General features: G+C 42.1%; 85 protein-coding genes, 1 tRNA gene, 1 other RNA gene and 2 pseudogenes (1 of these 89 running past the window's edge). 56 read left to right on the top strand and 33 right to left on the bottom strand.

The features are described 5' to 3' along the window. Positions 1–579: 579 nt before the first annotated feature. Both DDV96_RS06385 and DDV96_RS06380 read left to right on the top strand, forming a co-directional pair. Positions 580–2844, top strand: a complete 2265-nt coding sequence (locus tag DDV96_RS06385; RefSeq protein WP_116693919.1) for an aconitate hydratase — start codon at positions 580–582, stop codon at positions 2842–2844. 110 nt (positions 2845–2954) lie between these two features. Beyond that, positions 2955–3518, top strand: a complete 564-nt coding sequence (locus DDV96_RS06380) for a TlpA family protein disulfide reductase (protein WP_116693918.1) — start codon at positions 2955–2957, stop codon at positions 3516–3518. A gap of 61 nt (positions 3519–3579) precedes the next feature. Here the strand turns inward: DDV96_RS06380 and DDV96_RS06375 are convergent, their stop codons facing one another. From DDV96_RS06375 to DDV96_RS06325, 11 genes are all read right to left on the bottom strand, one after another. Beyond that, positions 3580–4071: a nucleoside deaminase gene (locus DDV96_RS06375; RefSeq protein WP_116693917.1), complete on the bottom strand. Its 492-nt coding sequence runs from the start codon at positions 4069–4071 to the stop codon at positions 3580–3582. Between the two features lie 26 nt (positions 4072–4097). Next, positions 4098–4790: a lycopene cyclase domain-containing protein gene (locus DDV96_RS06370; protein WP_116693916.1), complete on the bottom strand. Its 693-nt coding sequence runs from the start codon at positions 4788–4790 to the stop codon at positions 4098–4100. 3 nt (positions 4791–4793) lie between these two features. After that, positions 4794–5246 (bottom strand): sterol desaturase family protein, encoded by a 453-nt coding sequence (locus DDV96_RS06365; RefSeq protein ID WP_116693915.1) that lies wholly within the window; start codon positions 5244–5246, stop codon positions 4794–4796. Between the two features lie 33 nt (positions 5247–5279). Then, positions 5280–6122, bottom strand: coding sequence for a phytoene/squalene synthase family protein (locus DDV96_RS06360; protein ID WP_116693914.1), 843 nt, complete (start codon positions 6120–6122; stop codon positions 5280–5282). Continuing rightward, the gene (locus DDV96_RS06355) at positions 6119–7585 is read right to left on the bottom strand and encodes a phytoene desaturase family protein (RefSeq protein ID WP_116693913.1); all 1467 of its coding nucleotides are present in this window, start codon (positions 7583–7585) and stop codon (positions 6119–6121) included. Before DDV96_RS06355 ends, DDV96_RS06360 begins: the two co-directional genes overlap by 4 nt. Before the next feature lie 54 nt (positions 7586–7639). Further along, complete coding sequence (locus DDV96_RS06350; RefSeq protein ID WP_116693912.1) at positions 7640–8548, bottom strand: MerR family transcriptional regulator; 909 nt, start codon at positions 8546–8548, stop codon at positions 7640–7642. Between the two features lie 121 nt (positions 8549–8669). Next, positions 8670–8753: transfer RNA gene (locus DDV96_RS06345), tRNA-Leu, on the bottom strand. 102 nt (positions 8754–8855) lie between these two features. Further along, positions 8856–9797, bottom strand: a complete 942-nt coding sequence (locus DDV96_RS06340) for a PorP/SprF family type IX secretion system membrane protein (RefSeq protein WP_116693911.1) — start codon at positions 9795–9797, stop codon at positions 8856–8858. Between the two features lie 71 nt (positions 9798–9868). Beyond that, complete coding sequence (locus tag DDV96_RS06335) at positions 9869–21718, bottom strand: T9SS type B sorting domain-containing protein (protein ID WP_116693910.1); 11850 nt, start codon at positions 21716–21718, stop codon at positions 9869–9871. A gap of 52 nt (positions 21719–21770) precedes the next feature. After that, positions 21771–23915, bottom strand: a complete 2145-nt coding sequence (locus tag DDV96_RS06330) for a PorP/SprF family type IX secretion system membrane protein (protein ID WP_116693909.1) — start codon at positions 23913–23915, stop codon at positions 21771–21773. A gap of 3 nt (positions 23916–23918) precedes the next feature. After that, on the bottom strand, positions 23919–28421 hold the full coding sequence (locus DDV96_RS06325; protein ID WP_116693908.1) for a T9SS type B sorting domain-containing protein: 4503 nt from the start codon (positions 28419–28421) through the stop codon (positions 23919–23921). A 372-nt stretch (positions 28422–28793) separates the two neighbouring features. Between DDV96_RS06325 and hpf the strand changes: the two genes are divergently transcribed. Continuing rightward, positions 28794–29093, top strand: coding sequence for a ribosome hibernation-promoting factor, HPF/YfiA family (gene hpf / locus DDV96_RS06320; RefSeq protein WP_116693907.1), 300 nt, complete (start codon positions 28794–28796; stop codon positions 29091–29093). 21 nt (positions 29094–29114) lie between these two features. Next, positions 29115–29951, top strand: a complete 837-nt coding sequence (locus DDV96_RS06315) for a universal stress protein (protein WP_116693906.1) — start codon at positions 29115–29117, stop codon at positions 29949–29951. Positions 29952–30056: 105 nt separating this feature from the next. On the opposite strand, the pseudogene deoD reads toward DDV96_RS06315, so the two are convergent. The 4 genes and pseudogenes from deoD to DDV96_RS06295 all read right to left on the bottom strand — a co-directional run bounded on the left by deoD (position 30057) and on the right by DDV96_RS06295 (position 32195). After that, positions 30057–30755, bottom strand: a pseudogene (deoD, locus tag DDV96_RS06310) (purine-nucleoside phosphorylase). Beyond that, entirely contained in the window at positions 30739–31407 is a 669-nt protein-coding gene (gene deoC, locus DDV96_RS06305; protein ID WP_116693905.1) for a deoxyribose-phosphate aldolase, read from the bottom strand. The pseudogene deoD and the gene deoC overlap by 17 nt, the downstream one beginning before the upstream one ends. Then, entirely contained in the window at positions 31404–31706 is a 303-nt protein-coding gene (gene trxA, locus DDV96_RS06300) for a thioredoxin (protein WP_116693904.1), read from the bottom strand. Before trxA ends, deoC begins: the two co-directional genes overlap by 4 nt. A gap of 54 nt (positions 31707–31760) precedes the next feature. Then, positions 31761–32195 carry a hypothetical protein gene (locus DDV96_RS06295; RefSeq protein ID WP_116693903.1) on the bottom strand — a complete coding sequence of 145 codons (435 nt, stop codon included), beginning with the start codon at positions 32193–32195 and terminating at the stop codon, positions 31761–31763. A gap of 99 nt (positions 32196–32294) precedes the next feature. Here DDV96_RS06295 and DDV96_RS06290 point away from each other — a divergent pair, with 99 nt between their 5' ends. From DDV96_RS06290 to DDV96_RS06280, 3 genes are all read left to right on the top strand, one after another. After that, on the top strand, positions 32295–33524 hold the full coding sequence (locus tag DDV96_RS06290; RefSeq protein WP_116693902.1) for a PAS domain-containing sensor histidine kinase: 1230 nt from the start codon (positions 32295–32297) through the stop codon (positions 33522–33524). A gap of 109 nt (positions 33525–33633) precedes the next feature. After that, positions 33634–34680, top strand: a complete 1047-nt coding sequence (locus tag DDV96_RS06285; RefSeq protein ID WP_116693901.1) for a response regulator — start codon at positions 33634–33636, stop codon at positions 34678–34680. Positions 34681–34795: 115 nt separating this feature from the next. Further along, complete coding sequence (locus tag DDV96_RS06280) at positions 34796–35629, top strand: universal stress protein (RefSeq protein ID WP_133240820.1); 834 nt, start codon at positions 34796–34798, stop codon at positions 35627–35629. 114 nt (positions 35630–35743) lie between these two features. On the opposite strand, the gene DDV96_RS06275 is transcribed toward DDV96_RS06280, so the two are convergent. Continuing rightward, a complete protein-coding gene (locus DDV96_RS06275) occupies positions 35744–35953 on the bottom strand; it encodes a hypothetical protein (protein WP_317045949.1) in 210 nt (69 codons plus the stop codon). Between the two features lie 153 nt (positions 35954–36106). Between DDV96_RS06275 and DDV96_RS06270 the strand changes: the two genes are divergently transcribed. From DDV96_RS06270 to DDV96_RS06260, 3 genes are all read left to right on the top strand, one after another. Then, positions 36107–36952 carry a universal stress protein gene (locus DDV96_RS06270; RefSeq protein ID WP_116693898.1) on the top strand — a complete coding sequence of 282 codons (846 nt, stop codon included), beginning with the start codon at positions 36107–36109 and terminating at the stop codon, positions 36950–36952. A 17-nt stretch (positions 36953–36969) separates the two neighbouring features. Beyond that, positions 36970–37818, top strand: coding sequence for a universal stress protein (locus DDV96_RS06265; protein ID WP_116693897.1), 849 nt, complete (start codon positions 36970–36972; stop codon positions 37816–37818). 62 nt (positions 37819–37880) lie between these two features. Then, a complete protein-coding gene (locus tag DDV96_RS06260) occupies positions 37881–38729 on the top strand; it encodes a universal stress protein (protein WP_116693896.1) in 849 nt (282 codons plus the stop codon). Between the two features lie 124 nt (positions 38730–38853). Here the strand turns inward: DDV96_RS06260 and DDV96_RS16090 are convergent, their stop codons facing one another. From DDV96_RS16090 to DDV96_RS06250, 3 genes are all read right to left on the bottom strand, one after another. Next, positions 38854–38976, bottom strand: a complete 123-nt coding sequence (locus DDV96_RS16090) for a hypothetical protein (protein WP_262497872.1) — start codon at positions 38974–38976, stop codon at positions 38854–38856. A 193-nt stretch (positions 38977–39169) separates the two neighbouring features. Continuing rightward, the gene (locus DDV96_RS06255; protein ID WP_116693895.1) at positions 39170–40006 is read right to left on the bottom strand and encodes a universal stress protein; all 837 of its coding nucleotides are present in this window, start codon (positions 40004–40006) and stop codon (positions 39170–39172) included. A gap of 65 nt (positions 40007–40071) precedes the next feature. Continuing rightward, positions 40072–40431 (bottom strand): SpoIIAA family protein, encoded by a 360-nt coding sequence (locus DDV96_RS06250; protein WP_165805974.1) that lies wholly within the window; start codon positions 40429–40431, stop codon positions 40072–40074. Positions 40432–40799: 368 nt separating this feature from the next. Here DDV96_RS06250 and DDV96_RS06245 point away from each other — a divergent pair, with 368 nt between their 5' ends. The 8 genes from DDV96_RS06245 (at position 40800) to DDV96_RS06210 (ending at position 48102) form a co-directional block, all read left to right on the top strand. Next, positions 40800–41306 (top strand): c-type cytochrome, encoded by a 507-nt coding sequence (locus DDV96_RS06245; protein ID WP_116693893.1) that lies wholly within the window; start codon positions 40800–40802, stop codon positions 41304–41306. Positions 41307–41342: 36 nt separating this feature from the next. Then, positions 41343–41918, top strand: a complete 576-nt coding sequence (locus DDV96_RS06240) for a fasciclin domain-containing protein (RefSeq protein WP_116693892.1) — start codon at positions 41343–41345, stop codon at positions 41916–41918. Between the two features lie 25 nt (positions 41919–41943). Further along, a complete protein-coding gene (nosZ, locus tag DDV96_RS06235; RefSeq protein WP_116693891.1) occupies positions 41944–43908 on the top strand; it encodes a Sec-dependent nitrous-oxide reductase in 1965 nt (654 codons plus the stop codon). A gap of 130 nt (positions 43909–44038) precedes the next feature. Then, on the top strand, positions 44039–44671 hold the full coding sequence (locus DDV96_RS06230) for a hypothetical protein (protein ID WP_116693890.1): 633 nt from the start codon (positions 44039–44041) through the stop codon (positions 44669–44671). A 124-nt stretch (positions 44672–44795) separates the two neighbouring features. Next, positions 44796–45230: a nitrous oxide reductase accessory protein NosL gene (locus DDV96_RS06225; protein ID WP_116693889.1), complete on the top strand. Its 435-nt coding sequence runs from the start codon at positions 44796–44798 to the stop codon at positions 45228–45230. A gap of 146 nt (positions 45231–45376) precedes the next feature. Then, the gene (locus DDV96_RS06220) at positions 45377–46633 is read left to right on the top strand and encodes a nitrous oxide reductase family maturation protein NosD (protein WP_116693888.1); all 1257 of its coding nucleotides are present in this window, start codon (positions 45377–45379) and stop codon (positions 46631–46633) included. After that, positions 46617–47327: an ABC transporter ATP-binding protein gene (locus DDV96_RS06215; RefSeq protein ID WP_116693887.1), complete on the top strand. Its 711-nt coding sequence runs from the start codon at positions 46617–46619 to the stop codon at positions 47325–47327. Before DDV96_RS06220 ends, DDV96_RS06215 begins: the two co-directional genes overlap by 17 nt. Next, complete coding sequence (locus tag DDV96_RS06210; RefSeq protein ID WP_116693886.1) at positions 47320–48102, top strand: ABC transporter permease; 783 nt, start codon at positions 47320–47322, stop codon at positions 48100–48102. The genes DDV96_RS06215 and DDV96_RS06210 overlap by 8 nt, the downstream gene beginning before the upstream one ends. 151 nt (positions 48103–48253) lie before the next feature. Here DDV96_RS06210 and DDV96_RS06205 read toward each other — a convergent pair whose 3' ends face one another. Both DDV96_RS06205 and DDV96_RS06200 read right to left on the bottom strand, forming a co-directional pair. Next, complete coding sequence (locus DDV96_RS06205; protein ID WP_116693885.1) at positions 48254–50311, bottom strand: acetate--CoA ligase family protein; 2058 nt, start codon at positions 50309–50311, stop codon at positions 48254–48256. Between the two features lie 77 nt (positions 50312–50388). Continuing rightward, a complete protein-coding gene (locus DDV96_RS06200) occupies positions 50389–50844 on the bottom strand; it encodes an RrF2 family transcriptional regulator (RefSeq protein ID WP_116693884.1) in 456 nt (151 codons plus the stop codon). Positions 50845–51079: 235 nt separating this feature from the next. On the opposite strand from DDV96_RS06200, the gene nadA reads away from it, so the two are divergent. The 3 genes from nadA to DDV96_RS06185 are packed head-to-tail and all read left to right on the top strand — an operon-like array spanning position 51080 to position 54214. Next, positions 51080–52006, top strand: coding sequence for a quinolinate synthase NadA (gene nadA, locus DDV96_RS06195; RefSeq protein WP_116693883.1), 927 nt, complete (start codon positions 51080–51082; stop codon positions 52004–52006). A 1-nt stretch (position 52007) separates the two neighbouring features. Beyond that, positions 52008–53582, top strand: coding sequence for an L-aspartate oxidase (gene nadB, locus DDV96_RS06190; RefSeq protein WP_116693882.1), 1575 nt, complete (start codon positions 52008–52010; stop codon positions 53580–53582). Then, a complete protein-coding gene (locus DDV96_RS06185; RefSeq protein ID WP_116693881.1) occupies positions 53579–54214 on the top strand; it encodes a thioredoxin family protein in 636 nt (211 codons plus the stop codon). Before nadB ends, DDV96_RS06185 begins: the two co-directional genes overlap by 4 nt. On the opposite strand, the gene DDV96_RS06180 is transcribed toward DDV96_RS06185, so the two are convergent. Further along, positions 54211–55422 (bottom strand): hypothetical protein, encoded by a 1212-nt coding sequence (locus DDV96_RS06180; protein WP_116693880.1) that lies wholly within the window; start codon positions 55420–55422, stop codon positions 54211–54213. The two genes, DDV96_RS06185 and DDV96_RS06180, sit on opposite strands and share 4 nt — an antisense overlap. A gap of 119 nt (positions 55423–55541) precedes the next feature. On the opposite strand from DDV96_RS06180, the gene DDV96_RS06175 reads away from it, so the two are divergent. Together DDV96_RS06175 and rocD are read left to right on the top strand one after the other, a co-directional pair. Continuing rightward, complete coding sequence (locus DDV96_RS06175) at positions 55542–56828, top strand: acetyl-CoA hydrolase/transferase family protein (RefSeq protein WP_116693879.1); 1287 nt, start codon at positions 55542–55544, stop codon at positions 56826–56828. A 292-nt stretch (positions 56829–57120) separates the two neighbouring features. Next, positions 57121–58365 carry an ornithine--oxo-acid transaminase gene (gene rocD / locus DDV96_RS06170; protein WP_116693878.1) on the top strand — a complete coding sequence of 415 codons (1245 nt, stop codon included), beginning with the start codon at positions 57121–57123 and terminating at the stop codon, positions 58363–58365. A gap of 81 nt (positions 58366–58446) precedes the next feature. Here the strand turns inward: rocD and DDV96_RS06165 are convergent, their stop codons facing one another. From DDV96_RS06165 to DDV96_RS06155, 3 genes are all read right to left on the bottom strand, one after another. Continuing rightward, a complete protein-coding gene (locus tag DDV96_RS06165) occupies positions 58447–58773 on the bottom strand; it encodes a CCC motif membrane protein (protein ID WP_116693877.1) in 327 nt (108 codons plus the stop codon). 75 nt (positions 58774–58848) lie between these two features. Then, the gene (locus DDV96_RS06160; RefSeq protein WP_240607682.1) at positions 58849–59145 is read right to left on the bottom strand and encodes a DUF2752 domain-containing protein; all 297 of its coding nucleotides are present in this window, start codon (positions 59143–59145) and stop codon (positions 58849–58851) included. Positions 59146–59150: 5 nt separating this feature from the next. Continuing rightward, positions 59151–61091: a T9SS type A sorting domain-containing protein gene (locus DDV96_RS06155; protein ID WP_165805973.1), complete on the bottom strand. Its 1941-nt coding sequence runs from the start codon at positions 61089–61091 to the stop codon at positions 59151–59153. A gap of 173 nt (positions 61092–61264) precedes the next feature. On the opposite strand from DDV96_RS06155, the gene DDV96_RS06150 reads away from it, so the two are divergent. After that, complete coding sequence (locus tag DDV96_RS06150) at positions 61265–61813, top strand: Smr/MutS family protein (RefSeq protein ID WP_116693875.1); 549 nt, start codon at positions 61265–61267, stop codon at positions 61811–61813. A 49-nt stretch (positions 61814–61862) separates the two neighbouring features. On the opposite strand, the gene DDV96_RS06145 is transcribed toward DDV96_RS06150, so the two are convergent. Further along, positions 61863–62753 (bottom strand): hypothetical protein, encoded by an 891-nt coding sequence (locus tag DDV96_RS06145; protein ID WP_133240819.1) that lies wholly within the window; start codon positions 62751–62753, stop codon positions 61863–61865. Between the two features lie 182 nt (positions 62754–62935). Here DDV96_RS06145 and DDV96_RS06140 point away from each other — a divergent pair, with 182 nt between their 5' ends. Then, the gene (locus DDV96_RS06140; protein WP_116693873.1) at positions 62936–64084 is read left to right on the top strand and encodes a cysteine desulfurase family protein; all 1149 of its coding nucleotides are present in this window, start codon (positions 62936–62938) and stop codon (positions 64082–64084) included. A gap of 13 nt (positions 64085–64097) precedes the next feature. Here DDV96_RS06140 and DDV96_RS06135 read toward each other — a convergent pair whose 3' ends face one another. Genes DDV96_RS06135 through DDV96_RS06125 form a run of 3 tightly spaced genes read right to left on the bottom strand, consistent with a single transcriptional unit; the run spans position 64098 to position 68474 of the window. Then, entirely contained in the window at positions 64098–64283 is a 186-nt protein-coding gene (locus DDV96_RS06135) for a hypothetical protein (RefSeq protein ID WP_116693872.1), read from the bottom strand. A gap of 28 nt (positions 64284–64311) precedes the next feature. Further along, the gene (locus DDV96_RS06130; RefSeq protein WP_116693871.1) at positions 64312–66774 is read right to left on the bottom strand and encodes a TonB-dependent receptor plug domain-containing protein; all 2463 of its coding nucleotides are present in this window, start codon (positions 66772–66774) and stop codon (positions 64312–64314) included. A gap of 11 nt (positions 66775–66785) precedes the next feature. Next, entirely contained in the window at positions 66786–68474 is a 1689-nt protein-coding gene (locus tag DDV96_RS06125) for a M23 family metallopeptidase (protein ID WP_116693870.1), read from the bottom strand. A gap of 149 nt (positions 68475–68623) precedes the next feature. On the opposite strand from DDV96_RS06125, the gene DDV96_RS06120 reads away from it, so the two are divergent. The 4 genes from DDV96_RS06120 (at position 68624) to rny (ending at position 70992) form a co-directional block, all read left to right on the top strand. Continuing rightward, positions 68624–68914: a hypothetical protein gene (locus DDV96_RS06120; protein ID WP_116693869.1), complete on the top strand. Its 291-nt coding sequence runs from the start codon at positions 68624–68626 to the stop codon at positions 68912–68914. Positions 68915–68926: 12 nt separating this feature from the next. Then, positions 68927–69217 carry a cell division protein ZapA gene (locus DDV96_RS06115; protein ID WP_116693868.1) on the top strand — a complete coding sequence of 97 codons (291 nt, stop codon included), beginning with the start codon at positions 68927–68929 and terminating at the stop codon, positions 69215–69217. A 52-nt stretch (positions 69218–69269) separates the two neighbouring features. Next, positions 69270–69378: non-coding RNA, 6S RNA (gene ssrS / locus DDV96_RS06110), on the top strand. Between the two features lie 48 nt (positions 69379–69426). After that, positions 69427–70992 carry a ribonuclease Y gene (rny, locus tag DDV96_RS06105; protein ID WP_116693867.1) on the top strand — a complete coding sequence of 522 codons (1566 nt, stop codon included), beginning with the start codon at positions 69427–69429 and terminating at the stop codon, positions 70990–70992. Between the two features lie 206 nt (positions 70993–71198). Here rny and DDV96_RS06100 read toward each other — a convergent pair whose 3' ends face one another. Continuing rightward, positions 71199–72146 carry an aldo/keto reductase gene (locus DDV96_RS06100; RefSeq protein WP_116693866.1) on the bottom strand — a complete coding sequence of 316 codons (948 nt, stop codon included), beginning with the start codon at positions 72144–72146 and terminating at the stop codon, positions 71199–71201. Between the two features lie 258 nt (positions 72147–72404). On the opposite strand from DDV96_RS06100, the gene DDV96_RS06095 reads away from it, so the two are divergent. From DDV96_RS06095 to DDV96_RS05970, 27 genes and pseudogenes are all read left to right on the top strand, one after another. Then, positions 72405–72839 (top strand): RrF2 family transcriptional regulator, encoded by a 435-nt coding sequence (locus tag DDV96_RS06095; protein ID WP_116693865.1) that lies wholly within the window; start codon positions 72405–72407, stop codon positions 72837–72839. A 48-nt stretch (positions 72840–72887) separates the two neighbouring features. Beyond that, complete coding sequence (locus DDV96_RS06090) at positions 72888–74693, top strand: cbb3-type cytochrome c oxidase subunit I (protein ID WP_116693864.1); 1806 nt, start codon at positions 72888–72890, stop codon at positions 74691–74693. Between the two features lie 12 nt (positions 74694–74705). Further along, positions 74706–75719 carry a cbb3-type cytochrome c oxidase subunit II gene (locus DDV96_RS06085; protein WP_116693863.1) on the top strand — a complete coding sequence of 338 codons (1014 nt, stop codon included), beginning with the start codon at positions 74706–74708 and terminating at the stop codon, positions 75717–75719. Positions 75720–75722: 3 nt separating this feature from the next. Then, positions 75723–75992 carry a hypothetical protein gene (locus DDV96_RS06080; RefSeq protein ID WP_116693862.1) on the top strand — a complete coding sequence of 90 codons (270 nt, stop codon included), beginning with the start codon at positions 75723–75725 and terminating at the stop codon, positions 75990–75992. Between the two features lie 2 nt (positions 75993–75994). Next, entirely contained in the window at positions 75995–76417 is a 423-nt protein-coding gene (locus DDV96_RS06075) for a cytochrome C (protein ID WP_116693861.1), read from the top strand. 2 nt (positions 76418–76419) lie between these two features. Then, positions 76420–76809, top strand: coding sequence for a group III truncated hemoglobin (locus DDV96_RS06070; RefSeq protein ID WP_116693860.1), 390 nt, complete (start codon positions 76420–76422; stop codon positions 76807–76809). A 457-nt stretch (positions 76810–77266) separates the two neighbouring features. Next, the gene (locus DDV96_RS06065; protein ID WP_116693936.1) at positions 77267–77557 is read left to right on the top strand and encodes a cupin domain-containing protein; all 291 of its coding nucleotides are present in this window, start codon (positions 77267–77269) and stop codon (positions 77555–77557) included. Positions 77558–77613: 56 nt separating this feature from the next. After that, entirely contained in the window at positions 77614–78339 is a 726-nt protein-coding gene (ric, locus tag DDV96_RS06060; protein WP_116693859.1) for an iron-sulfur cluster repair di-iron protein, read from the top strand. Between the two features lie 183 nt (positions 78340–78522). Further along, positions 78523–81312: an aconitate hydratase AcnA gene (acnA, locus tag DDV96_RS06055; RefSeq protein WP_116693858.1), complete on the top strand. Its 2790-nt coding sequence runs from the start codon at positions 78523–78525 to the stop codon at positions 81310–81312. A 100-nt stretch (positions 81313–81412) separates the two neighbouring features. Continuing rightward, complete coding sequence (locus DDV96_RS06050; protein ID WP_116693857.1) at positions 81413–81757, top strand: cupin domain-containing protein; 345 nt, start codon at positions 81413–81415, stop codon at positions 81755–81757. A 463-nt stretch (positions 81758–82220) separates the two neighbouring features. Further along, positions 82221–82637, top strand: coding sequence for an OsmC family protein (locus DDV96_RS06045; protein WP_116693856.1), 417 nt, complete (start codon positions 82221–82223; stop codon positions 82635–82637). Between the two features lie 74 nt (positions 82638–82711). After that, entirely contained in the window at positions 82712–83389 is a 678-nt protein-coding gene (locus DDV96_RS06040) for an RNA polymerase sigma factor (protein ID WP_116693855.1), read from the top strand. 72 nt (positions 83390–83461) lie between these two features. Further along, positions 83462–83836 carry a hypothetical protein gene (locus DDV96_RS06035; protein ID WP_116693854.1) on the top strand — a complete coding sequence of 125 codons (375 nt, stop codon included), beginning with the start codon at positions 83462–83464 and terminating at the stop codon, positions 83834–83836. Between the two features lie 116 nt (positions 83837–83952). Then, the gene (locus tag DDV96_RS06030) at positions 83953–84624 is read left to right on the top strand and encodes a ferredoxin reductase domain-containing protein (protein WP_116693853.1); all 672 of its coding nucleotides are present in this window, start codon (positions 83953–83955) and stop codon (positions 84622–84624) included. Between the two features lie 34 nt (positions 84625–84658). Continuing rightward, positions 84659–85188 (top strand): annotated as a pseudogene (locus DDV96_RS06025) (DUF488 domain-containing protein). A 15-nt stretch (positions 85189–85203) separates the two neighbouring features. Then, positions 85204–85923 (top strand): SDR family oxidoreductase, encoded by a 720-nt coding sequence (locus tag DDV96_RS06020; protein WP_116693852.1) that lies wholly within the window; start codon positions 85204–85206, stop codon positions 85921–85923. 18 nt (positions 85924–85941) lie between these two features. Next, positions 85942–86415: a hemerythrin domain-containing protein gene (locus DDV96_RS06015; protein ID WP_116693851.1), complete on the top strand. Its 474-nt coding sequence runs from the start codon at positions 85942–85944 to the stop codon at positions 86413–86415. 85 nt (positions 86416–86500) lie between these two features. Further along, positions 86501–88927: a heavy metal translocating P-type ATPase gene (locus DDV96_RS06010; protein WP_116693850.1), complete on the top strand. Its 2427-nt coding sequence runs from the start codon at positions 86501–86503 to the stop codon at positions 88925–88927. Between the two features lie 60 nt (positions 88928–88987). Then, on the top strand, positions 88988–89185 hold the full coding sequence (gene ccoS, locus DDV96_RS06005; RefSeq protein ID WP_116693849.1) for a cbb3-type cytochrome oxidase assembly protein CcoS: 198 nt from the start codon (positions 88988–88990) through the stop codon (positions 89183–89185). A 47-nt stretch (positions 89186–89232) separates the two neighbouring features. Further along, positions 89233–91434 carry a cytochrome-c oxidase, cbb3-type subunit I gene (gene ccoN, locus DDV96_RS06000; RefSeq protein ID WP_116693848.1) on the top strand — a complete coding sequence of 734 codons (2202 nt, stop codon included), beginning with the start codon at positions 89233–89235 and terminating at the stop codon, positions 91432–91434. Positions 91435–91436: 2 nt separating this feature from the next. Further along, positions 91437–91643, top strand: coding sequence for a CcoQ/FixQ family Cbb3-type cytochrome c oxidase assembly chaperone (locus DDV96_RS05995; RefSeq protein ID WP_116693847.1), 207 nt, complete (start codon positions 91437–91439; stop codon positions 91641–91643). Continuing rightward, a complete protein-coding gene (locus DDV96_RS05990; protein ID WP_116693846.1) occupies positions 91640–92611 on the top strand; it encodes a cbb3-type cytochrome c oxidase N-terminal domain-containing protein in 972 nt (323 codons plus the stop codon). The genes DDV96_RS05995 and DDV96_RS05990 overlap by 4 nt, the downstream gene beginning before the upstream one ends. A 100-nt stretch (positions 92612–92711) precedes the next feature. Next, positions 92712–94133 carry a cytochrome c oxidase accessory protein CcoG gene (gene ccoG / locus DDV96_RS05985; RefSeq protein WP_116693845.1) on the top strand — a complete coding sequence of 474 codons (1422 nt, stop codon included), beginning with the start codon at positions 92712–92714 and terminating at the stop codon, positions 94131–94133. A gap of 159 nt (positions 94134–94292) precedes the next feature. Next, positions 94293–94739 carry a FixH family protein gene (locus DDV96_RS05980; RefSeq protein WP_116693844.1) on the top strand — a complete coding sequence of 149 codons (447 nt, stop codon included), beginning with the start codon at positions 94293–94295 and terminating at the stop codon, positions 94737–94739. 57 nt (positions 94740–94796) lie between these two features. Beyond that, positions 94797–95522, top strand: a complete 726-nt coding sequence (locus DDV96_RS05975) for a sulfite exporter TauE/SafE family protein (RefSeq protein WP_116693843.1) — start codon at positions 94797–94799, stop codon at positions 95520–95522. Positions 95523–95553: 31 nt separating this feature from the next. Next, positions 95554–95682, top strand: coding sequence for a hypothetical protein (locus tag DDV96_RS16085; protein WP_262497871.1), 129 nt, complete (start codon positions 95554–95556; stop codon positions 95680–95682). A gap of 15 nt (positions 95683–95697) precedes the next feature. Continuing rightward, positions 95698–95895: a hypothetical protein gene (locus tag DDV96_RS05970; protein ID WP_116693842.1), complete on the top strand. Its 198-nt coding sequence runs from the start codon at positions 95698–95700 to the stop codon at positions 95893–95895. Positions 95896–95944: 49 nt separating this feature from the next. Here DDV96_RS05970 and DDV96_RS05965 read toward each other — a convergent pair whose 3' ends face one another. The 3 genes from DDV96_RS05965 to nirK form a co-directional block, all read right to left on the bottom strand. Then, the gene (locus DDV96_RS05965) at positions 95945–96583 is read right to left on the bottom strand and encodes an SCO family protein (RefSeq protein WP_116693841.1); all 639 of its coding nucleotides are present in this window, start codon (positions 96581–96583) and stop codon (positions 95945–95947) included. Then, on the bottom strand, positions 96580–97287 hold the full coding sequence (locus DDV96_RS05960; RefSeq protein ID WP_116693935.1) for a formylglycine-generating enzyme family protein: 708 nt from the start codon (positions 97285–97287) through the stop codon (positions 96580–96582). Before DDV96_RS05960 ends, DDV96_RS05965 begins: the two co-directional genes overlap by 4 nt. A 78-nt stretch (positions 97288–97365) precedes the next feature. After that, on the bottom strand, positions 97366–98240 hold the 3' portion of the coding sequence (gene nirK, locus DDV96_RS05955; protein ID WP_116693840.1) for a copper-containing nitrite reductase. 598 nt of this gene lie beyond the right edge of the window; the window shows 875 of its 1473 coding nt (coding positions 599–1473); its start codon lies off the right edge, out of view; its stop codon occupies positions 97366–97368.

Genomic DNA, 98240 nt, shown 5'->3' with positions numbered 1-98240 from the left:
TTGGTATCTTTGCTCTCGGCTGAGCTGTTTATATTTCATTGCAACGCAAATTTAGCACTTGGCCAATCATTGGGGGCTAGCCCCCAATGATTTTTAATTTGAGTTGCACTTATTTGTTGAACTTAGGATTACTTAAATGGAAAGTTAGAATATTTAAAAAAACTTGGTGAAACGTCTAATCATTCGGGCATACGAACAACTGAACATATTTATGTAATTAACCTGAAAAAAAATATTAAAGAAAAATATACTTTCGAGGATTTTTTATTTATGAATGGAAAACCTACGAGTGATATAGATTCTGAGAATTAATATATAATAGTTCGCAAGTACTTTCTTCTTATTTAGAATCAAAATATTTTGCGGTAGTTTATCGTCATTTCAATCACTTCAAAACCAAGACATTTACAAATTCATAATTTTGAATATCAAAAATTACGCAATTGACAAATATTTACACTAAAAATTATAATTTTTTATAAAATAAACAGTGTTTAACGCTTTCGGTTAAACATTTTTAAAACATAATGAAATTTTGTATTTTCGCAGGACTTCAAAAAACAATAAAAAAATAGAACTATGGCATTCGACATTGACATGATAAAAAAGGTGTATTCCCAAATGGCAGAGCGTGTAGATAAAGCACGTGAAATTGTTGGGAAACCTTTAACCCTTTCTGAAAAAATACTATACAGCCACCTGTGGGACGGCAAACCTTCCGAAGCATTTGAGCGCGGAAAAGATTACGTGGAGTTTTCACCAGACCGTATTGCATGTCAAGATGCTACTGCACAGATGGCGTTGCTTCAATTTATGCAGGCCGGAAAAGACAAAGTTGCTGTGCCAACCACGGTACACTGTGATCACTTAATCCAAGCAAAACAAGGGGCTGCAAAAGATTTGCAAAGTGCAAACCAAACGAGCCACGAGGTTTTCGACTTTTTGGAATCTGTTTCCAATAAATACGGCATCGGGTTCTGGAAACCGGGTGCGGGAATTATTCACCAAGTAGTTTTAGAGAACTATGCATTCCCTGGCGGAATGATGATCGGGACCGATTCGCACACGGTAAATGCTGGCGGATTGGGTATGGTCGCCATTGGCGTTGGTGGTGCAGATGCAGTAGATGTAATGGCCGGAATGCCGTGGGAACTTAAATTTCCGAAGTTAATAGGCGTTAAATTGACAGGTGAATTAAACGGCTGGACCGCTTCAAAAGATGTGATTCTTAAAGTAGCCGGAATCCTTACCGTAAAAGGAGGTACCGGGGCAATCGTTGAATATTTTGGACCTGGCGCCAAAAACCTTTCGTGTACCGGAAAAGGGACCATCTGTAATATGGGTGCCGAAATAGGCGCAACCACTTCTACCTTTGGATACGACGATTCTATGGAACGTTTCCTAAGAGCAACCGACAGGGAAGAAATAGCTGATGAGGCCAACAAAATAAGAGAATATTTAACTGGCGATGATGAGGTATATGCAAATCCAGAGCAGTATTTTGATGAAGTAATTGAAATCAATCTTTCAGAATTACGTCCGCACTTAAACGGACCTTTTACACCAGATTTAGCAACCCCAGTTGGGCAGTTAGGTGAAAAAGCACAAAAGAACGATTGGCCTATAAAAGTAGATTGGGGACTAATCGGTTCGTGTACCAACTCTTCGTATGAAGATTTAACACGGGCGGCTTCCATTGCACAACAAGCAATCGATAAAAAACTGAAGCCTAAAAGTGATTTTGGTATTAACCCTGGAAGTGAGCAAATACGGTTTACAGCCGAGCGTGATGGCTTGTTGAATGTGTTTGAAGATCTTGGCGCCACTATATTTACAAATGCTTGTGGACCGTGTATTGGTCAATGGGACCGTAGCGACCGTAAGGGAGAAGAAAAGAACACGATTGTGCACTCCTTTAACCGAAACTTCTCAAAACGCGCCGATGGTAACCCAAACACACACGCTTTTGTAGGTTCCCCAGAAATGGTAGCGGCGATTGCTATTTCAGGCCGTTTGGATTTTGACCCGATGAACGATACCTTAGTTAATGAAGAAGGGCAAGAAGTAAAATTAGACGAGCCAAGAGGGATCGAATTGCCACCAGAAGGTTTTGAAGTGGAAGAAAACGGATATGTAGAACCTATGAAAGATGGCAGTGGTGTAGAAGTAAAAGTTGCAAAAGACAGTGAGCGTTTGCAATTGTTGACACCTTTTGAGCCTATAAAAGATTCTGAAATGCAAGGGATGAAGTTGTTGATCAAGGCATACGGAAAATGTACAACCGACCATATTTCTATGGCGGGACCTTGGTTGCGCTACCGCGGGCATTTAGATAATATTTCAAACAACTGTTTAATTGGTGCGGTAAACGCGTACAACAAAAAGACAAACTTTGTTAAAAACCAATTGGACGGTGAATACGGTGGTGTACCAGACGTACAGCGCGAATACAAAGCAAACGGAATTAAAACCATAGTGGTGGGCGACCATAACTATGGGGAAGGTTCTTCCCGTGAGCACGCAGCAATGGAGCCGCGCCACTTAGGGGTTGCAGCGGTATTGGTTAAATCGTTTGCACGTATCCACGAAACAAACTTGAAAAAACAAGGGATGTTAGGATTGACGTTTGCCAACGAAGCAGATTACGACCTGATACAAGAAGACGATACCTTTAACTTTGTTGATATTGCAGACTTTGCCACTAATAAACCATTGACTATTGAAGTGGTTCACAAAGACGGAAGCAAAGACACCATAAAAGCAAACCATACGTATAACGATGCACAGATACGCTGGTACCGTGAAGGCTCTGCCCTTAACTTGATTAAAAAGCAGAATGCGTAACTAATCTTTCGGATTTTATCTGAATGAATTACTAAACGTTTCAAAAAACCTGTCAAATACTGTTTTTGGCGGGTTTTTTGTTAGACCTACCGAAGAAATAGTATTGTGATATGAAACAATTTTTAAAAAAGAATAAAGGGAATATTATATTTTTAGCCGTATTGGCTTTATTGATAATTCCGCAAACACGGACGCCTATTCAGGTATTTGTACAACGCTTGATATCGTTCAGTCCTTCGGAAACTGATGCTGAAGAAAGAGAGCAGCTTACCGATTATAATTGGAATGTAACATCTTTAGATAATAGACGGGTCAATTTTTCTGCTTCGGAAGGAAACGTGGTGTTATTGAATTTTTGGGCCACGTGGTGCCCGCCTTGTATTGCTGAAATGCCTTCGCTTCAAAACCTGTATGATGAATATGGAGACCAAGTTGATTTTTATTTGGTCACTTCAGAAAAACCGGAAACCGTACGGCGTTTTATGGATAAAAAAGGTTATACGTTGCCGGTGTATATTCAGCAAAGCAACGCTCCGGAAGCATTATACTCGCAAGCGCTGCCCACAACCTACCTTATCTCAAAAAAAGGAGAAATCGTAATTAAAGAAACCGGTGCAGCCGATTGGGATAGCAAAAAAACAAAGGAAATTATTGATGGGTTGTTGGAAAAGTAAGTAGCAGTTAAAAGGCCTCAAAGGTTTCAAAAATGTTTGAGGTCTTGAGTTTTTTTTTACCTCAATACGCAGTTTTATCATGTTTATCCGCCCATTTATTAAACACCGTTACGGCTTCGTCACGTAATATGCGAACAAAATCGATGCTGCGGTTGTCTACTTCTTTGTCAATTTCATCATAAATAAACTGATCGTCAAAATTTATTTCGGCAGCATCTTCCCTGTTGCAACCGTAGAACACTTTTTTAGGCCGCGCCCAATAAATGGCGCCCAAGCACATAGGGCATGGTTCGCAGGAGGTATAAACAACGCAATCGGTTAACTGGAAACTGTTTAGTTTTTCGCAAGCGCGGCGTATGGCCACCACTTCGGCGTGGGCGGTTGGGTCGTTTGTGGAAGTGACATTGTTGTGCCCTTCGGCAATAATTTCGCCGTTTTTTACCACCACGGCGCCAAACGGGCCGCCGGCATTGGCGTCCATTCCCAGTTCGGCCAAGGCAATGGCACGTTGCATAAATTTTTTGTCTTCTTCTGTATAATTAGGTGTGTTCATAATCTAAGTTTAATTTTGTTGTAATGCTACTTGTTGTTGTATCGTTTTTCAAATAGTTCCGTGCCAACAAAAACTGTCAATAGCATGCCCAAGTTATAGATGGTGTCTTCAACGGGAATGGTGAGGATGCGCACGCCCATGTTTTCGGTATTGTCGTACCAAACCACTTGATCTTCTATCCCCGTGCCGGTCAATATACCATTTACCAAAAAGAACGGGATGAAAATAACGAAATAGGTAGGTAAAAATTCCATAAGCCATTGTTTCCGGTAATTATAAACCAGTCCTAATAATACCAGGGCATAGACAAAATTTACCAAAGTGTACCATCTATCGTAATAATACCAAAGCAGAATAATGAGGAGGCACGATAACAGTACATAAAAAACAGCGGTGAACTTTTCAGAAAAAGAAAACTTTGGGAACAGTTCGTGCAAGGCATAATGCGTAAAAATACAAGCATAGGGTATGCAGATGAAAAATAACCATTCTTCAATGGGCAGGTTTAAAATGCGATACCCAGTAATATACGCGTCATTGAAGCCCCAAAACCCATTATTGGTAAAGATAATGTCCCAAGTTACAAAGATGGCCATCATGATTGCCATGGCTGGGAAAAAGGAGCGCCATTTTCTATAAAACCGGAGCCGTGGATGAAAACTGAACAAAAATGGAATGCTGAGCGATCCAAGGGCGAGCCACAGATACAGGTAATTCATAAATTACTTCTTTTTAAAAAACCGCAACGGTGGAAACAACATGCCATAACACTCGCCATCTTCTTTGCCCAAATGTTTGTGGTGCATTTTATGGGCACGGCGTATTCCTTTTGCGTACCAGTTATTGGCACTCCTAAACAGTTTGAACCGTTGGTGTATAAAAATATCATGCACCAAAAAGTAGGTAACGCCGTACGCAAAGATACCCAAACCTATGGGCAATCCCGCCCAAAAGCCATAATATTGCCAGCCTATAAAACATCCAATGCTCACGGCTGCATAGAACAGAAAAAAAAGGTCGTTACGCTCCCACCAACTGCTGTGGTCTTTATGATGATGGTCTTTGTGAAGACTCCATAAAAAACCATGCATTACATATTTATGGGTAAACCACGCCATAAATTCCATAATGCAAAACGTGGCTATAAATATCAATATCCAGAGAAGGGTGTTCATTACTATATTTTTTTATTTTCTAACATCTAAAAACTATTTTACCATCTTTAGCTGAAATTTCACATAACTTCGTGTTAACAATCCAAATTTTTCGTAGTTGGGAACGCGGATACGAGTGTTTTTAATTTCGATAGCCGGGGTTTTCTGTAATTTTTTTAATAGTCGTTTGTAATAGCGATACGCCATAAAAACACCAAATTTGGCTTCAGCAGGTAATAATAGAATTCCTTCATATCCTTTTTTAAAATCTTCCTCTATTTCTTCAATGATGCGTTGTTTTGAATGTTCGTCCAGTGCTTCCAAATTGGTATTTGGGAAATAGGTCCGGCTTAAATTTTCGTAATCTTCTTTTAAATCACGTAAAAAATTCACTTTTTGAAATGCGGAACCCAAGTGCATGGCTGCATCTTTGAGGGCTTCGTACTTTTCAACATCACCTTTTACAAATACCTTAAGGCACATAAGGCCAACAACATCTGCCGAGCCGTAAATATAATCATTGTATTCCGGTTGGGTAAGGTATTCGGTTTTTGAAAGGTCCAACCGCATACTCTTCATAAAAGAATCGATTAAATGCTGTTCAATGTTGTATTTTGTGACCGTATGCTGAAAAGAATTTAAAATAGGGTTTAAGCTTATCTTTTCTTGCAAGGCGTGGTGCAACTCTTCTTCAAATCTATTAAATAAGGTTTCTTTGTCATAATCATGAAACGAATCGACGATTTCATCGGCAAAACGTACAAACCCATAAATATTGTAAATGTCTTGCCTAATGCTGGGTGCCAGCATTTTGGTAGCCAGCGAAAACGATGTACTGTACGTATTGGTGACGCTTTTGCTGCAGGTTCTGGATACGATGTCGAATAATTTTTTCACGATTTTTCAATTTGGTTTTGCACTAATCCTGCTACTAATTTTCCAGAAATCAACGAAGGCGGTACACCCGGTCCAGGTACGGTAAGCTGACCTGTAAAAAACAGGTTGTTTACCTTGTTGCTTTTTAAATTTGGGCGTAAAAAAGCAGTTTGCATCAAGGTGTTTGCCAATCCGTATGCGTTCCCTTTGTAGGAGTTATACTGTTCTACAAAATCGTTGACACAAAAGGACTCTTTAAATATAACGTAATTTTTTACCTTTTGGTTGGTGAGGGTTTCAAATCTGTTTATTATTTTTTCAAAATACGTTTCCCTTAGTTCTGGAGAATCCTTGAGTCCCGGTGCCAAAGGGATTAGAAAAATCCCAGCTTCTTTGCCTTCTGGGGCAGCCGTAGCATCTGTTTTTGAGGGGAAACTGGCATAAAACAATGGTTTTTCGGGCCACGCTGGGTCATCGTAAATAGCTTTTGAGTGCGCTTCGAAATCAACATCGAAAAAGAGGGTGTGGTGATCTACGTTTTCTACCTTTTTGTCGAAACCAACATAGAACAGCAGGGAAGAGGGAGCAAAAGTTTTTTTCTCCCAATATGCTTCACTATATTGCCGGTACGGTTTATCGAGCAATGTTTCGGTATGATGGTAATCTGCCCCGCTCACAACAATATCGGCGGTAATGGTTTCGCCATTAATTTTTAAAGCTGAAACCTTATTGCTTTCAACTACTATTTCTTCAACGGTTTGTTCGGTTTTAATTGTTACGCCCAGTTCTTGGGCCAGCGACTTCATTCCTTCGATTACGCTGTACATACCGTTTTTGGGGTGAAAAGTACCGAGACCGAAATCGGCATAATTCATAAAACTGTAAAATGCGGGGGTGTTGGAGGGTTTGGCTCCTAAAAAAAGTACAGGGAACTCTAATATGGAAACCAATTTCGGGTTATTAAACTTCTTTCTCACTTCTTTACTGATAGTACTAAAAAACTGTCCAATTTTTTTCATGGTGACTGGAGTGACCAATTCAAAAGGGGAGACGCCCGGTCTATACACCAAATCTTTTATCGCTACATCGTAGTTGTTTTGTGCCTTGGCAATGAAGTTTTTTAATTTTTTGGAGCTACCGGGTTCTTCTTTTTCAAAAGCAGCACATATTTTTTCCAAGGTGTCTTCTATGGTGATCGTTTCATTCTTTCCGAAGTAAACACTATATGCCGGATTTAATTTGATAAGCTGGTAATAGTCGGACGGTTTTTTGTTGAAATCGGCAAAAAAACGTTCAAAAACATCGGGCATCCAGTACCAAGTTGGGCCAATATCGAACGTAAATCCCTCTTTGCATAATTGCCGCGCCCTGCCGCCAACAGTATTGTTTTTTTCGTATATGGTAACGTCATTTCCTCCCGCCGAAAGGTAACAAGCAGCTGCCAATGATGAAAAACCAGAACCGATAATTGCAATTTCTTTCATATAGTGTTTAACAAATATACATATTAATTAAACAAAAAGTACTTACGGTGGTTATTATTTTTTTAAATCGTTCAATTGTTTAATGAGGTCTTTGTGGTCCCTTATCGCCTTGACGTTTGAAGGCAAGATTTGGCTGTCTGTTTTTCGAATTCTCCTTCCCATAAGCCAGAGTTTTTGGTTTTGGGTGTTCTGTATGGTCGCGCCGTATTCCTTCAGGTATTGTTCAATGGATTTTTGTTCGGGCTTTACGGTAAAATACGATAGAAATATCAGGTCTTTATGGTGTTTCAATACGTGTTTCAGGTTTTTCAAAGGAATGTTGGTGCCCAGATAAATGGTGCTGAAATTAGCTTTTAAAATTTCATAATGGGCAAATAACAACCCTATTTCATGAATTTCCTGATAAGGAAGGTATAGGCAAAAAGTGGGGGTGTTTGCAGGTTTTTCGGTTTTCTGAAGCGCTACAATTTCGGCAATGATGCGTTGTTTTATCAATTCTGAAATAAAATGTTCGTGGGCTGGATCTATGGTGCCTGTATGCCATAGCGTTCCCAATTCTTCCAGCAATGGGATAAACACTTTAAAGAACAACGTCCTGAAATCGTTGGATTCTTCAAGTTCTGAAACCGTTTTTGTAAAAAGGGGGTAGTTAAACTCAAACATAGCTGTTTTGAGCGATGTGATGGCGCGTGTTTCTTTATTGACTGCAGCGTGTTTTTTAATCTGTGCTTTGGTCTCTTTTTCGTCAAGTGCTGCTATTTTTGATATCTTAACCCCATTATTGTATAGAAAAGCCACGTTGAGCAGTTTTTTTAAACTGTTTAGATTGTACTCGCGTATGTTGGTATCGGTGCGGTTGGGCTCCAGCAAGTTGTATCTTTTTTCCCAAATACGGATGGTATGCGCCTTGATGCCGCTTAGGTTTTCAAGGTCTTTGATGCTGAATTTTGTTTTAATGGCCATAGTAGGATATTAAATTACAATGCCCAAATTACTAAAAAGAAAAAAGAAACCGAATGATTTTGTTTAATTTGAAAGGAAATTTGCTGAACAGTATAGAAAAACCTGTGAAAAATTAAGAAAGTGCCCAGGATGGGAGTCGAACCCATACGCCCTAATGGACACATGGCCCTCAACCATGCCTGTCTACCAGTTCCAGCACCTGGGCTTTAGGAAAGGTGCTTACTTAACGGAGTGCAAATATACTTAATTTGTAAAATCTAAGACGCGTATTTTAAATTTTCTAAGGGTCTAATTTTTCAGCTTTGTTTTATAGGGTACAGGCACAGTTGCTAATACCTTGAAAAATGTTCAGGCCTAAGGTTACCATGTGTGTTCCACTGTTGTTGTTGGTAAGCTCGTTGGTGATAACCTGATACGAATAGGCAAAATAAAAGTTGGACTTTTTTAACCCAACCATAGGGCTAATGTTCAACGGCTCTGCTGCTTGATCATTTAAAAAACGATAGCTCAAGCCTGCCCAATAGTAGTCCTCGTAGTCCATAAACCTGAATTTTAAGTTTAAGTCGGTCGTGGAACGGTTGTCACTTTCAAAATATTGAATATAGGCGGACGGTTCAATTTCAAAACTGTCCTGTCGGCCTTGTTTAAATACATAACCGGTATAAACTTGATAGTTTCTAAGCTTTAAGGGCTCGTTGCGTCCAAAATCGTCTTCCTTTTTGGGTAAAATGTTGTTGGCATTAAAGCTGAAATAAAAGTCTTCAAATCGGTACAGCGCGGCCACGTCAAAATTATGGTTGGTCAATTTCCGGTCATTTTCCACAGAAGGATCATCAATGTTAAAGTTTTCGGTCTCTATCCTGAATTGGTTGAGGTTGTAGGATAGACCAAAAGACAAAAACTGATCGGGATGACGGCTCAGTATCAAATGGTGGGCGTACGATATTTTAGCTCCCTTTTGTTTGGTAAACCCATTGCTGTCATTGTATAAAAACATACCCAGGCCAGAGCGTTGGCCAAGACGGGTGTCTGCCACCAACGACTGCATATCGGGTGCGTCCTTGATGCCCACCCATTGGGTAAGGCCGTTTACCCTAACTTTTACATGGTCTCCAATACCTGCATAGGCTGGGGAAATGACAAAAGGGTTATCGGCTAGATACTGAGTGTAAGTGGGGATGGTAAGTTCTTGCGCTTTTACTTGAAAAAGCACTAAAAGCAATACTGCGGTTACGTAAAATAGTTTCATAATAGTAGGTTTTTTGGGGATATGTTATTACTCCACAACGGTTTTTGGGGAACCGTTGTGGAGGTTTTTGTTTATCTGTAAAGGGTAAAATGGCCAACGAACTCTCGGTTGTCCGCTGCGCTTCCAAGCTGTATGATATACCAATAATCGCCGGTTGGCAAGTGCCGGTTGTTATAGGTTCCATCCCAAGCTTCACCTTGCCGCAACACCGCAACTTCACGTCCATGCCTGTCATAAATGGACGTTTTGATGTTTGGATAGTTCTCGGTGTTTTGAGGTGTCCAGGTATCATTGGTGCTGGTCCCATCGGGCGTGAACGCATTGGGGATGGTAATGTCTATAAACACCACTTCAATCGCACTTTCGATTTCACAACCGTTTTCATCGATTACCCGAACGGTGATGGTTTCATCTTGATAATAGGTATATACATTATTGCTTCCGTAGTCTTCATCATTAAAGAAATACGTGTACACACCAGAACCACCGGTTACCAATACCGTAATTTGGTTTAGGTCTGTTTCTTCAATATCTATAGCAAGAGGTTCGATTTCCTCAATAGTGAACGTAACAGAATCGAAACAGCCAGACGGATGGATGACATCGATGGTGTGTTCGCCTGCTGAAAGGTTAGTGAACACATTATCGGTCTGTCCCGCACCTCCGTCCAAATGATAGGTAACGTCATCTACAACCGAAGAATCTACCGTTACCGTCACCATATTTTCGGTACAGCTGTAATCCACAGCAGCAACTGCATCTATGTCCACAGGATCTTCCAAGGTTACGTCTAATGTGCTTACACATCCATTGGCATCCTGAATGAAAATGGTATAGGTTTGCCCGCCGTCTAAATTGTTAAAAGTAAAACGGTCTGAGACGTAATTGGATTCATCGTTTAAACTCGTTGCATACGGTGGGGTTCCTCCTGAAACGGCAATTTCGATAGCACCGTTATCGTCATCAACACAAATTTCTTGGAAAACCGCTACCACGGTGGCGTCAATTGCAGTGGGTTCCTCAATGGTTACCGTTTCTTCTGCATAACATCCCGTTTCGTCCATGGCCCTTACGGTATAGGTTCCAGCAGTTAAATTTGTGAATTGGTTGTTTGGGGTCATGTTGAAGTCTGGTGAAATTCCATAGGTGAAATTGTTCAATCCTCCAAAGCCTTCAACTTCAATACTTCCGCTTGCATCGCCGTTACACAGCACATTTTCTGATGTTACCGTGGCAGTAACCGGTTGCAGGCTGTCAATTACAAAATCTTCAGTATCAATACAACCGTTGTTGTGCAATACGTAGGCAGTATAGTTGCCCGGCAGTAAATTATAGAATGTGTCTGAAGCAAAATAATCGGTACCGTTGATACTGTACTCCACTTCATTAACCACACTGTTGTCCACATTGATGGTCACGGTATTTCCGGTAACATTGCTGGTACAGGTGTAGGCTACATCTACGTCGGCCATAATTTCTACCCCTGGATCGATCGTGAAGTTTACAGGCTCCATATTACAGTTGTTGGCATCTTTTACATACAGGGTGTACTGTTGCCCGCCAGCTAAGCCGGTATAGGTAAACTGGTCTTGCGTATAATTAATGCCGTCGATACTTGTAAAATAGGGGGCTGTACCGCCCAATACGGTAATATCGACGCTACCATCGCTTGCACCCAAGCACGTCTCGCCCGTTGGGTTGACGCTTGCGCTCAATGCTTCGTCGGGCTGGCTGATTACATTGTTGTCAATGGTAAATTGACAGCCAAGGGCATCCCGCACCAATATAGTGTACGTACCAGCTTCCAATCCGCTAAAAACTGGATTTGTTCCGAAGTTGAAATCTGGTGATATAGCATATTCAAAAGGAGCACTACCACTAATGGTGGTTACCTCAATCTCGCCTGTTGCATCGCCAAAACACAGTACATCTTGTGTTACTGCCGCAGTTGCATCGATTGGGTCCAAGGCTTCGATTACAAAATCATCGGTATCGATACAGCCATTGGTGTGTTGTACATAAGCGGTATAATTGCCTGGCGCCAAATTGGTAAAGGTGTTGGCGGGGGTATAGTTTATTCCGTCTATACTGTACTGAACATCGTCAATGACACTAGCGTTTACTTCAACGGTTACAATATTGCCTGGCAGGTTGTTGTTACAATTGTTTTCTACCTCGGCACTTGCCTGAATGTCCACGCCCACATCAATGGTAAAGTTGATAGGAGTGATGTTACAATCATTGACATCCTTCACATACATCGTGTACTGCTGCCCACCGTTAAGACCAGTGTAGGTAAACTGGTCTTGCGTATAATTAATACCATCAATACTGGTAAAGTAAGGAGCTGTACCGCCCAATACGGTAATATCGACGCTACCATCGCTTGCACCCAAGCACGTTTCGCCCGTTGGGTTCACGGTTGCGCTCAGTGCTTCGTCGGGTTGTGTAATAACGAGGTTGTCTATACTTACTTCACACGAAATAGCATCCCGCACTAATACCGTATAGGTACCGGCAGGTAAATTACTGAACGTGTTGTTGCTTCCGAAGACATAATTAGGTGAAATGGCATATTCTAAAGGAGCCGTCCCGTTGGTTGCCGTAACTTCAATTTCGCCTGTAGCTTCCCCAAAACACAATACGTTTTGGGTTACTTGTGCTGTTGCATCGATAGGCAATAACTGGTCAACGGTAAAATCGATTTCTTCGGTACAACCGTTGGTATGCCTTACGTAAGCAGTGTAATTGCCTGGGGCCAATCCGCTGAATACGTTATTTGGGGTATAATTTACATTGTCTAAGCTGTATTCAACATCGTTTTCTACTTGAGGATTTACGTCTATGGTTACAATCGTTATGGGATTATTGTTATTGCATTCTTCCTCAAAACTTACCGAAGGAATGACCTCAACCGCTGGCGGCATATAGTATTCTAGCGGCGGGTTAATGGCACAACCGTTGGTGTCTTCTACAAAAATTTGATAGAAGGTGTCACCTTGGAGGCCCGTAAACGTGTGCTGGTTCCCGGTTACTGGGATAAAGTTGGTATTGTCCAAGCTTATCAAGTAACTTCCTGAACCTCCGGTTATATCAACGGTTATGCTTCCATCGCCTTCATTTAAACACAACTCATCATTGATAGGGCCTAAACTGGCTTCCAGTAAGGGGGGTTCTATGATTTCGATGGTAAAAACTTCGTAACATCCATTTTGGTCTTGCACGATTACTTCATACGTGCCTGCCCCAAGGCCAGAGAAGGTCTCCTCTTCTTGAAATTGATCCAAATTTGGAGAGATGGCATATTGCAAAACACCGGTTCCGCCACTGGCGTTTATGGTAATGCTTCCATCTTGTTGGCCAAAACAACTAATGTTGTTTTTGGAATAATCGGCAATCAACGCTTCAGGATCTGTAATAGTGATCACATTTGAAGATGCCGCACAATCAGGTCCACTGGTTACATTTACTCGGTATGTTCCCGAAGGTAAGTCGTTAAAGGTGCCACTTGATTGCGGTCCTTGGATTACCGTTCCGGTAGGTTCGTCGATCAATTCATACATATAATTGCCTACGCCATTATTGGCCGTTGCAACAATGGACGCATTCGCACCTCCAAAACAGCTAATAACTGCTCCTGAAAGATCTAAATTGATGGTCACGGGCAATACTGGCAACACTTCTATTGAATTGGTTACAGTAGCCGCACAACCGTTGGCATCGCGAACAAAGTACTGATACGTTCCGGGACCTACCGTAATGGCATTTCCAGCTGTTAGTGGCACATATGTTACTCCGTCTTCACTGTACTCATACGGTGGGGTTCCACCAAATGCGTCAATATGCAAAACCGCATCGTTGGCACAGCTGGGTGGCGATACCATAGATAGAATTCCTGTTGCCGCTTCATTCGGCTGGGTAATGGTAACATCGGGTGTGGTAAAGGTACAGCCCCAACCATCGGTTATTTCGGCGTGATAAGTACCGGCAGGAATATTCGTGAACATAGCATTCGCCTGTGGCCCAGAACTTGTTCCAGTGGTATTGTCAATCAAGGTGTACAGGTACCCATTGCCTTGACCACCAGTAACATTGCTTATGGTGATGGTGGCATTTGCATCGTTATAACAAGGCAAGCTGCTGGGTATGGCAGATATATCTGCTGAAATAGGAACAGGGTTAGTTAATGTTTCGTTTACTGAAACAACACATCCATTGCTGTCCCGTGCCCTAACGGTGTAGGTGCCGGCAGAAAGATTGGTAAAGTAATTTACCGAAGACCAAGCTGAAATAGTGGTCGCTCCCAATTCTAATTGATACTCATACGGAGCGCCCCAACCATCGCTGGCCGTTGCGGTAATTGTTCCGTCATCGCTGCTTGCAATACACGTAATATCGGTGTTTCCAACACTCAGTGCCAATGCCGCTGTGGGTTCTTCGATAACAAAGTCAACCGAAACGGTACAGAACGGGTTGTTGATAAGTGTAGCGGTAAAGGTAAAGGTTCCTGCAGGCAAGCCATTTACCGTTATTGGGCCTGCGTTGGGGCTAGTGCCGGTTGCTACCGTGCTACCACCGCTATCTGTTACCGTATAGTTAAACGGCCCTGCATCATCGGTTGGGTTCAGGTCTTGATCTACAAAGGTGAAATCAATACTACCATCGGAAGCCCCTAAACAGGTAACGTTGTTGTTCAATGAAGGGACGATGATAAACGTATCTGGATCTTCAACCGAATGTACGGTTTCCACTACACAACCTGTATCGAGATTGGTAACTAATACTTGGTAATTTCCTATGGTCAATCCTGTAAAATCGGGTAATGTTTGGGTAACGTTATATGGGTTGCCGCCCAAACCTAAAACCGTATATTCCAGAGTGCCTGGTGTTCCTCCAGTAGTACTCACCGTTACGGTTATTTCTTCAAGATTAGTACAGGTGTAAGGCGTGGTAACCGTTACCAATGGGTCTGAAAGTTCAACAAATGGATTGATCACCGCGGTGGTGGTCCCCACACAACCATTAGTGTCATATACGTTTATGGTATACGTGCCTCCGGTTCTATCAGATTCTATATAGGTATTGTTGCTGCCTGTTTGGAGCACGGTACCGCCTTTAATGAATTCGTAAGTTACAAAAGTGCCAGATCCTCCGCTTACACCGGTAACCGCAATGGTAGCATTATTGGACGTGTTTGTTCCGGGGCTACATTCAAACTGGGTAACGGTTGGGGTGGGCACGATAATCGCTGCAGGTTCTCCAATGGTTACGTCTTGTGTAGCGATACAATTCCTTCCAGAGGTTACGGCTACGGTATAGGTTCCAGCAGCTAATCCACTGAATACATTCGTGGTTTGTGGGCCTACCGTTATTGGAGCACTGATTTCATAGGTATAAACAGGGTCTGTGTTCGATCCTGTTAAATTGACTTCAATACTTCCATCGCTGCCACCATTACAGGTTACATCGCTAGGTACGGTATTGAAGGTTGGTGGATTTGGAGCTTCCAGCACCGCATTCACATCAAACGTACATCCTGTTATGTTATCGGTAACGGTGACCACATAACTTCCGGCAGGAACATTTTCAAACAGATTCCCGGTCTGCGTCATTCCTCCAACAAATGGGGCAATGCCGTAACTGTAATCACCAGAACCGCCGCTTGGGAGCACTTCAATAATACCATCGGACACACCACAGTCGGGGGTCGTGGAAATACTGGTGGCTGTTATAGCATTTAACGGAGGTAAAATGTCGATGGTTTCGGTATATTCACATCCATTGGCATCTTTGATGATAACGGTGTGGGTGCCGGAATTCAATCCGGAAAGCACAAAACTGTTGAAAGCGTCTTCCACGTAGGTTGTAAAGCCAGATCCGTCTACGCTGTAGGTGTATGGGGCGATTCCCAGTCCTGCTGTTCGGGTAACGATTACCTCAAACGTACCTTCTGGGTTACAAACGGTACTTGGGTTTAGTGCTAAGGTTATTTCTGGGCTTGTGTCCGTTGGCATGAAAATGGGTTCCATAACAATACAGCCAAAAGCATCTTTTATATACACTTCGTAATTGCCGCCTTCTACGTTAAATACGTTAGAAGTCCCTCCTGTCCAAGTTGCAATGGTAGGGGCTGGGTCGCCTGCATTGTTCAACTGAAATTCATACGGAGGTGTACCGTATTGTCCGGTTGCCGTTATAACACCGGCATTAAGGTTACAATTATCATTTTTGGTTACTAAAACGTCCAATTCTAATTGATTGGTCGATTCAATAATATCAAATGGGGTAGAAGTTGACGAACATCCGTTGAAAGTCCCGCCTACTTCATTAAATAGAAGATAATAGTTGCCAGGTGCAAGTGGTCCTACATTAGAAACTGTTTCAGGTCCGCCGGAAAGTGGGGTAATGGTTCCTGAAATTCCTGTGGTGGTATTGTTCAGGCTGTTGAATATTTCATAATCAACAGCTGTTGCCCCTGCATCATAATTGTCTATCGTAAAGGTTACGTTTCCATCTGCCGCACCTGTACACGTTACATTGTTTATGGTATCTAATACAGCCGTTAAATTTGAAGGCGTATCGATGGGAGCAGTAGCGGTTTCAAAATAATAACAGTCGGTGTCCAAATCGTGAACCACAAAAGTATAAATAACCCCTGGCGTGAGTCCGGTAAAGGTAGATTGTCTTGGGAAGCCAGTATCTGCAGGTTGATAGGCGCTGGAATAAGGGAACCCTGGCATATCAACGATACCAAATTCGTAATTGTTGCTTGGAATAATAGGATTTACGGTAACAATTGCCGTACCTCCAGTAGAACAATCTGTGGTTAGGGTAGTAACATCGATATCAAGATCATCTGGTGGTGATGCAATAATAATGTTAGACTGTAATTTGGAACAGCCATTGGCATCGATCACTTCAAGTTGGTAAATACCGTACTCTAAATTCAAGAAAGTATGGTCTTCACCGCCGGCAGTAGTGGTATAATTAGCTGAATATCCAAAATTATTACTGAGGTAATAGGTGTATTCTTGGGTTCCGCCTGTTACATTTTGCACAGCAATGCTTCCCAAGGAGGTACCACCAGAGCCACAGGTGATATCAACCAAATTCAATATGAAATTGATTTCATCAGGCTGTGTGATGGTTATAGTGGCGGTTTGCGTACATGAATTGGCGTCAGTAACCGTGATAACATAATTACCTGCTGCCAAGCCTGTTGTTTGGTTGCCATAATCGGTGCCCGTGGTTGTATTCAACACATTTATGGAATATGGGGGCAAGCCGCCTGAAGGCACAATATCCAATGCTCCGGTTTCATCTCCAAAACAAGAAATACCTTGTGATACCGTTACTGCCGGTGAATCCAGAACCGGTAATGGATTTACGGTCACGATTGAAGACTCCACCGTACAACCAATGGCGTCTGTAATCCTAAATGTGTATGTACCATCATTTGGGGTGGTATAGGTAAACGAATTTCCGGTTACGGCAGTTGGTGCTCCATAGCCACCACTATTGTACGAAACTTGATAGGTAAAGGCAGGGGTGCCGCCCGTAATGGTGGCTGTTATTTCAGCATCCGGATTTACGGTACAATCCAACCCTTTGGTCAATACGGCATCGACCAATAATTGCGGTGCGATAACTTCACTGACTGCTGCAGAAGTACACCCATACGAATCCCTTACTTCAACCGTATAATTTCCTGGAGTCAACCCTGTAAAAGTATTGTTGGTCTGGAATGGCCCTCCATTTAAACTATAGGTATAAGGCGGTACCCCGTTGGTGGCATCTACTACAATGGTAGCGCCACTGGTTGGATCAAAACACAAGTCTGAGGTCGTGCCTACCGTTGCCACGGGTATATCGGGAGCCGTGAGATTAAACGTACCTGAAACAGTACAGCCTCTTAGGTCTTCAATGGTGTAGGTATAGGTTCCTGTTTGTATCAATGAACTGAAGTCATTATTGGTTTGAGGCCCTAAAACCGAAGCATCAGGTTGTGTAAGGGTGTATTGGTAAGAACCCCAGCCACCGCTGGCGTTTATCAATACACTTCCATCGGTAACACAGGTAATGGGGCTTACAGTAGCTCCATCGTCCAACAGTGCGCTGTCCGGTTCTTCGATGGTTAGGGTTGTGGTGGCGGTACATTGCGTGGTCTCATCGGTTACATTAATGGTATAGGTTCCGGCGGCCACGTTGCCTAAAGGGATGGTATTGTTTGTTTGCCCGGTAACAAGTGGACTGCCATCAATGGAATAGCTGTAACTTGCAGTAAATCCTGTAACGGTAAAAGTTCCGTTTCCTGTAGAAGAACCAAAACAATCCACATTGTTCTGTACTTGGCCTGTTACGTTTATAAAGTCAATGGCATCAATAGTATAAGCCTCTTCGTAACTACAGTTTTTACTGTCGGTAACTTTAAAGGTGTAGGTGCCCGGAGCCAAGTTTGTAAAAACCGGATCTGTACCGTTCACTACCGAAATGGGACTGACTATTTCATACGTAAACGGAGCGTTTCCGCCGGTAGTGGTTACGGTTACATCGGCGTTGACATTGGGGCAGGTAACGGCTGTACTGGTAAAGCTTAGATCGGTCGGTGGGTTTAGGTCATCTAAAATCACGGTATTGGTGGTGAACGTACACCCATTCGCATCTTTTACGGTAACGGTGTATGAACCGTTGCTGAGGCCTGTAAAAACGTTGGAAGTTTGAAAATTGGTGCCGTCTAGGCTATACTGGTAGGGAGGGGTTCCTCCTGAAACGTTAATGGTTTGTATCACCCCTAAATCGGAACAAGTATAATCCTGTACGATTTCGGTTGTTGCAGAAATAGGTGTCGCTTCAAGGATTTCTACGGTATCGGTATCGGTACAAACTGCGCCTCCCAAACTGTACTGCACTACCACATTGTAGCTGCCCGGCGCCAAGCCTGTAAAAGTTCCGGTTGTTGTGAACGTCATCCCACCATCTATACTATACTCCATGCTATAGCCGTGGTTGTTGGTGGTATTTATGGTTATGGTACCATCATTGGAGCCGTTGCATAATGCATCGGTGTGCGTTATGGTATATTCAGGGTTTGGGGTTTGTTCCACTTCAATTTGTGTAGTGGCCGAACAGTTATTGTTGTCAACAACGGTAATATTGTACACCCCAGGTGCGGTCACTTCATATTCCGGTACGGTTTGAAAATCGGTGGTGCTATTGATATAATAGAAATAAGGAGCCGTGCCGCCCACGGGATAGATGGTTATTTCACCAGGTTCACAGGTTAACGGTTGCGTTAGGGCAGCCGTTACGGTCAATGGGTCTGGTGAGGTTATGGTTATATCTTCAGTATAGGTACATCCATCATCGGTACTCGTGTTTATGGTATACGTACCATCGTTCAGGTTGTTAAAGGTATAATCGCTTTGCGGAATAGGACCTACGCTGTTTATGACCGATCCCCCTTGTACCAGCTCATAGTAATATTGTGGTCGTACATCGTTCATTTGTACCGAAATGCTTCCTTTATCACCAGCGCAAAGGGGTTGGCCGGCAATGACATCTACGGAAAAATCACGTTCCCGTATCGGGATATCAGGTACTGTAAAGATACACGGGTTGTTAGGTACCCCAGTCGGTTTAATATGCACGGTATAGACCCCTGCTGTGGTTATAGGGAAAATATTGCTCGCTTGATAAGGGCCTCCGGGTCCGTTGATACTGAACTCGTAACCGGAAGGCACCCCGTTTATCTGTATTTCGCCATTGGTGTTGCAAATAATGTCCCGGTGGGTCTCGGTAGGTTGAAATAGGTTTTGATACACATTGAAATGAAATATCTTGAAACAACCGTTCTGGTAATTCAACCGCAAACGGTATTGTCCAGCTTGGTCAACGTTAAAATTAGGGCCCGTTCCAACTTGATTCCACGTACAGGTAGCTGAGGTATTTGGGCAATCTTGAGGTGCGGCAGAACAGCTTCCTTCGTTCAATTTCTCCCAAACAATGCTGGTGGCATCGGTAATATTGGTTTCAATGAGCCTGCTATCGTTGGCACCGCATAAAAAGAGTTCGGGCAGTTCCTCGCCATTGGTAGGGCAGGTTACAATATTATTGGCATAAGGGAGTATCGGGTTTGGGATATTGGTGCCAAACAAGGTTACATTTACTGTTTCAACTACTGAAACACAAGGAGCAGGTGCTGTTTCCACACAGGTATATAAACCAGGGTTTGAAACCGTGATGGATTGTGTAGTACCTATCAATGTACCTGTGGTTTCGTCACCTTCGTACCATTTATAGTCTATGTAACCGTTTCCGGCGGTAAGGGTGATCTCACTGCCACAGAGTACTTCGTCCCGTTCAAAGGTACAGCCGTCCACGTTTACCAAAAAGTTTGTAGAACCGGGGACTGTAGTTCCACAGCCATTGGTGCCCGAAACACTGGGATCGCCATTGGCAACTACATTTCCGGCGGTCTCACTGCTATATGTGGCATAGGCTAAATTTTGAATGACATTGGAACACGCATCCCTAAGTTGGTTACAGTCTTCTATGACTTTTACGCGGATCCTTATTTCATAAGCGGGATCGCCTTCTTCCACTAAATTATCTGGAACATCAAAATTCAATTCAAAGTTAACCGGGTCATACGTATAGGTTACCCCAGGGGCATTGGAAACATCCACAGATTGATAATTGACGTTAATGGGCAAAACATCCCGTATGGAAAAGTCGATGGCATCGTCGTTCCCTAAGTTTTGGAACCCAATTACATAATCCAACTCCTGTCCTAAAGTTACATTGCCGTTGTTGATGTTTACCCCAGCGGTATTTTCCACATTTTTGGTGAGCAATATATCTGGTTGAATGATATCTACGGCAAAAGCATTAAAATAGTAGAAATACACATCTTGGGTACTTCCCAGCCTGATTGTTGCCGAAGTGTCGCCATTTGCTATGACGCTGTTCCCCGGATTGGGCACGTTCAAAATACCGGCATCAAACCCTAAGGTATTCCCGCTGTTGGGGGTGCGGTTGGTATAATTACCATTTAAAGTGGTAACCTTACTGTTGAAGAAATTATTGGTTGCCCGTTGAGGCGTGCTCATCGTGTTACCGTTAATCCTTAAGTAATCCCCTTTAATTTTGAAATCACCCTCCAAGGCCGAAAAGGCAAACTTGGCCCGTACCGGCCCCACAGGAATCGTCCTAAAACCTGCTACGGGGACATCTAAAGTGGTTGCACCGCCAATGGCACTGAACCCATCGAACGAAACGATGGCTTTGCCCGGAAGCAGCGGGTCTTCATACACCACAAACAAGCTCCATCCACTTGATAACCCCGTACCGCCGTGATAGCCTAAACTTGAAGTTACGTTACCAACGGTATATGTTCCTGCGGGATCAGATAAGCTCTGCACTAAACTGGTAACATCTGCATAACAGGCGTAAGGAGTGGAGTTGTCACCACCAATAGGATTGCCGTAAGCATCGTAAACCACTTCTCCCGTTAGATCGTGGTAGCCTCCTTCTGGCATTTTTAATTTAATGTTTGTAATAGGGCTTCTATCACTCTCTTGGTAAATAGCACCCCAGTACAGTCCGGCATATACTATATTATAGCAACTGCTTGGGGCTTCCAATACTGCACTGCTTGAACTAAACGTAGTGGGATCGCCATCAATATCGATATACTGCATATCGAAATCTGAATTGTAATTGTTGGTGCCATTGTAAGGGTCATTGGGGTCGGCACTGTTGGTATCCCTATTTAAAATGTTGTTTCCAATGAGCATGATGTCGCCCTTAATGTTGTTGTCGTAGGTAGGCGTAAACGGCTCATAATTCTGAGCGGTACTTTCCAGCGCAATGAGAGAAAATACCAAGATAATTAAAGCGTGCAGGTAGTTAGATGTTGTCATAATCGTAGGTTTTGGGGTATTGGGGTGTTCAGGTATTTGGGTTTGTTATCGTTTATTCGGTGTAATTATCAAGAATCCATATTGGGCCCTGGTACAATCCCTCTACTTTGGAGTTGTAACACTCGAGAGCATCCTCCCAGTGGGAAAAATATCGCAGATATACATACTTGTAATTATTTTTGGGGTTTATGAACGAATTGGGCCTAAGGCCTTTTGTTCTCAAGGTCGCCATAAATTTTTCGGCGTTGGAATGTTCTGAAAATACATTGGCGATAATGTAAAAGCCAGTGGAAACATCGGGACTGTTCAGGTTTATCCTGCGTCTTTGCGGATGGTTTATTTCATTATTTTTTTCATTTTTCTTGGTTTTGGTTTGTTTCTTGGGTTTAGGTTCAGGTTTTTTGTTCTTTTTTTCTGAAACAGCTTGTCTGGCAACACTGTTATTGTTTTGCACCTCGTTGCTGGCCAAAGCTTCTTTATGGGCTGTTTCTGATGTGGTTGAACGGGTATTCGAATTTGTATTTCGGTTATCAGAAGTTTTGGAAAGCTGTTCGGGATTGTCCACGTGGATAATGTAAAGGCCTTCTTCAGCTCCATTGGCGTACCGCACATTATAGGCCCGTACTGCATCTGGCAATAGATCGAAACGGTCCACGGACACAAAATCTTCTTCGGTCAATGCGTTTACCGGTTCTTGCACTAAATAATAGCCGTTTTCAGCATGTTTTAATTCCTCAGCGGTCTTGGGCATAGCAATTTTGTTCTCTACTGGATCTGCCGACCGAAGAATGATGGTTTCTATATCTTCGCTTTTTATGGCGTTAACCTGATTTTCACGTTGTGCATATTGTTTCAAATTCTGTATCTGTTCTTCCAGCTGGTTCTTGCGGCTGGCCATTTGGGCATCTTCCCGTTCCAATAGCTTAAGGAGGTATTGGTTTTCGTGGTCCAATTCCAGTTGAAGGCGGGCGATCCTGTTCATCCTATTTCGGCGTTCGCGTTCTAAGCGGTTGCTTCTGCCTAAAAGTTCTTTGCTGGAAACAGTATTGGGAACGGTTTTAGGCATTCCCTTTTCAGTGGCATTACGGATACTTGCATATTGTTCGCCTTGTTGTTGAACGTTCTCGTTTGTTCGGTTTTCTGAAATCTGATAAGCTTCATCTTCTCCATTGGTGTTCAAGCCATCCCGTTCGGCAATGCTCATGGTATTGGCTTCGAGCCTTTTTTTCTGTCTGCGTTTTACCAAGGCGTCATTGAAAACCCCGGCACTTCTCTTTTTTCCAATGGCAAAAACCAAATTGACTTCGTGGGTGGGGCCCAAGTTTACCAAGCCTTCTTTTATGGTACGTTCGTAGGTGTAGCCTATAGACAGGCGTTTGCTTAAGTGAATCCCGAAACCGGCACCTACCCCATAATAGTCGTCAACTCCTGTTTTTAACCAGCCCATTTGGGGAAAATCGACCAAGATGGAACCGCCCAATCCTAAGCCGAATGTTTCAGTCATGCTTCCATTCGCGGCGAGGCGCAGTTTACTGTTTTCAAATAAGCCCACACCAGATTGAAAATCGTGCACGTACATGAGCTGTGCCGCATAACTTCGGTCTATGTATTCTGAAGCCAGTTTATTGGTCTTGAAATTGTAATCGACTAAATTTTCGGCAAAAACGCCCAGATGCAGGTTTTTATAACTGATGTTGATGCCCGGTTTTATAGCCATCAAGGAGGTTTTTTCAAATTCGAGCAACAAGGGGTCGTCTTGTGAAGTTACCGCCCTGTTGTTGTCCACCCCACTATTGTAATACGCCAGGTTGAACCCTAAGGTTAAATCGATATCACGCGTTAAACCAATGCGGTAAGCATAATTGCCCGTTGCGCCAAAACTGGTTATAATCCCAAGGTTTTGTTGGTAAATGCCAATGCCCATCCCGGTGTTTTCGCCAAATGCCCCCGAATAACTCAACAAATACGCGCTAGGGGAATCTTTAAACTGTATCCATTGGTTTCTGTGATAGACCGAGATAAAGGTGTTGTTTTCTTCTACCAGTGAATACGTAGGGTTTTGTAAAAAACGGTTGAACTTAATGTTGTTTTGCGAAGGGATGTTAAAACTTAACACAGGGCTTTCCTGTGCTTTTAAATGATTAAAAGCCATTACACATAAAAATCCGGTAAGTAATACAAAGTAGTTGCGTATCATAACTTACTTAATAATGGTTATGGTTCCTTTTTTGGTTATTACATTATCCTCCAAAATGGTGTAATAGTAAACCGGTTGTTTTGGTGAAAAACCAAAAGAACTGTCCGGCCAAGTGTTTTGGTAATTTTGATCCCTGAAGACAACCGTTCCATCGGGACCGTAAATAATGACATCGACATTTTCTTTTCCTACATACTTTTTTGGCAGTGCCCAGTGATCATTTATACCATCTCCGTTTAGGGTTATTACGTTGGGTATGGCCACCGTTTTGTTTTCAATTTCAGTAACTGTAATCTCTTTGGTAACCTCGCAATTACCCACCAAGGCAACCAGTAGGTAAATGCCTGGACCGGAAATTTCAATTTCGGCCGTGGTGCTGACTATTTCATTGTTAAAATACCACGTGTAACTATCGGCACCCGCTGCGGTTACCGTTATCGTTGTACCTTCTAACAGCTCAATGGTTTCGGGATGATCCAGTGTTACCACACTGCTGTCCAAGCTGGTTACGGTCAAAGTGTTTGATGTGATTTCGCATCCGTTATAAGCTACGGTCAAGTAGTAGGTCCCTTCCTCGGTTACCGTTAACTCAGGTTGTGTGCCAAGCACTGTGGAATTGTTGTCCGCATACCACTTGTACTCGTAGTCTGTATTGGATACATTAGAATACAGGAGTACTTCAGCGTTCGATTCACATAAAATTCCTTCCGATTCAATGGTAACTGCGTCAATAAAAGCCAAGGTGATGTTTAATTTGTTTGAAGAAACCGTACTGTAGTCGGGGATTTCCACCGTTACGTAATATTCACCGTTTTCGGTATAATCAACTACGGCCAACGACATGTCCGTTGCTCCAGCGATTGGTGTTGCATTTTTGTACCACTGAAAATCATAGCGATACGGGTTGTTCAATAAATCGATAGTGCCTTCTGGGGTTTCGGCATAAAATTCGAAAACAGAAAGCACAGTTGCGGTGCTTTGGCAGGCACGGTACGTTTCATCGGGCGTAATTACAAGAGTGAAATTTTCGGGATATTGTACCGTAAAACTCAGTTCTTCTTCCATAACACACCCTATTGTTTGGGTAACCACTACTTTATACTCCCCAGCTTGATCTATGGTCAAACTATTTGTTGTTTCACCGGTGATCAATACATTATCCTTGTACCAGTTGTAATTTGGTTGGATGGCATTGGTGCTTACCGAAAGTTGCGTAGTGGCTCCAGGAATGAGCGTGGACGATAATGGAACGTCGTTTTCAATGGCAATGGAAGCTTCTTCGATAACCAAGACATTCGATTCTTTTGAGCAGTTGCCCGTATCTATGGTCAATGAGTAACTTCCTTCGGTGGTAACGGTAATTGTGGCTTGGTTGTTTGTTTCGATTAAAACGCCGTCCTTGAACCAAGAGTAGGAGTAGGAGGGTTCCACAATCGAACTATTGATATCCACCTGTGGGTTGTTTTCGCACAACAGCCCATTTGAGGTAATTACCAACGGTGTGTTATTGGCTAAGTTAGCATTCACTTCATTGGATGCTACCGTACCAAAATCAACAATGTCCAACAACAGCTTATACAATCCATTTTGGGAGGGATTGTTGAGGGTTATGCTGGTTTCAGTGGCATTGGTTACTGCGGTTTCATCTCTGTACCATTGGGCGGTGTATTGAATGTTCGGATTGTTCAAAACGTCTATGGTTCCATTGGGCGTGACGGCTTCAAACACCAATAAATAGATATTTAAGCTCTCACTGGTACATTCGTCATAATTAGGATCTTTTTCTATGGTAATGTTATATCCCGTTGGACTGTTGAAAGTAAATTCTTTCTCTGCTTCCACAATGCACCCTTCGGTCTGAGTAACGACGACCTTATAAACACCAGCTGCTGTTACCGCTAGTGAAGAAGCAGTAGCATTAGGGATGGCAACGCCATCTTTATACCAAGCAAAAGTGGGCTGTTGGGCATTGGTGCTAACCTGTACGGTCTTTGTTTCGCCTGGCAACAAGAGATTGTTCTCTGGGGTTATGCTGTTGATGGAAATATCGCCATAGGCCAGTGTAAGTTCATTGGACTGTACCGAGCAACTGCCATGGTCGATTTCTAAAAGATAGTTGCCTTCTTCGGTTGCCGTATATGTTTCTGAAACCGCGCCCGAGATAGGGTTGCCGTCTTTAAACCATTGATAAGTGTACATAGTACCGGTAATATTACTGGTAATTATAGTAGGTTCCCCGGGACATAATGGCGTTTGGTTTTCAATGGTTACAGGCCCTAAACCTAAATTAACAGTAACATTGTTTGAAGGAACCGCGCCAAAACTGGGAATAGTAACTTCCAAGGTGTAAATTCCGTTATCTTGGGCATCGCTAACGTTATAACTGGTAGTTGTTGCACCACTGATAGGCAATCCGTCTTTTAACCATTGGTAACCATAACCATAATCGTTGTTTAAAATGTCAATGTCCCCACTGTTGGTCTGGGCAATGAATTCGGTTATAATAAGATTGGTCGCTGTGCTGGAACATGCTACATAGTCAAACGATGGACTTATGCCTATAGTGAAGCTTAATGGATATTCTAAGGAAAGGGTAAGTTCTTCTGAAATGTTACAAGCTCCGGTTTGGGTGACCACAACTTTATAGTCGCCGTCTTCATCGGCTTCGTAAACGTTTGATGTGGCACCGTTTATCACTATATTGTTTCTGTACCAAGTAAAGGTGGGCTGAAATGCATCAGTGGTTACCACCAACTGCTTGGTTTGTCCTGGAATGAGTACATCGAGAGAGGGATTGGAACTCGAAACCGTAATTTGGCCGTACTCCAATATCAAAGTATTAGATGATTGGGTGCACGTACCGCTTTCAACTTCTAAGTGATAGCTACCTTCTTCGGTTGCCGTAAATGTTTCTGAAACCGCGCCCGAAATGGGGTTGCCGTCCTTAAACCATTGGTAATTGTATTGCGCGTCACTGATATTGGTCGTTAAACTGGTGGATTGCCCTTCGCAAAGCGGTCCTTGACTTGAAATAGTCACTGCTCCTATTCCTAAATTGACGGGAACGGGGTTGGAAGGTACGGTGCCAAAATTGGGAACAGCGACCTCCAGATTATACGTTCCATTTTCCGAAGCTCCAGAAACGTTGTATGAATTGCCTGTCGCGCCCGAAACGGGATTGCCATCCTTGAACCATTGATAATCAAAATTGGGCGATGTCCCTAAAAGATTCCTTGTTTCAATAGCTGAAACCGCTTCAAATTGAGTGATTTGAAGGTTGGTACTTACACTGTTGCACGGGGTGTAAAAAGCATCGGTATCAACGGCCAGGTTAAAATAATCTGGGAACACAATGGTGACGCTGGCTTCTTTTTCTGTAGTACAGGGGACGGTTTGCGAAACAACAACTTTGTAAGTACCAGGCTGAGAAACGGTCAATTGCATTTGGGTTTCACCAGTAAGGACTATTTCGTCTTTATACCATTGCACAGTATAGGTTTGGGCGGTAGTGGTTGCCGTGAGCGTTACCGTTTCTCCGGGCAGTAACATTTCATCTTGATCGGGATCCAGCGACACTTGATAATCGTCCACATCCAAAACAATACTGTTTGAGGTGAACAAACAACCTGAGTCGTCTATTTCAACAAAATAGCTTCCTGCTTCAGTGGCATCGTAGGTGGGTGCATTGCTGTTGGCAATGGCCACACCGTCTTTATACCAAGTATAATCGTAAGTGGCAGACTGGTAGTCGCTAATTAAAGTTTTGGATTGCGGCAGGCAAATGGTGGTGTTTCCATCGTCGGTGCTTATCGTGGGGTTGATACTGGTCGCCACCCCTACGGAAACAATATTGGAATAGGAGTTCATCACACAAGAACCATAATCTACGATGGAATAATAATCACCAGGCTCTGATACCAAAAGGGTAGGACCGTTTTCGTTCGGTATTTCAATAAAATCCTTGTACCATACATAAGTAAGAAACGGATAGTAAAGAGGAGAAGCTGGCGTGCCGGTATCGTCTATTTCCAACAAAAATGTTTCGCCTTCGCAAATATTTACTTGGCTGTTGTAATTGTTTATGGAATAAGGCTGGTTGTGAATGGCGTAATAAGCCGAAAAATAACTACTGGGATCGCTTACTTGAACGGGATCGGTGCTTCGTATCCTAATCCTGTAATTTTCGCCTCCGGTATCGGTGGGCAATGCAAAATCGCCTGAAACCGGAGAAGCAGTATTATTGAGCGTTGCGACGGTTGTAGGAGCTGAAAAATTACCAGAAGCATCTGATAATTCCACGATAAACACATTGTTGGGCCCTAAATTTTGAACTGGATAAAACGAAAAAGTAAATTCATAAACGTTAAAACTCTCAGAAGCACAGGCTTGCGAAAAACCTAAATTAGGCGGCAATATGGTAATTTGGGAATAAACAGACACCCCTACCATAACACTTAATAGGCAGGTAAGCAAAATCTTTTGGCTGGTATTTCTTCTCTTGTCCATTTCCAATTTATAGGTAAAACAGTGGGATAACTGCCGTAGGCAGATCTCACATAAAAGAATCAAAGGCTAATGTTGCTTAATAGGCACTGATTTTTCTTTGTTAATTATTTAACATTTAAAATCAAAACTAATCAAAATATGTATTTAAACAGAAGAAAATGTACTTTAATCGATAAAATGCATCTGTTACACAGAAAAATTGTATCAAAAGTTAATCTGAAATTTTGTTCTGAAAGGGCTAAAATGGTCGATAAAGGAAAGGGCAAGTAGCGTTTATGGATAAATACCTTAGCAATTATTGCAGTCTGACAAAAGTCATAGTTTACAATAGCATTTCAGCTTATATTTGATATACTTTAAAAACAGATACCTATGGAAATTGACGTTCAATATGAAAAAATGAAGGAAAGCGAAGCTTTGAACGCTTACCTTATGAAGAAACTCGAAAAATTATCAAAAAAATACGAATGGCTGATCCGTGCAGAAGTAGCCTTTAAAAAAGGACAAGATAAAACAGGGTTGGACTGCATTTGCGAAATAACTTTAAGCGCCCCGGGGCCAAGGATTTTTGCCGCTTCGACCGAACGTTATTTCGAATCGGCCTTAAAAGAGACCATTAATGATTTAGAAAGGCAGTTGAAAAAACGAAAAGCACAGTTCACCGCTCCATAAAACCCATAAAAGATACGAACCATGAAAAAAATACTTGTTCCAACAGATTTTTCAAAATATGCTGAATATGCATTGAAAACCGCTGCCTCAATTGCTAAAAGGCACGATGCAGAGTTGATTGTTGTCCACATGCTCGGCCTTACCGAGGCTGTGATTAACAAAGATGAGTCGCGCGAAGTAATGGAAGCGCTTTATTACATGAAATTGGCCGAAAAACGGTTTGAAGAGTTTTTGGACCAACCTTACTTAGAAGGAGTTACCGTCCAGACCAACGTGCAAAATTATCGCGTTTTTACCGAAATTGGCAATTTCGCAAAAGAATATGATTGCGATTTAATTGTTATGGGCTCCAATGGTAGCAGTGGCTGGAACGAGGTTTTCGTGGGAAGCAATACCGAAAAGGTGGTCCGCACTTCCGAAATCCCTGTCTTGGTCATAAAAGATGATCAAGACGAATTTAAAATAAACAAAGCGGTTTTTGCAAGTGATTTTAAAGAAGAAAACCTTTTTGCCTACCGTAAGGCCATGCAGTTTTTCCAGCTGTTCGATGCTGAGGTAAAATTACTCTACGTGCATTTACCGGCCGAGCAGTTTAAGAGCACTTATGAAATCGAGGACCGCATTGTTGGTTTTTTGAGCAAAAGTAAATTGGACGACGCCCACTCCATCCATAACGTGGTGTTCCAAAACGCCTATACCGTGGAGAGCGGCATCTTTAATTACAGCAATAGAATAGGTGCAGATGTCATTGCCATACCTACCCATGGCCGCCGTGGCTTGGCACATTTTTTCTCGGGAAGCATTGGGGAAGATGTGGTAAACCACAGCAAAATCCCGGTGGTTACTTTCAAAATATAGTGCCTTTAATGCTGAACAATCCATACAGATTAGTATAGGATTACACTTAGGATTACACTAATGAAATAAAGCCGAACGATGGTGCCATTGTTTGGCTTTTTTTGCCTAAAACGTATGCAGCGCAATATCCATCATGCTTTTGAACGTGTTTTCCCGATCTTTTGAAGAAATTTCTTTTTTGGAGACCAACGAATCGGAAATGGTCAATATGGCCAAGGCCTGTACCTTGTATTTTGCAGCGATGGTATAAAGCCCTGCGGCTTCCATTTCAACACAGAGCACCCCAAAATCTGCCCATTTTTTATAATGGTTTACATCGTCACTATAAAATTCATCTGCCTAGAGCACATTGCCTGCTTGTATGGGGATGTTGTTTTCTTGGGCGTATATGGCCGCTTTCATAAATAAATCGAAATCTGCGGTAGGCGAATAATCTGCATTGACAAACCGTGAGTTGTTGATGCCCGAAGTAGAGGAGGCCGCCATAGCGATGACGATGTCGTGCAAGTCCAAACTTGGCTGGTATGAGCCTGCGCTTCCCACGCGTATCAGTTTTTTCACTCCATAATCCCGTATGAGCTCGTTGCAATAGATTAACATTGAAGGAATTCCCATGCCCGTACCTTGTACCGAAACTTTCTGTCCATTAAAAGTGCCCGTATAGCCAAGCATGCCCCGCACATCGTTAAACTGAAATACATTTTCTAAAAATGTTTCCGCTATCCATTTGGCTCGTAAGGGATCGCCGGGCAACAGTACGTTTTCGGCCACTTCGCCGGGTTTGGCGTTAATATGTATGCTCATTGGTTTCAGGGTTTTTGGTTACAATGGCCACCCCAGACGAGGTGCCAATACGGTGTACGCCCAAGTTGAGATACTCCAAGGCTGTTTTCTGGTCACGAATACCGCCCGAGGCTTTGATTTTCGCTTTTCCGTTTACGGCTTTTTTCATCAGCTTAACGGCTTCTAACGTTGCGTTTCCTGTACCAAATCCAGTGGACGTCTTCACATAATCGGCTCCTGCATTTACGGCTAAGGTACTTGCTAAAGTTATCTCTTCATCGGTTAAATAACAGGTTTCCAAAATAACTTTTAGCGTATGGGTGCCAATGGCTTTTTTCACTTCGGAAATGTCTTTTTCAACAGCAGCGTTCAACCCACTTTTCAAAAGACCAACGTTGAGCACCATATCGATCTCGTTTGCCCCGTCCTGTAGGCAATTTTTAGCTTCGGCGACTTTGGCCACGGTAGCCATAGCACCCAATGGGAAACCTACGACGGCCGCAACCATCGTTTTTGAGTGCTTTAAATGTGCTGCCGCAATTTTTACATAACAACCGTTTACACAAACGGCTTTAAAATGATGTTGAACGGCTTCGTCACAAAGGGTTTTAATGTCCCTTTCGGTGGCGGTGGGCTTTAAAAGGGTATGGTCTATATAATCGCTTAATTTCATGAACTGTGCTGCTTTATAATGTTTATAAGGTCGTTTTTTTGCAGCACGCCGCTTTGTCGCCACAATTGCTCGCCGTTTTTAAAAAGTAGCATGGTGGGTACGCCCCGCACTTGGTATTGTGCGGCCAGCGGTTGGTTTTTGTCCACGTCTATCTTTACTATTTTAACCGCATCGCCCATTTCGTCCTTCACTTGTTTAAGTATGGGCGCTAACGATTTGCAGGGCCCGCACCAAGTGGCATAAAAGTCTATAAGAACCGGCGTTTCAGAATTAATAATGGAATGGAAATTACTTTTCATGACATTGTTTTTCTTCTAAGATACTGAAATATGCAAGAATGCCCATATTTAAGTTTAATTACATTGCTTTAAGGTATTGCTGTCGCCGTTCTCCAACAGCATTTTTAACTTTGCCAGCATGATGAGCTCGGCTTTGTTTTTACCGGCAAAGGAGGCCGCAATAGCATCGGCTGTTTTCCAAATTAGTTTATTTACTTGCGCCGTAAAGAGTTTGGGATGTTCGTTTTTAAACGCTTTGAAATCTTCAAAGCAATCGTTGGGGTCCAGTTGGGTGTCGTCCAGCCAATCGAACACGATTTCTATTTGGTAAGAAGCATCGGTGTAGAACTCATCTTCCAATTGGTCCAAGTTTTTCCAGTGGCTGCTTACCAGGTTCCGCAGGGTGTCCTTTTCGGCTTTGCGTATTACTTTATCGGCAGCGGCGATGGCATAAAAAAGTTCACCTAATTTTTGGTACATCGCAAGTTCGGGAGGTTGTTGAGTCATCATAATAGCGTGTTTATGGGTATAAAATTAAGCAAACAACGGTAGGGGTTAAATGATAAAAATCATGTTTCACATCCTTTTTAAATTGCTTATTTTTGAAACGTGAAAGTTTTTGAGGAAAAAAAGGGGAATATATTCAAATTGCTTTCCGAAGCTATTTCAGAAGGCATCGTCATTGTCAATGAAAAACAGGAGATCGTGGCCAGCAATATGGCGGCCAATATCATGTTTGGTTATGAAAAGGACGAATTGTTGGGCCAGCACCTCAATGTGTTGATTCCTACCAATTACCACCACAGCCATAAAATGCATTTCAATGAATTTTTGAGCAACAGCGAAATAAGGCAAATGGGCCATGGGCGGGATATTTTTGGCATGCGAAAAGACGGCACCAAATTCCCGGTGGAGGCTGGCCTTAACCCGTTTCAGATTTATGATAGCGCGTATGTCATGGCTTTGGTGAGTGACATTACTGTGCGTAAACAACAGGAAGCGAAAATAAAGAACCTCAATGCCAATCTGGAAGCAAAAATTGCCGAACGCACACAAACGCTCGAAAATACAGTGGCAAAGTTGAAAAAAGAAGTTGAAAAACGCCGTATTGCCGAAAATAAAATGAAGGAATCCCTTCAAAAAGAACGGGAACTCAATGACCTTAAAACCAAGTTTCTTTCCATGGTGTCCCATGAGTTTAAAACCCCTTTGAGCGGTATCCTTACGTCGGCCACCCTAATTGGTAAATACACCAAAGAGGAACAGCAGGACAAACGGGAAAAGCACCTAAAGACCATAAAATCAAAAATAAAATACCTCGACAGTATTTTGAGCGACTTTTTGTCCATCGAGCGGTTGGAGACCGGCAAAACAGTGTATAAATTCAGTACTTTCCCGTTGAGCAAAGTGGTTAATGAGGTTATTTACGATGCCAATATGTTGCTCAAGGAAGGGCAGCGCATTGAATATCCACAGAACATAGATGATATCGTGCTGAAGTTTGACGAGAAGATACTCGAACTTATTTTGACCAACTTGATAAACAATGCGGTAAAATATTCATCTGAAAATTGTGTGATCGAGGTGAATGTAGCCCTGCACGGCGAAGAGCTTTCCGTTGAAGTTAAAGACCAAGGGATTGGTATTCCTGAAAAAGATCAGAAATACGTTTTTAACCGTTATTTTAGGGCAGAAAATGCACTGCTGAATGCTGGTACGGGCATTGGCCTCAACATTGTAAAAAGCCATCTTGAAAATCTTGGCGGGCGCATAAGTTTTACCAGTACCGAGGGAAAAGGCAGCACCTTTGTAGTGGTCTTGCCCACTAAGGTTTCCTAGATTTTGCACACCTGTACGTGACTGAGTTTAAGATTGTTTTAGCGAGATTAATACAAAGTCTTTTGCTTTTTGAAATAATACGTAACTTTATCGAAAAATCAACCAGTTTATGAATACCATCCTGCTTATTGAAGATGATGCTGCTTTGCGCGAAAATACCGAAGAATTATTGACGCTTTCCGATTACCGCGTAATTACCGCCCCAAATGGAAAATTGGGCATTGAAAAAGCAAAGACCGAAATCCCTAACATTATCATCTGCGACATTATGATGCCCGAAGTAGATGGTTATGGCGTGCTCAATGAACTCTCCTTGAACGACAGCACCCAGCACATTCCCTTTATTTTCCTTTCAGCAAAAACCGAACATAAAGAAATAAGAAAAGGGATGGACCTTGGCGCAGACGACTACTTGACAAAACCTTTTGACGAAGACGAACTATTGAGCGCCGTGGAAAGCCGTCTGGCCAAGGCGCGTTTAATGTCGGGTATGTTCAACGGCGACACCGCAACCCAAGAACAGGACAGCGTTAGGAACCTGAACGAACTCAAAAACTTTTTTGACGACTACGGAAAAGAGCTTACCTTCGAAAAAGGGGAGACCATATACCGCGAAGGCCAATATGCCACGATGATCTATTTAATATTGGAAGGCGTGGTAAAAGCGCATAAAATGGACGAGAGTGGAAAAGAATTGATCACCAACCTCTATAAAGCCGATGATTTTTTAGGATTCACCTCCTTAATGGAGCGCGTTCCCTACACCGAGTCTGCCACAGCGGTTGAAAATGTAACACTGGCTGGGGTGGCCATAGGCGATCTCAAGGACATATTGGGCAAAAACAAAAACCTGTCCCTAGAACTGATGAATGTGTTGACCAATACCCTTTCAGAAGTAAAAGAACAGTTGTTGCAAATGGCCTATAGTTCGGTTAGGCGTAAAACGGCACAGACCATTCTTCAATTTGCCGAAATACTCAATAAAAACCCAGAAGACAACATTAAAATATCACGTTACGATCTGGCGAGCGTGGCTGGCATTGCAACCGAGAGCCTTATACGCACATTGTCCGGTTTCAAGAAAAAAGGCCTTATTAAAATTGAAGGCCGAAACATACGCATTACCGACTTAGAAGGGCTCAAACAAATTAATTGATCCGTCTTACAGCAATCTGTAATTGACCGGATTAAGGTTTTTTCACAAAACTGACCGTTGTCATTCTTTGCTCAATAGCATCACGTTACTTTTGTTTCAAAGTGATACCGATGTGATGAATGTATTAATACCAACCGATTTTTCAGACAATGCCTGGAATGCAAAGGTCTACGCCGTTTCGTTATTGAAAAAGCAATGGGTTACCTTTCATTTAGTGCATGTTAAAGATTTCGTAAGTGTAGAAACGGGCCCTGAAATCCATGGTAGTGGTGTTTTGTTCACGGCCCCAAACAAGGCCACTGCAAAAACCCAACTCTTAAAATTGCAAGAACGCATTACTGCTCACCAAGTGGGTGCCAACCATAGGTTTGAAACTGCAATTGAACATGGGTCTTTTATTAAAGGAATACGGTCTCAAGTAGCCGAACACCGCATAGACCTCATTATTATGGGTACAAAAGGAGCTTCTGGCATAAAAAAATATACATTGGGCAGCAACACGGGAGATGTGATCACTAAAGTAAAATGCCCTGTTTTGGTCATCCCAGAGCAGGCGGTGTATGAAGTGCCCAAAGACATTGCCTTTCCTACCGATTTTAATTTATTGTATAAAAAACGCATTATAGCTACGTTGAAAACGGCATTAAAACTGCACCATTCGTTTTTACACATTGTGCAAATGGGGAGCAATACCTTGCCCATTAACGATATACAAGCTAAAAACAAAGATTTTTTAGCGCATAGCCTCGGAAATATTCAACACGATTTTCATTCGTGCAATTCCACTAATATGGAAGAAGCCATACAGCAGTTTGTTGATAAAAAACAGATAAATATGATTGCTATGGTGGCTAAAAACCTCAATTTCTTTCAGCGTATATTATTTAAGCCAAGTGCTAAAACAATAAGTTATCACACAAAAATCCCCTTTTTGGTCCTTCACGAATAAACTGGTAAGAAAATTAGGGGCTTGTTCACTGCTCTTTTTCATTAAGGCCAAGACATTGGCAAATGTAGTGCTGCTGTTTCCTGAAAAGTCTAAGTACGGTGTGCAGCGGCTGGTTTATTCTTCACTTCCAATGGGATGGTCTTCGTAAAAATCCTTAAAAGTTTTATCGGTTGAGTAAGCATCGGTCAAGACCTTGTAAACACTAAAGACCAAAAGAATTTGCCCTATCACGGTAAGATAGAACACCCAACTGAATGAAAAATTCATTACCGAGAACACAACCACGGTAAGCAGTATCATTGTTGTTACAATCAAATATGTCATTCCAGAAATTTTCATAGTATCTTAAAGATAACTATTGTTTATCAGAATATATCTTAACGTTACGCTAAAAACCAGAAGGTTAACTGATAAATGTCATAGCCATTTCTCTTAATTTACAGTAACTTTGATTGGATTGTAAAAACAGCGTTACCTATGCAAAAAATAATCATTCCTACCGATTTTTCCGACAATGCACAAAATGCCATTCGTTATGCCGTAGAACTTTTTAAATACAACCACTGCGAAATAACCCTGTTGCACGCATTTGCCGATGAGGTGTACGAAAACAACCTCGACATGTCGCGTTCCCTCTTTGAAGAATACAAAGAAAAAGTTGAAGAAAGTGCTACCGCCGAATTGGAGAACGTACTAGAAGCAACTAAAAAGATGTCGCCCAATCCACGCCATACCTACAGTGCCAAAGCGGTTTTCGCCACGCTTGTAGATGCCGTAAACGACCTTGCCGAAACCGACAACAGCGATATCGTGGTCATGGGAACAAGAGGCCATACCGATGACCGCGACTTACTGTTTGGCAGTAATACCTTGCAAGTGGTAAAATACGTAAGTTGCCCCGTATTGGCGGTGCCCTCAAAATATACAGAGTGGCACCCTAAACAAGTCCTGTTCTCCACACCTTATCTCATGCCTTTTAAGCGCAGGGAATTAAAACTGCTTAATACCCTTTGTAAAAACTTTAAGGCAACCATTAACTTTCTGTACGTTTCAGAGTTTGAAAAACTATCGTTTCGGCAACAGGACAATAAGGCCTTTTTAGATTCCTGTTTGGCAGATAACCTAAAAGAATTCCACACTGCTCAAGGAACTGATGTGGTAGAAACAATCAATGCCTTTATCAACGACAAACACATAGATATGTTGGTTATGGTCAACGAACGCCGTTCATTTTTGGAAAATGTACTTTTTACCAATACCATCGATAAAATAGGGCTAAAGGTGCAGGTTCCGTTTTTGATATTTCAGAATGTACCCCGGTAAAGTAAAGTATAGTTATCATGAAAAAAATAGTAGTTCCTACAGACTTTTCAAGCAATGCCTACGCGGCTTTACGCTACGTTGTAAAGCTTTTTGGCGACGAAGAAGTGCATTTTTACTTGTTGCATTCTTTTGCCGATAGTGTTTCTGCGCTTACTAGCCGGGTGGACATAGGGAAATCAGAAAAAATAATCGATACGCTTTACGATGAGGCCAATAAGGACGGCGATACACTTATAAAACGCATCGATGGGGAAACCAGTAACCATTCACATAAATTTGAGTTCATCGTTACATCTATGTCTTTGGTGCGTGCCACCAATAAACTGATCGTTAAACACGGAATCAATATGGTGGTCATGGGCTCTAAAGGACGAACAGCCGCCGAGGATATTTTGTTGGGAAGCAACACCATCCAGGTAATAAAAAAGATTAAAAACGCCCCTTTGCTGGTGGTTCCCCGGGAAATTAACTACACTATACCCGCTGAAATAGCTTTTGCCACCGATTATACCGATACTTTCCCAACGGCAGGAATTGGTCCCGTTCTGGATTTGGCCAAAACTTATCAAGCTACCGTTCATTTGGTCCACGTGGGCGAAAAAGAAATGCTCGATGCCCAACAAAAGTACCATTTAAAACGCATAAAGAAAGCCTTGGAAGACTGTACCGTAAAAAACCATTGGGTACCCAAACAAAACAGCATCGCTAAAAGCATAGAGCAGTTTGTGGTCGATGAACGGATGGACGTCTTGGTCATGGTCTACCGCCGGTACAATGCCATAGCCCGTATGTTTAGGGAAGCCATTGTTAAAAAAATAGGCAAATCAACAGCAGTGCCTTATTTAATCATCCCTATAAGGGATTGATTTTTATCATAGCCATCATCATATTCTTTTTGTAACTTTACTATTTAAAATTTGTACCTATTATGAAAAAGAAAGTCTTAATTCCCGTAGATTTCTCAAAAAACGCTTGGAATGCCATTACTTATGCCATGAACCTTTTTAAGGGCGAGCATTGCGAATTTTATATCCTCAACACCTTTTATTTGGGAGGTTTTTCAAATGAAAATCTGTTGATTGCCAAGCCTAGCGATTCGGCTTATGAAGCCATTAAGAAAACTTCAGAAGAAAAAATGGATAAGCTAAAAACCCAAATTGAGTTTAGGGACGATTCGCCCGGGCATCGGTTTCATTTTCATTGCGAATTTGGCCCTTTAACCGATGTGATCAAGCGTTTTATTCGGAAAAAGGATATTGAATTTATGGTTATGGGTACCCGTGGCGAGACCGACTCCAAAGATTTGATTTTTGGTAGCAACACCATAAATATGATGGAAAACATCCAAGCTTGTCCAGTATTGGCTGTTCCCGGAAACGTAGCTTTTAAAGAACCAAACGAAATTGTTTTCCCCACCAATTTCAAAACCTACTATAAACGGCGCGAATTGTATTACCTTATTGATATAGCAAAACTTACCCATGCTCCCATTCGTATTCTCCATATCCAACAAAAGGATAAACTGAGCGAGAAACAGAAAGACAACAAAGCGTTATTGGAAGATATCTTCGAAAATGTCGAGTTTAGCCACCATACTATGGAAAAAATGGACGTTAAAAAGGGATTGCACAAATTCGTGGAGAGCCGAAACAGCGATATGATTGCCTTTATCAATAGGAAGCATACTTTTTTCGGAAGTATTTTTTCAAACCCAATGGTTCGGGAATTAGGTGTTTATGCCACCGTACCGGTATTGGCCATGCGCGACATTTTATAAGCGAAAAGGCTCATGAAAACCAAATCCGCTTCTTAGACAATTTTTTATAGGTCTATGGAAGCGGATTCGGTTTTTTGAAAAAGTTAAAATTCTGCTATTTTTAATGTTTTAAAAGAACGTTTAGTTACTTAAAATAAACCTGGTAGTCCTCTAAATGTGTTTTAATATTGGCTTTCATTTCAGTGCCTTGGGTTGTTTCTGGGTTGGCGTTCCATTTAACGCCGTTGTTTAACGAAATTTCATTCATTCAATTTTCGCTTTCGGCGTTACTTTCTTCTCTGTATAGGAAACAGTTTCGCTTTTGGCCTGTTCTTATACAACGGTTTCATTTTGAGGGTTGTTTTTTCAACTGATTACAGTTTGGCAAAGCACTGATAGGCGGTAATAAAATCTAACATAATTGAACCTTTGTAAGGCTAATGTTGTTACAATACAAAGTTTTATTGGTGCAAGACGAGCAGTGGAACCCGGGTTCCATAGCTTATTTCCGAAGTTTCAGAGCCGAAGATGAAACGTTCTAAAAAACCTTCTTTTTTAACGAACATGGTATGCAATGATGGTTTAACCAATTGTACAAAAGCATTAATGGCAACCGGAGTAGGGATACCGGTTATGTGGTGGTATGTATGTTCCCTATTTTTAAAAATGGCGTTGAGGTCCGGGTTTTCAGTTTCATCGGTATCGGCAAGTGGGTCGTCATCGATATTCAAAATATGAATCTGTGGCTGGTGCTGAACCTCCATTAATTTGAACAACAGCTGTAACTTTTCTTTTTCCGGGGCATCGCCAGGATGCACGCTAAAAAGAACAGAATCGGGTTTTTGATAGGTATAACCCTCTGGTACGATCAACAGTGGGAAATCCACTTGCCGTATTACCTTAAGGGTATTGCTGCCAAAGAAGGCTTCCTTAGAGCCAGTGGCGCCATTAGAGCCCATAACGACCAGGTCGATGTTGTGCGATGATACCGTTTGCGAGATGGCTTCGGGAAGCGTATCAAAATCCACTATTCCCTTAAAGTGGTACGGTTCATTTTTATATGCTGCTTCATAGTCTGCAATAATGTGGTCTATGGTTGCTTTATTATCGGCCATTACGGCATCGTAAACCGAACTTTCCAGCGGCGCTGATAACACATCGGCCGTAACATACTCGGAAGTTTTTTGTACGTTCAACAAATAGAAGGTACTGGCTTTGCCCTTAAAAAATTCCAAAGCGTACCGGATGGCATTTTTGGAGTTTTCTGAAAAATCGGTAGGTAATAAGATGTTAAACATGAATAATGTGTATTAGGCTATAAAAGTAAGGGCTTTTGCAAATTTTCAATATGATTTATATCATCTTAAGCGGTTTTTATCCATTCCATTGCTTGTTCACGTTCGTCCATATCAAAACCCTTGGCCGTTAAATTGGGTATAACCGAAGCGGTATCGGTAATGTTTTCTATCCATTTTTTATCCGTTACAATGGCAGCGGTATGTATATTTCCCAAGTGTTTGATGTCGGTTTTTAAATCTTCCCACATGGCTTTGGCACTTGACCACTTAAAATCGTGCATTTCGGCGTAGAACTTAAAAGTATCGTGCTTGCGTTCAAAATCTTCCAATATTGGGTTCAGCCGGTCGTAATCTTCTTTGGTGATTTCCCCCGTCATGATAATCCCTAAAATGGGTTCTGGCATATCGTTTATTATGGTTATCATAATGTAATTGATTAATTGTTTATACATCATAAAAAGGTAAGGAATAATGTAAAAGACACATCTTAAAATAATTTTAAATTTTTTTCAAAAATGATAAAAAATTTATCCTTCAGGTAGAATGCAATTTAGTTGTTACCTTCATGCAACAGATTGATTTTTAAGGGGGTGGTGCCGATTAAAATTTACATGAAAAAAGAACGGAATTAATAAAAGACTAACAAGTCTTAAATATGACAAAAATCATATTTTATTTTTCCTTCTCTCTTTAATTTTGTGATGTAAAATTTAATGCACGCTTTGAGAAGTGCTTAAAATTTCAGAAAAAGAAACAATCAATAAATCGAAACAATAATCACAAACCCGAAACTATGAAATACGTAATTAAAAGTATCTTATTAATCACCGTACTTGCTTTGATAAGCTGTGGCGGTAAAGACGAGAAAAAAGAAAAAGACCAAATTAAAATTGGCCAGAAACCAAAAACTGAGAAAAAAGTAGAGAAACCAGTTGCTGACGAAGTACCAATCTCCAAGCAAGCCACCCTGGACGAAAAAGGTGTAGGACCTATTAAAAACTTAGAGTTGAGCCCAGATATAGATCAGGCGATGGCAAAAGCAGGAGGAGAACTTTTTAAGAACAAATGTACCGCTTGCCATAAAACCGACAGGAAATTCATTGGGCCGGCACCAACAGGTATTTTGGAGCGCCGTTCACCAGAGTGGATTATGAACATGATCTTAAACCCTGAAGTAATGGTTAAAGAAGACCCCGTTGCAAAACAATTGTTGATCGAGTTTAACGGATCACCAATGGCAAACCAGGGGTTGACTGAAGATGAAGCGCGCAAAATCCTAGAATATTTCAGGACCCTTTAAAAGAGGCATATACCGTAACCAACTAATCCTTTATATATGAAAAATCTAGTAAACATTGCATTGTCGGTGCTTTTGATTGCCTTGGTGGCTGCTTGTAAAGACCAGCCTGACCAAGAAAGTTCAAACAACACCGTAGAACAGACACCAAATAGCAATACGAACGAGAAAAAGGGGCAAGCGTTCATCAAGGACGATGTATCCCCTCCCAATGTGCTCGACATTGCTGTCGGGTCTGAAGACCACACTACGTTGGTAAAAGCGGTACAAACTGCAGACCTTGAAAACTCATTGGTCAATGCAGGGCCTTTAATGGTATTTGCACCAACCAACGAAGCTTTTGGCAATTTGCCAGATGGTACAGTAGAAAGCCTTTTGGAACCCGAAAACAAAGGGAAATTGGCTTATATCCTAAAGCACCACGTAACACCGGGCAATTATAACAAGGAGTTTTTAAAGAAATTTAAAAAACTGGGGCAAGCCAGCAATCAAAATGTCGCTGTTACCGTAGAAGGTGACGACGTATTTGTAGGTGGTGCGAAGATTATTGCCAGTATTCCCGCCAGTAACGGTATCGTGCACGTAGTGGACAAGGTAATCGTTCCCGAACAGTAACTTAAACAAATAAAACCAAAACAATATGAAACGATCAATTAATAGCTTACTTATGTTTGCCATACTGGCTGGGATATTTACCAGTTGTAACAATGGCAAATCCAATAAAAACGGCGATCGCGGGGCCCTGTCCTCAAATGCCGCAGAAAAAGTGTACGTAGCCCCAGGGGAACATGATGAATTTTATGGGTTCTTTTCAGGGGGTTACAGCGGTAACTTAACCGTTTATGGACTGCCCTCTGGACGGATGTTCAAGGAAATCCCTGTGTTTTCACAGTTCCCAACCAATGGGTATGGGTATTCTGAAGAAACAAAGCCGATGTTGAATACTTCCCACGGATTTATCCCTTGGGACGATTTGCACCACCCAGACATTTCACAAACCAATGGAAAACTGGACGGACGATGGATTTTCGTTAACGGAAACAACACTCCACGTATTGCAAGGATCGATCTTGAAACCTTCGAAACCGAAGAAATAATGGAGATCCCCAACAGTGCAGGTAACCACAGTTCGTCTTTTATTACTGAAAACACAGAGTATGTGGTAGCAGGTACCCGTTTTTCGGTTCCCGTGCCGCAGGAAGACATTTCCATTAAGGAATACAAAGGGAAATTTAAAGGTGCTTTGTCCTTTTTGAGCGTGGATCAAGAAACCGGAAGAATGAACATTAAATTTCAGTTGATGATGCCCGGGTTCGACTATGACCTATCTCACCCAGGACGTGGAAAATCACACGGTTGGTTCTTCTTTACTACCTATAACACCGAAGAAGCACACTCTTTACTGGAAGTGAACGCCTCTCAAAACGACAAGGACTTCATTGCAGCGATAAACTGGAAGAAGATTGAAGAATACGTAAACAATGGCGGCGGTAAAAAGATGCCGGCCAACTATGCACATAACGTGTATGACCATAGTACGCACAACGCCACTTCTACCATGAAAAAAGAAGTGTTGACGGTAGATCCCACAAAAGTACCGGGAGCTGTTTTCTTCCTTCCCACGCCAAAATCACCACATGGTTGTGATGTAAGCCCAGATGGAGAGTACATTATTGGTAACGGAAAACTATCGGCAGATTTAACGGTGCACTCCTTTGATAAGATGATCAATGCCATCGAAAATGAAAAGTTTGACGGAGAAGCCTACGGAATCCCAATCCTTAATTTTGAAGATATCTTGGCAGGAACAGTAAAACAAGCAGGATTAGGCCCACTACACACCGAATTTGACGGGAAAGGAAATGCTTATACTACGTTCTTTATATCTTCAGAATTGGTAAAATGGAATGTGGAAACCCGCGAGGTAATAGATCGTCAACCTAACTACTATTCAGTAGGGCACGTGATGATTCCTGGTGGAAACTCTGCCGAGCCTTTTGGTAAGTATGCCGTTTCAATGAACAAAATTACCAAGGACAGATACTTACCTACAGGACCAGAACTGGAACACTCTGCACAGTTGTTTGATATTACCGGAGATAAAATGGAGCTGTTGCTGGATTTTCCAACACACGGAGAGCCGCACTATGCAGCTGGTATCCCAGCCGATATTCTAGCGCCAAAATCGAAGAAAATATTCAAGCTGGAAAACAACAAGCACGAATATGCAACGCTTACAAGCGATGAGGCACGTGTAGAGCGTGATGGAAAAGAAGTACATATTTATATGTCGATGATACGTAGCCACTTTACGCCAGATAATATTGAAGGCATCAAAGTGGGCGATAAGGTGTATTTCCACATCACAAACCACGAACAGGATTTTGATGTTCCACACGGCTTTGCAATGATTGGGGCCAACAACGCCGAGTTGCTCATTATGCCGGGACAAACCAAAACCTTGGTTTGGGAGCCTAAGCAAGTAGGGGTGTGGCCATTTTACTGTACCGACTTCTGCTCTGCACTTCACCAAGAAATGCAAGGGTACATTAGGGTATCGCCCGAAAACTCAGATATTGAATTAACCTGGTCCTTAGGAGAATAAGGTTATTGGTTGTGGAGACATTTGTTTAGTGATTGATAATGTTTCCAAAGACAGACGGGGGTTGGTTGATTGCCCCCGTCTTGTTTTAAAAAGAACTGATTAATCAACAAAAATCAAAAAATTCAAGAAAATGAAAAAAGCTGGAATCATCATGATCATTGGCTCATTGCTTCTATTGGGGCTCTTTAAATTCCCCCTTTGGAACATCGTGTTGGGCGCGCCACAATATCCAGACCCTTTGGGAATGAACATTTACATTACCGGGATTCAAGGAGTTGAAGAGTTTGATATTCAGAACATAGACGGGCTTAACCACTATATTGGTATGCGGCCCATCCCTAAACCCTCAGAAATGTGGGAATTTCAAGTGTTTCCCTTGGTAATAGGCAGCATGGTTGCCCTTGGGGTGATAATAGGGCTATTGGGTTTTTTCGGTAAAGTGAACCACTGGTGGTTCTTGGGCTGGTTGGTGCTTATGTCCGTTCTTGGCGTACTGGGAATGTACGATTTTAACCTATGGCTAACCGACTACGGAACTAATTTAGACCCTCATGCCATTATGAAAATGACTCATCCAGACGGAACACCCATGACCTATAAACCACCACTAATAGGCTACCAAAAAATGCTTAATTTCGATGTGGATTCCTGGCCGCACGTTGGCGGTTACTTAATGTTTGTAGGAATGTTATTGACCTTCGTCGCTTTTTTCATTGGAAAAAAAGAATGGAAAAAGAAAAAAAGAGGCATCACTACCTCTTAAAATGAGTAGCTCTTTCCTTGAAAAGAAAAAGAAGCTCATATTTAAATTTATACTTTCTAAGCGGGAAGGGGTTTGCACTTAACCAAAAAAGGTGATCCCTTCCCCATATTAAAAAATCAACACCATGAAATCAACACTTTCTATACTCTTTCTTGCCTTGTTGTTTACGGCATGTGAAGTAAAACCGAAAAAAATAAACTACGGAAGCGATAATTGCAGTTATTGCAATATGACGATCGTAGATAGGCAACATGCATCTCAACTTGTTACCGATAAAGGCCGTGCTTATAGCTTTGATGCCATTGAATGCATGGTCAATTACCATAAGGAACATACCGATCAAGCTGTTGCCCTGTATCTGGTCAACGACTTTAAGAATCCCGGGGAGCTAATTGATGCCACAAAAGCCACCTACTTGATAAGCCCAGAAATACCAAGCCCTATGGGGGCTAATCTTTCTGCGTTCAACTCACAACAAGAAGCCGAAAAAACCCAAGCCGAATACAGCGGCGAACGCTACAATTGGGAAGAACTGAAATCTGTTCTAAAAAAGCAATAAGAAAAAAAAGGTTTTTTAACATTTAAAGGTCTTATCGAAAAGATAAACGGTTCATACTACCTGAAAACCATAACGGCTTTTAAGTAAAACCAAACCTGTTATTTGTCATAGTTTGGCAATCTTCAACTTTGTATTTTCGCTTTGTCATGAAAAAAAGAATATTATATACGGTCCTATTTTTCTGTTGTACTGTCGTAGTTACGTTTGCACAAAAAACCATAGAGGTATGTGCGTCCTGTGAAACGACAACCCTAACAAAAGCCGTGGAAACAGCCCAACCTTTTGACACTATTAAGGTAAAAAAAGGAACGTATGCCGAATATAACATCGGTATTACTAAACCCTTGACCATCATAGGGGAAGGAAACCCTGTGATCGATGGGCAAAATAAAGGAGAGATCATCACCATAGAAAGTGACAACGTAACCGTAAAAGGGTTCACGGTCGTTAATGTGGGCACAAGCTACACCACCGATTTCGCTGCCATACGGGTAGTGAACAGTAAAAATTTCGTAATTGAAAACAATACCCTGAAACGTCTTTTCTTCGGAATTTATCTGCAAAAATCCAATCATGGTAAAGTATTGAACAATACCATTCAAGGCGATGCGGTAAATGAGTACAACTCGGGCAATGGCATTCAGCTATGGTATTGCAATCACGTGGAAGTAGCCGGAAACACAGTAAAAAACGTCCGCGATGGTATTTACTTGGAATTTTCGGACCAAATAGAGATACACAACAACAAAAGCACCGATAATTTGCGCTACGGCCTGCATTTTATGTTTTCTAACCACGACACCTACACCAATAACCTATTTGAAAACAATGGGGCAGGGGTGGCGGTCATGTTCTCTAAGTTCATAAAAATGTACAACAACGTCTTTCGGAAAAATTGGGGAACGGCTTCCTTTGGCCTGTTGCTGAAAGAAATCAACGACTCAGAAATAGAAGGTAACCTTTTTGAAGAAAATACCGTAGGCATCAATATTGAAGGTTCTAACCGTATTGAGTATAAGCACAACGATTTTAAAAGCAACGGTTGGGCCATCAAGGTGCGGGGCGCTTGTTACGCCAATACATTTACCAAAAATAATTTTCTGTACAACAGCTTTGATGTTTCGTACAACAGTAAAATAAATGACAACCTGTTCGACAAAAACTACTGGAGCAATTATACGGGCTATGATTTGGACAAAAACGGCATTGGCGATGTGCCTTACCGGCCGGTTAAACTTTTCAGCTATATTGTTAACCGAACCCCCGAGACCATTATCCTGTTACGCAGCCTTTTTATCGACATCATAGATTTTTCAGAAAAAGTGTCCCCAGTATTCACGCCAGACAACCTAATGGACAACCACCCATTGTTAAAACCCACAGACCATGATCGAAATAGATAACCTGCATAAAAAATTTGGCAAAAACGAGGTGCTCAAAGGTATCGACCTTACTATAGACAGCGGCGGTATTTTTGCCGTATTGGGGCCCAATGGTTCGGGCAAGACCACCCTCATAAAGAGTATCTTGGGAATGGTCGTGCCCAATGATGGTATCATAAAGCTCAATGGGGCCTCCATAAAACAAAGCTGGGAATACCGAAACGATATTGACTATTTGCCCCAAATTGCCAATTTTCCCGGCAACCTCACGGTTAAGGAGCTCATCAAGATGATCAAAGACCTGCGAAGCAATAAAACGGCAGACGATGAGCGGCTTATCGATCTTTTTAAACTGCAACCGTTTCTTGATAAAAAACTGAACAACCTCTCTGGCGGTACCAAACAAAAGGTAAACCTCGTGCTTACCTTTATGTTCGACAGCCCGTTGGTTATTCTCGATGAACCCACAACAGGACTCGATCCCATTTCGCACATTCGCTTGAAAGAATTGATCACAGCCGAAAAACAAAAAGGCAAAACCATCCTTATTACCTCGCACATTATGAGTTTTGTGGAAGAAATTTCCGATGAAATCGTCTTTCTGCTCGAAGGGAAAATCTATTTCCGAGGCAGCATTGCCGATTTAAAAACCAAGACCGAACAACCCGATTTTGAACACGCTATTGCGTCTATGTTATCTTCAAGTTATGCTTAAAATATTAAAATACAGTTTTTTCGATTTAATGCGCAGCCGTTGGAGCTACGTGTACTTTTTGTTCTATCTATTATTGGGCATCGTATTGCTGTTCCTCAATAATGACCTGAGCAAAGCCGTAATTACCCTAATGAACGTAATCATCATACTCGTACCGCTCATCGGGACCATTTTTGGGGTTATGTATTATTATAATTCCAAAGAATTCACCGAACTTTTGCTCGCACAGCCCGTTAAGCGCAGTTCCATATTTTTGGGACAATACCTTGGGGTGGCACTATCGCTGTCCATGAGCCTGATTATTGGTTTGGGATTGCCCTTTGTGTTCTACGGAATTTTCAACAGCGGCGCCATCTGGGACTTCTCCTTACTATTGGTGACCGGTGCGTTTTTAACCCTTATTTTTACCGCGCTAGCCTTTGTCATCGCCTTGGCAAACGAAAACAAGATTAAAGGGTTTGGCTATGCCATACTGCTCTGGCTCTTTATGGCCGTAATTTACGACGGCATCTTTTTAATGTCGTTGGTCTATTTTGAAGAGTATCCTTTAGATACCTTTTCATTGGTGGCAACGATGTTGAACCCAGTGGACCTCTCGCGGGTGCTCATTTTACTGAAATTGGATATATCGGCTCTCTTGGGCTATACCGGTGCCGTTTTTCAGAAATTCTTTGGAACCAATTTTGGATTTATTCTCTCCAGTCTATTGCTGGTAATTTGGGTAGCGGTGCCTACTTTTTTCATTCAGCATATGGCAAAACGGAAAGATTTTTAAAAGAAACTCAAAGTAAGAAGTGTTCAGACTTTGGTTTTTCTTAAATGAATTGAAGTAGAAACGTGCTTTCCGAAAATTAGTTCTGTTCAATTTTCAGGTACCAATATCCATTAGGAATTTGAAGCATTCTTTATTCTGAAGAATAGAGAGGCTATTCCCCAAGCTGTATCCGCGTATCTACAGCTGTAATGGCTCTTTGTGTGCCAATTAATGGATTGATGTCCATTTCGGTAATTTCCGGAGCGGCTTCTACCAGTGCAGATAACCGAAGAATTATTTCAACAAATAGTTCTTCATTTACGCCTTGCTGGCCACGCGTGCCCTGAATAAGTTTGTAACCCCGCAGGGATTGTACCATCTTTTTCGCTTCGGGTTCTGAAATAGGAGTCAGTCCAGCAGCAACATCGTTCAATACTTCAATAAAAATACCGCCAAGCCCGCACAATATGGTATGGCTGAACCCAGGTTCTTTCTTTACGCCTACAAAAAGCTCGAGTCCTGCCAATTGGGGTTGGACCATTACTGCTGTGGTAGATTCTATGTCCATCAATAGGTCAAATGTCTCTGCCACTTCCGTTTTTGAGGCGATATTAAGCACCACTCCATTTTTATCTGATTTGTGAATGGGGCCAACCACTTTCATAACCACTGGAAAATCAATGCCCGTCATATTTTTGAGCAATTTTTCTTTCGAATTTTCAATAACCTCCACAACCCGTGGGATGCCCGCTGCATCAAGAAGTTGTTCGGTCTTGGAAGCAGAGAGGTATCCTTGCGGAGCACTTTCAATTACTTGGCGTATGCTTTCGGTGTCGATTGTTGGTATCTTAACTTCTTCGGTGGTGGGTTTTGGGGTGTTGTAAACCTGTGACAGTGCTTTTCCCAAAACCACTTCATCTGGAAAATTGACATGCCCTTTTTTCAAAAAAGACGCTATTTCCCGTTGGGCATTGACCACAGAAGGTAAAACAGGAAAAATAGGCTTGTTGCAGATATCCAGTTTTACACTCAATACATTGTAAGCATTTTCTACATCGAACAAGCCCGGGCTTCCAAAAACTACTGCCATGGCATCGATATTTTCAAATTTGTGCTCACAGTAATCAATGATGATCCCTAACTGTTCAGCCGTTCCCGTGGCCAAAAAATCTATCGGATTGGCAACCGATGAGCCTGGATGCAAAAATGATTTCAGTTTTTCTGCATATGCCCCGGTGATTTCGGGAACGTTTAGGCCGCCTTTCGATAGCTCGTCGGCCAACATCACTGCCGATCCGCCCGCGTGGGTAATAATAGCGATGTTCTTACCATTTAATTTTTTATAATTGAAAATGGAAGCCACGCTCAACAATTCTTCCCGGCTGCTGCAATACACAATGCCAGCTTTGTCAAAAAGGGCACGAACAGTCATATCGCTACTTGCAATGGCTCCGGTGTGCGAGGTGGCTGCACGACTGCCTTCTGCGGTACTGCCTGCTTTTATGGCGGCAATTTTAGCTCCTTTGTTAATGAGGGAAGAAGCGTGTTTCAACAGTTTTTTGGGGTTTGAAATGGTCTCCAAATACAACAGTTTTATGGAAGCATCTGTTGCAGGGTCAAAGTGCAAATCCATGTACTCCAAAATATCTTCCACACTGGTTTGTGCCGCATTGCCAACCGAAAACACGTGAGCAAATGAGACACCCAATTGCATCCCGGCTTCCATAATAAAAACGGCCGTGGCACCCGAACCTGAAATTAAATCACAACCTTTGGGATTGAAATTTGGTACAGGAGCGGTAAAAACACCCTTGTAATATTCAGTGATGACGCCTATGCAATTGGGGCCAATCAAGCAACCATCGACCTTTTCTACGGTTTCCACGATTTGTTGCTCCCAAATAGTCCCTTTTTCTCCCGCTTCACCAAAACCGGCAGAGATGATGATAAAAGCTTTGGTGTTTTTTTCTTCAGCTAAAATTGTGACCGCTTCTAAGCAATGTTTTGCAGGGATGGCAAGGATGGCCAAGTCTGTTTCCGGTAGGTCCTGTACGGTTTTAAAACTTGGAATGCCTTGAACTTTTTCTTCTTTTGGGTTTACCACGTAAAGCGTGCCGTTAAAACTACCAGAACGGAGGTTTTTCAATAAATGGCCTCCAGGTTTTTTAAGATCGTTTGAAGCGCCGATGACAGCAATGCTCGATGGGTTAAGGAGTTGTGTGTTTATCATGGTTGTTTTTTGAAGATAAAAAAATAGGGTGCTCGTTTTGTTTTAATATTGTTTTTTATAAACTAAAATTGAAATCTCTATTTGTGCAACGCATCAAAATCTTTTAGGGAAAGCACGGTTCCTCTTTTTTTGATCTCTTCCGAAAATTGTGCTATGGTCTTGCCTTTGAAGTCTTTTTTAATGATTTGTTTAAACGGGGAAACATTAAAATGAACAGGGCAGGGGTTGTTATCGCTGCAGGTATGCAACCCTAAAAAACATTGGTTGAATTTTTCGGTACCATCAACGGTCACAATAATATCCCAGACTGTTTTGTTGCGGTTGGTTTTATTTAAATAGAAACCTCCGTTAGGCCCTTTTGAAGACGAAACCAAATCGGCACCGCCCAACCGTTGTAAGAGCTTGGCCAGAAAAGGCTGGGGCACTTCTAGGTCCTGCGATATTTTTTTTGTCCGTATCCGTTGGGTCGCACTACTGTAAAGGGCTAAATATAAAATAGAACGGATGGCGTATTGAGCGGCGTTGGATAGCATTTTTTATTTTCAAAGATACAAAAAAGATAATTTAGTCTTTTATTTTAATTTATTTCATAAAATAGCATGTTTTATTATTGCTTAAATGGCCTATTAAAGACTATTTGGTCTTAAAATTGACAAATGTCATATTTAACCCCGCCTGCTTCGTGTACCTTTACGCCAAATTTTCCACCAACCCGTTATAATATCGCTATTGCAGTTGTTAAAACGTAAATAGGAAATTTTATACACTATGGATTTAGCAAAAGAAATCACGTATTTAAAAAAGAAAAAGCATGCCGTGGTTTTAGCCCATTACTATCAAGTGCCCGAAATACAGGAAGTTGCCGATTATGTAGGCGATAGCTTAGGGCTTTCGCAACGGGCGGCCGAAACCGATGCCGAAATGATTGTCTTTGCCGGCGTTCATTTTATGGCCGAAACCGCAAAAATATTGAACCCCAATAAAAAAGTATTGCTGCCCGATTTAATGGCGGGCTGCTCTTTGGCAGACTCGTGTCCACCGGAAGCATTTAAAAAATTAATCGATGCAAACCCCAATCACGTGGTGATAACCTACATCAACTGTTCGGCAGAAATAAAAGCCATGAGCGATTTGGTCTGTACATCTTCCAATGCCGAATTGATTGTCAACTCCATTCCAAAAGAGGTGCCAATTATTTTTGCGCCCGATAAGAATTTAGGAAAATACATTCAGAAAAAAACAGGAAGGGATTTACTTCTATGGGACGGTTCCTGTATCGTGCACGAAGCCTTTTCTTTTGATAAGCTTTTGAAATTGTACCAACAACATCCAGGTTCTAAAATCATTGCCCATCCAGAATCGGAATCACATATATTGGAAACCGCCAATTATGTGGGGTCCACAGCCGGAATGATCGATTTTGTAAAAAAGAACCCTTCAGAAAAATTTATCGTTGCCACCGAAGCGGGAATCCTCCATAAAATGCAAGAGCAGGTTCCGCAAACCGTATTGATACCGGCTCCTGCCGAAGAAGATAATACCTGTGCTTGTAGCGAATGTGCGTTCATGAAAATGAATACGCTACAAAAACTGTATAACTGTCTGTTAAACGAGACCCCACAAATAGAAGTTTCTGAAACCATAAGAGAAAAGGCCATCTTGCCCATAGAGCGAATGCTTAAACTTTCAAAATAATATGAAAAAGACCAACTTCCTTATTATCGGTTCGGGAATTGCAGGCTTGACCTTGGCGATAAAGTTGGCAGAGCGGTTCCCTAAAAAGACAATTTCGATCGCCACAAAAGCCGGTCAATCTAATACCGGTTATGCCCAAGGTGGCATTGCGGCTGTTTTAAATGAACAAGAGGACTGCTTTCAAAAACATATTGACGATACATTAAGGGCAGGCGATGGCCTGTGCAAGCCCGAAATAGTAGAAAAAGTTATCACCGAAGGACCGAAAAGATTACGAGAACTTATGCAATGGGGCGCCCAGTTTGATATGGACACGCAACAGAGCCCGTTGCTGAATAGGGAAGGGGGACATTCCGAAAACAGGGTCGTTCACCACAAAGATACCACCGGGCGTGAAATTCTACGCGCCTTGACCGTACAAGTTCACCGGTTAAAAAATATCGAGCTATTGACTAATTTTTTCGCAGTCGATTTGATGGTTCAAAACCTTCAAAACAGCACTGCTGAAAACACATCTGTTTGCCGTGGTGCCTATTTATTGAACCAAATAACTGGAACCCTGCTTGCTCTTGAAGCTGAAACGACAACCCTCGCGACCGGTGGTGTGGGACAGGTTTACGCCCACACCACAAACCCCGATACCGCAACAGGCGATGGGATAGCAATGGCGCATCGTGCCAAAGCAAAAGTTAGCGGTATGGAATTCATTCAATTTCATCCTACGGCCTTGCACGGAAAAGACAAAGGAACCTCTTTTTTGATTTCGGAAGCGGTCCGTGGATTTGGTGCCTTTTTACGAAACGCAAAAGGAGAGCGCTTCATGCTCGATTACGACGGTAGGGGCGAACTCGCTTCCCGGGATATCGTTTCGCGGGCCATTCATTCAGAAATGCTCAAACACGGTGATGCTTGTGTTTATTTGGACGCCACGCACTTAGCTGCGAAACATTTCAAAACAAAATTCCCAAACATTTACAATACCTGCCTGAAAAGTGGTTTCGATATTGCAAAAGACTGGGTTCCTGTGGTGCCAGCTGCACATTACCTTTGCGGTGGGATTGAGGTCGATGCTTTTGGGCAGACCAGCATTAAAAACCTGTTTGCCTGCGGGGAATGCTCCTTTACAGGACTGCACGGTGCCAATAGGTTGGCGTCAAACTCGCTTCTGGAAGCCCTGGTATTTGCCCACAGTATTTTTGATTACCATGCAAATTCATTGCCAAATATTAAACAATTTATTTCTTTTGAAGCGATTATTGAGAAAGAACAGGTGATGACGGCCAATGGTCGCGAGTTCCATCCGGAACCTCAAAGAATACAAGAACTAATGTCCAATAATGCCGGTATTGTTCGTACGGATGCTGAATTACAGAAAGCAAAAAAACAACTCGATCAGTTAGCAGAAGAAGTTGAAATTGCTTATACTTTTAATACCATAAGTACTGGTCTTTGCGAATATAGGAATATGTTGACCGTTGCACGATTAATTGTTGGGCAATCCTTATTGAGAAAAGAAAACAAGGGCGGTTATTATAACGCTCAATTAGAAAACAATATTAAAAAAGAATTGATATGAAAGAAGTCTTAAAAAACGCCATAGTATCTGGTATGTCTTACAACGAATACAACCTGTTGTTCAAGCAATTGGTTTCAGAAGGGAGAACTACCGGGAAACCTACCGATATCACTCCTGAGGAATGGCAAGAAAAAGTGACTTATACCAAGTTAAACTTCAGCCGAAGCAAACGTCTGGACAAAACCGGTTTTATTCCAGAGACATTTCAGCAACCTTTTAAAGAAACCTGTGAAAACCAAACATGGTTGGTAATTAGTGAACCCTGGTGTGGCGATGCCGCGCAAACCCTTCCTTATTTGAACAAACTGGCTAGTCTTTCAGATAAAATAAATTTAAAAGTCGTGTTGCGTGATGAGCACCCCGAATTAATGGACCTTTTTCTTACCAATGGCTCCAGAAGCATTCCAAAATTAATCGTACTTAACGACAGCCCTGAGGTACTTGCACACTGGGGACCCCGTTCACAAGCCGCTACCAAGCTGGTAACTGACTATAAAACCGAGCACGGGCAACTGGACGATGACTTTAAAAAAGAATTGCAGGTTTGGTACAATAAAGAAAAAGGTAAAAGTATAATAAGCGAACTGGCGAAGATTGCCAAAAAACTGTGTCCTGAAAAAGAAACGGTTTAATGGTATTTGTGTTTTTTAAATTGAACAGCAAAAAGCCAACCAACAGCAACAAGCAGCAAAACGCTTGCTAAGGATAGCCAAAAGGAAATTTCGGGCAAAGCTGGCAAATTGAATGCACTCATACTGCCGCGGTAAAAAATAAGGAATTCGGTAAGGGCAAAACCCGCAATGTAGATTGCCAATGCAACCCTTGGCAAGGCAATCCATTTAAAATGATGCAGAAAAGACAACAAAGCTACGCTTACCAATCCTAAAAATACCCAGTGGAGGTAGCTAATCACGTAATCGGTGGTTCCAGAGATAAGTTCGGCCGTTTCAGGGAAAGAGCCCATTAATTGTGCCGTTAATTTAACAGCGAGGCAAAACCCGGCAAATTTCAACAAGGATACTGTTAATCTGGATAGGTTATTGCCCAATGTAAAGCGTTCCCACAAAATTTTCCGGAAAAGCATGGAAAACGCACCTATTTGCATAACGCTTCCGGCTATTGCAAGTGCGTAAAACAGCCCATGCGGTTGCATCCATAAAATGGAAATGAAAAATGTCAATAGCACACCAACGTTCAATAGGTAATAAAACCGCTTGAAGCTTTTCTTCGGAACGGAGATGTTGTAATGTTCAAAAATCCGAAATAAAATTCCGCATAACGCAACCAAAAACCAGCCGTTGTATTGAAAATGCAGGTAAAAATAGATTGCGTTGTGATACCAGGGCGAGGTGTTGCCCAAGATGGCCATAATACCGCCCACCGCCCATGGGCCAATGCTCGAGAGTACCATGTACCAAACTGCAACCCGTATCAATTTATACGATTGGAGTGTTTTTAAGTCGTTGGGCGTATGTTTCAGAAAATAGAAAGCGAATACGTACGTTGCAATCAAAAATAGAGTGGAAAAGGTAATGGAAAATAACGCATAACCGGTAAAGGGAAACGAAAACATCATGCCAACGATAGTGATCTGCGTGGCCCAAAAAAGTGCGGTATATTTTTTTGAAATGCCACTTTTCTTAAGGTACAAAAAGTACAAAATGGTGGTCAACCCTACATACACCCAGCCCAATAAAGCGATGTGCGAGTGGGTATGCACCATATAGCGATAAGTAATGGGCAAGTCGATCACTGCAAATAGCCTGAGTGCGACGCCCATTATGGCGATCAACATAAAATATCCCAAGGCAATGCGTATGTGTTTTTTAAAAGAAATCACTATTTTTCAGAAAAATCGAATTTCAAGCACAAAGGTACCGATGATTTTTCAGTATGACATAAATCATACCTGAAAATCGAAAGGTTTTAGAACTTTGTGATTCCAAAAAAAAAGAACCAATGAACCAAGATAAATTAAAGATAGTTTCGGCCCAAGAAGCAGTTTCCACTGTACAATCTGGAGATCGCGTATTTTTTCAAGGTGCCGCGATGACGCCCAATGTGTTGATTGACAGCCTCTGTGAACGTCATTCAGAATTAAAGAACGTTGAAATTGTTCAAATACACACCCATGGCGAAGCAAAATACTTAGAAGCCCCTTATAACGAGGCTTTCCGGTTAAACACGTTTTTTGTAGGCAGCAATGTGCGCAAAGGCGTGCATACGCAATACGGGGACTATGTGCCGGTATTTTTAAGTGAAATTCATTGGTTTTTCCGTCGCAATATTTTACCGCTGGATGTAGCTTTTATTCAAGTGTCCCCACCCGATAGACATGGCTATTGCTCGTTGGGCGCATCTGTGGATATTACCTTGCCCGCTATTTTAACGGCCAAAAAAGTAGTGGCCCAGGTAAACCCAAAAGTACCCAGAACCCACGGTGACGGCATTATACATGTCAATAACATCAATGTCGCCGTTGAGGTGGATGAACCTATCCATGCTTCGGAAATAGGCACCCCCACCGAAATTGAAGCCACCATTGGTAAAAATGTGGCAGCTTTGGTAGAAGATGGCGCCACCCTGCAAATGGGCATCGGCAACATTCCCAATGCCGTGTTGAACAACTTGTCCCATCACAAACGCTTGGGCATCCATACCGAAATGTTCAGCGATGGTATTTTGCCATTGGTTGAAAAAGGCGTGATCACGGGAGAAGATAAAGAGATAAAAACTGGAAAGATCGTTACCTGCTTTGCGATGGGCACTCAAAAACTTTACGATTTTATAGACGACAATCCCGTAGTGCATTTTAAAGAAGCAGGCTATACCAACGATACGGCCATTATTCGCCGAAACCCAAAAGTGACCGCCATAAACAGTGCTATTGAAATAGACTTGACTGGCCAGGTGTGTGCCGATTCCATTGGGACGTACCAATATTCCGGTGTGGGCGGGCAAATGGATTTTATCCGTGGGGCCTCGCTGTCGCCCGGGGGAAAACCCATTATCGCCATGCCATCGGTGACCAATAAAGGGATTTCAAAAATCACTCCTTTCTTAAAAGAAGGAGCCAGCGTGACCACGACCAGGGCACACGTTCATTATGTGGCAACCGAATACGGAGTGGTCAACCTCTTTGGAAAAGGACTGGAACAACGCGCCAAGGCATTGATTTCCATTGCGCACCCCAATCACCGGGAAGCATTGCAAAAAGAAGCGTATAAAAGGTTCAATTTAAAATAGGGTATGGAAAATTTGGAAGGTTTCCGTTTAAAGTATTTAAAATATCATTGTTTAATGATGGAAAATGCGGTGCAATGCCACAGTATTTAAACTTGAAAGTTTGTTAAATGATAAGAATATCTTGCGAGGAGATTGTGCACTGTCTTTTCTAATGGTCCAACCGTATTTATAACGTTTTTATAACACCCTCAAACCCCAAAAAACATAGAATAATTAGTACCTTGCGGTTTTATGGATGATTTCTCTCCACAAAGCAGGAATCAATATAATTACACGATAAAAATACAAAAAAATGGCAGTTTTAGAGAAAAAAGCTACGCAAGATGCAATCGATTTGGAAAACAAGTATGGTGCCCATAATTACCACCCGTTACCCGTTGTACTGAATAAAGGGGAAGGCGTTTATGTATGGGATGTTGAAGGAGAAAAATACTACGATTTCCTGTCAGCATACAGTGCGGTAAACCAAGGGCATTGCCACCCGAAGATTGTTGGGGCGATGGACGAACAGGCCAGGACCTTGACGCTTACCTCCCGTGCTTTTTATAACGATATGTTAGGGAAGTATGAAAAGTATGCTTCAGAATATTTCAACTTCGATAAGTTGTTGCCTATGAATACCGGTGCCGAGGCAGTTGAAACCGCCTTGAAAATCTGTAGGAAATGGGCCTATGAAAAAAAGGGTATTTCGAAAAATGAAGCTGAAATCATCGTTTGCACCAACAATTTCCACGGAAGGACCACCACCATTATTTCGTTTTCCAACGACGAAGTGGCGCGCAATCATTTTGGGCCTTACACTCAAGGGTTCACCAAAATTGAATACGACAATTTAGAAGCGTTGAAACACGCATTGGAAAGCAATAAAAATGTTGCCGGGTTTTTAGTAGAGCCCATTCAAGGGGAAGCTGGGGTTTATGTACCTTCTGAAGGCTATTTAAAAGAAGCAAAAGCCTTATGTGAGGCACACAATGTCCTGTTTATTGCCGACGAGGTGCAAACGGGTATTGCCCGAACCGGAAAACTGTTGGCCGTAGATCACGAAAACGTAAAACCGGACATCTTGATTTTGGGTAAAGCCCTGAGTGGCGGCGCTTATCCAGTTTCAGCTGTATTGGCAGACGATGAAGTGATGAACGTTATCCGTCCCGGAAACCACGGTTCTACTTTTGGAGGAAATCCTGTTGCTGCAGCCGTGGCCATGGCAGCTTTGGGTGTAGTAAAGGATGAAAATTTAGCCGAAAACGCTGAAAAATTAGGAAACCTTTTCCGAAGGGAAATGAACAATTACATCAGGAACAGTTCCATAGTGAATTTGGTACGCGGTAAAGGGTTGTTAAACGCTATTGTAATCAACGATTCCGAAGATAGCGATACGGCTTGGAACATCTGCCTGAAACTTCGCGACAATGGCTTGCTGGCCAAACCAACGCACGGCAATATTATTCGTTTTGCGCCACCGCTGGTCATGAACGAAGAACAATTGCTGGATTGTGTTTCCATCATCACGGAAACTTTAAAGGAGTTTGAAAAATAACACACCAATCCTATAACCAAAAAAAGCGGCCTTATGAAAAGCCGCTTTTTTTATGGTCCTCTTTTTTTTATGAAATAGGCATTACTCTATTCCGTAATCACGCATGATTTCTTTTTGCATTTCCAGGAGTCCTTCTTCCCCAACGGTGACAAAGAGGTAAATGGACCAAATCATGTAAAGTGCACTCAAGATAATTCCAATAATGGCTAAAATTTTACCGATTTTCACATTTTGATATCCAGAGTACAATTCTGGATTTTCTACATATAAGGCATTGGCCTTTTTGGTCATGACCAAGGCGATAATACCAAAAATAAGTCCTAATACCCCATAACAGCAACAGGTTAATATGGATAAAATACCAAATACTAATATAAGGGTTGAATTGGGTAATGTTTGTTTTTCCATTGGTTTTGTTTTAGTTGGTTACTATTCCTTAAAAATAAAGGAAATATTTGAAAACCGACAAAATAAGAAGCATCTTTAGACGTAGTGGCTCATTTTTATACCGTAACTCACTACGATAATCACCACATTCAACAACAATAGACCAACTTTGATTTTAAAATCGTGTTTAAACTTCACAAAAAGGTTAAACACCACAAGCAGTAGCAATAGCATTAGGGTGTAAATGGCGGGGTACATATAAAATGCTGCAGCAAATTCCCCTTTAAAAAACAAAACTGTGGCACGTTGGGTGCCACAGCCAAAACATTCTACACCAAAAAGCTCTTTGCTGGTGCATTGCAACATATAGTCTTCAATGCCTTTCAGGGCCATAATGATTATTGTTTGTTGTAAACCGAGGTTTTATAGCTAATGTCAATATTATCGGTTGTTTTAAGTTTTACGATATACACGCCATCACTTAAGTTTGAAGTTGGGAACGAGAAGCGTTTTTCGGTACCGATGTTTTGTTGTTGGTACACGAGTTTTCCGGTTAAATCAAAAACAAGGGCTTGTGCAATGTCATATCCTTCTGGATTGGTCACCTCAAGTACGCCCAGACGGTTATTTTGGAAAAAGTCCACGTCTTGTTGAGCCCTGCCTTGAGTTTTGGTTGTGTAGGCATCCAGCTCCTTATCGGTCCGGAACACCACAAAAAAGCGGTTGTCATAAGTACCGGCCTGTAAGTTATAGGTTGCAGACTTTCCGTGGGTAAACCCTTGGTAGGTATCCAGTTCCTTGTCATAGATATATGCTTTTTTGCCGCTCATTTTTACTTCTTCTACGGTTTGCACAAGCAACTTAGTTTGTTTGGTAAGGTTAAAACCGATAGGGATCATAGTCTGTTTATCATAATTTAAAAAATTGATGACATATGGTTCTCTGTTATCGTCTTCACCTATTAAAAAGTACGCTTCTCCATTTTTGGCATCCATAGGGCTTTTTCCGTCCCATCCAAGATCAAACCCAAGAGAGGTACTATCATCAAACCCTAAAACCAATTGACGGCCGTATTTTTCTTCCATTACAACATCAATACGTAGGTGAGGCGCACGTGGATCTACTTCGGCAAGAACAGACCCGTCTGGATCACCGGGGTTAGTGTCTGGCCCTCCGTCCATAGTAATGTTATTGTCATTTCCTGGTCTATGAAAAACCTCTGTTGCTGCTTTTAAGCCGAATACTCGTTGACTATTATTAAACTCAATTGTACCTGCTGTCCCATCGGTAACGATTATAAACCCTTGACCAATAGGGGTGAATTGTTGTTTTCTATATTCTGTCGTGCTACCTGTTCCAGAAGGTCCACCTGTACCGGATGCAGAATAATTATTAAAAGATGAAATATTATAAACACCACCACCAGGAGGATTAGGAACATAAACCCCATACGCTCCAGATTTATCACTGTAATAATGACTAAATTCATCATCTTTCGGTTCGTCCCAAAATCGAAAAGACGCTATATTTGCTCCACCAGTTTGGTTGTCACTTGCAAGTTTGTGTAAGTCAAGCACAGAGGGGTAGGGGTTTCCAGCCAAGACAATTTCGTCTCCAGCGGCCATATTAATAGAAATCTTCCCATTTTTAGGACGCCCTCTAAGATCGTAAGTTACGTCTGTCATCCCATCAATATTGGGATCACCTGTGTTTCCTGTTATAGGATTTGGGCTAATCCCTTTCATAATAAACCCATAAGCCGGGTTAGAAGTTGCTGTTCCGTTTAAACGCCTCCAGGCCCCTTCATCTTCTCTATCTTTGCTTGGCTGTAGTTCGTAAACCCAGCGGGTAGAAATTGTTAAGTCCGGATTTAAAAATCCATTTCTGCCAGTTGTAGTCAATGTTTTTGTTCCCGCTGTATCGTCAGGGTTGCAACCTTCACAATTATACACTGTAAATACGCTACTTGCTGTATTTCCTGCTGGTAGGGTACTTCCTGCGGATGTTAGAGTAGCTCCTACAGGCATTCCCCAATAATTATAGTGAAAAGCAGAAGTTTCTGCTATTGTTTGATACACAGACAACATTCCGTCTCCTTTATTTTGTGCGGTATCGTCACCTTGTATCAACTGTCCATTGTTACGAAGATAAATACTGGCTTCGGTTGTATCCGTATTGTTTTTTCTTAAATCAATATCATTTTCAACATATAATTCCACATTATTTACATAGACATAAGAATCTGTATTAGAGCTAGGGTTTGGCCTCACAAATAAATCAGACTGTGCCGTAGCGGCAACACTGTATAATGTAAGTAAGGAAAGTAGTAGGTGTTTCATAATCATTTGGTTTTTATGGCGCTATCGATTTGGGATAATATAACCATATTTTGGGTATAAAAATAAAATATTTTTTTTAATATTGGTGCAAATGGCTCTAAAAACGTAATTTTTTCGTTTTTAAAGGGTTAACTGTTGCAACAAAACGACAATTATTCAATTTTTGGTCAACCATGAAAAAAGGCGACACGGTTTCAGTGCTGGACGATGCTATTACGGGCGTGGTCACTGCTGTTGATGGCGATACCATTTCGGTATTGACCGATGACGATTTTGAAATGCAGTTCCAGGAACAGGAACTTGTGGTCCTTACAGGCGAACTTTCAGAAAGCGATGTAATGCAAGAAGATATTTCAGAAATACTCGCGCAAAAACAAACCAAAAAACCGAAACCTTCCAAAAAAACAAAACCGAAGGAACGCAACCGCCCGCCTATGGTGATCGACCTGCACATCCACCAATTAACGCAACAGTACAAACGGATGAGCAACCACGAGATGCTGGTGTTGCAAACCGATACTGCCAAACGCCAACTAGACTTTGCCATCGACAAGAAAATACAGCGTGTTGTTTTTATTCACGGCGTGGGCGAAGGTGTTTTAAAAGCCGAACTGGAATACCTTTTTAGGCGTTACGATAACGTAAAATACTACGAAGCAGATTATCGGGAATATGGCCGTGGCGCCACCGAGGTGTACATCTTTCAGAATAAAACTCCCTGATTTCCTTAAGGATTATTTCAACCAATCACCAACAGAACCCACCGTCAACCTATTCAGTAGGTTTATTTAATTGTGGAGCCACAAAATCTGGGGTGGGTGTAAATTCACCATTGCGCACATTCTCGATTGTCCCTAAAAATAAGGCTTCTTTAATAATTTGCTCTTCGCCGTTAACCAACACCAAATTGGACAACCGTACGGCCACATCGCTTACAAACGTATAAGCATGTTGCCGAAAGGCTGTTACATTATAAGAGTCGGCCACCGCCGGGTTCAAATAATCGGGGCCCACTTTGGGATCGGTAATATCGTCAAGAGGATTGAGGTTTAGGTTTTTATCTTCATAAATGGTAAAAATACCGTCATTGTCGTCATCGGTATCCAGGTAATCGGGCGTGCCGTCGCCATCGCTGTCACGCGGCGCTTCGTCTGGAAAATTGGGTCCCAGCTCCACGGTCGTGGGCACATTGTCGCCGTCATCGTCAAAATCGTAACTGTCGGGAATGCCATCGCCATCGGTATCGCCGGTTTCGTCTTCCAGGCCGTCATTGTCATCTAAAACCGTGGTGGTGTTTAGCCGCGCCGTACCCGATGCGCCCGTATAATCAATGGCAACAGTAGGGGAGGTGGGCGGTACAGAACTGCAAAAATAGTCACCGGTTACATCGCTATCAAATCGGCGGTAATTCACGATATTGCTACTGCCGTTCAGTTCGTAGCTTTTGGTTTCTGTTTCAAAAAACAGGGGGTCATCCGTGGTGATTTTAAGCGAAATGCTTTCAGAAACATCATTGTTTATTTTATAAAACACATATTGGTTGCCATTGCTGCACAGGTTTAAACTCGCGTTTTCAAAATCGAAGGTGGTAACGATTACATCGCCGTCGTCGCAAGATTGTAGGGTTGCGAACACCGCTATAAAAAACAAGATATTTTTCATAAACAATACTTGAGGGTTGTGTTTTTGCAAAGTAACATATTTCTTTGCACTTGAAAAGGCATTCAAGAACGATATTAATATGTATTTTTGAAGTAGTATTTCTGAAATATTAGATTTCAAACCGCTTCAGCGATGCCATTACAGCATTTTTCGGCTGAAAAACCAGACAATTTTACAACAAGATGAAAAAAGTATATTTTGACAGCGCAGCGACCACCGAGTTGAGAAGCGAAGTAATACGGTGCATTACCGAAGTTTTAAAAACCGAATACGGCAACCCTTCCTCTACACATTCGTACGGAAGGTCGGCCAAGTCATTGCTTGAGACCGCACGGAAACAGATTGCTGGATATTTGAATGTTTCGGCGGCCGAAATCATTTTTACGTCTGGCGGCACCGAAGCCGACAATCTAATTTTGAACAGCTGCGTGCGCGATTTAGACGTGAAACGCATCATTTCGAGTAAAATTGAACACCACGCCGTATTGCACACCGTTGCTGAACTAAAAGAAAATCATGGTATTCAAGTAGATTACGTAAAATTGGACGACTGCGGCCACATAGACTTTGAACATTTTGAGGCTCTTTTGAGAAAAAATGATAAAAAAACCTTGGTGAGCCTCATGCACGTTAACAATGAAATAGGAAACATCTTGGATATTAAACGCACTGCCAACCTATGCAAGCAGTACGACGCCTTGTTTCATAGCGACACTGTACAGTCGGTTGGGCATTACGAATTGGATTTTTCTGAAATACCCATCGATTTTGCAGCGGTGGCGGCTCATAAATTCCACGGTCCCAAAGGGGCTGGGTTTGCCTTTGTGAGAAAAAACACGGGCTTAAAACCTTTAATTTTTGGCGGAGAGCAGGAACGTGGCTTGCGTGCGGGCACCGAAGCGGTCTATGCCATTGCCGGAATGGCCGAAGCACTTAAAATTTCCTACGAAAACCTCGAAAAAGAACGCGCCTATATTGTTGAGCTAAAAAACTACTTTAAAGAAAGGCTCACTGCCGAAATCCCGGACATAAAATTCAACGGAGCTTGCGATGACGATGCCCGTAGTACCTACACGCTTTTAAATGTTTGCCTGCCCATTTCCCAAGAAAAGGCCATGATGTTGTTGTTTCAGTTGGATTTAAAGGGGATTGCCTGTTCCAAAGGCAGTGCTTGCCAAAGCGGAAGTGGCAAGGGCTCCCACGTTTTAAATGAAATCCTTACCGAAGACGATATAAAAAAACCGTCCATCCGGTTTTCTTTTTCAAGCTTTAACAAAAAGGACGAAGTGGATTATGTGGTTGGGGTTTTAAAAGAGTTTATTGAGGAGTAAGCAATCGTTCTGCTTAGATGGTGGGTTTTTGTTTTTTCTGAAAAAACGAACCTAATAACAACCCTATTCCTAACCCTGATAAAATCCCTATAATACCATCTTGCAAGTCAATATAGTGTGTCATTAATTGAGCGAGTGTAATAGTTAACATACCTGCAATTAGTAAAAGTTTCTGTTTAATGCTTTTTTTTAATTTCATTTATTGATAAAAAAAATTTGAACTCCATTTAAAATTTAGCCGTTAACCGAACGTTAAAAACCCGCGGCGTTAAGTAGTTGGGAATCGCATATTGCACTTTCGTATATACATCTCGTACAAAGGTGTTGGTAATGGAGTTTTGCACATCGAAAATGTTGAAAATTTCGGCACCGATGGTCAGCTCTTTAAATGGTTTCAACCATCCGCTGTCGCGTAATTTATCGTCGTTCACTATAACATAGGAAACCCCAAGATCGGCCCGTTTATAATCTGGTAAACGCACTTGGTAGTCATACGGATCGGCATAGCTGGGCGAACCACCCGGCAACCCGGTGTTATAGACTAAATTCAAGTACATTTTTAAATCTGGGATTATTTTTACGTAATCCTGAAACAGGACCGCAAACTTCAACCGTTGATCCGTTGGCCGAAAGATATAACCGCGGTCATCGATGTTTTCTTCGGTTTTCAAATATCCGAAACTTACCCAGCTTTCCGTTCCCGGAACAAATTCGCCGGCAAGACGCGCGTCCAATCCGTAAGCATAAGCAACGGCATTGTTGTTGGCTCGGTAGCGAATACGGACGTTCTCCAGGGTATAAGGATTTACATCGGTCAAGCTTTTGTAATACAACTCCGAATTTAAACGGAACGGCCTTCCCCATAACTTAAAACTGTAGTCGTTCCCCAACACAATATGTACCGCTTGCTGGGCTTTTACACCTGGTCGCACCGTTCCTGTGGAATCCCGTAATTCGCGATAAAATGGCGGTTGGTGGTACAGCCCGCCCGATAAGCGAAAAAGCATATCCATATCCCAATCAGGTTTTAAAGAAACTTGTCCACGTGGACTAAAAACTGTTTGCGACGTACTTTCAATACCATCGCCGCTTACGTTCCAATTGTGGGCACGTACACCGGCATTGAGCCAAACATCGTTGGAACCTAAGGTGGTCCTTCGGCTCCATTGGGCGTAACCAGACACACGGTCTATCTGCACATCGTTCTGTGCCCTGATCGTTGTGTAGGGTACAATTGGTGAAGTAAAAGGCTCATACGGTTGGTCGTTGGCAAGATCGGGGATAGGCGGCCTGATTGAAAATCCGGCCGAATCGATAATCTCATATTCCTGCACGCGATCACGAATGTCCTCGTGGGTGTATTTTATGCCGTATTCAATGGTGTTTTCGTCTATATTGAGCGTACCTTTATGTTCGGCATTGAAAATAAGCGCGTCCAGGTCGTTTCGGGCATGGGTAAGCTGGCCACCAATGCCTTCGGTAAATTCTACTTCGCCTAAATCTTCATCGCCAATGTTGGTATTTACTTCGCCTAAGCGATATTCAGCAAGGATATCATAATATTCTTGTTCGGTGGTTTGGTAGGCCGATGCGATAAACTTGGCGGTATAATTTTCAGAAGCAACATAGGTTCCTTTAAACGCTCCAAAGTACGTGTTGTAGCGGTCTTGCTCTTGGCCTTCATAAAACACCAACAACGCAATGGGATCGGCAATGGTACCAAAATTGGTCTGTCGTGTCAAAGGTTGGTAATCGTAGTCGTTTATGGAAATATTTCCTAGAAAGCCCAATTCAAATTTATTGCTGAATTTATAAGTAAAATACGTCTGTGCATCGGCAAAACGGGGCTTAAAGTTAGTTTCGGTCTGTTTGGCATCTACCAATAAGCTATTATCGCGGTAACGCAATCCCACAATACCGGTCAATCTTCCGTTATTTGAAATACCACCGGCCGAAACACTGGCGCCCAACAAACTCAAGTCTGCCGTGGCACTTAAATCGGCTGGCCTGCGATAAGTTATATCAAGTACAGAGGAGAGTTTGTCACCGTATTTTGCCTGAAAACCACCTGCAGAAAAGTCAACATTTGAAGTAAGGTCGCTATTGACAAAACCGAGTCCTTCTTGTTGGCCGCTTCTAATTAAAAATGGGCGATAAACTTCAATTTCGTTTACATACACCAAGTTTTCATCGTAATTTCCCCCACGGACGGCGTATTGGGTGCTCAGCTCATTGTTGCTGTTGACGCCAGGAAGTGATTTCAGTAAATTTTCAACTCCTGCATTGGCGCCCGGTATTTTACGGATGGCTTCTGGGCTCAAAGTGGTAATGCCTTCCACGCGCTTTCGTTCCCTTCCTGAAATGACCACGGTCGCAATTTGTTCTACTTTGGTGTTCATTACAGGGTTGAGTTCGTAATCTTCATTGGCACCCAAGTTTAATGTTACCTGCACTTTTTTGTGCCCTACGTGCGAAAAAGTGAGGGTAACTTCTTCGTTGGCGGGAATTTCCACTAAATAATAGCCGTTAAAGTCTGATAGTGTGCCCTCCGTTCCATAAGAAACCGAAGCTCCAACTACAGGCTCGTTTTCTTCGTTAAGGATAACGCCTTTTACAACTGCTTGTTGCGAAAGTACAGTTGTGGATATAAAGAACAAAGTAAGCAGTAGGGGGTGCAATGTTGTTTTCAAAAGCAGTATTGTTATTGTTTTCTGAAAAAAGTTGCCTCAAATGTAGCACTATTTCCCACATTATCGGTAACAATTACTTTCAAATTGTTTTCGGATTCGGTTATATCGCTATCGTCAAAATAATAAGTCAAGCGGTCTTTTTTGTAGTCGTATTCCATTAAAATGAAGTTGCCGTTGATGGTTCCGCGGTATGAACTGATGCCGCTAAGCTCGTCCTCGATGGACAGTTGCAAGGTTTTATTGCTGCTTATCCACTTACCGTCATCAAAATTAACGGGTTTAACGGTGGGCGGCGTAGTATCTGCTGCAATTACATACGTGCCAAACAAGCGGGTTTTGGCAGATAGTTTGTCGCCTTTGCGGTAAGTGGTATTGTAGTACGGGCGGCCGTAATAATTTAAACGGCCTATATAGAGTTTATCTTTGTCGATGTCGTTATAGTTGGAAACATCGGCGGTAATGGTCATGTTTTTGTGCACAGGAACCACATCGGTATGAAAATGAAGCGTGTCGCTGGCGGTACTGATGTCTAGGAAAGTGTCTTCATAGAGACTGTTAGCCGGAATATACACGCTGAATTTGCCTTTGGTTATTGACGTGGCTTGGTTTGCATAAATATAATCGTCTGTTTCCTCGATTTTCCTTGGTATGGTGATTTCCTCTTTTTTTCCTTCAATTGGAACAGTGATCAAGGTTTCATTTCCTTTAAAATCGGTGATACGAATGGTGTAGTTGCCGTTATATCCTTCCTTTACCTCAATGTAGCCATCGGTATCCTCACTTGTTATAATGCTCAACGGGTTGTTGGCTTGCCTAAAAAGTTTTTGCACCCGGCTCCTGTTGGTCCTCCAATAGTCGTAATCGATAAACCTGTTGAGGTAGCGTGTTTCGGCAAAAGAAAATTTCTCGAAAAGAATGTTGATTTTTTCCTGCCCGTTATATGTGGTTTTTATTTGATAGACCCCATTTTTGTTGGAAGCACCGTCCAGTTGATCGTTGGTGGAGACACCAAACCCTATTTTACCAAAAGCGGTAACTTTTTCGGTTTTGTAACTGCCGTCTTTTTGTAAAATCAAACGGAGTTTGGTGCGGTTCTGGCTATTGTTTATCTGGGCACCATCACTAATGGGATACGCCAGTAAGGCGCTGATAAGTGGTTTTTTGGAATCTGGCACATCAATGCCAAAAAGCATGGGGTTCATAGGGCGTGAAGCGGCGTCCCGGATCTCAAAATGCAGGTGGGGACCGCCACTGCCGCCAGTATTGCCCGTGTAAGCTATTAAATCGCCTTTTTTAACCGGCAACGCCGATGCATTGGGAAACAGCTCAATTTCAAAGCTTTCCTTTTTAAGTTGCCTGTCGTGCACATACTCGTAGATATCCCCGGCATACTTTTGCAAATGGGCATAAACGGTGGTGTAACCGTTTGGGTGCTTGATGTATAACGCTTTGCCATAACCGAAATGCGATACTTTTACGCGGCTCACATAACCATCGGCAGGGGCATAGACCGGTATGCCTTCCCGTTGCTGGGTCTTGATGTCCAGCCCACTGTGAAAATGGTTGCTGCGCAGTTCGCCAAAGCTTCCGGAAAGTACCAAAGGGATGTCCAATGGATTGCTGAAATAACCTTCTGGAACGGACTTTTGGCCGAAAACGGTAAGGCTCACGAATAGAAAAAAGAATAGCGCGTTCTTCATAGTTCAAAATTAAGTGTATGCGTATTTAAAAAGGGGAGTAAAGTAAATTTATTGTGCAATATTTCAATAATACAAAAAATTTCAGAAAACAGTTGCCATATTAAAACTCGAATGTTAACTTTGTGTGAGAAGTATTGAAATAGTTTTTAATGAGCAGACTTTCAGAAATTGTTGATTCTCTTGAAAATAGAATTGATAAGTTAGTGCAACAGCATGAAAAGTTGAAACAACAAAATTCTGAATTAGCAGCTGAAATAAACAGTTTGCGAACGCAACAGGAAAAAGCTGAAAAAGAAATAGCCTCCTGCCGCGAAAAGTACAGCTCATTGAAAATGGCACATTCAATGCTTGGCAGCGACCAATATAAAAGAGACACAAAGCTCAAGATAAATGCTTTAGTTCGGGAAATTGACCATTGTATTGCTCAACTTTCCGAATAAAAGAAAAACAATATGTCAAACCAGTTAAAAATAAAGCTTTCTATTGCCGACCGGGTGTACCCATTGACCATCAATCCCTCGCAAGAGGAAGGGCTGCGCCTCGCCACCAAGAAAATAGAAGCAATGATAAAAAGGTTTGAAAAAAGCTATGCCGTAAGGGACAAGCAAGATGTACTGGCCATGTGCGCCCTGCAGTTTGCCGCCCAGGTAGAGCAAGAACAAATAGATAAAACAAATGACAAGCAAGAAATGGAAGACAAGCTGGAAGCTTTAAACCATTTGTTGCAAGAGCAACTGTCATAACACGTTCTTTACATAACTAAGGTTACTGCCTGCATTAATATCTTTTTGGTAAACTCAACACTATCTCTTATAAGAAGGGTGAGTTGAAGCTGTTAAAACGAGCCGTCTTTGAGCGGATGTTTGACCAGTTTGTTAGCCCTAAACTTTTCTTTTAGGAGTTTATTCAAAACACATTAGTGCAGGCTTTTTTTATATATAAATTTAAAACTATGGATACTATCGTTACCCCGATAATCGTGGGCATTGTTGCACTGGCAATTGGCTTTTTGATAGCCAAGTTGATAGAGCGCAACAATGGTTCACAACTAATAAAATCAGCGAAAAATGAGGCTTCTTCCATTATAAAAGAAGCCAAAAGCGATGCCGAATCGATTAAAAAAGACAAAATCCTTCAGGCCAAGGAAAAATTCATCGAGCTTAAATCGGAACATGAGAAAGTAATCAATAAGCGGGAAAGCAAAATGGCCGAGGCTGAAAAGCGCACCAAGGACAAAGAATCGCAGGTGTCCAGCGAATTGGCCAAAACAAAAAAACTGAACGCAAAAATTGAAAGCCAGCAAAAAGAATATGATGAGCGGCTGGAGTTTCTTGAAAAGAAACAAAATGAAGTCGAAAAATTCCGCAAAAGCCAAATTGAACAGTTGGAGGTTATTTCCAGCCTTTCGGCAGAAGACGCCAAGGCACAATTGATGGAAAGCCTTAAAGACGAGGCAAAGACCGATGCCATGAAATACGTGCAATCGTCTATTGAGGAAGCTAAAATGACGGCACAACAGGAAGCCAAGAAAATAGTGATCAACACCATACAGCGCATTGGTACTGAAGAGGCCATTGACAATTGCGTATCGGTCTTCAACTTGGAAAGCGACGACGTTAAAGGTCGTATTATTGGCCGGGAAGGCCGTAACATTCGGGCGTTGGAAGCTGCTACCGGAGTGGAGATCATTGTTGACGACACCCCAGAAGCCATTATCCTTTCGTGCTTCGACTCTGTGCGTAGGGAAGTGGCGCGGTTGTCCTTGCACAAATTGGTGACCGATGGGCGAATCCATCCCGCACGTATCGAAGAGATCGTTAAAAAGACCTCCAAGCAAATTGAAGATGAAATACTTGAAGTGGGTAAGCGTACCGTGATCGACTTAGGCATTCACGGCTTGAGCCCAGAATTGATCAAAGCAGTGGGTAGAATGCGCTACCGTTCGTCTTACGGTCAAAACCTGTTGCACCACTCCCGAGAGGTCGCTAGATTGTGCGGTGTGATGGCTTCGGAACTGGGACTGAACCCAAAACTGGCCAAACGTGCCGGATTGTTGCACGATATTGGTAAAGTGCCCGAAACCGAAACTGAGGTGCCGCACGCCATCTTAGGCATGCAATGGGCCGAGAAATACGGTGAAAAACCTGAAGTGTGCAATGCCATTGGTGCCCACCACGACGAAATTGAAATGACCAGCCTGTTATCGCCCATCGTGCAGGTTTGCGATGCCATAAGCGGTGCAAGACCAGGCGCAAGACGCCAAGTTCTCGATTCGTACATCCAGCGGTTAAAAGATTTGGAAGATATAGCCTTTGGTTTCAACGGCGTAAACAAGGCTTATGCCATACAAGCAGGTCGTGAACTTAGGGTTATGGTGGAAAGCGAAAAGGTGAGCGATGACAAAGCCGCCCAACTTTCTTTTGAAATCTCCCAGAAAATCCAAACCGATATGACGTACCCCGGACAAGTAAAAGTAACCGTGATACGCGAAACCAGGGCAGTTAACGTAGCGAAGTAGAAGGTGGTTTTTAAAGGGTAGTCAAGGACTTAGTTGGTAGCGGATAGTTGGATTATTTAAAGCGCTTACAATGACATTTTAAACATTAGATTTGAAAAACCATGAAAACTTGAAATTGAGTTTTCATGGTTTTTTCAAACTTGTAAATCTCTTTTTTTGAGATTTGTGAATTGTTTTTTTGAAATTTAAAAGCCTCTGGGCTTCTATCAATCATCATATATATTCTCGTACCCTTTTTCTGGGCATTCAAAAAACTTGCCGGTAATAAAGCGGTAGTTTCGGTTTAAGCCCTTAATCGTCTTCATATCTTCTTTGTCAAGCTCTAAACTTGCTGCTTTGAAGTTATCTTTTATATGCTCTTTACTGGTTGATTTGGGGATGGTTGCCGTTCCACGTTGCGTGTGCCAGTTTATCAACACTTGACCTGCGGAAGCACCATGCTTTTTGGCAATTTCTTTAATTTCATCTATTTCCAATAAATTGGGTTCATCGTCATTTTTCATGGCAGCGCTACGGTCGCCAGAACCTAAGGGAGAATATGCGGTCATCAAGATGTTTTCGCTATTGCAAAAATCGAGTAAATCTTCCTGTTGCAGATAGGGGTGCATTTCCACCTGGTTCATCTCGGGTTTTATATCGGCTTTCGAAATCAAATCTTTTAATTTTTCCTTACTGAAATTGGATACCCCAATATGCTTCGCGTGTCCAGTTTTTTTGGCAGTTTCCATTTGTTTCCAAGTTTCAATAATAGGTGCTTCATCTGCCGCCACATAATCTGAAGGTTTTGAAGGCTGCCCCACGCCCGACTTAAAAGCCACCGGCCAGTGGATTAAGTAGAGGTCTAGGTACTCCAGCTTCAGTTTTTTTATAGAATCTTCTAACGCCGGCATAACCTGCCCCTCTTGATGGGCATCGTTCCAAAGTTTTGAGGTGATAAATACATCTTCCCGTAAAATAGTTCCCTCGTCAAAAACCTCGGCCAAAGCCTCACCTATTATTTCTTCGTTTCCATAGGCCGCAGCTGTGTCTATGTGCCTATAACCAGCGTATAAAGCTTCCTTTACTGCATTTTTAACATCGTCGCCAGTTGCTTTCCAAGTTCCTAATCCTATGGCGTGCATGCGATCGCCATTTTCAAATTTGAGTGTTTTCATATTTCTTCTTTTCGCAATAAGATACAAAACACAGCTTTTTATAGAAAGAGGATTTAGTCTTTTAGCGTTTTTTTAACCCAAATTAAACAGCCCACTAGGTACAGCTTACTTAAAGGCAGCCTTTAATGGGCAGTTTGCCATCAAGCCTGTTAGTACAGGGTTTTTAATTGCGATTTGGCGGGAAAATAATATTTCAGATATATTTGTCAGAATTAAACCCAGCACCTATCTTTGCTACAAACTAATAACAAAAACCTCATGTTTTCCAAAGCTTGCGAATACGGTATCAAGGCATCGACGTTTATCGCCCTGCAATCCTTGCAACAACGTAGGGTAAGCTTGAAGGAAATTGCAGCCGAAATCGATTCGCCTGTTGCTTTTACAGCTAAAATACTGCACCAATTGGCTAAAAGCGATATTTTAAAATCCAACAAGGGGCCTTCGGGCGGGTTTGAAATACCAAAGGAAAAGATAGACACTATTATGCTCAGTCATATCGTTTTCGCCATTGACGGCAATTCTATTTATGAAGGTTGTGCCCTTGGGTTTGATAGATGCGATGCCAACCAACCTTGTCCGCTGCACAATAAATTTGTAGGCATTCGGGACGAACTGAAAGATATGCTAAACAAAACGAGCCTTTACGAACTGGCAACAGGCTTAGAGGTAGGTTTGACCTATTTAAAACGTTAAAAAAAAATTAAGTTAAAAAAGGATAAAAAGGTAATAAATTCATAATTTATGAAAACACATAAAATGTTGCTGTGGTTGCTTTTAGTTGCAGTACCTAACTTTGCAATTGCACAGGAAGCCATCACAACAGAGAATTGGCTTTCCAGCCCTGGGATTATAGGAACTTTCGTTCTGGTTGCAATTGTTATGATTATTGCGGTCATCATCTTGTTTATTAAGCTGAACGGTTATATCGACACCATTAAACGCCGACAAATAGACAAAAATAAAATGGCTTTTGATGATGAGCTCGTTGCGATGGAAGAGGAAGATATCGATGCCATCTTGGAAAAACGGAAAGCAGCATTAAAATACAAATTAAAAGGCGACGAATTATCAGGGGAGAATAAAGCAGTGGACGAGAAAGGGCTGTTGCAACGTGTGGAAAACGACCCGGCAAATGCCTATTTCGATGAAAAAAAGAAAACATCGCTTAGCCTTGAAACTCCCGAGGCACTTAAGAAAATAGTTATCTATTACATTGCTGCGGCTGCTGTTTGGTTGGTTTTAGGCACCTTGATCGGGCAGTATTTGGGGATGAAATTCATCTGGCCTGAAATGGACCACCAACAATGGCTCGGTTTTGGCCGGTTGCGGCCCGTGCATACCAATATGGTATTTTGGGGGTGGTCCTCTCTGGCGATGATCGGTCTTGGTTACTTTGTAATTGCCCGTACTTCGAACAACAAGATATACAACTATAAATGGGCATGGTATGGATGGTGGCTTATCAATGCTACGGTATTTTTAGGCAGTATCTGTTTAATGGCAGGCATCAATAACGGTGGCGGGGAGTACCGGGAATACATTTGGCCGGTTATGCTTATGTTCGCGATTGCTTTGATTATCACCTTCGTTAATTTCTACAAAACGGTTGCCACCCGTAAAATTTCAGAAATCTACATTTCCAATTGGTTTATTTTGGCAGCGTTGATCTGGACCATTGTATTGGCAATCATAGGTTATTTGCCGTTTTACCAGAACGGCTTGGGCGAAACGGTGGTTCAAGGTTATTATATGCACCAAGGAGTAGGGATGTGGTTTATGACCTTTACCTTGGGGTTGGTGTATTATTACCTGCCTTCTGCATTGAATAAACCTATTTATTCCTATTCATTGGGGGTATTGGCATTTTGGACACAGATGCTCTTTTATACTATGATTGGGACACACCACTTTGTGTTCAGTCCGTTGCCTTGGTGGTTGCAAACCGTGGCCATTGTATTCAGTGCGGGGATGTTCATACCGGTGATTGCGGGTACCACCAACTTTTTGATGACCATGAAGGGAAGTTGGAACCACATTACCAAAAGCTACGTGCTGCCCTTCTTTTTGGTAGCCACCATTTTCTATTTTGTAGGCTCCTCACAAGGTAGCTTGCAAGCATTTCGGTTTACCAATTATGTATGGCACTTTACCGATTTTAACGTAGCGCATTCCCATATGACGATGTACGGCATCATTGCCTTTTTCCTTTGGGCTTCCATCTATGCCATTTTACCGAAACTGACTGGAAAGGAACCCTCACAGGTATTTGTAGGTGCTCATTTTTGGTTGGCATTCATAGGTCTATTTGCCTATATGATGTCCCTTATGATGGGCGGTACCTATAAAGGCTTGAGTTGGATAGACGGTGAACCATTTATAGAGTCGGTAATATTGATGACACCCTATTGGGTTTGGCGTGCTGTTGGTGGTTCGCTTATGTTTTTGTCGCATTTGGTGTTTGCCTACAACCTGTATTATATGGTAACTGGTTATAAAAATACGTCGCCATCCATAAAGACAAAAAAAGTAGAAGAAATAACCGTTTAATAAAATTTCAACATGCTTAATTTTCATAAAGAACATAAAAACTTGGTACTTACGGCAGGGGTTGTCTTTATTGCCCTAAGTATCGTTGTTGCTATACTCCCAGCATTTCAGATGCAGGAAACCGAACCCATCCCCGACGACAAACCCCTAACCGACAATCAACGTGAAGGGCTTAACGTATATGTTTCGGAAAACTGCATGGCCTGCCATACCCAGCAAGTGCGCAATATTGAAATGGACAATATTTGGGGCGATAGGCCGTCTATTCCATCCGATTACTTTTACAGCAAAAAACGCTTGGATGTTTGGAGGCAGTCCCCATCGGTTTTGGGAAGTGAACGTACGGGTCCCGATCTTACCAATATTGGCAAACGCCAACCCAGTGAAGATTGGCACTTGCTGCATTTGTACAATCCCAGGGCTGTAGTTTCAGAATCTGTCATGCCTTCCTATCCGTGGTTGTTTGAAGAGGTGGACAGTGTTTCAGTCCGCGAAGAAGATAAAGTGGTTAGTGTCCCCAAAGAGTTTTTCAACAAACCGGGGAAAAAAATAATAGCTTCCGAAGAAGCCCTACGGTTGGTGGATTATTTAAAATCGCTTCAGCAAACCGAATTGCCCGGCGGAAATGTTAACGATTTTATCCCTGCGTTACGAAAAATACAAACGGAAGGAATGGACGGCGAAAAGCAAGCTGGTAGTCTGGATGGTGCAAAGTTGTTTTCGCAAACGTGTGCCGCCTGCCACCAAGAAACCGGAAAAGGCGTAACGGGAGCCTTTCCTTCATTGGTAGGCAGCGATATCGTAACCGATGAAAACCCCGAACAGCTTATCAGGGTCGTGATACAAGGGTATGATGCCCGTAGCGATTACGGGGTAATGCCTCCCTTTGGAAATCAGCTCACCGATGCCGAAATAGCAGCCATAACCACTCACGAACGCAGCAGTTGGGGCAACGATGCGCCCGAAGTAACCGAAGAGGACGTGAAAAAAATAAGAGAACTTATTGAAAGCGAACTAAATCAATAGATTATGAAGAAAATAGCGTTTATTTTTATTAGTATATTTTTCTTGGGGCAGCAAATTGCAAAGGCTTGCGATGTCTGTAAAAAAAACCAGCCCGAAGTATTGCAGGATGTAACCCACGGGCCTGGGCCTTCCGGAACGTTGGATTATTTCATTACCTGGGGTGCTGTGGTTATTGTGGGGATTACCCTCTTTTTAAGTTTGAAGTATTTGATAAAGCCTAAGGAGAACGATCCAGACCATATAAAGAACATTGTTAAAAATGAAGGATTTTAGTTATGGAAGACAATAGGAACATAAAAGTTTTTTTGGATGATGACCCCAAACCGTTTGCCTCATTTGCGCCACCGGTTAAAATTGTGCTGGACACCACCAAAATACCCGATGGAAAACATACCCTTACCATCGTTGCAAAATCCTCGAACAATGTGGAAGGGATAAGGAAAATCCCTTTCGTGGTGCGAAATGGCCCTGAAATCGCGGTTGTTGGCCTAAAGGAAAACGAAACGGTAGATTCTCAAATTCCCATTACCATCAATGCCTACGGAAGCGAAACAGAAGACTTTTTTGTTATTCGCGGCTCCGAAACCCCAAAAGCGATTCCAGCTTGGGTGTGGGCCCTGGTAATTATTTTTGTCGCATATGGCCTTTTTTACCTAATTATGTATTGGAGCCCAGAGCTTTATAAATCATTTTTTTAAGTATGGATACTGAAATATTAAACCTGAATGACATAAAAACCCTCGTTGACACCTTCTACGGAAAGGTTCGCGAAGACCGCCTTTTAGCGCCCGTTTTCAATAAGGTGATACAAGATAGGTGGCCAGAACACCTTGAAAAAATGTACACGTTTTGGCAAACGGTTCTATTGGGCGAACACACCTATTATGGCAGCCCGTTTCCGCCGCATGCAAAATTACCGGTTACTAAAACCCATTTTGACCGTTGGTTGCAGCTTTTTTATGAAACCGTACACGAAAACTTTGAAGGCGAAAAAGCAGAAGAAGCCAAATGGCGTGCTTCAAAAATGGCCGAAATGTTTCAACTTAAAATCGAAGCCTATCAACAAGGGGGCTCAAGGCCTTTGGTGTAGCATAAAAATCAGTTTATGAAAATCTTTGAGCAACCTGGCAAAATCTGAAATATGACTTTATATATCAAAAAACAGCCTCTTTTGAATAAACTCTGTCATGCAACCACTAAACTTAAAAGGCACATGAGGTTTGAATTCATAATACGTTTTAATTCATTTATTAGGTAATCTGTCATAAATATTATACCATTCAACCTCTATCGGGAACGTGCAACAACTATTCTTCACCGCTCAAAACCCGTTTATTACTCATTAAATAATCTTTTATAAATCAACACTTTACTTCAAAATAACGGTATTTTCCTGTGTTGCATTTTTATTTCGGATAATTTTGTCAGAAATAAAAATATCCGTAATTTTACATTAGCGTTTTTTTAGGGAAGGAAAGCTTTTTTAATAAGAATCTTCAAGCTAATAAAATCTAAGTTGAATAATCAATAAAAAAAACCGAATGGTTATGGAGGCAGTACAAAAACCCGATATGAAGCTGTTGCACACCGGCGGCACTTTAAAAACGCTTCAGGTAATTGCCAAAGCAGGGATGATTATGCCCCCGCACCATACCACAAAAGAAGCCGTGCTGGTGGTTCAGGAAGGAATGGCATTATTGAATATGCCCACAACCGAGCACCTTTTAAAAGCAGGAATGACATTTACCATCTCCGCTAAAGTAGAGCACAGCCTGAAAATTAAGAAAGATTTTAAGGCCGTGGTTATCATGGCGCTCGATGCTGCTATTCAGTTTTAGAAGAATTAAAGAAATAAAATTAAAATAAACCTTTCATATATAGAAATTCAAAACCTATGGAAAACCTGACAAATAAGACAATTGGACAAATCGTGGTAGAAGATTACCGTACTGCACAAATTTTTAAAAACCATAAAATCGACTTCTGTTGTCAAGGCAATAGAAGCATTGAAGAAGCGGCAAAAAAGCGCAAACTGGATGCAAAGCTACTCTTAAATGAAATTATGGACATGCAACAAGCCAAAACTGAAGGAACCACAGATTTCAGCTCGTGGCCACTGGACCTTCTGGCCGATTATATAGAAAAAAAGCACCACAGATATGTAGAGGAGAAAATCCCTATACTGAAACAATACCTCAATAAGCTGTGTAAAGTTCACGGAGACAAACATCCGGAATTGTTCGAAATCAATGAACACTTTATTGCATCTGCCGGCGATTTGGCTGCCCATATGAAAAAGGAGGAATTGATCCTGTTCCCTTCGGTTCGTAAAATGGTCAACGCAAAACGAACCAACAGCTCCATGGAAAAGCCCCATTTTGGTACGGTACAGAACCCTGTTCAAAAAATGATGGACGAGCACGAAGTAGAAGGCGAGCGGTTCCGTCAAATAGACGAGCTTTCCAACGGTTATACGCCCCCTGCCGATGCGTGCAACACCTACCGGGTTACGTATGCCTTGCTGCAAGAGTTCGAAAACGACCTGCACGAGCACATCCATCTGGAAAACAATATCTTGTTCCCCAAAGCGGTGGAACTGGAAAAAGAACTGAACGCATAAAAATCCAAATATCCTGCAAGGTCTTTTTTGGATCTTGCAGGTATAACGACCCCAAGTATTTTTATTAGAACCGAAACAATGAAAATCTTTCTGAAAGCCTTTAAACCGTGAAAATAAAGGATCTTATAATTGTACGTTATGTAGTTTAAAATCAATATAATAAACCACCAAAAACTTTTCAAAATGTCCGGCAATCCCTTTAATACTGAAAAAACGCTTCAATTTCAAGAAGAAACGTTAACCTACCACAGCCTTGCCGAACTGGAAAACCAAGGCTATGAAATTGACTCCCTTCCGTTTTCCATCCGTATTCTTTTGGAAAATGTCCTGCGGAATTTTGATGGTTTTTCAGTAACCAAAGAACATATTGAAACCCTGTTGAATTGGAAGCCTGAAGCTTCAGAAAAAGACATTCCCTATAAACCTGCCAGGGTATTGATGCAAGATTTTACAGGTGTTCCGGCCGTAGTCGATATTGCTGCGTTGCGCGCTGAGGTTTCCAGAAAAGGAAAAGACCCAAATAAAATTAATCCGTTGATCCCGGTCGATCTGGTGGTGGACCATTCGGTGCAAGTGGATTTTTTTGGAACCAACTATTCCTACAAACGGAATATGGAAGAAGAATACAAGCGAAACCAAGAACGCTATCAGTTTTTAAAATGGGCACAGCAATCTTTCGATAATTTTAGTGTCGTTCCTCCCGGCATGGGCATTTGCCATCAAGTTAACTTAGAATATTTCTCCAAAGGTGTCGTGGCACGCGATGGCCAAGTGTTCCCAGACACGTTGGTGGGGACCGACAGCCATACCCCCATGGTAAACGGTATTGGCGTAGTGGCCTGGGGCGTTGGCGGGATTGAAGCCGAAGCAGCGCTTTTAGGACAACCTATTTACTTTATCATGCCACAAGTGGTAGGCCTTAAGCTTACTGGAAAGCTGCCTTTGGGTTCCACCGCAACCGATTTGGTATTGAACATCGCCCACCTGTTGCGCAAACACGGTGTGGTAGGCAAGTTTGTAGAAGTTTTTGGTCCCGGCCTGGACCATCTTTCGGTGCCAGATCGCGCTACCATTGGCAATATGTCGCCAGAGTTTGGGTGTACGGTAACTTATTTTCCCATAGACGACAAAACGTTGGACTATATGCGCGAAACCAACCGTGACGAAGACCAAATAGCGTTAGTAGAAACCTATTGCAAAACCAATAAACTTTGGCGGCAAGACGAAGCTAAAATTGAGTATTCAACAGTGTTGGAACTGGATGTTTCCAGCATACAACCTACCGTGGCAGGCCCCAAACGACCCCAAGACAAAATTGAACTGAAAGATTTTAAAACCAAATTCATCGATTTATTGGATGAATCCTTCGGAAGGGAATACATCGACCCTGAAAACCGGAAACTGGAGCAATCCCTTGACCGATGGAAAGCCGAAGGCGGAAACCAACCTGTTCCAAAAGCCCATTCACAACGGCCCGACACTGAAATAGAGGCCGATAAAAACAAGTTGCGAACTGTTTGGATTACCCGAGGGCCGGACAAGTTTATGCTTTCCGATGGTTCGGTGGCCATTGCGGCCATTACCTCTTGTACCAATACGTCCAACCCGTTTGTGATGATTGGGGCCGGATTGGTAGCGCGAAAAGCCCGCGAACACGGCATCGATGTAAAACCTTGGGTAAAAACCTCCTTGGCGCCCGGCTCTAAAGTAGTGACCGATTATTTGGAAAAAGCCGATTTAATGAAAGACCTCGAAGCGTTGCAGTTCCACTTGGTAGGGTACGGGTGCACGTCGTGTATTGGTAATTCCGGTCCGTTGCCGCCACAAATTGCTAAAGCTGTGGATGAATACGATTTGGTCGTGGCCTCGGTGCTATCGGGTAACCGAAACTTTGAAGCCAGGGTGCATCCACAGGTTAAAATGAACTTTTTAATGTCGCCTATGCTGGTAGTTGCTTACGCCATAGCCGGTCGTGTGGATATCGATCTGGTCAACGACCCCATAAGCTATGACAAAAACCAAGAGCCCGTTTACCTAAAGGATATTTGGCCCAGCAACGACGAAATCAATGACATTTTAAGCAAGGTACTTTCCCCTGGCGATTTCGATAAAAATTACGGGGAAATATTCGCTGGAAACGAAATTTGGCGCAATTTGGACATTCCAAAAGATAAAGTGTATCAATGGGACGAAAATTCTACGTATATTAAGGAAATCCCTTTTTTCAGGGATATTTCAGAAAAACCGAAACCATTTCAGAATATAGAAAATGCCAGGGCCTTATTGGTTTTGGGCGATAGCATTACCACAGACCATATTTCACCGGCCGGTGCTTTTAGTGAAGATTCGGCGGCGGGTCAATATTTGTTGGAGAAAGGTGTGGAGAAAGAGGCATTCAATTCGTACGGTTCCAGGAGAGGGAACGATGAAGTAATGGTACGCGGTACCTTTGCCAATGTGCGCATTAATAACAAATTGGCCGAAAAAGAAGGTGGATACACCCGTTATTTGCCCAGCGGGGAAGAAATGACCGTATTTGAAGCTTCTGAAAAATACAAGGAAAACGATACGCCATTACTTGTTTTGGCCGGCAAAGAATACGGCAGCGGATCCTCCCGCGATTGGGCGGCGAAAGGTACTTTTTTGCTCGGTATTAAATGTGTGCTGGCAGAAAGCTACGAACGCATCCACCGCAGCAACTTGGTTGGTTTGGGGGTGTTACCGCTTCAGTATAAAGAAGGGGAAACTGCTGAAACGTTAGGACTTTCAGGAAAAGAAACCTTTAGCGTTACAGGAATTTCCGAAGGCTTACAGCCCCAAAAAGAATTAAAAGTCGTGGCCGAAAGTGAAAAAGGAGATAAAACGGAATTTAATGTAATTGCGCGGCTGGATTCAGATATTGAAATAGCCTACTACCAAAATGAGGGTATTTTACAATATGTGTTGCGCCAATTTTTGGAAAACGAAAAGTAAAACAACCTATCCTGCAGGTCCGTCTTGGTAGTTGCTGAGCATAGCCGAAGGGCAAGAGGGACTGAAAGTATTAAAAAATAAAATAATAAAATAAATTACTATGAAAACAGCATCATTAACAAACAACATCACGTATCACGAAAAGCGGCCTACCATCCAAGTATTGCTGGAAACAGAGACGGGAAAAGAAATACGGATCGCATTTAAAAAAGATCAAGTGATGAAAGAGCATAAAACCCCCTTTCCCATTGTGGTCGAAATATTTGAAGGCAAGATCGATTTTGGGCTGAATGGAACTGTCCATTCCCTAAAAAAAGGCGACTTAATTTCGCTTGAAGGTGGCGTGCCGCACGATCTTACCGCTATGGAAAATAGTATTGTACGTTTAAGTTTAAACAAGGCGGACAGTGCCAAACGCGTTGAAGACGTAGCAAAAAATTCATAATGAAAAATATAACCATCAATACAGAACAAGGCCATTGGATATTGGCCAAGATGAGAAAAGGTGTTGCGTCTTGAAAGAATCTATTACTGAAGTTAATTGATGGGATTCATGCGACTCAAAATCGATCCTGAAGCAAAGGGAATCATTCAAAAAGGAGGAACACAAGCCATAAATGAAGAATGAAAGATGCGAACTTTTGAAAAAAAAGGGTTTTAATTAAAACCTATTTTTGCCGCTTCCTTGCAGCGTTAAAACCTTAAAAGATAATTAACGATGCAGGTTTTATAAAGACTGAAGGTATTGACCCATCCCAAAGCCAAAAAAAGAATTATGGAAATGCGTTCCATTTTTAAAGAATATGAAAACCTCATGACGGCTTTTGCCAGCATCGCAGAAAAATAATTATACGTACAAAAGAGCATGCTCCTATTTACATAAAATAAACAAATAAAAATTTAAAATTATGAAACGAACAGCCCAAGCCGTATGGAACGGCTCCCTAAAAGAAGGGGAAGGAAAATTGACTACCCAAAGTAAGGTTTTGAACGACTCTCCATATTGCTTTAACTCCCGTTTTGGTGACGGAAAAGCAACCAACCCAGACGAATTGTTGGCTGCTTCCCATGCCGGGTGCTTTGCCATGGCCCTGAGCCTTATTCTGGGAAAAGAAGGATTTACTCCAGACTCGCTTGATGTCTCTTCGGAAGTAACCATGGATGCCGATAATTTAGAGCTTACTGGGTCACATTTAACGCTTAAAGCCAGAATACCCAATATAGACCAAGATACCTTTAGGGAGTGTGCCAATGCCGCCAAGGATAACTGTCCGGTGAGCAAGGCCTTGGCTTTTAAGATCACTATGGACGCCGAACTTCAATAAGTTCAGGTATTAAATAGGTACTAGTATGTAACCCAAAAGTTGCTTGTGCATCCAATAAATAAACAGGACACATTATGATACGCAATGGCACAAAAAACAATCTGTTGAACACCTCAAAAACGTTGACCGATAGCGAAGTAGTCAATAAAGTACGCTCTGGACAAAAAGAACTGTTCGAACTATTGATACGGCGCCATAACCAACTTCTTTTTCGGGTGGTACGAAGTTATGTTGATAAGGAAAAAGACGCTGAAGATGTTATGCAGGAAGCGTACATCAAGGCGTTTCAGAAATTGCATCAATTTAGGCACGATGCCAAATTTTCAACGTGGTTGGTGCGTATCGGTATCAATGAAGCCTTGCAGCGCAAACGCAGGTTAAAAACAAAACAGACTATCAACATAGAACAGACGCAATTCATAAACCAACTTGAAAACACCGCTGCCATGAACCCAGAAAACCAGATGATACACGCACAGTCCAAAGCTTTTATAGAAGAAGCGATACAGGCACTCCCCGAAAAGTACAAAATTGTCTATATGCTTCGGGAAGTAGAGCAATTTAGTATTTCTGAAATATCCGAGAGCTTGCAATTGAGCGAAAGCAATGTAAAAGTGCGCTTGCACCGGGCAAAGAAAAAAATGAAGAAATATCTGTTTAAAGCTACCAAAACCAGCACTGTCTTTGAATTTGGCAATTCAAAATGCGACCGTATGGTCCACAATGTGATGGGGTTGGTTGTGAAAATTTGATTTTGAAACGGTTTTGTAACCTAACGGTTTTACATGCATCGAATACGTAGATAACCATAAAAACTAATAAATATGAATTCGAATGTAAACTTAGTACAAACCGTTTTAAAATTTACCTATGGCCTCGTTCCCATTGTGGCAGGATTGGACAAATTTACCAACCTATTGACAGATTGGTCGCAGTATCTTTCCCCGGGAATGGAAAGCATGTTGCCTTTTTCGGCAGGAACTTTTATGGCCATTGTAGGTATTGTTGAAATTATTGCCGGAATCATCGTTTTCCTTCGTCCAGTTATAGGAGGATATCTGGTGATGGCTTGGCTTTTATTGATAGCCTTAACACTATTGTTTAGTGGTAGTAACTTAGATGTTGCAGTACGGGATGTCGTTATGGCCATTGGCGCATTTTCCTTGGCCAAACTATCTCAAATTCAAGCGGTAAAATAAGCCCTTGTTTGAAAACATTAAACGGCATTGTGTTAATTAATAGTGAACCATTGCGTAATATCAATGCCGTTTTTTTATCTTTTAGGTAAGAGCAACAGTCATAAAATTTGAAAATCATGAAAAATCAACCAGTTAAAATAAAATCCATAGAACACAATACCCACGATGTATTGCACATAGTAACTGAAAAACCAGATGACGCCGATTTTACCCCAGGTCAAGCCACCGAGGTTTTTATCGACAAAGAAGGTTGGCAAAACGAAGGCAGGCCCTTTACATTTACTTGTTTGCCAAAAGACCGTTACTTGGAGTTCTATATAAAAACCTATCCCTCCCGCGACGGGGTCACCAAGGAACTGCTTGAGCTTAAAGCTGGGGATTCGCTCATTTTAAACGACGTGTTCGGTGCCATTGCTTATAAAGGTGAAGGTACCTTCATTGCCGGTGGGGCAGGGGTTACGCCCTTTATTTCCATTTTAAGGGATTTAAGGGAACAAGGTAAATTGGGTGCCAACAAACTCATTTTTGCCAATAAAACCAGAAAAGACATTATCCTTCAAGATGAGTTTCAAACCATGTTGGGCGATAACTTTATCAATATCCTTTCGGAAGAAGAAACCGAAGATTATCCCCATGGGCATATTTCAGAAGGTTTCATAAAAAAACATGCCACTTCCTTAAACGGTGTTTTTTATGTATGTGGCCCACCGCCTATGATGGATGCCGTACAAGAGCAGTTAAGTAATTTAAACGTGAAAGAGGAAGCAATTGTTACCGAAGAATTTTAAACGTCCTTCCTACATTTTCATTGAAAACAACCGTATGACCAAGGAACAAAACAAAAAAATCTGGACCATTGGGCATTCCACCCATTCTTATGATGACTTTATTGCTATGCTACAATCGTTCAACATTGCGCATTTGGTGGATGTCCGCAGTTTTCTCGGTTCCCGGAAATTTCCGCAGTTCAATAAAGAAAACCTCAAAGAATCCCTGCCTGAAAACCATATTCAATATACCCACATAAAAAACCTGGGCGGCAGGCGTAAAGCAAAACCTGATTCCAAAAATACCGTATGGCGCAATGCGTCGTTCCAAGGCTATGCAGATTATATGGAAACCCCAGAATTTAAAGAGGTTTAAAAACACTTAAAACCCTGGCGTCCCAAAACCGTGTGGCGATTATGTGTGCCGAAGCAGTGTGGTGGCGGTGTCACCGGTCTATGGTTTCCGATGCCTTAAAAGCCCAAGGGTGGGAAGTCCTTCATATTATGAGCGAAAACAAGAAACAGGAACACCCCTACACCCAACCTGCAAAAATCGTGGATGGGCAACTGAGCTATCAAGAATAATAAAACGACATAAAAATGAACCTAACCAATAAAACAGCAATCGTAACCGGGGCCAGCAGTGGGCTTGGGGCTGCGATTTCAGAAAAACTGATCCAAAACGGAACAAAAGTTTATGGCCTTGCCCGAACTACCAAAAAACTCAAGGCGCTGCAAGAAAACCTGGGCGGCTCATTTAATCCTGTCGAGTTGGACATTTCGGAACCTGAAGCGGTAAAAAAGTGGATTAACAGTACTTTTTCTGAAGATAACATCCCCGATATTTTGATCAATAATGCCGGAGCGGGCTCGTTTGGTAAACTCGATGAAATGGCTTCGGAAACGTGGCTCAACATGATCAATACCAACCTAAACGGCATGTACTATATCACTTCGCAAGTGGCAGCTTTGATGAAAAAAAATGAAGGAGGAAACCACATTGTAAATATTGGTTCTATTTTGGGCAATATGGGCCGTGCCGAATCTGCTGCCTACTGCACCACAAAATACGGCGTACAGGGGTTTAGTGAAGCGCTTTTTAAGGAACTTCGGTTTTTTAACATCAAGGTTACGTGTTTCAACCCGGGTTCCATCGATACCCATTTCTTTGAAAGTTCGGGCATAACCCCTCATACCAATATGTTACAGCCCACAGATTTGGCCAATAGCATTGTGCACATATTGCAAACGCCCGACAACATGCTCATTAACGATATTACCATTCGCCCATTAAACCCAAAAAAACCAGAAACCAACTAACCTAAAGCTATAAAGTTTATGTCTGCTACTAAAAAGAACAAACCCATAAAACGTCATGAAGCCTTAAAACCGTTAAGCCGGCAACATCATTTTGGCTTGCTTTTTTCTTGGAAAATTAGAAAAGGCTTTTCGAAAAATATTTCCTTGGAACGGATGAAAAAATATTCCGATTGGTTTTTTAAAACCGAAATAAAACCCCATTTCGATGCCGAAGAAAAGCATATATTCCCCATTTTGGACAAAGAAAACGAATTGATAAAACGTGCCTTAAAAGAACACCGTCGTATTAAAAGATTGTTTAAGGATACGGAAGACGTTGAAAAATCCCTAAGCCTTTTGGAAGAAGAACTGCAGGCCCACATCCGGTTTGAAGAACGGGTGCTTTTCAATGAAATTCAAAAAGTGGCAACGGCCGATGAGCTGGAAACCATTGAAAAAATTCATATTGAAGACAGTTCCAAAGCCGAATACCACGACCCTTTTTGGGAGTAGCAATAGGCGACTGATAAATATCATTTTTTTTAATAACCGTTCAATAGTACATTTGTAATAGGTATAATGAGCAAATTTTAATTGAATGGTAAACTGTTTCCATTGTGGGGACCCTTGTGCAGATACCCTAATCGAACACAAAGAGAAATCCTTTTGTTGCCACGGCTGTAAAACGGTTTTCGATATCCTGCATGACAGCGACCTTGGTTATTACTACGACCTGGACAGCAATCCAGGGATTTCACCTCAAGAAATAGAAGGGAAATTCGACTTTTTGGACAACGAGGGCATTGTGGAAAAACTATTGGAGTTTGACAACGGCACGACCCAAATTGCTTCTTTTTTAATACCCTCCATCCATTGTAGCAGTTGTATCTGGGTGTTGGAAAACCTGAACAAACTCGACAAAAACGTACTGTCTTCACAAGTAAACTTTCCCGAGAAAACGGTGCGCATCACTTTTTCTTCTGAAAAAACCACTTTAAAAAAACTGGTGCTGTTGCTCAGCCGTATTGGGTACGAGCCTTACATTTCGCTTGAAAATTCAGAGAAAAAAGAAAAAACCGTCAACCGTACGTTGATCTACAAACTCGGGGTCGCCGGTTTTGCCTTTGGGAATGTGATGTTCCTTTCTTTTCCGGAGTATTTTGAAGTAGAAGAATTCTGGTTGGACCAATTTAAAAACATGTTCCGCTGGTTAATGTTTGCCTTTTCGGTGCCCGTGGTGTTTTACTCAGGCAGGGGATATTTCACTTCGGCTTACAAAGGGCTGCGATCGGGTATCCTGAACATCGACGTGCCCATTGCTATTGGCATAGCCGTGTTATTTTTAAGAAGCACCTTGGAAATCGTCATGGATTGGGGCACGGGTTTTTTCGACAGCCTTACCGGTTTGGTGTTCTTCTTGTTGTTGGGCAAGTTTTTTCAGCAGAAAACCTATTCTTACCTATCATTCGAACGTGATTACAAATCGTATTTCCCCATTGCCGTAACCCGATTGCTAAAAAACAAGAACGGCATAGTTGAAGAAGAACAGGCCGAAGTATATAAAATACAAAAAGGCGATCGGTTGCTTATTCGCAACAACGAGCTTTTGCCCGTGGACGCCATTTTAATAAAAGGCAAAGCCCTTATCGATTACAGTTTTGTAACGGGCGAGGCCGAGCCGGTTTCCAAACAATCTGGCGATAAACTGTACGCTGGCGGAAAACAACAAAATGGCGTACTGGAAGTGGAAGTATTGAAACCCGTAGAACAAAGCTACCTCACCCAACTGTGGAGCAATGAGGTGTTTAGCAAAGATAAAACGGGAATTTTCCAATCGTTGACCGATGGCATTAGCAAGCGGTTTACGGTGGCCATACTGAGTATTGCTTTTATCTCGGCTATAATTTGGTTGGTGGTAGATCCATCAAAAGCATTTAACGTGTTCACAGCGGTATTGATCGTGGCCTGTCCTTGTGCCATTGCCTTGGCAGCACCGTTTACCTTAGGAAATGTGCTGCGCATTTTCGGGAATAATAAATTTTATTTAAAAGAAGCCTCCATCATTGAACAAATGGCCAAAGTGGACACCGTGGTTTTCGATAAAACAGGAACGCTCACCACCAACCGGAAAAACACCATTACTTACGAGGGGATCGAGCTATCCCCAACCGAACAACAATTGTTGACCAGTACCTTGCGCGCTTCCAACCATCCGTTGAGCCGTTCGCTGTACGCCATACTTGATAAAAACAACATCCAAACCCTCGATGAATTTGAAGAAGAGGTAGGCAAAGGGATGTCGGCTTCGGCAAAAAATGCTACCATTAAAGTAGGCTCTTCGGCCTTTGTTAAGGAAAATCCAAAACATTTTAATACTGAGGATATTTCAGAAAAACAAAAGAAAACCACGGTACATATAAGCAGCAACGAGGAGTACAAAGGCCGTTATGTTTTTGAAAATGAATACCGCGAGGGTGTTTCAGAACTATTTGAAGCCTTACGGCAAAATAAAGAAGTCATTGTGCTTTCTGGAGATAACGACGGCGAACGCGAACGCTTGGAAAGCATGTTGCCAAAAGGGACCCAACTTATTTTTGACCAAAAGCCTGAAAATAAATTGGATTTCATAGAAAAACTGCAACAATCTGGGAAAACCGTTATGATGATCGGCGATGGCCTTAACGATGCCGGGGCGTTGAAACAGAGTGATGTGGGGATTGTAATTTCAGAAAACATCAATGTGTTTTCCCCTGCTTGTGATGGGATTTTAGATGCTTCGGTATTTAAAAAACTGATGCCTTACATCGATTTTTCCCATAAGGGAATCAAGATCATAAAGTGGGCTTTCTTGCTTTCGCTGCTGTATAACCTTATTGGGCTTACGTTTGCGGTAACCGGACACCTAAAACCTGTCGTTGCCGCTATTTTAATGCCGTTGAGCAGTATTAGCATCGTGGTTTTTACCACATTGGCCACCCAATATGCAAGCAGGGAATTAAGAATGGATATAAATAAGCAAAATTGACGAATGTCATATTTTTTTTATGTTCCCAAAAGTAGTTTTACACCATTATAAAAATTAGGTATGAGTATTATTTATGTGTTATTGAGCATTAGTGTTTTGGTGGCCATTGTCTTTTTTGTGGCTTTTATCATTTCGGTAAAAAGAGGGCAGTACGATGATACCTATACCCCGTCGGTGCGAATGTTGTTTGAAGATGAATTGGTAAAAGAAGAACCGTTGCAACAAGATAAGGAAGAAAACAAAGTCAATTCAAAATAATCAAAGAGTCCCGTGCCTTTGCGGGAAGAAACACTAACTATTATATTATGCAAACAGAGCAGTTTTATTACGATAACAAGATCGTAAAAAAGTTTGTCAATGCCACCATTTTTTGGGGGATCATTGGTATGAGTGTAGGTCTTTTACTGGCCTTTATGTTTTTATTTCCTAACGTTACCGATGGTATTTCGTGGTTGAGTTTTGGTCGGTTACGGCCCCTGCACACCAATGCGGTGATCTTTGCTTTTGTAGGAAATGCCATATTTGCCGGGGTGTACTATTCTACCCAAAGGTTGTTGAAAGCCCGTATGTGGAAAGATTGGTTGAGCAACCTGAATTTTTGGGGCTGGCAGGCAATTATTGTAGGGGCAGCCATCACGTTACCACTGGGCTACACCACATCAAAAGAATATGCCGAGCTGGAATGGCCTTTCGATATTGCCATTGCCGTTATTTGGGTAGCTTTTGGTGCCAACTTAATTGGGACCATGTTAAAAAGAAGACAAAGGCATTTATACGTGGCTATATGGTTTTACTTGGCAACCTTTGTAACCGTAGCTGTACTGCACATTGTTAACAGTATCGAACTGCCTGTTAGCGCGTTGAAAAGTTATTCATTTTATGCCGGGGTGCAAGATGCATTGGTGCAGTGGTGGTATGGCCACAATGCCGTTGCGTTTTTCTTGACCACTCCGTTCTTGGGATTGATGTATTATTTTGTGCCCAAAGCGGCCAACCGTCCCGTGTATTCGTATAAACTGTCCATCATCCACTTTTGGTCTTTGATATTCATCTATATCTGGGCCGGGCCGCACCACCTATTGTATTCGTCCTTGCCAGCTTGGGCTCAAAACTTGGGTGTGGCCTTTTCTGTTATGTTGATTGCTCCTTCTTGGGGAGGGATGATAAACGGATTGTTGACCTTGCGCGGGGCTTGGGACAAAGTACGAACCGATCCTGTACTTAAATTTATGGTCGTGGCCATTACTGGTTATGGTATGGCAACCTTTGAAGGGCCTATGCTTTCCCTTAAAAACGTAAATGCCATTGCGCATTTTAGCGACTGGATTATTGCACACGTGCACGTGGGAGCGTTGGCCTGGAATGGCTTCTTGACGTTTGGGATGATTTATTGGTTGGTGCCCCGGTTGTTTAAAACAAAACTGTACTCCGTTAAATTGGCAAATACCCATTTTTGGGTAGGTACATTGGGTATTATTATGTATGCCCTGCCCATGTACGTGGCTGGATTTGTACAAGCCTCTATGTGGAAACAATTTAACCCAGACGGAACGCTTACCTACGGAAACTTCTTGGAAACCGTAGCCGAAATCATGCCCATGTATTGGATGCGTGCCATAGGAGGGAGCTTGTTTATTCTCGGTGCTTTCATTTTGCTTTACAATATTGTAATGACCGCCCGCAAAGGAAGCAAAGTAACCGATGAATTGGCCGAAGCTGCCCCATTGCAAAAAGTGACCAAACACCGTACGGCAAAAGAAGGCTACCATACTTGGTTGGAAAGACGTCCGGTAAAATTGACCATTTTTGCAACCATTGCCATTCTTATAGGTGGCGCGGTGCAAATAATTCCATCGTTGTTGGTTGATGATTATGTACCGGTTATTTCAAGTGTAAAACCTTACACCCCGTTAGAATTGGAGGGTCGCGATATTTACATCCGTGAGGGATGTGTGTCTTGCCACTCCCAAATGGTGCGGCCTTTCCGAAGTGAGGTGGAACGTTATGGCGAATATTCCAAAAGTGGGGAATACGTATACGACCATCCCTTTTTATGGGGAAGTAAGCGTACCGGTCCCGACCTGTTACGGGTAGGCGGCAAGTACAGCGACAACTGGCACTTAAATCACATGTACGATCCACAGAGCACCTCGTCCGGTTCCATCATGCCATCGTATAAATGGCTTATCAACACAGAATTGGACAAAAGTGATACTGAAGCAAAAATGGAGGCAATGGTCACCTTGGGTGTGCCTTATACCGAAGAAGAAATAGCCAATGCCCAACAGTGGATGCTGGAACAAGGAACCCAAATAGAACAAAACCTGTACAGCGATCCCGATTTTGCCGATACCTATGAAGCCGATAAAAAATATGCTGAAGAAAACGGAGAAGAATTTGTTGAAATGCGCAACAGGGAAATTGTGGCTGTCATTGCCTACCTGCAACGTTTAGGAACCGATATTAAAGTAAAAACCGCTGAAGACGCTTCAGCCCAAAATAACTAACTATGTTAAAATTCATTAAAGGAAACTTGGAAAGCATCGATGGGGTAGCAGTCTATCCCATCATCTCACTGCTTATCTTTTTTATATTTTTTGCAGCTCTGTTTTGGTGGGTGTTCACCGCAAAAAAAGACCATATAAAAGAAGTCAGCAACATTCCGTTGGAACTTTCTGAAAACGAAACTAACGATAAAAACGACCTTCCATTATGAAAACAACAGCATCTTATTTAAGGCTAATAGGTATAATGGTCCTAGCATTTTTCCTAATGGAATTCATCGTCGCGTCCGGCGATGATTGGGCCATCATAAAATATCCGGTCATTTGGGCGGTTTTAGGTTTGGTATTTCTCTTCGCCATCGCCGTAGAAGTTATTTCAGAAACATTGAACAGCATTCTCTTTAGGGGCATGAACGAAGAAGCACAAGAACGCTACCTTGCTGCCGAAGCTCATAAAAAGGAAAACAATTGGTTTAAAAAGACCTACGAAAAACTGTTGGCCAAAAAACCTATAGAGAAGGAAGAGGATATTGTATTGGACCATAATTACGACGGAATCCGTGAACTGGACAACGTATTGCCACCGTGGTGGGTCTATATGTTCTATGCAACCATTATCTTTGCAGTGGTTTATTTGGTGCGCTATCACGTTTTTGACGGCATTGACCAAGAAGAGGAATACGAGATAGCAGTTGCTGAAGCCCGAGCACAAATTGAAGAGTACAAAAAAACTGCAAAAGACCTCATTGACGTCAATACGGTGGAACTATTGACTGGCGAGCAAGATATTGCTGCCGGAAAAACCGTGTTTGAAGCCAATTGCGTTGCCTGTCATAAAGTTGATGGTGGTGGAGGCATTGGCCCTAACTTGGTCGATGATTACTGGATATTGGGCGGCGGTATCAAAAATGTGTTCAATACCATTTCAGAAGGAGGCCGTGCTGGGAAAGGGATGGTCGCTTGGAAAACTGACCTAAAACCCAGTGAAATGGCACAGGTTGCCAGTTATGTGCTTAGTTTGCACGGCACCACCCCAGCAGACCCGAAAGATCCGGAAGGCGACCTTTGGGTAGACCCCAACGCTCCAGTGGAAGAAGTTGAAGTAGAACAAATCGACTCGACTAAAATACAAGTGAAAATTGAAGACCAACCCGTAACGGGCGATGTGGTGGAAGAATAGTAGATGTAAGTTAAACTAATCCGAAATACCCTGCAATGTTTATTAAAACCCTTGTCCATTAGGCAGATAGGCTTGTAGGTGTATTTAAAATAAGATTAACGTGGAAACTCCAGAAAACGAATCATTTAGGGACAGTATTGGTACCATAGACGAAGAAGGGAAACGCTCTTGGGTGTACCCCAAAAAACCTTCGGGAAAGTTCTATGAATACCGTAAATATGTCAGCTATTTTTTGTTGGCGTTTCTGTTTGCCGCTCCCTTTATTAAGATAAACGGCAATCAATTTTTGCTGTTCAACGTACTGGAAAGGCGGTTCAATATATTTGGGTTTCCGTTTTGGCCACAGGACTTTCATTTGTTTGTGCTTTCCATGCTCATAGGGGTGGTCTTTATCATACTGTTTACAGTGGCTTTTGGAAGGATTTTCTGTGGATGGATCTGTCCGCAAACTATTTTCCTGGAAATGGTTTTCAGAAGAATTGAATATGCTATTGAAGGAGACCGAGGAAAACAGATTAGGTTGGACAAACAACCTTGGAATGCCGATAAGATAAAGAAAAAGGGCTTAAAGTGGTTTATATTTTTTGTCATTTCATTCTTAATCGCAAACATTTTTCTCGCCTATATCATTGGCAGCGACAAATTGTTGGAATACATTGTTGAAGGTCCTATTGAAAACCTGAACACTTTTGTCTCCTTGATTATTTTTACCAGCGTGTTCTACTTTGTGTTTGCCTGGTTCCGGGAGCAGGTGTGTATTATCGCCTGTCCTTATGGACGCTTGCAAGGCGTGCTGTTGGACAATAAGAGCATTGTTGTGGCGTATGACCATAAACGGGGCGAAAAAGAAAAGGGCAGGGCCAAGTTCAATAAAAAAGAAGACCGTGAAGCTTCTGGAAAAGGGGACTGCATAGATTGTTTTCAATGTGTTCACGTATGTCCCACCGGTATTGACATCCGTAACGGTACCCAGTTGGAATGTGTCAACTGTACCGCCTGTATCGATGCTTGCGATAGCATTATGGAAGCAGTGAACCTGCCAAAGGGGTTGATTCGCTATGCCAGTGAAGAAAATATTGAAAAGAAAGCAAAATTTAAGTTCACGCCAAGATTAAAAGGCTACAGTGCCGTTTTGTTGATACTGGTAGGTGTATTAGTGGGCATGCTTTTCCTTCGGAATGATGTAGAAGCAAGGGTATTAAGGCTTCCCGGACAATTGTACGAACATAAGGAGGATAACATGATAAGCAATGTGTTTACCTTTAAACTCATTAATAAAACCACCGAGGATGTCAACAATGTTCATTTTGAATTGATGTCGCACAAAGGGACCATTAAGTTGGTGACGCACGATGAGTTTCAAGTTCCAAAACAAGGCTTGGCCGAAGGAACCTTGTTTATAGAAATAAACGCCAGTGCATTGAGCGGTGACAAAGACAAAGTGAAAATAGGCGTGTACAGCGGCGACGAATTGATAGAAACCACCACGGCTTCCTTTCTAGGGCCGAGGAGCTATAAGTAGCGTTGTGGTGAGTCTATATTTGAGACCTGAACGTTTCCGATGAAGATTTACCATATAAATAACGTGCTGAGTGTGGCTCTAAGTCCCACTATTGGCCACGTGGTAGGTAAATAAAGTTTAAGGTTAATTAAAAAATACCCGTTCAATCGGGCAACTATTATGAAAATAAATTGGGGAACAGGAATCGTGATCGGTATCGCAGCTTTCATTTGTTTTATCATGTTTTTTGTGATAAAGATGAGCACCAACGATAAATACAGCTACGACCTGGTCGTGGAGGAGTATTACAAAAAAGAACTGGCTTTTCAACAAGAGATTGATGCCGAAGAAAATATGAAATTGTTTTCTGAAAAAATAAAAGGGAAACGAACACCTGAAGGTTGGTTGCTTTCCTTTCCCAATGAACTAAAGCCTGAACAGGTTTCGGGTACGGTGTTCCTATACAGACCGTCCAACAAGCAACTGGATTTTCAGCTACCCTTGAAACTGTCCGGTTTAAATTTGCTCATACCTAACAAGCACTTGGTGGGCGGTCGTTGGAACATTACCGTGCATCTGGACTATGAGGGGAAAAAATATATGTATAAAGAAGAGATTGTGTATTAAACCGCTTTGTTTGTTTATTGAACAACGGAACAAAAATAGATCATTTACAGTAACATTATGTTAGTATCAGCGCTCATATTCGGTTTGTTGGGAAGTTTCCACTGTGTGGGAATGTGCGGTCCCATTGCCTTTTTGCTGCCGGTGGAGCATAAAAAACCGTTAAAAAAGGCCGGCCAAATTTTCTTGTACCACTTCGGAAGAATTTTGGCCTACTCCATTATCGGGCTGTTGTTCGGGTTGTTGGGAAAAAGCCTGTACCTTTTTGGGATGCAGCAACAATTGACCATGGCGATAGGGGTGTTGATGATCGTGGTCGTTTTGCTTCCGTACAGGACATTTCAGAAATATAACTTTTCAAAACCGCTGTTCAGGATCATTTCAAAAGTAAAAAGCGAACTGGGCACCGCATTGAAAAAAAAGTCGCCCGACACGTTTTTGACCATCGGTTTCTTGAACGGATTCTTGCCTTGTGGCTTGGTCTATATGGCCGTTTTTGGCGCCATAGCTTCTGGTAATGCTTTACAGGGCAGCTTGTATATGGCATTGTTTGGGCTGGGCACTGTCCCGTTGATGACCACCGCCATTTATTTGGGCAATTTTTTAAATGTGCAGGTACGGCAACGCATCCGTAAGGCGATACCCGTTTTTGTGGTGCTCATTGGGTGTTTGTTCATCGTGCGCGGGATGGGGCTGGGGATACCATACATTTCGCCAAAACCCGCCGTTGAAATGGTAAATGCCAATTATGAATGCCATTCTGTTTCAGAAAGTACCCAATTTTAAATTAATATAAACCAATAAAAATATATCAATTATGTTCAATACCATCATACCGTTAGTAGATTGGGGAATGGGCACTGCCATTATCGGGGTGTTCGCCGTGGTTTGCGTTGTGCTCACCATTGTTGTTTATAGCATGGTAAACAGCGGAAAGAAAAAGTAATTAAAAGAACAAACTATGAAAACAGCAACTTTTATAAACGCTTGGAACGACAGTGGTTTAATTTTAACTATCTTGGGAGGATTGGTGCTTCTTGCGGTGCTTTTTACCGTTATTAAGCTCATCACCAAAAAAGGGAAGAATAAAGATGGCATGGTGCACAACAAACCCAAAAAGAACGACGACCCTGAAAGAAATCGCAAACGAAAGAATTAGTCAGGCAATAACCATAACCGATTGATTTGGGCTTTTGGAAAGCCGTCCATCAATTGGTGGCAAAATCTTTAATGGCTTTAATGGTTTCTTTGTTGTCAACTCCCAGGCCTTCTTGTTGGTGTACCAATTCGCCTTTTTTATTGAACACGCTTATAATATTCGAGTGCGAAAAGTCTATAGGCGAAATCGCTTTGTAGTTTACGGCCAACACAGCGGCAAATTCACGAGTATCTTCTTCGGTACCACGCAAAAACAGCCACTTGTCATCTTCCATTTGGTTTTCCTTTGCAAATTCCCTTAACCGTTTTGGCGTATCGGTTTTTGGGTCAATGCTCACAAATACATATTGCACATTGTCTTGTTTATCATCGGGTATTTGTTTCTCGATGTTGCGCATATCGGCCACTAAGCGCGGACAGGCGGCCTGGCACGACGTATAGATCATAACCATGGCCAATACCTTGCCCTGTAAATCTTCCATTTTTATCTCGCTCCCGTCTTGTGTGGTCCATACGGAGGGTAGATTGTAGATGGACATATCGGAAAAGTCTTCCTTTTTTGCTACTTTTTCAGTCCCGATGTTTTGGGGGGCATCTGTCGTAGCGGTCTTTTCTTTTTCAGAATTGTTTTTGCAGGAAACTGCGAGTAATGAAATTCCCAAAACAATATACTTTAAATAGTTTTTCATAAAGAATCTTTCTTTTCAATATCCTTTGCGCAACGAAAACCAAGGTTGTTGATGGTGTAATTCCCTTTTACACTGCTTCTGAAGGCGTAGCGCATGAAGGCTGCATAATTCATTAAATCTGTAGCCCCAACGGCAGCGGCACTGCAAAAAAGGTTTTTGTTTTTGCCTCCGTTCCTTGATTCTGAAGAGATGAGCACCGAGTTGAAATCTTGGGTCCATTCCCATACCAAGCCGTGCATATCGTAAACGCCCCAATAGTTTTTGCGTGTGCTGCCTATTTGCTGGTGTTCATCTTTGGGACGTTCGTACCAACTTAAAATATATTGGTTGTAGCTATCTTTTTTCCGCGCATCGGGGCTATTGTCATCTGCCATGGCAACGTACTCCCATTCATCTAAGGTAGGAAGCCGTTTACCTTGGCATTTGCAATACGCTTTGGCGGCAAACCACGATACATTGGTTACAGGCTCATCTTCCTTATCGTTTGGGTTTAATTGGAGGTCGCCTTGCCAAGCGTTCAGGTAGTTATCATCGGCAAAAAGGCCTTTCACATTGGATTTACGCCACTTTGGGTTATCCTTGACAAATGCAAGATACTCTGCCTTGGTTACGGGAACCGTGTCCAATAAAAAAGCATCGACCGCTACTTGTGAGGAGTCCCTACCGTATAAAGGAGTATAGCTTCCTCGCTCTATGGTTGCCATCTCGGGGTTTTGAGACCAAACTGGGATGCCCATGGAGAAAAGCATGATACTTAGAATGCAATGTTTAAACTTCAAACCTTATCTCTTACTGCGTTGTTTTTTTACCATTTCTTCGGTTACCACCGTACCGTTATTGTCCCAGCTGTTATAAACATACGTAAGTACGTTTGCAACCTCCCTATCGCTAAGTACTTGGGCGGTCATCACGGAGTTGTATTTTTTTCCATTAACGGTAATTTCGCCCGACTTACCGTGCAGTACAATATCTATGGCCCGATCAACATCGGCATTTAGGTAATCTGAATTGGCCAGAGGAGGAAACGCATTGGGCACTCCTTGTCCGCTGCTTTGGTGACAAGCAACACACGTACGTCCATACACGTTTTTACCCATTTCCATTTGTTGTTCTTTTGAAAGGTTTTCTGGTGGTTTCGATGCGGCTACTTCGGCTTCATCGATAGGCATTTTTTGAATGGCTCCACCTTCAGGTTCGTAAATTCCTTCTTCTATTTTACCTTTATACACTTTTTTGTTTTTCTCTCCTTTGGCTTCTATTTGTGCCAAAGCTCCTTTGTTGAAGGCACGGAAAACACTGTGATCTACCAGAAGGTATTCACCGGGGGCATCAACTTTAAACTCGATTATAGCCGCTCCACCTGCTGGGATAACTGTTGTTTGTACGTTTTCGTTTACCAAAGTTCCACCTTCCACATTTACTTTATCGAATATTTCACCAATGACGTGAAAAGAAGAGATCAAGTTTGGTCCTGCATTTCCAACGAACAAACGTACAGTTTCACCAACATTAACTTCCAAGGCTTTGTCGCCAACCATAGCACCAACATGACCGTTAAAAACTACATAGTCTGCGTCTTCTTCTATGGCTTTTTTCATATCGAATGGCTGTAACCCCGGCTCGCCAAAATCGCCTTCAGTATAAAAATCACCTTGCA

Origin of the sequence: Marixanthomonas spongiae, from assembly GCF_003095375.1 — a bacterium.
GTDB classification, from domain to species: domain Bacteria; phylum Bacteroidota; class Bacteroidia; order Flavobacteriales; family Flavobacteriaceae; genus Marixanthomonas; species Marixanthomonas spongiae.
Note: the sequence above shows the minus strand (reverse complement) of the source record. Positions and strands in the feature narration are given on the sequence as shown.

Excerpts from the sequence above, each read along its gene's own strand:
- DDV96_RS06020 (WP_116693852.1), top strand. The coding sequence starts at position 85,204 with ATGAACCTAACCAATAAAACAGCAATCGTAACCGGGGCCAGCAGTGGG.
- DDV96_RS06065 (WP_116693936.1), top strand. The coding sequence starts at position 77,267 with ATGGAGGCAGTACAAAAACCCGATATGAAGCTGTTGCACACCGGCGGC.
- DDV96_RS06295 (WP_116693903.1), bottom strand. The coding sequence starts at position 32,195 with ATGATGACTCAACAACCTCCCGAACTTGCGATGTACCAAAAATTAGGT.
- DDV96_RS05995 (WP_116693847.1), top strand. The coding sequence starts at position 91,437 with ATGTTAAAATTCATTAAAGGAAACTTGGAAAGCATCGATGGGGTAGCA.
- DDV96_RS06260 (WP_116693896.1), top strand. The coding sequence starts at position 37,881 with ATGAAAAAGAAAGTCTTAATTCCCGTAGATTTCTCAAAAAACGCTTGG.
- DDV96_RS06120 (WP_116693869.1), top strand. The coding sequence starts at position 68,624 with ATGAGCAGACTTTCAGAAATTGTTGATTCTCTTGAAAATAGAATTGAT.
- hpf (WP_116693907.1), top strand. The coding sequence starts at position 28,794 with ATGGAAATTGACGTTCAATATGAAAAAATGAAGGAAAGCGAAGCTTTG.
- DDV96_RS06365 (WP_116693915.1), bottom strand. The coding sequence starts at position 5,246 with ATGAACACCCTTCTCTGGATATTGATATTTATAGCCACGTTTTGCATT.
- DDV96_RS06350 (WP_116693912.1), bottom strand. The coding sequence starts at position 8,548 with ATGGCCATTAAAACAAAATTCAGCATCAAAGACCTTGAAAACCTAAGC.
- nadB (WP_116693882.1), top strand. The coding sequence starts at position 52,008 with ATGAAAAAGACCAACTTCCTTATTATCGGTTCGGGAATTGCAGGCTTG.
- DDV96_RS06245 (WP_116693893.1), top strand. The coding sequence starts at position 40,800 with ATGAAATACGTAATTAAAAGTATCTTATTAATCACCGTACTTGCTTTG.
- DDV96_RS06015 (WP_116693851.1), top strand. The coding sequence starts at position 85,942 with ATGTCTGCTACTAAAAAGAACAAACCCATAAAACGTCATGAAGCCTTA.
- trxA (WP_116693904.1), bottom strand. The coding sequence starts at position 31,706 with ATGAAAAGTAATTTCCATTCCATTATTAATTCTGAAACGCCGGTTCTT.
- ccoS (WP_116693849.1), top strand. The coding sequence starts at position 88,988 with ATGAGTATTATTTATGTGTTATTGAGCATTAGTGTTTTGGTGGCCATT.
- DDV96_RS06255 (WP_116693895.1), bottom strand. The coding sequence starts at position 40,006 with ATGTTTAACATCTTATTACCTACCGATTTTTCAGAAAACTCCAAAAAT.
- DDV96_RS06325 (WP_116693908.1), bottom strand. The coding sequence starts at position 28,421 with ATGGACAAGAGAAGAAATACCAGCCAAAAGATTTTGCTTACCTGCCTA.
- DDV96_RS05990 (WP_116693846.1), top strand. The coding sequence starts at position 91,640 with ATGAAAACAACAGCATCTTATTTAAGGCTAATAGGTATAATGGTCCTA.
- DDV96_RS06355 (WP_116693913.1), bottom strand. The coding sequence starts at position 7,585 with ATGAAAGAAATTGCAATTATCGGTTCTGGTTTTTCATCATTGGCAGCT.
- DDV96_RS06280 (WP_133240820.1), top strand. The coding sequence starts at position 34,796 with ATGAATGTATTAATACCAACCGATTTTTCAGACAATGCCTGGAATGCA.
- DDV96_RS06035 (WP_116693854.1), top strand. The coding sequence starts at position 83,462 with ATGAATTCGAATGTAAACTTAGTACAAACCGTTTTAAAATTTACCTAT.
- DDV96_RS16090 (WP_262497872.1), bottom strand. The coding sequence starts at position 38,976 with ATGAATGAAATTTCGTTAAACAACGGCGTTAAATGGAACGCCAACCCA.
- DDV96_RS06340 (WP_116693911.1), bottom strand. The coding sequence starts at position 9,797 with ATGAAACTATTTTACGTAACCGCAGTATTGCTTTTAGTGCTTTTTCAA.
- deoC (WP_116693905.1), bottom strand. The coding sequence starts at position 31,407 with ATGAAATTAAGCGATTATATAGACCATACCCTTTTAAAGCCCACCGCC.
- rocD (WP_116693878.1), top strand. The coding sequence starts at position 57,121 with ATGGCAGTTTTAGAGAAAAAAGCTACGCAAGATGCAATCGATTTGGAA.
- DDV96_RS06215 (WP_116693887.1), top strand. The coding sequence starts at position 46,617 with ATGATCGAAATAGATAACCTGCATAAAAAATTTGGCAAAAACGAGGTG.
- DDV96_RS06045 (WP_116693856.1), top strand. The coding sequence starts at position 82,221 with ATGAAACGAACAGCCCAAGCCGTATGGAACGGCTCCCTAAAAGAAGGG.
- DDV96_RS06030 (WP_116693853.1), top strand. The coding sequence starts at position 83,953 with ATGAAAAATCAACCAGTTAAAATAAAATCCATAGAACACAATACCCAC.
- DDV96_RS06160 (WP_240607682.1), bottom strand. The coding sequence starts at position 59,145 with ATGGCCCTGAAAGGCATTGAAGACTATATGTTGCAATGCACCAGCAAA.
- DDV96_RS06050 (WP_116693857.1), top strand. The coding sequence starts at position 81,413 with ATGAAAACAGCATCATTAACAAACAACATCACGTATCACGAAAAGCGG.
- DDV96_RS06275 (WP_317045949.1), bottom strand. The coding sequence starts at position 35,953 with ATGACATATTTGATTGTAACAACAATGATACTGCTTACCGTGGTTGTG.
- DDV96_RS06125 (WP_116693870.1), bottom strand. The coding sequence starts at position 68,474 with ATGAAGAACGCGCTATTCTTTTTTCTATTCGTGAGCCTTACCGTTTTC.
- DDV96_RS06385 (WP_116693919.1), top strand. The coding sequence starts at position 580 with ATGGCATTCGACATTGACATGATAAAAAAGGTGTATTCCCAAATGGCA.
- DDV96_RS06335 (WP_116693910.1), bottom strand. The coding sequence starts at position 21,718 with ATGACAACATCTAACTACCTGCACGCTTTAATTATCTTGGTATTTTCT.
- DDV96_RS06135 (WP_116693872.1), bottom strand. The coding sequence starts at position 64,283 with ATGAAATTAAAAAAAAGCATTAAACAGAAACTTTTACTAATTGCAGGT.
- DDV96_RS06140 (WP_116693873.1), top strand. The coding sequence starts at position 62,936 with ATGAAAAAAGTATATTTTGACAGCGCAGCGACCACCGAGTTGAGAAGC.
- DDV96_RS05965 (WP_116693841.1), bottom strand. The coding sequence starts at position 96,583 with ATGAAAAACTATTTAAAGTATATTGTTTTGGGAATTTCATTACTCGCA.
- DDV96_RS06115 (WP_116693868.1), top strand. The coding sequence starts at position 68,927 with ATGTCAAACCAGTTAAAAATAAAGCTTTCTATTGCCGACCGGGTGTAC.
- DDV96_RS06370 (WP_116693916.1), bottom strand. The coding sequence starts at position 4,790 with ATGAATTACCTGTATCTGTGGCTCGCCCTTGGATCGCTCAGCATTCCA.
- DDV96_RS06230 (WP_116693890.1), top strand. The coding sequence starts at position 44,039 with ATGAAAAAAGCTGGAATCATCATGATCATTGGCTCATTGCTTCTATTG.
- DDV96_RS06080 (WP_116693862.1), top strand. The coding sequence starts at position 75,723 with ATGAAGAAAATAGCGTTTATTTTTATTAGTATATTTTTCTTGGGGCAG.
- DDV96_RS06375 (WP_116693917.1), bottom strand. The coding sequence starts at position 4,071 with ATGAACACACCTAATTATACAGAAGAAGACAAAAAATTTATGCAACGT.
- DDV96_RS06265 (WP_116693897.1), top strand. The coding sequence starts at position 36,970 with ATGAAAAAAATAGTAGTTCCTACAGACTTTTCAAGCAATGCCTACGCG.
- ric (WP_116693859.1), top strand. The coding sequence starts at position 77,614 with ATGGAAAACCTGACAAATAAGACAATTGGACAAATCGTGGTAGAAGAT.
- DDV96_RS06210 (WP_116693886.1), top strand. The coding sequence starts at position 47,320 with ATGCTTAAAATATTAAAATACAGTTTTTTCGATTTAATGCGCAGCCGT.
- DDV96_RS06175 (WP_116693879.1), top strand. The coding sequence starts at position 55,542 with ATGAACCAAGATAAATTAAAGATAGTTTCGGCCCAAGAAGCAGTTTCC.
- DDV96_RS06145 (WP_133240819.1), bottom strand. The coding sequence starts at position 62,753 with ATGAAAAATATCTTGTTTTTTATAGCGGTGTTCGCAACCCTACAATCT.
- DDV96_RS06225 (WP_116693889.1), top strand. The coding sequence starts at position 44,796 with ATGAAATCAACACTTTCTATACTCTTTCTTGCCTTGTTGTTTACGGCA.
- DDV96_RS05970 (WP_116693842.1), top strand. The coding sequence starts at position 95,698 with ATGAAAACAGCAACTTTTATAAACGCTTGGAACGACAGTGGTTTAATT.
- DDV96_RS06100 (WP_116693866.1), bottom strand. The coding sequence starts at position 72,146 with ATGAAAACACTCAAATTTGAAAATGGCGATCGCATGCACGCCATAGGA.
- ccoN (WP_116693848.1), top strand. The coding sequence starts at position 89,233 with ATGCAAACAGAGCAGTTTTATTACGATAACAAGATCGTAAAAAAGTTT.
- DDV96_RS06330 (WP_116693909.1), bottom strand. The coding sequence starts at position 23,915 with ATGATACGCAACTACTTTGTATTACTTACCGGATTTTTATGTGTAATG.
- DDV96_RS16085 (WP_262497871.1), top strand. The coding sequence starts at position 95,554 with ATGTTCAATACCATCATACCGTTAGTAGATTGGGGAATGGGCACTGCC.
- DDV96_RS05960 (WP_116693935.1), bottom strand. The coding sequence starts at position 97,287 with ATGGCAACCATAGAGCGAGGAAGCTATACTCCTTTATACGGTAGGGAC.
- DDV96_RS06220 (WP_116693888.1), top strand. The coding sequence starts at position 45,377 with ATGAAAAAAAGAATATTATATACGGTCCTATTTTTCTGTTGTACTGTC.
- DDV96_RS06155 (WP_165805973.1), bottom strand. The coding sequence starts at position 61,091 with ATGAAACACCTACTACTTTCCTTACTTACATTATACAGTGTTGCCGCT.
- DDV96_RS06315 (WP_116693906.1), top strand. The coding sequence starts at position 29,115 with ATGAAAAAAATACTTGTTCCAACAGATTTTTCAAAATATGCTGAATAT.
- DDV96_RS05975 (WP_116693843.1), top strand. The coding sequence starts at position 94,797 with ATGTTAGTATCAGCGCTCATATTCGGTTTGTTGGGAAGTTTCCACTGT.
- DDV96_RS06040 (WP_116693855.1), top strand. The coding sequence starts at position 82,712 with ATGATACGCAATGGCACAAAAAACAATCTGTTGAACACCTCAAAAACG.
- DDV96_RS06185 (WP_116693881.1), top strand. The coding sequence starts at position 53,579 with ATGAAAGAAGTCTTAAAAAACGCCATAGTATCTGGTATGTCTTACAAC.
- acnA (WP_116693858.1), top strand. The coding sequence starts at position 78,523 with ATGTCCGGCAATCCCTTTAATACTGAAAAAACGCTTCAATTTCAAGAA.
- nosZ (WP_116693891.1), top strand. The coding sequence starts at position 41,944 with ATGAAACGATCAATTAATAGCTTACTTATGTTTGCCATACTGGCTGGG.
- nadA (WP_116693883.1), top strand. The coding sequence starts at position 51,080 with ATGGATTTAGCAAAAGAAATCACGTATTTAAAAAAGAAAAAGCATGCC.
- DDV96_RS06205 (WP_116693885.1), bottom strand. The coding sequence starts at position 50,311 with ATGATAAACACACAACTCCTTAACCCATCGAGCATTGCTGTCATCGGC.
- DDV96_RS06090 (WP_116693864.1), top strand. The coding sequence starts at position 72,888 with ATGAAAACACATAAAATGTTGCTGTGGTTGCTTTTAGTTGCAGTACCT.
- DDV96_RS06070 (WP_116693860.1), top strand. The coding sequence starts at position 76,420 with ATGGATACTGAAATATTAAACCTGAATGACATAAAAACCCTCGTTGAC.
- DDV96_RS06200 (WP_116693884.1), bottom strand. The coding sequence starts at position 50,844 with ATGCTATCCAACGCCGCTCAATACGCCATCCGTTCTATTTTATATTTA.
- DDV96_RS06095 (WP_116693865.1), top strand. The coding sequence starts at position 72,405 with ATGTTTTCCAAAGCTTGCGAATACGGTATCAAGGCATCGACGTTTATC.
- DDV96_RS06150 (WP_116693875.1), top strand. The coding sequence starts at position 61,265 with ATGAAAAAAGGCGACACGGTTTCAGTGCTGGACGATGCTATTACGGGC.
- DDV96_RS06240 (WP_116693892.1), top strand. The coding sequence starts at position 41,343 with ATGAAAAATCTAGTAAACATTGCATTGTCGGTGCTTTTGATTGCCTTG.
- DDV96_RS06165 (WP_116693877.1), bottom strand. The coding sequence starts at position 58,773 with ATGGAAAAACAAACATTACCCAATTCAACCCTTATATTAGTATTTGGT.
- DDV96_RS06270 (WP_116693898.1), top strand. The coding sequence starts at position 36,107 with ATGCAAAAAATAATCATTCCTACCGATTTTTCCGACAATGCACAAAAT.
- DDV96_RS06085 (WP_116693863.1), top strand. The coding sequence starts at position 74,706 with ATGCTTAATTTTCATAAAGAACATAAAAACTTGGTACTTACGGCAGGG.
- rny (WP_116693867.1), top strand. The coding sequence starts at position 69,427 with ATGGATACTATCGTTACCCCGATAATCGTGGGCATTGTTGCACTGGCA.
- DDV96_RS06075 (WP_116693861.1), top strand. The coding sequence starts at position 75,995 with ATGGAAGACAATAGGAACATAAAAGTTTTTTTGGATGATGACCCCAAA.
- DDV96_RS06010 (WP_116693850.1), top strand. The coding sequence starts at position 86,501 with ATGGTAAACTGTTTCCATTGTGGGGACCCTTGTGCAGATACCCTAATC.
- DDV96_RS05980 (WP_116693844.1), top strand. The coding sequence starts at position 94,293 with ATGAAAATAAATTGGGGAACAGGAATCGTGATCGGTATCGCAGCTTTC.
- DDV96_RS06285 (WP_116693901.1), top strand. The coding sequence starts at position 33,634 with ATGAATACCATCCTGCTTATTGAAGATGATGCTGCTTTGCGCGAAAAT.
- DDV96_RS06380 (WP_116693918.1), top strand. The coding sequence starts at position 2,955 with ATGAAACAATTTTTAAAAAAGAATAAAGGGAATATTATATTTTTAGCC.
- DDV96_RS06250 (WP_165805974.1), bottom strand. The coding sequence starts at position 40,431 with ATGATAACCATAATAAACGATATGCCAGAACCCATTTTAGGGATTATC.